We start from the raw sequence: 114,627 nt of genomic DNA, 5'->3' as shown, positions 1-114,627 counted from the left end.
CGCCAAGGCCTTCAACACCCAGTACCTGTCGAAGGAAGGCAAGCAGGAGCTCGTCTGGCAGACCTCGTGGGGCGTCTCGACCCGCATGGTCGGCGGCCTGATCATGTCGCACGGAGACGACAACGGCCTGCGGGTCCCGCCGCGCCTCGCGCACGTCCAGGTCGTCGTCATGGCGATCAAGGGCGACGAGGCCGTCACCAAGGTCCGCGAGCTCGGCGCCCAGCTGAAGGCCGCCGGTCTCCGCGTGCAGGTCGACGACCGCGTGGACACCCCCTTCGGCCGCCGCGCCGTGGACTGGGAGCTCAAGGGCGTACCGGTCCGCATCGAGATCGGCCCCCGCGACCTGGAGGCCGGCACCGCGATGCTGGCCCGCCGCATCCCGGGCGGCAAGACCCCGGTGCAGATCGACGCGCTCGCCGACCTGCTGCCCAAGGTGCTCGAGGAGGACCAGGCGCAGCTGCTGCGCGAGTCCCGCGAGCGCCGTGAGGCCCGTACCTCCGACGTCTCGACCATCGAGGAGGCCGCCGAGGCCGCCATCGCCGGCGGCTGGGCGCGGATCCCGTGGGCCGACCTCGGCCCCGAGGGCGAGGCCAAGCTGGCCGAGCAGGCCGTCTCCGTGCGCTGCCTGATCGCGGCCGACGGTTCGGTTCCGGAGACGGACGACGCCCCCGGTACCCTCGCGATCGTCGCGCGCTCGTACTGAGTGACTCCTGCACCCCGGCGTGCGGCCTCGTGCCGCGCGCCGGGGTGTAGTCGTCATTACGTACCGACTCCTCCTGAGATCGGCGCACCCGTCCTCCTCGGGACGCATGAGACTGAACTGACTGGTACGTGCAAAAAATTTGGAATGGCCCGGAATCGGAACACCGGGGCACCCCGGCTCGTTGTCACGACGTGAGCACGACACCACCTGTTCTCGCCGCAGAGCTGGCGCAGGCGTGGGCCGATATTCAGCGGTACCACCCCGAGCTGCCTGACCTTGCCGCGCCCGAGTCCCTGATCGGAGAGTCCTCGTCCGCCTGTGGCGCCGAGCTCTCCTTCGAGCGACTGCTGCACGAGGCAGTCCACGGCATCGCCGCAGCGCGCGGAGTGCGTGACACCTCGCGCGCAGGCCGCTACCACAACCGCAGATTCCTCGCGATCGCCGAGGAGATGGGGCTGGACCACTCCGACGAGCCACACGCGAGCAGCGGCTTCTCGCTGGTCTCGCTCAACCCCGAGGCGAAGCGGCGCTACCGCCCGACCATGGAGCGCCTCCAGCGGGCGCTCAAGGCGCACACCGTCGCCACGGCCGCCGACACCAAGCGCAGCTTCCGCGGGCCGGCCGCCCGCCACGGCTCCTCCGGCGGCGGGGTGCGCGTCAAGGCGGTGTGCGACTGCGGGCGCAATGTGCGGGTCGTCCCGTCCGTGCTGGCCCAGGCCCCGATCGTGTGCGGCGGCTGCATGAAGCCCTTCCGCATCCCCGAGGTCGCCATCGCGGCGGCCTCCTGAGCCGCCGGGCGCGGCCCGGGCCCCGCGCGTTCGTCGGCGGGCCGACCGGCCGTTCGGCCCGTGAGCGGGCGGCCGGCCCGGACCGACGGTCTCATCCCGGGTGCGGGATCTCCTCGCGGCTGAGCGCGCCGCAGGCGTATGGCACAATGGCTAGCTGTACTCGACAGTCGCATAGGACCCCTCTCTCCTCCGGCTGACGCGTCCATCGGGCATCCGAGTACCGCAACCCCACGTGGCATCTCATGTGCCCAACCACGTCAAGTTCAGGAGACACCACTCCAGTGGCAGTCAAGATCAAGCTCAAGCGCCTCGGCAAGATTCGCCAGCCGCACTACCGCATCGTCGTCGCCGACGCCCGCACCCGCCGTGACGGTCGCGCGATCGAAGAGATCGGTATCTACCACCCGACGTACAACCCGTCGCGCATCGAGGTCAACGCCGAGCGTGCGCAGTACTGGCTGTCCGTTGGTGCCCAGCCCACCGAGGCTGTGCTCGCCATCCTGAAGCTGACCGGTGACTGGCAGGCGCACAAGGGCCTCCCGGCCCCCGCGCCGCTGCTGCAGCCGGAGACGAAGGAGAGCAAGCGTCGCACCTTCGACGAGTTCGCCAAGGCCCTCGAGGGCATCGGCGAGGGCAAGGGCGAGGCCATCACGCAGAAGAAGAAGGCCGACAAGAAGGCGGACGAGGCTGAGGCCACCGCCGAGTCGACCGAGGCCTGATCATGCTCGAGGAGGCTCTTGAGCACCTCGTGAAGGGCATTGTGGACAACCCCGACGAAGTGCAGGTCGCCTCGCGCAACCTGCGCCGCGGGCAGGTGCTCGAGGTCCGGGTTCACCCCGACGACCTCGGCAAGGTGATCGGCCGCAACGGCCGCACCGCACGTGCTCTGCGTACCGTCGTGGGCGCCATCGGCGGCCGCGGGATCCGCGTCGACCTCGTCGACGTGGACCAGGTCCGCTGAGAAGTTGAATCACCGGCACGGGCCGGGGAGGGCACCAGTGCCCGCCCCGGCCCGTCGTCGTCTGAACAGGAGAGACAGAGAGTGCAGCTGGTAGTCGCGCGGATCGGCCGCGCCCACGGGATCAAGGGTGAGGTCACGGTCGAGGTACGGACCGATGAGCCGGAGCTGCGGCTCGGGCCCGGTGCCGTGCTCCAGACCGAACCGGCGTCGGCGGGACCGCTGACCATCGAGACGGGCCGGGTGCACAGCGGCAGGCTGCTGCTGCGCTTCGCGGGAGTCAAGGACCGCTCCGGCGCCGAGGCCCTGCGCAACATCCTGCTCATCGCCGAGGTGGACCCGGCGCAGATGCCGCAGGAGCCGGACGAGTACTACGACCACCAGCTGATGGACCTCGACGTCGTCCTGGAGGACGGCACCGAGATCGGCCGGATCACCGAGATCTCCCACCTGCCCTCGCAGGACCTCTTCATCGTGGAGCGGCCGGACGGCACCGAGGTGATGATCCCCTTCGTCGAGGAGATCGTCGCCGAGATCGACCTGGTCGAACAGCGCTGCGTCATCACCCCGCCCCCCGGCCTGATCGACGAGCGCGACGCGGTCATCGACTCGACCCGTGACGAGGCCCCCGGGGAAGACGCCGCAGCGGAAGACGCCGCAGGGGAAGACGCCTGATGCGTCTCGACGTCGTCACGATCTTTCCCGAGTACCTGGAGCCGCTCAACGTCTCCCTCGTCGGCAAGGCGCGGGCGCGCGGGCAGCTCGACGTACACATCCATGACCTGCGGGAATGGACGTACGACCGGCACAACACGGTGGACGACACCCCGTACGGCGGCGGTCCCGGCATGGTCATGAAGACCGAGCCGTGGGGCGAAGCCCTGGACGCGGCGCTCGCCGACGGCTACGAGGCCGGCGCGCACGGCCCCGTCATGGTCGTCCCCACCCCCAGCGGCCGGCCGTTCACCCAGGAACTCGCCGTCGAGCTCTCCGAGCGCCCCTGGCTGATCTTCACCCCGGCCCGGTACGAGGGCATCGACCGCCGGGTCATGGACGAGTACGCCACCCGCATCCCGGTCTACGAGGTCTCCATCGGCGACTACGTGCTGGCCGGCGGCGAGGCGGCCGTCCTGGTCGTCACCGAGGCCGTGGCGCGGCTGCTGCCCGGGGTGCTCGGCAACGCCGAATCGCACCGGGACGACTCCTTCGCGCCCGGCGAGATGGCCAACCTGCTGGAGGGGCCCGTCTACACCAAGCCCCCGCAGTGGCGCGGCCGCGGCATCCCGGAGGTGCTGCTCAGCGGTCACCACGGGAAGATCGCCCGCTGGCGCCGGGACGAGGCCTTCCGCCGCACCGCGCTGAACCGGCCCGACCTGATCGAGCGCTGCGAGGCCTCCGCCTTCGACAAGAAGGACCGGGAAGCGCTCAGCATCCTGGGCTGGAAGCCGACCCCCGACGGCCGATTTTGGCGTAGGCCCGAGGCCGTGGAAGAATAGGCGGCTGCTGTGTGCTCGCGTGCGCCCCTGCCACAGGGGGAACGTCGCCCGCCGAGTGACACGGCTTCCGAACTCTCTACGGAAACCCGCACCGGCGACCTGTGGCGTCGTGCGAAGAAAGCAGACGAAGAACATGTCTCACCTGCTCGATGGCGTCAACGCCGCCGCGCTCCGCTCGGACGTCCCGGCCTTCCGCCCGGGTGACACGATCAACGTGCACGTCCGCGTGATCGAGGGCAACCGCTCCCGTATCCAGCAGTTCAAGGGTGTTGTCATCCGTCGCCAGGGCTCTGGCGTCTCCGAGACCTTCACCGTTCGCAAGGTCTCCTTCAGCGTCGGCGTGGAGCGTACCTTCCCGGTCCACTCCCCGATCTTCGAGAAGATCGAGCTCGTCACCCGCGGTGACGTGCGCCGTGCGAAGCTGTACTACCTCCGTGAGCTCCGCGGCAAGGCCGCGAAGATCAAGGAGAAGCGCGACAACTGAGGTCCCCTCCGGGGTCCGGGGTCGGCCGGATAGGCTCGCCCCCGATGGACACCGAAGCACCTCACACGCAGCGCGGCCACTCTTCCCCCGGCGAGGGGGAGGAGCGGCCGCGTTTTGCGTTTCCCGGGGCCCGCTCCTTGCTGACCTGGCGGCGCGCGGGGCTGCTCGGCGCGGCCTGCACCGTCTTCCTGCTGCTGCTCAGCAATTTCGTGGTCCAGCCGTTCCTGATCCCGAGCCGGTCGATGGAGCCGACGCTGGAGGTCGGGGACCGGGTGCTGGTCAACAAGCTGGCGTACCGTTTCGGCGACGAGCCGCGACGGGGTGACCTGGTGGTGTTCGACGGCACGGGCTCCTTCGTACGGGAACGCCCGGCGGACAATCCGATCGGTACGGCCCTGCACGGCGCGGGCTCGGCGCTCGGCCTCGCGGAGCCTTCCGACACCGATTTCGTCAAGCGGGTCGTGGGTGTCGGGGGCGACGACGTGGTGTGCTGCGACGCCGGCGGCCGGATCAAGGTCAACGGGGTCGCGCTGGAGGAGCCGTACCTGTTCCCCGGCGACGAACCCTCGAAGGTGCCCTTCCGCATCGTCGTACCCCTTGGGACCCTGTGGGTCATGGGTGATCATCGTTCCCAGTCCCGGGACTCCCGGGACCACCTGGGGGAACCGGGCGGGGGGATGGTGCCGGTGGAGAAGGTGATCGGGCGGGCCGACTGGATCGGCTGGCCCGTCTCGCGCTGGGGTTACGCGGGCGGCGGACATGGGTAGCCGGGGCCGGCCCCGGGCCGAACGGGAGCCCGAACCGGAACCGGAGCTGGAACCGGAGCCGGAGCCGGAGCCGGTCGCCGTGCCGGAAGGCGGCGGCCGGGCCGAACGGCGCCGGCTGGCGCGCCGCGTCCGGCGGCGCCGACGCACCCGCCGGGCGGGGGAGCTGCCCCTGCTGGTGGTGGTCGCGCTGTGCATCGCCCTGCTGCTCAAGACCTTCCTGGTGCAGGCCTTCTTCATCCCGTCGGGCTCCATGGAGCAGACGATCCGGATCGGCGACCGCGTGCTCGTGGACAAGCTGACGCCGTGGTTCGGCTCCAAGGTCGAGCGCGGCGACATCGTCGTGTTCAAGGACCCCGGGGGCTGGCTCAGCGGAGAGGCGGCCCGGCCCGCGCCGGACCCGGTCGTGGTCAAGCAGATCAAGCAGACCCTGACCTTCATCGGTCTGCTGCCCTCGGCCGACGAGCAGGACCTGATCAAGCGCGTCATCGGGGTCGGCGGGGACACCGTCAAGTGCTGCGACGCCCGGGGCCGGGTCACGGTCAACGGCTCGCCGCTCGACGAGCCGTACGTGAACCCGGGCAACTCCCCCTCGGAGATCCGTTTCGAGGTGCAGGTGCCGCAGGGGCGGCTGTTCGTCATGGGTGACCACCGGGCGAACTCCGCCGACTCCCGCTACCACCTTGACGAGGGCTTCCAGGGCACCGTCGACGAGGACGGGGTCGTGGGCGAGGCCGTCGTCATCGCCTGGCCCTTCGGCCACTGGCAACGGCTGGAACAGCCCGCCACCTTCCGCATGGTGCCCGATCGGGCGCGTCGCGGGCGGCGCGCGCCCCGTCGGCGCCGCGGGGGCGCGTCGTTCGCATAGTGTGTCCTCGGTCTCCCGCGCCTTCGGGAACTCCCGCTCGTTAAGGGAGGGGAGGGCCCGTGTCTGATCCGGTACGGGCGGCGAATCCGAGTGAGGGAGTGGATGTGGGGGATGTGGCGGTAGGCGCACGATCCGGACGCGATGAAGGCGATGAGCGGCCGGACGATGCCGTCGAGCACAAGGCCGCCGAGGGTGAGGACGCTGACGCTGGCAAGGCCGCGCGCCCGCACCGCTCGTTCTGGAAGGAGCTGCCGCTCCTGGTCGGCATCGCCCTCCTCCTCGCTCTGCTGATCAAGACCTTCCTGGTGCAGGCGTTCTCGATCCCGTCCGACTCGATGCAGAACACCCTGCAGCGCGGCGACCGGGTGCTCGTGGACAAACTGACCCCGTGGTTCGGCTCGGAGCCCGAGCGCGGCGAGGTCGTGGTCTTCCACGACCCGGCGAACTGGCTGTCCGGGGAGCCCACCCCGGAGCCGAACTTCGCGCAGAAGGCCCTCAGCTGGATCGGCCTGATGCCGTCGGCTGAGGAGAAGGACCTGATCAAGCGGACCATCGCCATCGGCGGTGACACGGTCGAGTGCAAGAAGGGGGGACCGGTCGTCGTCAATGGCAAGGAGCTCGACGAGCCGTACATCTACCCCGGCAACACCCCGTGCGACGACGCCCCGTTCGGCCCGATCACCGTGCCCAAGGGCAAGATCTGGGTCATGGGCGACCACCGCCAGAACTCCCAGGACTCCCGCTACCACATGCAGGACTCCACCCAGGGCTTCGTGCCGGTCGACAAGGTCGTCGGGCGCGCCGTGGTCGTCGCCTGGCCGGTCACCCGCTGGGCCACGCTCCCGGTCCCGGACACCTTCGACCAGCCGGGCATCGGCAACCAGGCCAAGGCCACCGCGCTCGGCCTCGGGGCCTCCGGGCTGGGGCCGGTCGGGCTCGCTCCGGCCGCGCTGGGACTCACCGGCGCGGTACCGGTCGTACTGTGGCGCCGCCGGAGGCTGACCAGCGGGCGTACCGCCGGGTAGGGTGCCGCCCAGGTCGACGATCTCCGGGTTGGGGTTGCTGCAATGGGCGGAACACAGGCAGGACGAGCGATACGTGGCGACGGTGGCCGCGGCGGTCTCGGCAACGTGTTGTCGGGTCTCGCCGTGGCCATCGGCTTTGTGCTCTTCCTCGGTGGTTTCGTGTGGGGAGCGCTCGTGTACCAGCCGTACACGGTGCCGACCGATTCGATGATGCCGACGGTCAGGCCCGGGGACCGGGTGCTGGCGCAGCGGATCGGCGGCGGCGAGGTGCGCCGCGGCGACGTGGTGATCTTCACCGACACCGCGTGGAGCGATTCGCCCATGGTCAAGCGGGTCGTCGGTGTCGGCGGGGACACGGTCAAGTGCTGTGGCGCCGGTGGGCGGCTGACCGTGAACGGCAAGGAGCTGGACGAGCCGTACATCGAGGAGGAGAAGCTCGATGTGGTCGGCGCGCCGGACGCGGGCGCCTCGCGGACGGCGTTCGAGGTGACCGTGCCCGAGGGCAACCTCTTCTTGCTGGGCGACCGGCGAGGTGCCTCGCTGGACTCCCGGGCGCACCTGCAGGAGGCCGGACAGGGGACGGTGGCCCGGTCGGCGGTCAGTGCCCGGGTCGACGCCGTGGCCTGGCCCTCGGTGTCGATGCTGGAGCGGCCGCAGACGTACGCCGGCCTGCCCGGCGGGATCTCCCGGTCCGGACCGCTGCGGCTGCAGCTGACCGCGGTCCTGGCCGGAGCCGCCCTGGTGGTGCTGGGGGCCGCCTACGGGCCGGTCGTACGGGTCCTCGGGCGCGGGCGGCGGCAGGAGCGGGCCGGTGCCCGCTGACGCTGGGCAGGGCGCGGACGCGTCGGCCTCCGCTTCGGCGGCGGGGCCTGGCGAGGGCCCGCGGAAGGTGTCACGGGTGATCCTGCTGGACCCGGACGACCGGATCCTGCTGCTGCACGGCTTCGAACCGGCGGACCCGGCGGACAGTTGGTGGTTCACCCCGGGCGGCGGCCTGGAGGGCGAGGAGAGCCGGGAGCAGGCCGCGCTGCGGGAGCTGGCCGAGGAGACCGGCATCACCGAGGTGGAGCTGGGGCCCGTGCTGTGGCAGCGGTACTGCTCCTTCCCCTTCGACGGGCGGCGCTGGGAGCAGGACGAGTGGTACTTCCTGGCCCGTACGGCGCAGACGGTGACCGAGATGGGCGGGCTCACCGAGCTGGAGCGGCGCAGCGTCACCGGAGCCAGGTGGTGGACCTCCGAGGAACTTCTCACGGCACATGAGACGGTGTACCCGACCAGACTCGCCGAGCTGCTCCGTACGCTGCTCGTCGACGGGCCTCCGGGTGCGCCGGTGATCCTGGCCCCGGAAATCGTTTAGGGGCGCGAGGGCCTGGCGCACAATAGGGGGACGCACGGCTGAAGGGGAACATGCCATGAGTGCCGAGGACCTCGAGAAGTACGAGACCGAGATGGAGCTGAAGCTCTATCGCGAGTACCGCGACGTCGTCGGGCTGTTCAAGTATGTGATCGAGACCGAACGCCGTTTCTACCTCACCAACGACTACGAGATGCAGGTGCACTCGGTCCAGGGCGAGGTGTTCTTCGAGGTCTCGATGGCCGATGCCTGGGTCTGGGACATGTACCGGCCGGCCCGCTTCGTGAAGCAGGTGCGGGTGCTGACCTTCAAGGACGTGAACATCGAGGAGCTCAACAAGAGCGACCTCGAACTTCCGGGCAGTTGAGAGGCCGGCTCCTCGCAGGTTCTCCCGCAGATTCCCTCGCAGGGGTGAGGGCGTTGTCCACAACGCCCCGGTTGTCCACCAAGATCCACAAGGTGGGCGGGGACACGGGATCTTCGGTGCCGGAGGTGGTGCCGGATGAACGCGAAGGGCGTGGCACAGCAAGCATTGGGGCGGTACGGCGAGGAGCTCGCGGTCAGGCGGCTGACCGAGGCCGGGATGACCGTCATCGCACGGAACTGGCGGTGCCGTAGCGGGGAGATCGACATCGTCGCGCGGGACGGGGACGCCCTCGTCCTGTGCGAGGTCAAGACCCGGCGGGCGGGGGAGTTCGAGCACCCCATGGCCGCCCTGCGGCCGGGCAAGGCCGAGCGACTGCGCCGGCTCGCCGGGCGCTGGCTCGCCGACCACGGCGGACCACCCCCGGGCGGGGTGCGCATCGACCTCGTGGGTGTCCTGCTGCCGCGGCGCGGTGCGCCCGTGGTGGAGCACGTCAGGGGGGCGGCCTGATGGGGTTCGCGCGGGCCTGCTCGGTCGCCCTGGCGGGCGTCGACGGCGTGGTGGTGGAGGTGCAGGCCGATCTGGAACCGGGGGTCGCCGCCTTCACCCTGGTGGGGCTGCCCGACAAGACCCTGGTCGAGAGCCGCGACCGGGTGCGGGCCGCCGTGGTGAACTCGGGCGCCGCCTGGCCGCAGAAGAAGCTCACTGTCGGGCTCAGCCCGGCCTCGGTGCCGAAATCCGGCGCCGGCTTCGACCTGGCCGTGGCCGTGGCGGTCCTGGGCGCCGCCGAGGTGGTCGACCCCCGGGCCATCGCCGATCTCGTACTCATCGGGGAGCTGGGCCTGGACGGCCGGGTGCGACCGGTCCGGGGGATCCTCCCGGCGGTCCTCGCCGCCGCCGAGGCGGGCTACCGGCAGGTGGTGGTGCCCCAGCAGTGCGCCGCCGAGGCCGCCCTCGTCCCGGACGTCTCGGTGCTGGGCGTGCGCAGCCTGCGCCAGCTCATCGCGGTCCTGACCGACGGCGTGGTCCCGGACGAAGAGCCCCCGGACCACCCGGGGCGCCCCGACCCGATACTGGCGGGCCTGACCCTCCCGGGTGCGGGCCTGGGCATCGTGAGTTCCGCCGGGGGCGCGGAGGGGCTGGACCTCGCGGACGTGGCGGGGCAGCGCTCCGCCCGGCGGGCCCTGGAAGTGGCCGCGGCCGGGGGACACCACCTCTTCCTGAGCGGTCCTCCCGGAGCGGGAAAGACACTCCTGGCCGAGCGGTTGCCGGGAATCATGCCCCCGCTCACCCGGCAGGAGTCGCTGGAGGTCACCGCCGTCCACTCGGTCGCCGGGATCCTGCCGCCGGGCGAGCCCCTCGTGACCGCCGCGCCGTACTGCGCGCCCCACCATTCCGCGACGATGCAGGCCCTGGTCGGCGGCGGCAGCGGATTGCCGAGACCCGGCGCGGTCTCGCTGGCACACAAAGGAGTGCTGTTCCTCGACGAAGCACCGGAGTTCCGTCCCCAGGTGCTGGACGCGCTGCGCCAACCCCTCGAGTCGGGGCGGATCGTGGTGGCCCGCGCGGCCGGGGTGGTGCGTCTGCCCGCCCGCTTCCTGATGGTGCTGGCGGCCAATCCGTGCCCCTGCGGGCGGCACACCCTGCACGGTGCGGGCTGCGACTGCGCACCCTCCTCCATCAGGCGCTACCAGGCCCGGCTGTCCGGTCCGCTGCTGGACCGGGTGGATCTGCGCATCGGGGTGGAGCCGGTCAGCCGGTCCGACCTGCTGACCGAACAGGGGCGGGGCGAGGACAGCGCCACCGTCGCCGAACGGGTCAGGGAGGCGCGCTCGCGAGCGGCGCACCGCCTGGCCGACACCCCCTGGAGGATCAACAGCGAGGTCCCCGGGCGCGAGCTGCGCACGCGCTGGCAGCCCGCCCCCGGAGCGCTCGCCCAGGCCGAGCGGGACCTGGAGCGAGGGCTGCTCACCGCCCGCGGCCTCGACCGGGTGCTGCGGGTCGCCTGGACCGTGGCGGACCTCGCGGGACGGGACCGCCCCGACTCGCTCGACGTGGCCGTGGCGCTCGAACTGCGTACGGGGATCGCACGGGGGGTCCCGCTCCTGACCGGGGAGCGGTCATGACGCCGGAGGTGCTCGCGCGGGTGGCGTTGACGCGGGTGCTGGAGCCCGGCGAGGAGATCGGGGGGCGGTGGCTGCGGGAGCACGGGGCCGTCGGGCTGGTACGGCTGCTGGGCGGGAGCGAGGAGGAGGCGGGGGTGTTGGGCGGGGTGGGGGCGGACCGGCTCGCCGGGTACCGCAGGCGGGCCGCCCTGGCCGATCCTTGGCGCGACCTCGAGACCGCCGCCGAGGCGGGCTGCCGGTTCGTCTGCCCGGGGTCGGCGCAGTGGCCGACCCAGTTGGACGACCTCGGCGACGCCCGGCCCGTCGGGCTGTGGCTGCGGGGCCGGCCGGACCTGCGGACCTGGGCGCTGCGCTCCGTCGCCCTGGTCGGGGCCCGCGCCTGCACCCCGTACGGGGCGCACATGGCCCAGACCCTGGCCGCCGGGCTCACCGAGCGGGGCTGGGTGGTCGTCTCCGGCGCGGCGTACGGGATCGACGCCGCCGCCCACCGCGGAGCCATCTCCTCGGGCGGAGCCACGGCCGCGGTGCTGGCCTGTGGGGTGGACGTGGCGTACCCCCGAGGGCACTCCGGGCTGCTCGGCCGGATCGCCGCCCAGGGGCTGGTCATCGGGGAGCTGCCGCCCGGCAGCCACCCCACGCCCAGCCGGTTCGTCCTGCGCAACCGCGTCATCGCCGCCCTCACCCGGGGCACGGTCGTGGTCGAGGCGGCCCTCCGCAGCGGATCCCTGGTCACCGCCCGCCGGGCCCGTGAGCTCGGGCGGCTGACCATGGGCGTCCCGGGGCCCGCCACCAGCGGGCTCTCCGCAGGGGTGCACGAGCTGCTGCGCGGCGAGGCGACGCTCGTCACCGACGCCGCCGAGGTCATCGAACTGGTCGGCGCCATCGGCGAACTGGCACCGGCGCGCCGCGGCCCGGTCCTCGCCCGCGACCTCCTGGACCGGGACACCGCCCGGGTGCTCGAAGCGCTCCCGGCCGGCCGCCTCGCGAACCTGGAGGAGGTGGCCCTCGCCGCGGGCACCGGCACCGATGAAGTCATCGGCAGACTGTACGAACTTCACTCTCTGGGGTTCGTCGAACGGCTGGGCGACGGCTGGCAGTTGACCCGACAATCACCTGGAGGAGGCACATAAACCGGTGGCGTGCGGCGAGGCGGTCATTGACCTGGGGCGTTCCGGTGAAAGAGTGAAGCCGATGAGAGACGCGGCCTTCCCGGTGGCACCCGCCGGGACCGTGCGCCAGGCGCCGGTCCCGGGCCGCCCGCGCGAGTCGGGACGCCCGTGCGGCCCTGCGGGATCCCGTACTCTTCGCGCACCGCGACACCACCGTCACGCTACGCTCCCAACGAATCCGGCTCCGGCAAAGGCGAAGCATGCCCCAGCACACCTCAGGGTCTGACCGCGCTGCGGTGCCCCCCGCTGCCCGCGGCGGCGTGCGGTCCACCGCGCCCTCGTCCCTGGAGGTGCTGTGGCGCTCGTACAAGGACTCGGGTGACGAGCGGCTGCGGGAGCAGCTGATCCTGCACTACTCGCCGCTGGTGAAGTACGTGGCGGGCCGGGTCAGCGTCGGCCTGCCGCCCAATGTCGAGCAGGCCGACTTCGTCTCCTCCGGGGTCTTCGGGCTGATCGACGCGATCGAGAAGTTCGACATCGAGCGGTCCATCAAGTTCGAGACGTACGCGATCACCCGCATCCGGGGCGCGATGATCGACGAGCTGCGGGCGCTGGACTGGATCCCGCGCTCGGTCCGGCAGAAGGCGCGGGCCGTGGAGCGGGCCTACGCCACGCTGGAGGCCCAGCTGCGCCGCACCCCGACAGAGAGCGAGGTCGCCGGCGAGATGGGGATCGGCGTGGAGGAACTCCACACGGTCTTCAGTCAGTTGTCGCTGGCCAACGTCGTCGCCCTGGAGGAGCTGCTGCACGCCGGCGGGGAGGGCGGCGACCGCCTCTCGCTGATGGACACCCTGGAGGACACCGCCGCGGACAACCCGGTGGCGGTGGCCGAGGACCGCGAGCTGCGCCGGCTGCTGGCCCGGGCGATCAACACCCTGCCCGAGCGGGAGAAGACGGTGGTGACCCTCTACTACTACGAGGGCCTCACCCTGGCCGAGATCGGCAACGTGCTGGGCGTCACCGAGAGCCGCGTCAGCCAGATCCACACCAAGTCCGTGCTGCAGCTGCGGGCGAAGCTGGCGGATGTCGGGCGCTGACGCCCCTTGACCTTGCGGCAGCTCCGTAGAGTGGACGCGTGCCCAGGATTCGAGCGGCCTCCGTGGCCGAGCACCGGTCGATGCAGCGCGGCGCCCTGTTGGACGCCGCGCGTTCCCTGCTGTCCGAAGGCGGGACGGAAGCGCTGACCTTCCCCGCCCTCGCGGAGCGGACCGGGCTCGCCCGGTCCTCCGTGTACGAGTACTTCCGGTCCCGCGCCGCCGTCGTCGAAGAGCTGTGTGCGGTCGACTTCCCCGTGTGGGCGGCCGAGATCGAGGCGGCGATGTCCGAGGCGGGGTCGCCGGAGGCGAAGATCGAGGCGTACGTGCGCAGTCAGCTGGGGCTGGTGGGCGACCGGCGGCACCGGGCGGTGGTGACGATCTCCGCCGGCGAGCTGGACGCCGGGGCGCGGGAGAAGATCCGTGCGGCGCACGGTGGGCTCGTCGCGATGATCGTCGAGGCCCTGAGCTCCCTGGGGCAGGCGGAGCCGAAGCTGGCCGCGATGCTGCTCCAGGGCGTGGTCGACGCCGCCGTTCGGCGGATCGAGCTCGGGGCGGCCGAGGATCCTGCCGTTGTCACCGAGGCCGCCGTCGCCATGGCGCTGCGGGGCGTCCGGGGCTGAGGTCCCCGGGGCTCCGCCCCCGGACCCCGCGCCTCAAACGCCGGCGGGCTGAAGGTCGCCTCAAACGCCGGTGGGGCTGAAAGGTCGCCTCAAACGCCGGCGGGGCTGGGCGGGGGGTCTCATAGGGGGCCGGGGACCGGTAGCAGGCGTGGGGTCGGGCGGGGGGCGAGGGTCAGCGGGTTGAGGTAGGTCTCGCCCGCCAGGAGGCCCCAGTGGAGGCACGGGGCCGGGCAGTGGGAGCCCGCCGTCAGGACCGCCACCACCTGGCCCGCCGCGACCTGCTCGCCCTCCGCGACCAACGGGCGGACCGGCTCGTACGTCGTGCGCAGGCCGTTCGGGAGCGTGAGCGAGAGCACCCCGCGGCCCGCGACCTGGCCCGCGTAGTGGACCCGGCCGGCGGCGACGGCGCGCAGCTCCGCGCCCACCGGCGCGGACAGGTCCACCCCGCGGTGCCCGGCCGCGTACGGACCCGGCGGCGGATCCCACCAGCGGGCCACCGACAAGGGCGCGGGCAGCGGGCGGATCCCGGGCGCGGCGGCCTGGAGCAGGGTCAGGAAAAGGCTGAGCAGCAGTGTCGTCATGCCGCTCAGGGTCCCGCCCGCGGCCGGCCGGCGCCGGGGCCTGTGGGCGGTCCGGCGGGTGTGGACAACGGCGTCACCCGGCATGGCGCCGGGTCCCGTACACTTCTTGTGGCGATCCGGGTCACCGGGTCGACTTCGCACGCCCCAGCACCAGCCCGAAAAGGCCTGGTGACAGCGTCTCTCGGTCCCTCAGCGGGGCAGGGCGCGTCGGGGCGTCAGGAACCAAACCGAGAAACCAAGGAGATGGCCATGGCCGTCGTAACGATGCGGGAGCTGCTGGAAAGCGGCGTCCACTTCGGTCACCAGACCCGCCGCTGGAACCCGAAGATGAAGCGCTTCATCTTCACGGAGCGCAACGGCATCTACATCATCGACCTGCTCCAGTCGCTGTCGTACATCGACCGCGCCTACGAGTTCGTGAAGGAGACCGTCGCCCACGGCGGTTCCATCATGTTCGTCGGTACCAAGAAGCAGGCCCAGGAGGCCATCGCCGAGCAGGCGACGCGCGTTGGCATGCCGTACGTCAACCAGCGCTGGCTCGGTGGCATGCTCACCAACTTCTCCACCGTCTACAAGCGCCTTCAGCGTCTGAAGGAGCTTGAGGCGATCGACTTCGAGGACGTCGCCGCCTCGGGTCTCACCAAGAAGGAGCTCCTGGTCCTCTCCCGCGAGAAGATCAAGCTGGAGAAGACCCTCGGTGGTATCCGCGAGATGTCGAAGGTCCCCAGCGCGGTCTGGATCGTCGACACCAAGAAGGAGCACATCGCCGTCGGTGAGGCGCGCAAGCTCCACATCCCGGTCGTCGCGATCCTCGACACCAACTGCGACCCCGACGAGGTCGACTACAAGATCCCGGGCAACGACGACGCGATCCGCTCCGTCACCCTGCTCACCCGCGTGATCGCCGACGCCGTCGCCGAGGGCCTCATCGCCCGCTCCGGCGCTGCGACCAGCGACTCGAAGCCGGGCGAGAAGGCCGCCGCCGAGCCGCTCGCCGAGTGGGAGCGCGACCTGCTCGAGGGCGACAAGAAGGCTGACGACGCCGAGGCCGCTCCGGCCGAGGCCGCCGCCGAGGTCGAGGCTGAGGTCGAGGCTGAGGCTCCGGCCGCCGCCGAGGCCGAGGTCGAGGCCGCTCCGGCCGCCGCCGAGGTTGTCGAGGCCCCGGCCGCCGACGCCGAGCAGGCCTGACCCACTGAGAGCGCCCGGCGTTCACGCGCCGGGCACTCGCAGCACGGACGATGACGGCGGGGGAGCCGCGCCACATGCGCGGCGCCTCCGCCGTTCACCCGTAGATCTACGACTTCGAGAGAGAATCCCAGACTCATGGCGAACTACACCGCCGCTGACGTCAAGAAGCTCCGCGAGCTCACCGGCGCCGGCATGATGGACTGCAAGAACGCGCTCGTGGACTCCGACGGTGACGTCGACAAGGCCATGGAAGCGCTCCGTATCAAGGGTCAGAAGGGCGTCGCCAAGCGCGAGGGCCGTTCTGCCGAGAACGGTGCCGTCGTCTCCCTCATCTCCGACGACAACACCTCCGGTGTCCTCGTCGAGCTGAAGTGCGAGACGGACTTCGTCGCCAAGGGCGAGAAGTTCGTGGCCGTCGCCAACCAGCTCGCCGCCCACGTCGCCGCGACCTCCCCCGCCGACATCGAGGCGCTCCTCGCGTCCGAGATCGAGGCCGGCAAGACCGTCCAGGCGTTCGTGGACGAGGCCAACGCCAACCTCGGCGAGAAGATCGTCCTGGACCGCTTCACGCAGTTCACCGGCGGTTACGTCTCGTCGTACATGCACCGCACGATGCCCGACCTGCCGTTCCAGATCGGCGTCCTGGTCGAGCTCGACAAGGAGAACGCCGAGGTCGCCCGCGGCGTCGCGCAGCACATCGCCGCGTTCGCCCCGCAGTGGCTCTCCAAGGAAGACGTTCCGGCCGAGAAGGTCGAGTCCGAGCGTCGCATCGCCGAAGAGGTCACCCGCGCGGAGGGCAAGCCCGAGGCTGCCCTGCCGAAGATCGTCGAGGGTCGCATCAACGGCTTCTTCAAGGACGCCACCCTGCTCGGCCAGCCGTACGCGCTGGACAACAAGAAGTCCGTCCAGAAGGTTCTGGACGAGGCCGGTGTCACCCTGAAGCGCTTCAGCCGCATCAAGGTCGGCATCTGAGTCTGTCCGTACGCGACGGACACCGGGCCCCGGTAGGGTCTGAGGCAGTCGTCCGCGCTCGCGCAGGGCGACCGCAGATCTGACGAGGAGGCCATTGCCGTAGAGGGAACCGCAAGGACCCACCGGCAATGGCCTTCTTCGTATGTGCACGAGGAGATCTCCATGAATCAGGGCGTGGACCCCCACACCGCATCCGACGACAAGAGCGACCAGGACAAGAAGGGCCGCCGCTTCATGCTGAAGCTGTCGGGCGAGGCCTTCTCCGGTGGCGGAGGACTCGGCGTCGATCCCGACGTCGTCCACGCCATCGCGCGTGAGATCGCCGCGGTGGTCCGCGACGGCGCGGAGATCGCCATCGTGATCGGCGGCGGCAACTTCTTCCGCGGTGCCGAACTCCAGCAGCGCGGCATGGACCGGGCCCGGTCCGACTACATGGGCATGCTCGGCACCGTCATGAACTGCCTCGCTCTCCAGGACTTCCTGGAGAAGGAGGGCATCGACTCGCGCGTCCAGACGGCCATCACCATGGGCCAGGTCGCGGAGCCGTACATCCCGCTGCGTGCCGTGCGCCACCTGGAGAAGGGCCGCGTCGTGATCTTCGGCGCGGGCATGGGCATGCCCTACTTCTCCACCGACACCACGGCCGCCCAGCGCGCCCTGGAGATCGACGCCGAGGCCCTGCTCATGGGCAAGAACGGCGTCGACGGGGTCTACGACTCCGACCCGAAGAAGAACCCGGAAGCGGTGAAGTTCGACGCGCTGGAGTACGGCGAGGTGCTCTCCCGTGACCTCAAGGTCGCCGACGCCACCGCCATCACCCTGTGCCGCGACAACAAGCTGCCGATCCTGGTCTTCGAACTGCTCGCCGAGGGCAACATCGCCCGCGCCGTCAAGGGTGAGAAGATCGGCACGCTCGTGAGCGACCAGGGCACCCGGGCCTGAGCCCACCGCTGCCGGGCCGCGCCCTGCCGGGCCGAGCCCGCCCCGCCCGCCTGAACCATCCGTATCTGACATGCAGGAGCACGTGGTGACCGAAGAGATCCTCCTCGAGGCCGAGGAGAAGATGGAAAAGGCCGTCGTCGTCGCCAAGGAAGACTTCGCCGCGATTCGCACCGGCCGTGCGCACCCGGCGATGTTCAACAAGATCGTGGCGGAGTACTACGGCGCCATCACGCCCATCAACCAGCTCGCCTCGTTCTCGGTGCCCGAGCCGCGCATGGCCATCGTGACCCCGTTCGACAAGAGCGCGCTGCGCAACATCGAGCAGGCCATCCGCGACTCCGACCTGGGCGTCAACCCCAGCAACGACGGCAGCATCATCCGGGTGACCTTCCCCGAGCTGACGCAGGAGCGCCGCAAGGAGTACGTCAAGGTCGCGCGCACCAAGGCCGAGGACTCCAAGGTCTCGATCCGCGCCGTCCGCCGCAAGGCCAAGGACGCCCTCGACAAGCTCGTCAAGGACAAGGAGGCCGGCGAGGACGAGGTGCGCCGCGCCGAGAAGGAGCTCGACGACACCACCGCGAAGTACGTCGCCCAGGTGGACGAGCTGCTCAAGCACAAGGAAGCCGAGCTCCTCGAAGTCTGATGAACGACTCTCCCTGGGCCGCGGAGCCGGTCGCGGCGGGTCCCGCATACGATGCGCTGGTGGGCCCGCAGACTCGGCCCATGCCCATCGTGCCCGATGCCGCCGGCCGTGACTTCGACGACCGGGAAGCACGCGATCGGGGGGCCGCCGCTGACGGCGGCCCCCCGTTCCGCGCCGAGATGCCGCCGCAGGAGCCCATGCCCAGCCCCCCGCCTTCGCAGGCACCGCAGGACGCCTCGCCCCCGCCGCCGAAGAAGCGTGCCGGGCGGGATCTGCGTGCCGCCATAGGGGTCGGCATCGGCCTCGGCGCGGTGATCTTCGCCTCGCTGTTCATCGTCAAGGCGGTCTTCGTCGGCGTCATCGTCGTCGCGGTCGTCGTGGGCCTCTGGGAGCTGACCTCACGGCTCCAGGAGAAGAAGGGCATCAAGGCGCCGCTGGTCCCGCTTGCGGTCGGCGGCGCGGCGATGGTCATCGCCGGGTACGTCCGGGGGCCCGAGGGCGCCTGGGTGGCCATGGCCCTGACCGCGCTGGCGGTGCTGGTCTGGCGGATGACCGAGCCGCCCGAGGACTACCTCAAGGACGTCACGGCGGGCGTCTTCGCGGCGTTCTACGTGCCCTTCCTGGCCACGTTCGTCGCGATGCTGCTCACCGCCGACGACGGTCCGCAGCGGGTGGTCACCTTCCTGGTCCTGACCGTGGTCAGCGACACCGGGGCGTACGCGGTCGGCTGGCGCTTCGGCAAGACCAAGCTCGCCCCGCGCATCAGCCCCGGCAAGACCCGCGAGGGCCTGCTCGGAGCGGTGGCCTTCGCGATGGTCGCGGGCGCGCTGTGCATGGAGTTCATGATCGACGGCGGTTCCTGGTGGCAGGGCCTGCTGCTGGGCCTCGCCGTCGCGGTCAGCGCCACGCTGGGTGACCTCGGCGAGTCGATGATCAAGCGGGACCTGGGCATCAAGGACATGGGCACGCTGCTGCCGGGCCACGGCGGCATCATGGACCGCCTCGACTCGCTCCTGCCGACCGCGCCCGTGGTGTGGCTGCTGCTGGCGGCGTTCGTCGGCACCGGCTGACCTGCGGGAAGGCGCCCGTACAGGCCGGGCGGTTACTCTTGGAAGGCGCGCTGCTTCTGCGGCGCGCCTTTCGTCTTACAAGGAGTACCTGCCATGGCCCGCCCCGTTCCGGGAGAGCTCACCTTCGTCGCACCGCGCGGAGTCAAGAAGCCGCCCCGGCACCTCGCCGACCTCACTCCCGAGGAGCGCCGCGAGGCGGTTGCCGCGATCGGTGAGAAGCCGTTCCGGGCCAAGCAGCTCTCGCAGCACTATTTCTCGCGGTACGCGCACGACCCGGCGCAGTGGACCGACATCCCGGCGGGCTCCCGCGAGAAGCTCCAGCAGGAGCTGCTGCCGGACCTGATGTCCGTCCTGCGGCACATCTCGTGCGACGACGACACCACCCGCAAGACCCTGTGGAAGCTGCACGACGGCACGCTCGTCGAGTCCGTGCTGATGCGCTACCCCGACCGGGTCACCATGTGCATCTCCTCGCAGGCCGGCTGCGGCATGAACTGCCCGTTCTGCGCCACCGGCCAGGCCGGCCTCGACCGCAACCTCTCCACGGCCGAGATCGTGCACCAGATCGTCGACGGCATGCGCGCCCTGCGCGACGGCGAGGTCCCCGGCGGACCGGCCCGGCTGTCGAACATCGTCTTCATGGGCATGGGCGAGCCGCTCGCCAACTACAACCGCGTCGTCGGCGCCATCCGCCGCCTGACCGACCCCGAGCCCGACGGCCTGGGCCTGTCCCAGCGCGGGATCACCGTCTCCACCGTCGGTCTGGTCCCGGCCATGCTGCGGTTCGCCGACGAGGGCTTCAAGTGCCGCCTCGCCGTCTCGCTGCACGCGCCGGACGACGAGCTGCGCGACACGCTGGTCCCCGTGAACACCCGCTGGAACGTCCGCGAGGTGCTCGGCGCGGCCTGGGAGTACGCGGAGAAGTCCGGCCGCCGCATCTCCATCGAGTACGCCCTGATCCGCGACATCAACGACCAGGCCTGGCGGGGCGACCTGCTCGGCAAGCTCCTCAAGGGCAAGCGCGTACACGTCAACCTGATCCCGCTGAACCCGACCCCGGGCTCGAAGTGGACCGCCTCGCGCCCGGAGGACGAGAAGGCCTTCGTGGAGGCCATCGCCCGCCACGGCGTGCCGGTGACCGTACGGGACACCCGTGGCCAGGAGATCGACGGCGCGTGTGGACAGCTCGCCGCCTCCGAGCGATAAATTCCGGTCAAGAATGCTCGCATTCGGCCACGAGGTACCCTGTGGCCGAACCAATTTCATATTCCGACAGGGGAGCGCCACAGCGCTGAGAGTGCGGTAACCGTCATCCGCAGACCCTCTGAACCTCGCCCCGGTCATTCGGGGTAGGAAGTTCGGTCATCACTCAAGCTGTTGCGCCCTGCCCGGCGGCCGCTCCCGGAGCGCCGGGCAGGGCCGCGTCTTCTCCTGGTCATCCAGGAGGAATCACCAGTGAGCACCACCAAGAAGATCGCGGGCGCCCTGCTCGCGACCGCGCTGGGCGTCACCACGCTCAGCGCCTGCGGCGATGCCGAGGACAAGTCCGCGGGCGGCGCCGGCGAGGCCCCGAAGTCCAAGACGGTCACCCTCGTCTCCCACGACTCCTTCAACGTGACCGAGTCGCTCCTCAAGGAGTTCGAGCAGCAGAGCGGCTACACCGTCAAGGTGCTGAAGTCCGGGGACGCGGGCGCCGCGCTGAACCAGGAGATCCTCACCAAGGGCTCCCCGCGCGGTGACGTCTTCTTCGGGGTCGACAACACCCTCCTCTCGCGCGCCCTCGACAACGGCATCTTCACGCCGTACGAGGCCAAGGGCCTGGGCGAGGTCAAGCCGGAGTACGTGCTCGACAAGGAGCACCGGGTCACCCCGGTCGACTCCGGCGACATCTGCGTCAACTACGACAAGGCGTACTTCGCCGACAAGAAGATCGCCCCGCCGCAGACGCTGGACGACCTGATCAAGCCGGAGTACAAGAACCTGCTGGTCACCGAGAACGCCGCGACCTCCTCGCCCGGCCTCGGCTTCCTCCTCGCCTCCGTCGGCAAGTACGGTGACGACGGCTGGAAGGACTACTGGAGCAAGCTCAAGGCCAATGGCGTCGAGGTCGTCGACGGCTGGGAGCAGGCCTACAACGAGCGCTTCTCCGGTTCCGCGGGCGGCAAGAAGGCCAAGGGCGACCGCCCGCTGGTCGTCTCGTACGCCTCCAGCCCGCCGGTCGAGGTGCTCTACGGCGAGCCCCAGCCGGCCGAGGCCCCCACGGGCGTGGCCACCGGCACCTGCTTCCGCCAGGTCGAGTTCGCCGGCCTGCTCAAGGGCGCGAAGAACGAGGAGGGCGGCAAGGCCCTGCTGGACTTCCTGATCGGCAAGAAGTTCCAGGAGGACATGCCCCTCAAGATGTTCGTGAACCCGGTCGTCAAGGACGCCGGGCTGCCCGAGCTGTTCACCAAGCACGGTGTCGTGATCGAGAAGCCGCAGACGGTCGCCCCGGACACCATCGCGAAGAACCGTGAGCAGTGGGTCAAGACATGGTCCGCGCTCGTCGTGAAGTAGTACCGGTGAGCAGTGCTCCGAAGGAGAGCGCGCGGTCCACGGTCGTCAGGCTGAGCCTGATGGCCGGGCCGCTCGTCTTCTTCGGACTGTTCTTCGCCTACCCCGTGGCCGCGATCGTCGGCCGCGGGCTGAAGACGGACACGGGCTGGCAGTTCGGCCGGGTCGGCGAGGTGCTGGCCCGGCCGGACATCGCCGACGTGCTCTGGTTCACCACCTGGCAGGCGCTCGCGTCGACCGCGCTCACGCTCCTGATCGCACTCCCCGCCGCGTACGTCTTCGCGCGCTTCGAGTTCCCCGGCAAGCAGTTGCTGCGAGCCCTGGTGACCGTGCCGTTCGTGCTGCCGACCGTGGTGGTCGGCACCGCCTTCCTGGCGCTGGTGGGGCGGGGCGGACTGCTGGACGAGCTGTGGGGGATCCGGCTCGACACCACCGTCTGGGCGATCCTGCTCGCGCACGTCTTCTTCAACTACGCCGTGGTCGTACGGACGGTCGGCGGCCTCTGGGCGCAGCTCGACCCGCGCCAGGAGGAGGCCGCCCGGGTCCTGGGCGCCGGCCGGTTCGCGGCCTGGCGGCGGGTGACGCTGCCCGCGCTGGCCCCGGCGGTGGCGGCCGCCTCGCTGATGGTCTTCCTGTTCACCTTCACCTCCTTCGGCGTCGTGCAGATCCTGGGCGGGCCCTCGTACTCCACCCTGGAGGTCGAGGTCTACCGGCAGACCGCGCAGCTCCTGGACCTGTCGACGGCCGCGGTCCTGACGATGGTGCAGTTCGCGGCGGTCGGGGCCGTACTCGCCGTGCACGCCCGGACCGTGCGCAAGCGGGAGACCGCCCTGCGGCTCGTGGATCCGGGGCGCACCGCGCACCGGCCGCGCGGGCTCGCGCAGCGCGGCCTGCTCGGCGCGGTGCTGCTGACGGTGGCGCTGCTGATCGTGCTGCCGCTGGGCGTACTGGTGGAACGGTCCTTCGACGCGCCCGGCGGATACGGGTTCGGCTTCTACCGGGCGCTCCAGGAGGTGGGCGCGGGCGGCGGAACCTTCCTGGTGCCGCCGCTGGAGGCGATCTGGAACTCCCTGCAATACGCGCTGGCCGCCACCGCCATCGCCCTGACGATCGGCGGGCTCGCGGCCGCGGCGCTGACCCGGCGGGGCGGCCGGTTCGTTCGCGGCTTCGACGCGCTGCTGATGCTCCCGCTCGGGGTGTCGGCGGTGACCGTGGGCTTCGGGTTCCTGATCACCCTGGACGAGCCGCCGCTGGATCTGCGGACCTCGTGGATCCTGGTGCCGCTGGCGCAGGCCCTGGTGGGCGTCCCGTTCGTCGTACGGACCATGCTGCCGGTGCTGCGCGCGGTGGACGGGAGGCTGCGGGAGGCGGCTGCCGTGCTCGGCGCGTCGCCGCTGCGGGCGTGGCGGGAGGTGGACCTGCCGCTGGTGCGGCGGGCGCTGCTGATCGCCGCCGGGTTCGCCTTCGCGGTGTCGCTGGGCGAGTTCGGGGCGACCGTCTTCATCGCCCGGCCGGACCACCCGACGCTGCCGGTGGCCGTGGCGCGGCTGCTGGGGCGGGCGGGGGAGATGAACTACGGGCAGGCGATGGCCCTGAGCACGATTCTGATGCTGGTGTGCGCGGTGTCCCTGCTGGTGCTGGAGCGACTGCGACCCGACAAGACCTCGGGAGAGTTCTGATGACGCTGCTTCGGCTGGAAGGGGTGTCGGTCCGCTTCGGTGAGCGCGCGGTGGTCGACTCCGTGGACCTGGAGGTCGCCGAGCACGAGACGGTCTGCGTGCTGGGGCCGAGCGGCAGCGGAAAGTCGACGCTGCTGCGGGTCGTCGCCGGGCTCCAGCCGGTCGCCGAAGGCCGGGTCCTGCTGGGCGGGGCGGACCAGGCGGGCGTGCCCGTGCACCGGCGCGGGGTCGGCATGATGTTCCAGGACCACCAGCTCTTCCCGCACCGGGACGTCGCCGGGAACGTCGCGTTCGGCCTGCGGATGCGCGGTTCCTCGAAGGGCGCGTACGCGTCCCAGGTCGCGGAGCTGCTGGAGCTGGTCGGGCTCCCCGGAGCCCAGGGCCGGGCGGTGGCCTCGCTGTCCGGTGGCGAGCAGCAGCGGGTGGCACTGGCGCGGGCGCTGGCCCCGTCACCGCGGCTGCTGATGCTCGACGAGCCGCTGGGACAGCTGGACCGGGGGCTGCGCGAGCGGCTGGTCGTGGAGCTCCAAGGGCTGTTCTCGCGGCTGGGGACCACCGTGCTGGCCGTCACGCACGACCAGGGCGAGGCGTTCGCGCTGGCCGACCGGGTGGTGGTGATGCGGGACGGGCGGATCGCACAGGCGGGGACCCCGCTGGAGGTGTGGCAGCGGCCGGCGTCCGAGTTCGTGGCGCGGTTCCTGGGCTTCGAGAACGTGGTCCCGGCGACGGTGTCGGGCGGGGCCGCCGCGACGGCCTGGGGCAAGGTCCCGGTGCCGGCCGGGTCGCCGCAGGGGGAGCGGCTGGTCCTGATCCGGCCGGCGGGCGTGGTGCTCGCCGCGGCCGGCCTGGGCTGCGAGGTGGTCTCGCGCACCTTCCGCGGCACGCACGTCGCACTGCTGCTGCGCCCGGAGGCGGGACCGGTGCTGGAGGCCGAGTGCGAGCTGGCCGGTGCGCCGGCCGTGGGGGAGCGGGTCGCGGTCGCGTTCGCCCCGTCCGAGGTGGTCGTGCTCCCCGGAACCCCTTAGTCGCGGATGCCGTCGCAGGCGATCGGCAGGTGGCGGGGGCCGCGCAGGACCGCGTTCTGGCGGTACGGCGGCGGGTCCTCCAGGAGCCGGGGGTTCTCCAGCCGGCGGGCCAGTTCGCTCAGCGCCAGCTGGGCCTCCAGCCGGGCCAGCGGCGCCCCGAAGCAGCTGTGGATGCCGCTGCCGAGGCCGAGGTGCTGGATGTCCGTACGGTCCGGGTCGAAGCGGTCCGGGTCCTCGTACCGCTGCGGGTCGCGGTTGCCGGAGGCCAGGATCAGCCAGAGGGACGCACCCTTGGGGATGGAGACCCCGGCGACCTCGATGTCGGCGAGGGTGCTGCGCTGGGGCAGCAGTTGGACGGGCGGCTCGTAGCGGAGCAACTCCTCGACGAGGGGGACGGCCAGGGCGGGGTCCTCGCGCAGCCGCCGGAGCACGTCCGGGTGGCGCAGCAGGGTCAGCATCCCGTTGGTGATGAGGTTGACCGTGGTCTCGTGGCCGGCGACCAGCAGCAGCGCCGAGGTGCTGAGCACCTCCATCGTCGTCATCGAGCCGTCCGGCCCCTCCGCGGTCGCCAGGTGGGACAGCATGTCGTCGCCGGGGCTCTTGCGGCGCTCCTCGATCAGCCCGGCCAGGTACATGCCGAGCTCCATCCGCACATCGGTCGAGCCCTTGTGCCGCTGCGAGGGATCGGCGTCCGGGTCGGGGTCCAGGCTCGCGGCGAGGGCGTCCGCCCACACGTGGAAACGCGGCTCGTCCTCGGGCGGCACGCCCAGCAGCCGGCAGATGACCGAGACCGGGAAGGGGTAGGAGAACTGGTCGACCAGGTCGATCCGGTCGAACCCGTCACCGTTTCCCGCGGCGACGATGCCGTCCACCAGCCCGGAGACGATGCCCCCGAGCTCACCGCGCATGTCGTGGACCCGGTGCGGGGAGTGCGGCGGCCCGAACGGGCGGTTCGTCATCCGGCGCAGCCGGTCGTGCTCCGGGGGGTCGAGGTTGAGGAAGGCGGGCGGCAGCGTCGTCTCCTCCTCCTCGGCCTGGGCCAGCGGGTCACCCTCCTTCGAGGTCAGATTGCGGCGGTCGGAGCTGATCCGGGGGTCGTGGAGGAGGCTCTGGATCTCGTAGTAGGTGCTGACGACGTACGGCCCGTCGCCCTCGTGGGACACCGGCGTCTTGCGGAGCTCCTCGTACAACGGATACGGATCGGCACGGTTCGCGTAGTCGATGATCTCCCGCAGGATGGCTTGTGTCATGGCAGGTCCTCGCTCAGTGGTGCGCGGGGGTGAAGGTCATCCGCCGGTCGGCCGGCGAGTAACCGCTCAGGGTGATCGTCGGGCCGTGCGTGGGCACTGACGGGTCCGGGAAGTCCGCGGACATCGGCTTGTGTCCCTCCGGTCTGCGGTCCACGGTGGCGAAGTCCAGCGGGAACGGCGCGGTCGTCTCGATGAGCCGCTGGTAGAAGGGCAGCCACCGGGACTGGTCGAAGGTGACGGCGCCGATGACGCGCCCCTGGTAGCCGTACACGCCGGTGAACCTGCGCTCGTCGCGCGAGCCCTGCGAGATGAGGATCTCGGTCCCCATCGACGGCACGCCGACCGACTTGATGTTCACGCCGAACTGGGACGACCAGAAGGCCGGCACCCACATGTGGGGGCGGCGGTCCGCGCTCTCGCTGAGCATGTTGTGCGCCGCCGTCTCGGCTTGGGCGACGGCGTTGCCCCAGTGCTCCAGTGACAGGAACTGGTAGCCGAAGAGCGCGTGCGGGGAGCGTGCCACGTCACCCGCCACATAGATGTCGTCGGTGACGATGCCCCGGATGTCGAAGGCCCGGCAGCCCGCGTCACAGGCGATGCCGCGGGGTCCCGCGCCCAGCCCGGACCCGGCGAGCCACTCGGTGTTGCGCTGCGCGCCGAGCGAGACGACCACCACGTCCGCCTCGACGGTGGCGCCGTCGGACAGGTGGGCGGCGCGGACCCGTCCGGCCGGGTCGCCCTCCAGCCCGGTCACCATCACCCCGGTACGCAGGTCCACGCCGGCCTCGCGGTGCATGTCGGCCGCGACCTCCCCGATGACCCCGCCGAGCGCGCCGACCAGGGGCGCGGCGCCCCGCTCGGCGACGGTGACGGGCAGGCCGCGCTCCCGGCAGGCGGACGCGATCTCGGACCCGGTGAAGCCGGCCCCGATGACGAGCACCCGGCGGGGGCCGGCGGCGAGACTGCGTTCCAGGGCGGCGCCGTCGTCGCGGGTGCGCAGGACGAAGACGCCCTCCAGCGCGCCTTCCTCCTCGTTCGGCCACGGCCGGGCCCGTACGCCGGTGGCGATGAGCAGCCGGTCGTACTCCACCTCGTCGCCGTCGGCGAGCCGGACCCGCCGGGCCGCCATGTCCAGGCCGGTGGCGGGGACCCCGAGCCGCCACGTCGCGTCCAGGTCCCGGCGGCGGGGGAGGGCGGTACGGTCCGCGGTGGCCTTGCCCAGCAGCACCTGCTTGGACAGCGGGGGCCGGTCGTACGGCTCGTACGGTTCGTCCCCGATCAGCGTGAGCGAGCCCGCGAAGCCCTTCTCGCGCATGGTCTCGGCGGCCCGCAGGCCCGCCAGGGAGGCGCCCACGACAACGATGCGGCCGTCGCGCTTGAGGCGCTCGAGGGTTCCGTCGCCGCTCACGGCGCACCTCCGGGGATCGCCGCCGCCGCGAGTTCGCCCGCGGCCCCGGCGGCCCCGGCGGCCCCGGCGGCCCCGGCGTCATCGGCATCCTCGGCGCCCTCGGCTTCGAGCAGGATGGCCCCGACCGGGCACGCGGCGACGGCCCGCGCGACGTTCTCGCGCTGCTCCGCGGCCGCCTCCGGGTCGTACAGCAGCGACTCGTCGCCGTGCATGGCGAAGACGTCGGGAGCGAGGAACGCGCACTGCGCGTATCCCTGGCAGCGGTTCAGGTCGACGACAAGCCTCATGAGGGATCAGCCTTTCCGTGGCCCGATCATCCCCGTTCCCCCGTCCCGTCCCCTCGCGTCCAGCATGCGCTACCTCATGCCGACCCGCAGGACATGCAGGCCGACGACCAGCGCCCAGGCCGGCAGGATCAGCTCGGACCAGGGGATCCCGGAGCCCACGAGGATCAGGACCAGTCCCGTGACATAGCCCAGCAGGGCGAGCGGGCGAGGGAAGATCCCGAGTCGGCGCCCGATGGTCGAGGTCGCGAAGACGAACACGGCTGCCATCCGCATCGCGTAGGTCGTGAGCACCGTGTACGCGTACTGGCGGCCGAAACCGGCGTCCGCGCTCTCCTGGAGGACGGTGCCCGCAGCGGCGGCGGCGACGAACAGGGTCGCGACGAAGACGAAGCCGCTGCCCAGGAAGACGGTGGCCACGAACCGGTCCTCGGCCTCCCCGGCGTGCGCGCGCACGGCACCCATGAACCAGAGGAAGCAGATGCCGGCGAAGGGCACGATCTCCAGGGCCACCCGCACCGCCCAGCGCTTGTCGGGATCGACGGCCGCATCGGCGCCGTCGCCCGAGGGGATGGCGAGCCGCATCAGTACGATCGCCGCCGCCAGCAGTACCGCGAAGGCGATCCCGGCCGTTCCGGCGGCCCGGGGTGTGCGCAGCCGTGCGCTCGTCGGCTCCATGGCCCCTCGCTCTCTCCCCCGTCCAGCAAGCGACAGCTGCCGCGCGCCCGCCATCGGGAACGGCCAAGGGGGTGAGGGAGCCTTCCCCCGGACCCTTCGGCTACGGGACCGGGACGGGGGCCGGCTCGGGGGCTCCGGTCTGCGCCTCGGCGCCGTCGTGGTTGCCGTACCAGGCCACCGCCACCGCGCCGGCGACGGCCAGGACGAAGCCGAGGACCGCGAGCCAGGCGAGGCCGGGGCGGGCGGCGTCGCCCAGCCAGAGCACGCCGATCGCGCCGGGCAGTACCGTCTCGCCCACCACCAGCGCCGCCGTCGCGCCGTTCACCGAACCGATCTGCAGCGCCACGGTGTGCAGGTACATGCCGCCGATGCCCGCGATCAGGATGGCGTAGAGCGCCGGGTCGGACAGCAGCGCGGCCGGGTCGAAGGGGTCGATGCCGTTCAGGATGCGGACGCCGACGCCGAGCGCGCCGAAGGCCAGCCCCGACAGCAGACCCGCGAGGATCGCCGCCCGGGCGCCGAGGAACCGCACGGCCACCGTGCCGCCGACGATGATCAGTACGGTCACCGCGAGCAGCCACCAGTGGGTGGACATCGGGGCGTGGTGGCCGCCCTCGTGGCCGGCCGCCGTCGCCAGCAGCACCAGGGCCGTGCAGACGACCCCGATCGACGTCCATTCCTTGCGGGTCAGCCGGATCCCCAACAGCTTCACGCTCAGCACCGCGGTGATCACCAGGTTGGCGCTGATCACCGTCTGGGAGAGGAACAGCGGCAGCAGCCGGGCCGCGAGGGCGCCCAGGGCGAAGCCCACGAAGTCCAGGATCGTTCCGACGATGAACTCCCAGGTCATCGCCGCCTTCGCGGTCGACGACAGGTTCGGCCCGCCGTGCGCCGTCACCCCGGCGGAGGCCGGCGACATCCGGGCCGCCCGCCGCGAGCCGACGGCTTGCAGGACGGACCCCGTGCCGTAGCAGATGGACGCCGCGATTGCGGTCAGCAGGCCTATGAGCACCGAGGGCTCCGTTCACGTCTGGCAGGTTTTACGTGCGGGTTTACGTGCGGGTTTTGCGTACCTATGCCAGACGTGCGAACGGGCCGGGAAGTTGCCTGTGGACCTCAGGTCATCGAGGCGAGTACCGCCGGCACCTCGTCCACCGAGTCCACCAGCGCGATCCGGGACTCCAGCGGACGCCCCGCCGCCAGCGCCCGCAGCAGCGGCCAGGCCGGCAGGTGCTCCGTCCAGTGCGCGCGGTCCACCAGGATCATCGGCGTCGGCTCGCCCCGGGACCCGTAGTAGTTCGGGGTCGCGTTGTCGAAGATCTCCTGCACCGTGCCCGCCGCGCCCGGCAGGAAGACCACGCCCGCGTTGGACCGGGCCAGCAGCCCGTCCTCGCGGGTGGCGTTCGCGAAGTACTTGGCGATGTGGCCCGCGAAGGCGTTCGGCGGCTCGTGCCCGTAGAACCAGGTCGGGATGCCCACCGAGTCGCCGCCGCCGGGCCAGCGGCTGCGTACGGCGAAGGCGGCCTGCGCCCAGTCGGAGACCGACGGTGCGAAGGACGGGGCCTTGGCCAGCATGTCCAGCGCCTCCGGGAGGGCCTCGTCCGGCGCCGGGGCCAGATAGGCGCCCAGGTTGGCCGCCTCCATCGCGCCCGGTCCGCCGCCGGTGGCGACGGTGAGCCCGGAGCGGCTCAGCGCCCGGCCCAGTTCCGCCGCGCCCCGGTACTCCGCTCCGCCGCGGGCCATCGCGTGGCCGCCCATCACGCCGACGACGCGGGCGCCCGCGAGGTGCTCGTCGAGGGCGTCGCAGATGGCGTTGTCGTGGATGGAGCGGAGCATCGAGGAGAAGACGTCACCGTCGGCCTTGGTCTCCTGGAACCAGCCGTACGCCTGGGCGTCCGGGGTGGACTCGTAGCCGTCCGGCAGTCCGGCGAACAGCTCGTCCGCCGTGTACAGCAGTCCTCGGTACGGGTCGAACGGCAGGTCGGGGACGGGCGGGAAGACCAGCGCGCCGTCCGCGCGCACCTTCACGGCGGCGTCGGGCTCCATGGGGCAGCCGAGGAACACGGCCGAGGAGGTGTCGGCCGACAGCAGCGCGAAGGTGCGCTGGAGCAGGTTGACCGACTGGATCCGGTATCCGCTGAGCGAACCGCGGGCCGCGACCTGGTCGAATTCGGCGAGCGTCTCGATCTCGGTGTCGATGTATCCGTTGACCATTCGGCCCACCCTAAGGGCTGCCCGCCTCAGCGAGTCAATGCCAGCGACGTCAGCTGCGCCACACCCCAGCTGAGCGGTACGCACACGGCCACCAGCGCGGTCGCCCGCAAGGTGGCGGCCGTACGGAGGACCGCGCCCGGGGCGCCGAGGCCGGCCAGGGTCTCGCGGGCGGCGGCCCGGGCCTGGTGGACCTCCACCGCCGAGGTGAGCAGCGTCGCGGCCACGCACAGGGCCACCAGCGCGGCCGCCGGCCCGGTCAGCGGGCCGAGCGGGACGTCCAGCCCGCCCCGCTCGCGCAGGGCCACAGCGGTCAGGGCGCCCGCGCCGACGGCGCACAGCACCCCCAGGGGCGGCCCGAGCCGGGGCGCCTCCTCCTGGAGGGTCCGCCCGGCGAGCAGCCGGAGCGCGCCCGGGCGCACGGCCTGCACGAGGGACCCGCAGGCGTAGGCCACGCCCGGTCCGGCCAGGGCGAGCCCGACGGCGGTCAGCGCCCAGCCGGCGAGCATTCCGGCGCCGCCGCGGCCGGCATACGCCTCCACCGCCAGCCCGCAGGCGGCCAGGGCGATGCCCCAGGGCAGCCGGGTCTGCGGGGCCGTCGGCGTGTGCGGCCGCAGCGCGAGGGCGGTGGCGGCCGAAGCGGCCAGCGGGAGCAGGGTCAGCAGGGTCAGGGCGGCCGCCACGGGCAGCGGCCGGTCGGCGTGCAGCAGCGCGGCCCCGGCGCCGTCGAAGGGCAGCCCGGCGACGTCCCCGCGCAGGTGGAGGAAGGCGGCCAGGGCGAGGGCGCTGCCCAGGGTGCAGGCGACGGCCGTGGAGATCGTCGCGACGAGCGTGAGCCGGACGGGCCCCAGCCCGGCCGCGTCCAGCCCTTCCCGGGGCCGGGTGGCCGGGTCGGTACGGGCCACGGCGACGGCGAACTGCACGGTGACCGCGAGCGGGACCAGCGCCCACATCAGCCGAGGGAACGATCCGGCGGGCCGGGCGGCGGCCTCGGCGAGTACGTACAGCAGCAGGAAGCCGCTGCCGGCAGAGGCGGCGGCCACCAGCAGCCGGCGCAGCTGGACGAGCGGCCGGGAGCCGCGGGCTAGGCGGAGAGCGAGCACGCGGCCTGGTCCTCCGGGGTCTGCGGGGCGGCAGCCGCCGCTCCGGCCGGCCGGCCGTCGAGCAGGGCCACCCGCCGGTCGGCGACGGCCGCGGTCTCCTCGTCGTGCGTGGCCAGCAGCACCGTGATGTCGTGCGAGCGGGCCGCGGTGGTCAGCGTACGGAGCAGCAGGGCACGCTCGGTGCGGTGCAGCGGGGCCGTCGGCTCGTCGGCGAAGATCACGGAGGGCTGGTTGACCAGGGCCCGGGCCAGGGCGACGCGCTGGGACTCGGCCTGGTTGAGGGCGCCGGGGCGCTTGCGGGCGAAGCCGCCGATGTCGAGGCGGTCCAGCCATTCGCAGGCGGCGTGCTTGGCGGCGCGGTGCGGGGTGCCGGCGATCAGGAGCGGCAGGGCCGCGTTCTCCCAGACCCGCAGCTCGGGCAGGAGCTGGGGCGCGGGGCCGATCCAGCCGAAGCGGTCGCGGCGCAGCCGCTCGCGGGTCAGCGCTCCCATGGTGTGCACGGGCACGCTGTTGAACCAGACCTCGCCCTGCTCGGGCACCAGCTGCCCGGACAGGCAGCGCAGCAGCGTGGTCTTGCCGCTGCCGCGCGGGCCGGTGACGGCGAGGATCTCGCCCGCGCGCACGCCGAGCGAGACGCCGATGAGGCCGGGCGAACCGCTGTGGGAGTAGTGAAGGGACCGTGCCCAGAGGACGTCATTATCCGGTGGGGCGTTGTCCGGTGGAGCCACCATGGCGTACACCTCCGTCCGGGGGGAACGAAGCGGAGCCGGCTTAAGTCACTGGCGCCACAAGGAGATGTAAAGAGATGAACGTCTTGGATGGTGACAGCACACGGCCCGGACCCCCTCGTTCTCACTCGAACGGGGGATCCGGGCCGTGTGGTCGGACTACTTACGGCTCGGCTGCGCCTCGGGCTACAGCTTGGTCCAGGCCTCGGTGAGCACCGAGCGCAGGATGCCTTCGATCTCGTCGAAGGTGCCCTGGTCGGCTGTCAGCGGCGGAGCCAGCTGGATGACCGGGTCGCCTCGGTCGTCGGCCCGGCAGTACAGGCCGTTCTCGAAGAGCGCCTTGGAGAGGAAGCCGTAGAGCACGCGCTCCGTCTCCTCGTCCGAGAAGGACTCCTTGGTGGCCTTGTCCTTGACGAGCTCGATGCCGTAGAAGAAGCCGTTGCCGCGGACGTCGCCGACGATCGGCAGGTCGTGCAGCTTCTTCAGCGTCGAGAAGAAGGCGTCCTCGTTGTCCAGCACGTGCTGGTTGAGGCCTTCCTTGTCGAAGATGTCGAGGTTGGCGAGCGCCACCGCGGAGGACACCGGGTGTCCGCCGAAGGTGTAGCCGTGCAGGAAGGTGTTGTCGCCCTTGTAGAACGGCTCGGCGAGCTTGTCCGAGATGATGCAGGCACCGATCGGGGAGTAGCCCGAGGTCATGCCCTTGGCGCAGGTGATCATGTCCGGGATGTAGTCGAACTTGTCACAGGCGAACATCGTGCCCAGGCGGCCGAAGGCGCAGATCGTCTCGTCGGAGACGAGCAGGACGTCGTACTCGTCGCAGATCTCGCGGACCCGCTGGAAGTACCCGGGCGGCGGCGGGAAGCAGCCGCCGGCGTTCTGCACCGGCTCCAGGAAGACGGCGGCGACGGTGTCGGCGCCCTCGAACAGGATCTCCTGCTCGATCTGGTCGGCGCACCAGCGGCCGAAGGCCTCGGGGTCGTCGCCGTAGATCGGGGCGCGGTAGATGTTGGTGTTCGGCACCTTGTGCGCGCCGGGGACCAGCGGCTCGAAGGGGGCCTTGAGGGCCGGCAGGCCGGTGATGGACAGGGCGCCCTGCGGGGTGCCGTGGTAGGCCACCGCACGCGAGATGACCTTGTACTTGGTGTGCTTGCCCTGCAGCTTGAAGTACTGCTTGGCGAGCTTCCAGGCGGTCTCGACGGCCTCGCCGCCGCCGGTGGTGAAGAAGACCTTGTTCAGGTCGCCCGGGGCGTAGTGGGCAAGGCGCTCGGCGAGCTCGACGGCCTTGGGGTGCGCGTACGACCAGATGGGGAAGAACGCGAGTTCCTGGGCCTGCTTGTAGGCGACCTCGGCCAGTTCCTTGCGGCCGTGACCGGCGTTGACCACGAACAGTCCGGCGAGACCGTCCAGGTAGCGCTTGCCCTTGTCGTCGAAGATGTAGGTGCCTTCACCCCGCACGATGGTGGGGACGGGCGAGTTCTCGTACGACGACATGCGGGTGAAGTGCATCCACAGGTGGTCGTACGCGGTCTTGGAGAGGTCCTGGCTCACGGGCTATCGAGTTCCCCACATGTAGGTCTGCTTCTTCAGCTTCAGGTAAACGAAGCTTTCGGTTGATCGCACGCCGGGGAGCGCGCGGATCTTCTTGTTGATCGTGTCGAGCAGGTGGTCGTCGTCCTCGCAGACGATCTCCACCATCAGGTCGAACGAGCCCGCGGTCATCACCACGTACTCGCACTCGGCCATCGCGGTCAGAGCATCGGCCACGGGGTCGAGGTCACCCTCGACGTTGATGCCGACCATCGCCTGGCGCCGTAGCCCCACGGTGAGCGGGTCGGTGACGGCGACGATCTGCATGACGCCCTGGTCGAGCAGCTTCTGCACGCGTTGCCGCACAGCCGCTTCGGACAGGCCCACGGCCTTGCCGATGGCTGCGTAGGGACGGCGACCGTCCTCCTGCAGTTGCTCGATGATCGCCAGGGACACAGCATCGACCGAAGGGGACGGTTGTCTGTTCCTGGAATCTGCGCTTCGACTGACCACGAACTCACTGTGCACGAGGAGTCGACAGTTCCGCAAGGCGCAACCGATGAAATTCGTTGTTTGGCGTCTCAGATCTCACTGATTTCGTAGTTCATGGTGTGTGGGCCTGTCGAAACCGTCGCCCCAGGAGTTAGGCTGGGTACTTGTCTCAACCATTGGACATGTGATCAGGAGTGTGGCTGTAGTGACCACCGAACTGCGTCGTCTGCGCAACTACATCGGCGGGGAGTTCAAGGACGCCGCCGACGGGCGGACCACCGAGGTGGTCAACCCCGCTACGGGCGAGGCGTACGCCACCGCCCCGCTCTCCGGCCAGGCCGATGTGGACGCCGCCATGGCCGCCGCGGCCGCCGCCTTCCCGGGCTGGCGCGACACGACCCCCTCCGAGCGGCAGAAGGCCCTGCTCAAGATCGCGGACGCCTTCGAGGCGCGCGCGGACGAGCTCGTGGCCGCCGAATCGGAGAACACCGGCAAGCCGCTGGGCCTGACGGCCAGTGAGGAGCTGCCGCCGATGGTGGACCAGATCCGCTTCTTCGCGGGTGCGGCCCGTCTGCTGGAGGGCCGCTCGGCCGGCGAGTACATGGAGGGGATGACCTCGATCATCCGCCGTGAGCCGGTCGGCGTCTGCGCCCAGGTGGCGCCGTGGAACTACCCGATGATGATGGCCGTGTGGAAGTTCGCCCCGGCCATCGCCGCGGGCAACACCGTGGTGCTCAAGCCCTCGGACACCACCCCGGCCTCCACCGTCCTGATGGCCGAGATCATCGACTCGGTCCTGCCCAAGGGCGTCTTCAACGTCATCTGCGGCGACCGCGAGACCGGCAAGGCCATGGTCGAGCACTCCACCCCGGCGATGGCCTCCATCACCGGCTCGGTGCGCGCGGGCATGCAGGTCGCCGAGAGCGCCTCGAAGGACGTCAAGCGCGTCCACCTGGAGCTCGGCGGCAAGGCCCCGGTCGTGGTCTTCGAGGACGCCGACATCGCCAAGGCCGTCGAGGACATCGCGGTCGCCGGCTACTTCAACGCCGGCCAGGACTGCACCGCCGCGACCCGCGTGCTCGTGCACTCCTCCATCCACGACGAGTTCGTGAGCGCGCTCGCCAAGGCCGCCGCCGACACCAAGACCGGCCAGCCGGACGACGAGGACGTGCTGTACGGCCCGCTGAACAACCCGAACCAGCTGAAGCAGGTCGCGGGCTTCATCGAGCGCCTCCCCGCCCACGCCAAGGTCGAGGCGGGTGGCCACCAGGTCGGCGAGAAGGGCTACTTCTACGCCCCGACCGTGGTCTCCGGCCTCAAGCAGGACGACGAGATCATCCAGAACGAGGTCTTCGGCCCCGTCATCACCGTCCAGTCCTTCACGGACGAGGCCCAGGCCCTGGAGTACGCGAACGGCGTCGAGTTCGCCCTCGCCTCCTCGGTGTGGACCAAGGACCACGGCCGCGCGATGCGGATGTCCAAGAACCTCGACTTCGGCTGCGTGTGGATCAACACCCACATCCCGCTCGTCGCCGAGATGCCCCACGGCGGCTTCAAGAAGTCCGGCTACGGCAAGGACCTCTCCGCCTACGGCTTCGAGGACTACACCCGCATCAAGCACGTGATGACCTCGCTCGACGGCTGATCCGCCTGGCGCCTGGAAGGGGCGGGCAATAGACAACATGTCTATTGCCCGCCCCTCCGCGTTCCCAGAGGCTTTGGCCATGCCTCAACTCGCCTTTTCCCGCCGCTCGGCGATCCGTGGCCTCGGCGCCGCGGGCCTGCTGGCCGCCCTCACGGGCTGCGGAGTGCCCGCCGCCTACGTCCCCGAGGGCCGACGGGAGGGCCCGGACCGCTCCGAGCGGGACCAGAGCGTCGCCTTCTCCAACTGGCCGCTCTACATAGACACCGACGACGAGGACGAGAACCGGCGTCCGACGCTGGACGCCTTCACGGAGAAGACCGGCATCGAGATCCGGTACACCGAGGACATCAACGACAACGACGAGTTCTTCGGCAAGGTCAGCCCGGCCCTGATGAGCCACCAGGAGACCGGCCGCGACCTGGTCGTGGTCAGCGACTGGATGGCCGCCCGCTTCGTCCGTCTGGGCTGGGCCCAGAAGATGAACCGCTCGGCGCAGTCCAACGTGGCCAGATACCTCGACCCCCAGTTGCGGTCCCCCGCCTTCGACGAGGGCCGGCTGCACACCGTGCCCTGGCAGTCGGGGATCACCGGCATCGCCTACAACCGAAAGGCCCTCGGCCGGGAGATCAGGTCCGTACGCGACCTGTGGCACCCGGACCTGGCGGGCAAGGTCACCCTCCTCTCGGGCCTCGACGAGTCCTTCGCCCTCCTCATGCAGGGCAACGGCGTGGACGTCACCCGGTGGACCGAGTCCGAATTCCACCGGATGTGCGACCAGGTGGAGAGCATGGTGAAGAAGAAGCACATCCGACGCTTCACCGGCAACGACTACACCTCCGATCTCAGCAAGGGCGATGTCCTGGCCTGCCAGGCCTACTCCGGAGACGCGATCCAGCTCCAGGCCGACAATCCCGACATCGAGTTCGTCGTTCCCGACGAGGGGGCCGAGCTGTGGGCGGAGAGCCTGCTCGTGCCCAACCTCGCCCGGCACAAGGCCAACGCCGAGGCGCTGATCGACCACTACTACGCGCCGGAGGTGGCCGCCGAACTCGCCGCCTCCGTCAACTACGTCTGCCCCGTCCCGGCCGCCCGCGAGGTCCTGGCGGGATCCGGCGACAAGGAGACCGCCGCACTCGCCGAGAACCCGCTGATCTTCCCCGACGACGAGATGCGCAAGCGTCTCGTCGTGGCCCGGGACATCACCTCGGCCGAGCGCGCCTCCCTCGCCAAGCGCTGGAACTCCATCGTCGGGCTCTGACGGCGGGGCGCGCCCGTCATGATCACGGTCCGGCCGCAGAACTGAACATGTTCAGCAATTGCGCTGAACGTGTTCAGAAATCTGCGTACGCTTCCTTCCATGAGCGAGAGAAGCGCCCTTGAGCGGCGGATCCGTGCCTGGCTGACCCTGTTCCTCGTCTGTCTCATCCTCAGCGGGCTCACCGCCTTCCCCCTGGTCAGTGAGCTTCACTGGGCCAACTCCCTGGTGGACAACGAGTGGCTGCGGCGCGTGGGCGACGGACTGGACCAGGCTGACGCCGAGTACCCCTTCCTCCTGTACGGCACCGACTGGCTCGCCTTCGCCCACTTGGTGATCGCCGTCTTCTTCCACGGCGTCCGCCGCGACCCCGTCCGCAACATCTGGATCATCGAAGCGGGCATGATCGCCTGCGCCGGAGTGATCCCGCTGGCCCTCATATGCGGCCCCGTCCGGGGCATCCCCTTCTGGTGGAGCGTCATCGACATGTCCTTCGGCGTCTTCGGGGTGATCCCCCTCCTGCTCCTGCGCCGCATGATCAAGCGCTTGGAGGCGATGCCCGCCTGACGGCTACTTCGCGAAGGCCGCCATCACGATGCCCAAGGTCACCGGGTTCATGTCCTCGCCTTTGGCGTTCGTGGAGTTGACCGAGTAGGCCAGGGTGCGCGAGAGGTCGCGGGTCGCGCCCATCGCGGTGTTGTAGCCATACCGGCCACCTGTCTTCCCCCAGGCCACCGCGCCGTCCGGCAGGACGATCCGCGACAGCCCCGCAGTCAGGGTCGCGGGCTTCCCGCCGGCGAAGTTCTTCACATCGGGCACGGTGAACATCTCCTCCAGCTGGGGCTTCGGCACGATCCGCCCGCTGAACAGGGCCACGGTGAACCGCTCCAGATCGGCGGTCGTCGAGATGATGTCGCCGGCCGCCCACCGGTCCGAGGAGTTCCACTCGGTCACATCGCGCAGCCCGGTCGAGCCGTCGGCCCCCGCCACCGCCTGGTAGCCGAGGTTGTGCGGCCCGTGGATCTTCGTCTGGGTGCGGCCGGGGAACGAGGTGTGGCGCAGCCCCAGCGGTATCAGGAGCCTGTGGCCCACCACCTCCTCGTACGCCGTGCCCGTCACCTTCTCGATCAGCACGCCCAGCAGCGTGTAGTTGATGTTCAGGTAGTGCTGCGCCGCACCCGGTACGAACTCCGGCTCCTTCGCCAGGGCGTTGGCGAGCTGGTCGTGCGGATCGGTCACATCGAAGCGGTGCTCCCACTGCGCCTCGAAGGAGTCGCCCGAGCCGTCGGCAGCCGGTATGCCGCTGGTGTGGTTGAGCAGCTGCCGCACCGTCACGGTCCCGTAGGAGTCGGGGACGCTCGCCGGCAGGTACTGCCGGACCGGCTTGTCCAGGTCCACCCGGCCCTCGGCCGCGAGCTGGAGCACCACCGCCGCGGTGAAGGTCTTGGTCACCGACCCGGCCCGGAACCGGCCCTGCTCGACGGCCTCCCGCCCGGTGCGGATGTCCGCGACGCCCGAACTGCCCTGCCAGGAGCCGCTCGTACCCCCCACCCGGACCAGCGCGGCCGTCGCGTCCTTGTTCTGCGCGCCGACACCCGCGATGGCCCCCTCCAGCGCCGTCGCGTTCGGCGGCGTGGAGACGGCCGGCGCCGTGGGCGCCTGGAGGGCCCGGCGGCCCGGAGCGGCCTGGGCGGCTTGGGCGGCCTGGGCGGCTTGGGACGCGGCCTGGGCAGCCTGGGCGGTGACCACCGGTCCCGACGCGATGCCCAGGACCAGAGCGGCGGCGATCAGCGTGCGCGTACGTGCATTCATGACGGTGTTCCCCCTGCGAGACCGTGGGACCGTGCTGCCCCGACGGCCTCAATGTTGCTGCTCACAGGGGTCATCGCGGATCACCAACAAGAGGGGTCTTCACCGGTACGACAACTCACCACCCAGAGGGAGCCGACACGCCGACACTCACTCCCCAGAGGGAGTACCCGCCGCGATCAGACCCGTCTCGTACGCGCAGATCACCGCCTGGATCCGGTCCCGCAGCCCCAGCTTCGCCAACAGGTTCCCCACGTGCGACTTCACGGTGTGCTCGCTCACCACCAGCGCGGCCGCGATCTCCGCGTTCGACAGCCCCCGCCCCAGGTGCAGCAGCGTCTCCCGCTCCCGCGCCGTCAGGACCTCGAGCCGCTCGGCCGACAGCTCCCGCCCGGCCGCCGGCCGCGCCGTCGCCGCCGTGTACTCCTCGATCAGCCGACGTGCCACCGAAGGCGCCAGCAGGGACTCGCCCGCCGCCACCACCCGTACGGCATGCACCAGATCGTCCCGCCGTACGTCCTTGAGCAGGAACCCGCTCGCCCCGGCGTGCAGCGCCTCGTACACGTACTCGTCCGAGTCGAAGGTCGTCAGCATCACCGTCCGGCAGGAACTCGTCCCCGAGATCGTCCGACAGGCCTCGATGCCGTCCAGCACCGGCATCCGGATGTCCAGCAGCGCCACATCGGGCCGCAGCGAGCGGACCGCCTCGACGGCCGCCGCCCCGTCCCCGGCCTCGGCCACGACCTCGATGTCGTCCTGGCTGTCCAGGATCATCGCGAACCCGCTGCGCACCAGCTCCTGGTCGTCGGCCACCACCACACGGATCGTCAATTCCCCACCTCCAGCGGCGAGGTTACAAGCAGTGCGCGCAGCGAGAAGCCCCGCCCGTCGGGCCCCGGACCGGACTCCGCCGTGCCGCCGTGCGCCGCCGCCCGCTCCCGGATCCCGATCAGCCCGTGCCCGCCCTGCCCGCCGGATCCGGCCCGCGCCGCGGGCCCCCGCCCGTCGTCGGCCACCGTGATCGTCAGGTCCCGCGCCGTGTGGTGGAGCCGTACCGCCACCCGCCCGGCCCCCGCGTGCTTCACCACGTTCGTCAGCGCCTCCTGCACGATCCGGTACGCCGTCGTGTCCACCGCCGGCGACAGCGCCCGTACCTCGCCCGTCTCCTCGTAGGAGATCTCCGGCCCGCCCATCCGCACCCGGTCCAGCAGCGCCGGCAGCCCCCCGACCCCCGGCTGGGGCTCGCGCGGGGCGGGGCCGTCCTCCCGCAGCACGCCCAGCATGCTCCGCAGTTGCGCCATCGCCTCCCGGCCCGTGTCCGCGATCGCGTCGAAGGCGGCCTCGGCCCGCTCCGGGGCCCGCCGTACCGCCACCGGACCGGCCTCCGCCTGCACGATCATGATGCTGACCGCGTGCGAGAGGATGTCGTGCATCTCCCGCGCGATCCGCGCCCGTTCCCGCGCGGCCGCCTGCTCCGCCTCGATCCGGGTGGCCCGTTCCAGCTGCGCCGCCCGGTCCTCCACGGCCGAGGTGTACGCCTGCCGCGTGTACTGCAGCCGGCCCAGCGCGTACGCCGCCGCAGTGACGAAGAGGGTGAAGAGCAGCTCGCGCGCCGTCCCCGTGTTCCAGCCCACCGACAGGGCGACCGCCGCGGCCGAGAGCAGCCCCACGGCCGTCCGGACCCGCGCCGTGCACAGCAGCGCCACCGTGTAGAAGGCGATGAGACCCGCGTACGGAAGCGGCTGTCCCGGCCCGTCCAGTGTCATCTTGTACACGCCGCCGACGGCCAGGACGGCGACGAGCACCGCCACCGGAGCCCGGCGCCGCCAGATCAGCGGGAGCACGGCGAGCGCGGTCATCCCGTACGAGCCCCAGTCCGCGGGCGGCAGCTCGGCCGAGCGGGGCACCACGAAGGGCATGGTGACGGCCAGTTGCACCAGCAGCGTCAGCCCGAGGTCCTGCCACCGCGGATCGGCGCGGCGGACCCGCTCGCCGAGGGCGCGTATCACCGGCGGGACTCGGCCCGCACCGCGGCCAGCGCGTCCAGCCGGTTCGTGGTCACGGAGTCGACTCCGGCCGCGATGACCGCACGCATCGCACGCTTGGTGTCGGGGGTCCAGGCCGACACGAGCAGCCCGTCGCGGTGGACCGCGTCCGTCAGCTCCCGGCTGACCAGCCCGAAGCGGTAGTTGAGCCAGGCCGGCGTCACCGCGTCGATCAGCACCCGGCGCGGCGGTGACAGCGTCGTCCAGGTCAGGGCGATCTCCGCGCCCGGATCGGCCGCGCGCACCGACAGCATGGTCTTCGGCCCCGCGCAGTAGTACGCGCGCTCCCGCGCCCCGCACTCGCGGACCTGGCCGACGACGGTCCGTACGTCCTCGTAGGCCGCACCCGGCAGGTCGATCATCACCCGGCCCGCGCCGGCGGCCATCAGGGCTTCGCGCAGGGTCGGAACCCCGCCCTGCGTCAGCTCCTTGAGCTGCGGGGCCGTGACCGCGTCGATCCGCACGTCATGGCCCCACAGCCGTTGCAGCGTCTCGTCGTGGAGCAGGACGGGCGCCCCGTCGCGGGTCAGCCGCACGTCGATCTCGACGGCGTCCGCCCCGCGGGCGTAGGCGGAGCGGATCGAGGCCAGGGTGTTCTCACGGACTCGGTACGGATCGCCGCGGTGGCCGACGGCAGTCAGGGTGCGCATGGCCCCATTCTCAGGGGCCGGAGGGATCGGGGGGAGGTCAGCGCGCCAGCCATTCGGCGGTGTAGGCGTCGATCTCCTCGCTGAGCCGGGCCTTGCCGGCCGGGTCCAGGAAGGAGGCCTCGACGGCGTTCTTCGCGAGGGCGGCGAGACCGCGCTCGTCGAGGTCCAGCAGGCGGGCGGCCACCGCGTACTCGTTGTTCAGGTCGGAGCCGAACATCGGCGGGTCGTCGCTGTTGATGGTGACGAGCACGCCGGCCCGCACCATCTCCTTGACGGGGTGCAGGTCGAGCTCGCTCACCGCGCGCGTGGCGATGTTGGAGGTCGGGCAGACCTCCAGCGCGATGCGGTGCTCCGCGAGGTACGCGAGGAGCTCCGGGTCCTGGGTGGCGCTGGTGCCGTGGCCGATGCGCACGGCGCCCAGCTCGCGGATGGCGTCCCAGATGGTCTCCGGGCCCGTGGTCTCGCCGGCGTGCGGCACGCTGTGCAGGCCGGCGGCGCGGGCGGCGTCGAAGTACGGCTTGAACTGCGGGCGCGGCACGCCGATCTCGGGGCCGCCGAGGCCGAAGGAGACCAGGCCCTCGGGGCGCAGGTCCAGTGCGAGGCGGGTGGTCTCGGCGGCGGACTCCAGGCCGGCCTCGCCGGGGATGTCGAAGCACCAGCGCAGGACGACCCCGAGTTCGGACTCGGCCGCCTTGCGGGCGTCCTCGATGGCCTCCATGAAGGCGTGCTCGTCGATGCCGCGGCGGGTGGAGGAGTACGGGGTGATGGTCAGTTCGGCGTAGCGGATGTTCTGCCGGGCCATGTCACGGGCGACCTCGAAGGTCAGGGTGCGCACGTCGGCCGGGGTGCGGATCAGGTCCACGACGGAGAGGTAGACCTCGATGAAGTGCGCGAAGTCCGTGAAGGTGAAGAAGTCGGCGAGCGCCTCGGGGTCGGTGGGGACCTTCGAGTCGGGGTGGCGGGAGGCGAGTTCGGCCACGATCCGCGGGGAGGCGGATCCGACGTGGTGGACGTGCAGTTCGGCCTTGGGCAGCCCCGCGATGAAGGGGTGCAGATCGGTCATGGAAGTGCCTCCGGAGGGACGCTGGTGCGGGCAGGTCGGCCATCATCGTAGGCAGGCCGGTGACTGTCGGTGGCACCGCTTAGCATGGCTGTACGAGAGGGGGGCGCCGCATGACCGATCAGAGCCCTGAGCCGAGGGACCCGTGGGCGCCGCCGGAGCAGCCGGCCGTGGATCTGGGCAAGGCCCAGGCCGCGCCGGGCGTGTCGGGGGCACAGCCCGTGCACGACCAGCCGACGATCGCCGGTATGCCCGGCGCCGAACCGGCGGCGTCCGGGCCGGCGTCCGGCCCCGCGCCGATGTCCGGCCCCGCGCCGGTCACCCAGCCCATGACCCCGCCCGCGTACGGGTACCCGGCCCAGCCCGGCCCGGCCGGATACGCCTACCCCGGACCGCCTCCCGCCCCGCAGGGGTACGGGTACCAGGGCCACCCGGGGTATGCGGGATACCCGGGCCACGTCCCGTACCCGCCCTACGGGGCGCCGCAGCCGAGCAACGGCTTCGGCATCACCGCGCTCGTGCTCGGCATCCTCTCGGTGGTCGGGTGCGTCACCAGCTTCATCGCGGTCGCGCTCGGCATCGGGGCGGTCGTCTTCGGCGCGCTGGGCCGCGGCAAGGCCACCCGCGGGCAGGCCACCAACGGCGGGATGGCGCTGGCGGGCATCATCCTGGGCGCGATAGGCATCGTCCTGGGCGGCCTCATGCTGGCGATGGCGATAGCCGGCTTCATGGGCGCGGACTCGGACAGCGGCCCGGGGTACGACCCGTCCTCCAACTCGCGGTTCCAGGAGAGGGTCTGACCCCGGGCCCGCGCCGGCCTCACGCCGCCCAGGGCCAGTCGGCGTCCTGACCGTTCTCGATCAGGGTCACCATGCGGAAGGCGGCGTCCGTCAGCCCCCCGAAGGTGTGCCGCGCGCCGGAGCCGGAAGGCGCGTGGCCCACCCGGTACCCGGCCAGGTTCCAGGTGTAGACCGGAACCGTGGCCGGAACCAGATCCGTCGGGTCGCCGTCGGAGTGGTAGGTGGCCTGCTCGTCGGTGACGATCAGGACCCGCTCGTGCCCGTTGTAGTGCCGGCGCACGGCCTGCGCCGTGTAGGTGCCCCCGAGGTTCTCGAACCTCTCCAGCACCTTCAGTACGGACTCGCCGCGGCGGTACGGCACGTCCTTGCTGGTGGTACCGAACTGCACCAGGTCCGCGTCCTCGGCACGCAGCGCGAGCGCCGCGCCGAAGACCGCCGCCGCGTCCGCCCGGTTGAGCTCGGAGCGCTCCGACAGCGGGGACCACATCGAACCGGACCGGTCCACGAGGACCAGCGTCCGGCCGGGCAGCGCGGGCACGTTGGCCAGCGAGTGGCCGAGCGCCTGCTCGAGGGGGTACGCCCAGCGCAGCGAAGGCGCGTGCCGGTAGGCCGCCAGGTAGCGGAAGGGGAACTGCCGCGACCGCGCGACGACCTGCGGATCGCTGACCTTGGCGGCCACCTGCGCGGCCACCGCGTCCGAGACCCCGGCCTGGTCGAAGTTGCGCAGGTTCCGCAGCAGCGCCATCGCGCCCATGGACGGGATGACCGCCTCCCAGGCGGCCGCGTCCATCGGGCCCTGCAGCCAGCCGGCCAACGCCTCCCAGGTCATGCCCGCCTCGGCGAGCCGCTCCGCGCCGTCCGGGGCCGTGACCACGGCGCGGCGCTGCGCCACCGGCAGTTCCATGAGCGCGCGGTGGGCGACGAGGGTGCGGTTGCCGGCCGGCGCCGCGGCGGTTTCCGGGTGGTGCCGGCGGTCGAGGGCGTGGCGGAACAGCTCGCCCTGCCATGCCTTGGCCGGGTCGGGGGAGGCGTGCACGAGGTTGAGGACGTCGCCGAAGCGGTACCCCCGTCGGGCAGAGGAAGTGTCGTACTTCAACAGCGAGGTGCCGGTGTACAGGCGGCGCACGGCGTCGGCGATGCCGCGCTTGACGGGCTTGGGCACGTTGCGCCCGTAGGTGGCCGTCCAGTACGCGAGCAGCTCGCCGGGCTCGTCCGCGCGCCGCAGCACGCAGTCCACGACCTGCCGGTTCGAGGGCCCGTCGGTGGCGCCCGCGTCGAGGCGCGCCTTGACGTACTCGGCGGCGCCGACGAGCGAGGCGGTGCGCATGTTGCCGTCGCCCCGCAGCCAGCCCAGGAGCCCCGCGGTCCACTGCGGGTCCTCGACGGCGAGGGTGCGCACGAGCGCGGCGAACCGGTCGTCGCGGGCCTCGCCGCTCTCGTAAGCGGTCCGCTGCGACACGAAGTTGGCGACGGCGAGCAGGAAGAGCTCCGAGCGCGGGTCGCGCACGAAACCGCGGCTGCCGTGGTGGTTGGCGGCCCGGCGGCCGTCGGAGCGTACCGGCGAGGCGGGTGCGGTGGCCGAAGCCGTCGCGGGCGCCGCCTTGGACCGGCGCAGGTTGAAACGAGCCATGTGAATCCCCCCGAATTCAAAGGAAGCAGGGGGAGGCGGTGCGTGCGGGATGCCCGAGATCAAAGTCGGCGACGGACTGTGTCGACTGCTCTGCCAAGCTGAGCTACCGGCCTGAGCCGGGCGGGATTCGAACCCGCGACCCGTTGATCCGGAAGTAACCGTTGCCTGCGCACCGGGCATCCCGCACGCGGCCTCCCGAGATCAAGGTGGCGGCGGCCTGGTTTCGTGGAGGAAGGAGCCGCAGCCGGCGCACCGGGAGGTGCGTGATGTAGGTGTCCAGAGATCGAGGTCGGTGAAACCACAAGGTGCTCTACCAACTGAGCTACACCGACCCGAAGCCGATGACGGGACTCGAACCCGCGGCCGCCCCATGAGAAGTGGAAGTAGGTCTCGCCTTCGCACCTGGACGAGTCCCACATTAGGCGGCGGTTTTCGGGCGCCGCCACGCAATTAAACGGGGGCCGCCGACAGCAGCGTGGGCACCATCACCGACCCGCCGTCCGTGCCGCGCGACAGCGGGACCCATATCAGCCCCACCATGCGCGGACAGTCGCACTCCATGCCGGGATCGATTCCCAGCCGCGGCTCGCCCTCCGCCACGTCCACGCGGTAGCAGGACGTCCAGCCCGAGGGGTACGGCGCCTCGTACGCGTACCGCACCCCCAGGGCGTGCAGGCCGGTCTCCTCCGCCACCTCGCGCCGGACCCCGTCCTCGGGGAGCTCGCCCTCCTCCAGGCCGCCGCCGGGCAGGGTCCAGTACTCCGGCCCGTCGTGCCGCCCGGCGGGCCCCTTGCCGCGCTCCCGGACCATGAGCACGCAGCCGTCGCGGATGATCACGGCGGCCACCCGGCGCCGCTCCGTCACGCGGCGCTCTCCCGCAGCCGGTCGCGGGCCTCCATCAGCGCGAAGCCCAGCAGGTTCAGCCCGCGCCAGCGGGCCGGGTCCAGGGCGCGCTCGTCGTCGGGCGGCAGCCCGATGCCCCAGATCCGGTCGAGCGGGCTGGCCTCCACCAGCACCCGGTCCCCGGTGGTCAGCAGGTACGAGCGCAGCGCGGGCGTCGAGCCGAACTTGTGCACGCTGCCCTCCACCACCAGGGCGAACCGCTCCCGCTCCCATATCGCGTCGTCGAAGCCGCGCACGAGGCGCCCGGCCTTCTTCGCCTCGGCCGGAGTGCTCGCCTCCAGCACGGCCCGCTCCGCCTCCGCGTCACCGAACAGCCGTGCCTTCCCGGCCATCATCCAGTGCTCGGCCGTGGCATACCGGACATCACCCACAGTGAAAGCGGACGGCCACCACTGGCTGAGACAGCTCGGTCCGAGCTTCCCGTCGGGCCGCGGACGGTGTCCCCAGAACGGCAGGAACTTCACCCGCTCACCACGGCTGACCTGCTTGATCAGCTTGTCGATCATCTCCATGCACGCGAGTCTGGCACCCGCCACTGACACTTCGTACGGGATTTCCGGTGTGCCTCGACACATGGTCGACCGATTCCGTCGCGTAATCAAAAGGCAACAACGGAATCACTTGGCCGAGGGGGCCACCTCTGTCAGGATCGGCAGTCAATTCGAGCTGTAGCTCGAACTGTAGCTACGGAGAGCGTGAGAGCGTGATGGGCAACCGCTTCCAGGTCAAAGACCGCTTCGCGGACGGCGCGCAGTACATCGACGGGCAGCTCAGAGCCGGCACCTCGGGGCGGTCACACACCGTGATCGACCCCGCCACCGGTGACGAGGTGCTCACCTACGAGCTCGCGAGCACGGCGGACGTGGACGCGGCCGTCGCGGCCGCCAAGAGAGCCTTCCCGGCCTGGTCCGCGGCCACCCCCGGCGAGCGCTCCGACGCGCTGCACCGGCTGGCCGCCGTACTGGCCGCGCAGGCGGAGGACTTCGCGTACGCAGAGTCGCTCCAGTGCGGCAAGCCGATCAAGCTGTCGACGGAGTTCGACGTACCGGGCACCATCGACAACACCGCCTTCTTCGCGGGCGCCGCACGCCACCTCCAGGGGCAGGCGGCGGCCGAGTACTCCGGGGACCACACCTCGTACGTACGCCGCGAGGCCATCGGCGTCGTCGGTTCCATCGCGCCCTGGAACTATCCGCTCCAGATGGCCGCCTGGAAGATCCTTCCGGCCATCGCCGCGGGCAACACCATCGTGCTCAAGCCCGCCGAGCTCACCCCGCTGACCTCCCTGATGTTCGCCCAGGCGGCCAAGGAGGCGGGCCTGCCCGACGGCGTGGTCAACATCGTCACCGGCGCCGGCCGGGACGCCGGCGAGCACCTGGTCGGCCACCCCGACGTGGTCATGACCTCCTTCACCGGTTCCACGGCCGTCGGAAAGCGCGTCGCCGAGATCGCGACCGCCACCGTCAAGCGGCTGCACCTGGAGCTCGGCGGCAAGGCGCCCTTCCTGGTCTTCGACGACGCCGACCTGGAGGCCGCCGCGCACGGTGCCGTCGCCGCCTCGCTGATCAACACCGGCCAGGACTGCACCGCCGCCACCCGCGCCTACGTCCAGCGCCCCCTGCACGACGCTTTCGTGGCCCGCGTGGCGGAGCTGATGGAGAGCGTCCGGCTCGGCGACCCCTTCGCGGCGACCACCGACCTCGGCCCGCTGGTGTCGCACGCCCACCGTGACCGCGTCGCCGGTTTCGTCGAGCGCGCCCGCGCGTACGCCACCGTGGTCACCGGCGGTGAGATCCCCGGCGGGGACCTGGCCGAAGGCGCGTACTACCGGCCCACCCTGATCGCCGGCGCCGCCCAGGACAGCGAGGTGGTCCAGTCCGAGATCTTCGGCCCGGTCCTCGTCGCCCTGCCCTTCGACACCGACGACGAGGGCATCGAGCTGGCCAACGACACCCCGTACGGTCTCGCCGCCTCCGCCTGGACCCGCGACGTGTACCGGGCGAACCGCGCCACCCGCGAACTCAAGGCGGGCTGTGTCTGGGTGAACGACCACATTCCGATCATCAGCGAGATGCCGCACGGCGGCTACAAGGCGAGTGGCTTCGGAAAGGACATGAGCTCGTACTCCTTCGAGGAGTACACGCAGGTCAAGCACGTGATGTACGACAACACCGCGGTCGCCGCGAAGGACTGGCACCGCACGATCTTCGGGGACAGATAGCCGGCCACCGCCCGACCAGCGGTACACCTCCCGAAAGGGCACAGCGCATGGAGCAGTTCGAGCCCGACCGCCTCTCGGCGGCGCAGTACGCAGCGATGCGGCGCAGCCTCACCAGCGGGCGCGGCGCCCTCACCCGCCGCTCGCTGCTGCGCGCCTCCGGAGTCGGAGCGCTCACCCTCGGCGGCCTGTCCGCCCTGAGCGCCTGCGGCATTCCGCCCGCCAAGCGCTCGGGCGACACGGCGGTGGCCTCCGACGACCATTCGGCACAGGAGAAGGAAGTCAACTTCTCCAACTGGACCGAGTACATGGACACCAGCGACGACGAGAAGACCCGTCCCACGCTGGAGGAGTTCACCAAGCGGACCGGGATCAAGGTCAAGTACACCGAGGACATCAACGACAACGTCGAGTTCTTCGGCAAGATCCGCCCGCAGCTCGCGGCCGGCCAGGACACCGGGCGCGATCTGATCGTCGTCACCGACTGGCTCGCCGCCCGCATCATCCGCCTCGGCTGGGCGCAGAAGCTGGACCCGTCCAACCTCCCGCACGCCTACGCCAACCTGATCCCGCAGTTCCGCAACCCCGACTGGGACCCGGGCCGCGCCCACAGCTACCCGTGGACCGGCATCGACACCGTCATCGCCTACAACTCCAAGGCCACCGACGGCAAGAAGGTCGACTCCGTCACGCAGCTGCTGGACGACCCCTCGCTCAAGGGCCGGGTCGGCTTCCTCACCGAGATGCGCGACACCGTCGGCATGACCCTGCTCGACCAGGGCAAGGACCCGGCGACCTTCACCGACGCCGATTTCGACGAGGCCGTCGGCCGGCTCCAGAAGGGCGTGGACAAGAAGCAGATCCGCCGCTTCACGGGCAACGACTACACATCGGACCTCGACAAGGGCGACCTCGCCGCCTGTCTGGCCTGGGCGGGCGACGTCATCCAGCTGCAGGCGGGCAACCCGGACATCAAGTACGCGATCCCGGCGCCCGGTTACATCACCTCCAGCGACAACCTGCTGGTCCCGGCCCAGGCCCGGCACAAGGCCAACGCCGAGAAGCTCATCGACTACTACTACGAGCCGCCGGTCGCCGCCCAGCTCGCGGCCTTCATCAGCTACGTCTGCCCGGTCGAGGGCGTCAAGGACGACCTCGCGAAGATCGATCCCGCCCTCGCGGACAACCCGCTGATCGTCCCGGACAAGGCGATGGCCGCCAGGGCCCACGCCTTCCGCTCCCTCACCGGCGAGGAAGAGACGGCGTACGAGGAGAAGTTCGCCAAGCTCATCGGAGCCTGACGGGTCCCGCCGCCCCCACCGGCACCCGTACCCGCACCCCCGCGCTCCGCCCCCCTCCGACGACACACACCGAAGGCCCAGGCCCATGACTGACAAGACCGCGGGCGGCGACGTCCGCCTCGCCGGGATCAGCAAGCACTACGGCACCTTCACCGCCGTGCAGCCGCTGGATCTCACCATCCCCCAGGGCTCCTTCTTCGCCCTGCTCGGCGCCTCGGGCTGTGGGAAGACCACCACCCTGCGCATGATCGCCGGCCTGGAGGAGCCGTCCACCGGCACGGTCCACCTCGGCGACCGGGAGGTCACCGACCTGCCCCCGTACAAGCGCCCGGTCAACACCGTCTTTCAGAGCTACGCGCTGTTCCCGCACCTGAACATCTACGAGAACGTGGCCTTCGGACTGCGCCGCCGCGGAATCAAATCCGTCAAGAAGCAGGTCGACGACATGCTGGAGCTGGTCCAGCTCGGCCAGTTCGCCCAGCGCAAGCCGCACCAGCTCTCCGGCGGCCAGCAGCAGCGCGTGGCCGTGGCCCGCGCGCTCATCAACCACCCGCAGGTGCTGCTCCTCGACGAGCCGCTCGGCGCCCTCGACCTCAAGCTGCGCCGCCAGATGCAGCTGGAGCTCAAGCGGATCCAGACCGAGGTCGGCATCACCTTCGTGCACGTCACGCACGACCAGGAGGAGGCCATGACCATGGCCGACACGGTCGCCGTGATGAACGGCGGCCGCGTCGAGCAACTGGGCGCCCCCGCCGAGCTGTACGAGAACCCGGCCACCACCTTCGTCGCGAACTTCCTCGGCACCTCCAACCTCATCGAGGCGGAGGTCCTGGAGGCCGGCTCGGCGGACGTCACCGTCAGCTCGGCGGGCACCACGCTCCGGCTGCCCGCCGCGCGATGTTCGACCACACCCCGCGCCGGCGGAAAGCTGCTGGTCGGGGTGCGTCCCGAGAAGATCTCCCTGGTCCACGCGGACGAGGAGGACTCCATCGCGGCGGGCCGCAACAAGGTCGCCGGCAAGATCGCCGACTCCTCCTTCATCGGCGTCTCCACCCAGTACGTCATCGACAGCCGGGTCTGCCCCGAGCTGGAGGTGTACGCCCAGAACATCGAGCGGGACCCGCGCCTGGTCCCCGGCGCCGAGGTCATCCTGCACTGGAACCCGGAGCACAGCTTCGGCCTCGACGCGGCCCAGGACATCGACGCGGGCATCGAGACGGTGGAGGAGAGCGCGTGACCGCCACCGCGGCGCCCCCGCAGACCTCCGCCCCGGCGCATCCCCCGGTCCACCGGCCGTCCCTGCGCAAGCGCCTGATCCCGTACTGGCTGCTGCTCCCCGGCCTCCTGTGGCTGCTGGTCTTCTTCGTGCTGCCGATGGTCTACCAGGCCTCCACCTCGGTGCAGACAGGTTCCCTCGAAGAGGGCTTCAAGGTCACCTGGCACTTCCAGACCTACTGGGACGCCTTCACCGAGTACTACCCGCAGTTCCTGCGCTCCCTGCTGTACGCCGGCACGGCCACCGCGCTGTGCCTGCTGCTCGGTTATCCGCTGGCCTACCTGATCGCCTTCAAGGCGGGCCGGTGGCGCAATCTGCTGCTGGTGCTGGTCATCGCCCCGTTCTTCACCAGCTTCCTGATCCGCACCCTGGCCTGGAAGACGATCCTGGCGGACGGCGGCCCGGTGGTCGCCGCCCTCAACAAGGTCGGCTTCCTGGACGTCACCAGCTGGCTCGGCATGACCGAGGGCGACCGGGTGCTGGCCACGCCGCTCGCGGTCGTCTGCGGTCTCACGTACAACTTCCTCCCCTTCATGGTCCTTCCGCTCTACACCTCGCTGGAGCGCATCGACACCCGCCTCCACGAGGCGGCCGGGGACCTGTACGCCCGCCCCGCCACGGTCTTCCGCAAGGTGACCTTCCCGCTGTCGATGCCGGGCGTGGTCTCCGGGACCCTGCTCACCTTCATCCCGGCGAGCGGCGACTACGTCAACGCCGAGCTGCTCGGCTCCACGGACACCCGGATGATCGGCAACGTCATCCAGTCGCAGTACCTGCGGATCCTCGACTACCCGACGGCGGCCGCGCTGTCCTTCATCCTCATGGCCATCGTGCTGATCATGGTCACCATCTACATCCGCCGAGCGGGGACGGAGGACCTGGTCTGATGCGTTGGCTTCGCCGCAACCTCGTAGTGATCGCCGGTCTCGGCACGCTCGCCTACATGATCCTGCCGAACGTCGTCGTCACGGTCTTCTCCTTCAACAACCCCACCGGGCGGTTCAACTACGCCTGGCAGGAGTTCTCGCTCGACGCCTGGAAGGACCCGTGCGGGGTCGCCGACCTGTGCGGCTCCCTCTCGCTCTCCCTCCAGATAGCCCTGTGGGCCACCATCGGCGCCACCGTCCTCGGCACCGCCATCGCCTTCGCGATGGTGCGCTACCGGTTCCGGGCGCGCGGCGCGGTCAACTCGCTGATCTTCCTGCCGATGGCCATGCCCGAGATCGTGATGGCGGCCTCGCTGCTCGCGCTCTTCCTCAACATGGGCATCCAGCTGGGCTTCTGGACGATCCTGATCGCCCACGTCATGTTCTGCCTCAGCTTCGTCGTCGCCGCCGTCAAGGCGCGCGTCCTGTCGATGGACCCGCGGCTGGAGGAGGCCGCGCGCGACCTCTACGCCGGACCGGTGCAGACTTTCGTACGGGTCACCCTGCCGATCGCGGCGCCCGGCATCGCGGCGGGCGCGCTGCTCTCCTTCGCGCTCTCGTTCGACGACTTCATCATCACCAACTTCAACTCGGGCAACACCGTCACCTTCCCCATGTTCGTGTGGGGATCGGCCCAGCGCGGTACGCCTGTGCAGATCAACGTCATCGGCACGGCGATGTTCGTCATCGCGGTGCTGGTGGTCCTGGCCGGCCAGATGGTCGGCAACCGCCGCAAGAAGGCACAACCGAAGTAGACCCCTGTAGGGAGTTGGAAGCCATGGCCCCAGTCGCCATGCGTAGTGTTGCGAAATCCCTTTCCGAAGCGAAGCCGGTCTCGTACTGGCTGGACGACCCCGGCAAGCCCGCCCCCCGTCCGGCGCTCACCTCCGACGAGCGGTGCGACCTGCTGGTCGTCGGAGGCGGCTACAGCGGGCTGTGGACCGCGCTGCTCGCCAAGGAGCGTGACCCCGGCCGGGACGTCGTGCTGATCGAGAGCAAGGAGGCGGGCTGGGCCGCCTCCGGCCGCAACGGCGGCTTCTGCGCCGCCTCCCTCACCCACGGCCTGTCCAACGGGCTGGCCCGCTGGCCCGAGGAGCTCGCCAAGCTGGAGGAGATGGGCGCCCGCAACCTCGACGCCATCGAGGAGGCGGTCGCCCGCTACGGCATCGACTGCGACTTCGAGCGCACCGGCGAGATCGACGTGGCCACCGAACCGCACCAGGTGGAGGAGCTCCGCGAACTCCACGAGGAGGCAGTGCGCCTCGGCCTCGCCGACGGCTCCGAGTGGCTGGACGGCGACGCGCTGCGCGCCGAGGTCGACTCCCCGACCTTCCTGGCCGGCGTCTGGGACCGCGAAGGCGTCGCCATGCTCAACCCGGCGAAGCTGGCCTGGGGCCTCAAGCAGGCCTGCCTGGACCTGGGCGTACGGATCTACGAGAACACGCGCGGCCTGAAGATGTCCGCGGTCGGCGCCGGGATGGCCGTCGAGACCCCCTACGGCACGATCCTCGCGCGCCGGGTCGCCCTGGGAACCAACATCTTCCCCTCGCTGGTCAAGCGGATCCGTCCCTTCACGGTCCCGGTCTACGACTACGCCCTGATGAGCGAGCCGCTGGACGAGGCGCAGCTGGCCGCCGTCGGCTGGAAGAACCGGCAGGGGCTGGGCGACAGCGCCAACCAGTTCCACTACTTCCGGATCACCAAGGACCACCGGATCCTGTGGGGCGGCTACGACGCGATCTACCCGTACCGGGGGAAGCTCGACTCCGAGTACGACCACCGCCCCGAGACCTACCTCAAGCTCGCGGAGCACTTCTTCACCGCCTTCCCGCAGCTGGAGGGCCTCAAGTTCAGCCATGCCTGGGGCGGTGCGATCGACACCTGCTCGCGCTTCTCGGCCTTCTTCGGCACCGCGCACTCCGGGAAGGTCGCCTACGCGGCCGGCTACACCGGGCTCGGGGTCGGCGCCACCCGCTTCGGCGCGGACGTGATGCTGGACCTGCTGGACGGCGCCTCCACCGAGCGCACCCGGCTGGCGATGGTGAAGTCCAAGCCGATGCCGTTCCCGCCCGAGCCCTTCGCCTGGACCGGGATCACGCTGACGAAGTGGTCGCTGGCCCGCGCGGACGCCCGGGGCGGGCACCGCAACCTGTGGCTGCGGACGCTGGACCGCTTCGGCCTCGGTTTCGACAGCTGATCCGCACGCGCTCCCGGCGGACACATGTGATCACGGTGTGACCCGCTTCACCGCCATGGAGTAACGAAACCCGCGTCATAGCTGCGCCCGGCCCCGCTCTCTCCCGGTGAGAACCCCTCACCTACAGGGAACGGAGGCCGGGCGATGGCGATCCCGGGTGCCAAGACGGCGGTGGAGTGGCTGGTATCGGCGGCGCCGGACCCCGACGCCTGCCGCTGGGAGTGGGAGCGCAACCCCCTCGCGGTCGCCCTCCTGCCCGCCGGCCGGCAATGGGACGTGCTGATCCTGCCGGGGGAGCTGGGGCAGGCCACCCTCGACGTACTGAACCTGCTCCTCGACCGGCCCGGTCCGGTGCTCGCCGACTTCGGCGACGCCCGGCTGGGCTTTTTCGTGCCCCCCGGCACGGCGTCCCGCTGGCTCGGCACGGGTGTACGGGGAGCGGGGCGCGGGACCTGGATGGTGGTCCCGTACCCCGGCCGGGCGACCGGCGGGGTCCGCTGGCTGGTGCTCCCGGACGGCCGGGGCACGCTGACCGATCCGGTGGTGCTGGAGCTCGCGATGCACGAGGCGGCGGCGCACGTGGTGGCACGAGAGGGCCGGAAGCCTTGACAAGGGCATTGGTCTGGACCATCTTGGGCGCCGCTGCTGCTGCTGCTCAATCCCCAGCGGCCTGGCTCCATCCCCCCACGCACCGGAGGCAGTTGTGCGCAGAGCCACGTCCCTCCTTGCGGCCGCCGCACTCGCGGTGGCCGGCTTCCTCGCCGCGGGCCCGCCCGCCGCGGCGGCCGACGCCGGCCTGATCCGCAACGGCGGCTTCGAATCCGGCCTCGACGGCTGGAGCTGCTCGGCCGGCAGCGGAGCCCCCGTCACCACACCCGTCCACAGCGGGAGTTCCGCCCTCAAGGCCACCCCGGCGGGCCAGGACGACGCCCGCTGCTCCCAGACCGTCACCGTCAAGCCGGACTCCGCCTACACGCTCGCCGCCTGGGTGCAGGGCGCGTACGCCTACCTCGGCGCGGCCGGGACCGGGACCACCGACGTGTCGGTCTGGACCCAGGCCCCGGGAGCCTGGAAGCAGCTCACGACCAGCTTCCGCACCGGCCCGTCGACGACCTCCGTGACGGTCTACACGCACGGCTGGTACGGCCAGCCGGCCCACGTCACCGACGACCTCACCCTGGTCGGCCCCGACCCCGGCGGCCCAGGCCAGCCCCGGCCCCCGGCCGCCCCCACCGGCCTGACGGCATCCGCCACCTCGTCGAGCTCGGTGTCCCTGTCCTGGGCGGCGACCGCGGGGGCCACCTCGTACAAGGTCTACCGGGACGGCGCGACGCCCCTGACCGTCACGACGCCCTCCGCGGCGGTCACCGGCCTCGCCGCGTCCACGACGTACACCTTCCAGATCGGCGCGGTGAACGCGGCGGGCGAGTCCCCCAAGAGCGCGCCCGTCTCCGCGACCACCACCAGTGGTGGCGGTGGCGGCGGCGGCCTGCCCGCGCACGCGCTCGTCGGCTACCTCCACGCGAGCTTCGCCAACGGCTCCGGCTACGTCCGCATGGCCGACGTACCCGGCTCGTGGGACGTCATCAACCTCGCCTTCGGTGAACCGACCTCGGTGACCTCCGGGGACATCCGCTTCTCGCTCTGCCCGGTCGCCGAGTGCCCGAACGCGGAGTCCGCCGCCGAGTTCAAGGCGGCCGTCAAGGCCAAGCAGGCGGCCGGCAAGAAGGTCCTGATCTCCATCGGCGGCCAGAACGGCCAGGTGCAGCTCGCGACCACGGCCGCCCGGGACGCCTTCGTCTCCTCCGTCGGCAAGATCATCGACGAGTACGGGCTCAACGGCCTCGACATCGACTTCGAGGGCCACTCCCTCTCCCTGGCCACCGGCGACACCGACTTCCGGGCGCCCACCACGCCGGGCATCGTCAACCTGATCTCGGCCGTGAAGACCCTCAAGGCCAGGTACGGCCCGGACTTCGTCCTGACCATGGCCCCCGAGACCTTCTTCGTGCAACTGGGCTACCAGTACTACGGCTCAGGCCCCTGGGGCGGCCAGGACCCGCGCGCCGGCGCGTACCTCCCGGTCATCCACGCCCTGCGCGACGACCTCACCCTGCTGCACGTCCAGGACTACAACTCGGGCTCCGTCATGGCCCTCGACAACCAGTACCACTCCATGGGCGGCGCGGACTTCCACATCGCCATGACCGACATGCTGCTCACCGGCTTCCCGGTCGCGGGCAACTCCTCCCGCGTCTTCCCGGCGCTGCGCCCCGACCAGGTGGCCATCGGCCTGCCGGCCACCACCAACGCGGGCAACGGACACACCCCGCCCGCCGAGGTGAACAAGGCGCTGGACTGCCTGACCAAGAAGGCGGGCGCCAGCTGCGGCAGCTACCAGACCCACGGCACGTGGCCCGCGCTGCGCGGCCTGATGACCTGGTCGATCAACTGGGACCGGTTCGGCTCCTGGGAGTTCTCCAGGAACTTCGACGCCTACTTCGGCTGACCGCGAGCGCGACCGCGAGCAGCAAGGGCGTACACATCAGGAGGCTGGCCAGTACGTCCAGAGGCCAGTGGAAGCCCCGAAGGACGAGCCCGACGGCCGTGGCCCCCGTGAGGACGAGGGCGGCGGCCGTCGGCCACCTCCGGCGGACGTGCGGCTGCACGAGGAGGGCCGCCGCCCCGTACGCGACGCACGCGGTCGCGGTGTGGCCCGAGGGGAAGTAGCCGGCGGCCCAGGGCTCCAGGGGTCCCGGGCGGCCGGTCCACTCCTTGAACGGGATGATCAGCGCGGGGACCGCGGCCATGGCCAGACCCGCGGCCGAGGCCCCCCGGCGATCGCCGCGCCGGACGGCGTACGCGAGGGCGAGGAGCAGGACGGGCAGCGCGACCGGGATGTTGCCGAGGTCCGAGAGGCGTTCGGTGAGCGCGTCGGGGGCGCTCCGCACGACGGCGCGGCTCAGCGCGTGATCCGGCGTCAGCAGGGGCCCCGACACCAGGACCTGCCAGGTGATCAGGGCGAAGAGGGCCGCACACAGGGCCGCGAGCAGAGCGAGGGGGAGAGTGGCCGGCCGTCCCGGAACAGGGGGGATGGTTCCGGGACGGCCGCCCTGATCGGGTCGCCGTGCGCCCCGGGGGGTTTGGGGCGGACGGCTGTCCGATCGGTGAGGAGAGTGCGCGAACGCATGCCCAGTGCGGCGCTGGGGAAGCCCGGTACTGGTGTCGCCCCCGGTTTCCCGGGAGCGGGGTGTCTCACTCATCTGCAGAAACCGTACGGCAGCGGAAGGGGGACCGACAGCAGGAACGCGCTCCCGCCATCGGCCCCCCACACGTTCTTCACAGCGTCCGACCGTTACCGGTGGTAGTGATCGCGCGCTGCGCGCGCACGTTCTAGCCTTTCGATCAGACGGCCGCTCAGGTCTCCGCTCAGATGTCCGTGCCGATGGCCGCGAACGCGGCCTCGATGAGGTCCAGGCCCTCGTTCAGCAGGTCGTCGCCGATGACGATCGGCGGCAGGAAGCGGAGCACGTTGCCGTAGGTGCCGCAGGTGAGGACGAGCAGGCCCTCGGCGTGGCAGGCCTTGGCGAGCGCGCCGGCCGCCTCCGGGAACGGGGTCTTGGAGACCGGGTCCTTGACCAGCTCGATCGCAATCATGGCGCCGCGGCCGCGGATGTCGCCGATGATCTCGTACTTCTCCTGCATGGCCGTCAGGCGGGCCTTCATGACGGACTCGATCTTCTTCGCCGCGGCGTTGAGGTCGAGCTCCTTCATGGTCTCGATGGAGCCGAGCGCACCGGCGCACGCCACCGGGTTGCCGCCGTAGGTGCCGCCCAGGCCGCCCGCGTGGGCGGAGTCCATGATCTCGGCGCGGCCCGTCACGGCGGCGAGCGGCAGACCGCCCGCGATGCCCTTGGCGGTGGTGATCAGGTCCGGGACGATGCCCTCGTCCTCGCACGCGAACCACTGGCCGGTGCGGCAGAAGCCGGACTGGATCTCGTCGGCGACGAAGACGATGCCGTTCTCGTTGGCGAACTTCACGATCGCCGGGAGGAAGCCCTTGGCCGGCTCGATGAAGCCGCCCTCGCCGAGGACCGGCTCGATGATGATCGCGGCGACGTTCTCGGCGCCGATCTGCTTGGTGATCTGGTCGATCGCCTGGGCGGCGGCCTCGGGGCCGCAGTTCTCGGCGCCGGTGGGCCAGCGGTAGCCGTAGGCGACCGGCACGCGGTAGACCTCGGGGGCGAACGGACCGAAGCCCTGCTTGTACGGCATGTTCTTCGCGGTCAGCGCCATCGTCAGGTTCGTACGGCCGTGGTAGCCGTGGTCGAAGACGACGACGGCCTGGCGCTTGGTGTACGAACGGGCGATCTTGACGGCGTTCTCGACGGCCTCGGCGCCGGAGTTGAACAGCGCCGACTTCTTCGCGTGGTCACCCGGGGTCAGCTCGGCGAGGGCCTCGCAGACCTCCACGTAGCCCTCGTACGGGGTGACCATGAAACAGGTGTGGGTGAAGTCCGCGAGCTGTGCGGAGGCGCGGCGCACGACGGCCTCGGCGGAGGCGCCCACCGAGGTCACGGCGATGCCGGAGCCGAAGTCGATCAGGCGGTTGCCGTCGACGTCCTCGATGATGCCGCCGCCCGCGCGGGCCGTGAAGACGGGGAGCACGGAGCCCACGCCGCCGGCCACAGTCGAAAGGCGGCGGGCCTGCAGCTCCTGCGACTTGGGGCCGGGGATCGCGGTGACGATGCGACGCTCCTGCGGGACAGCGGTCATAGAGGGCTCCTGGGGGGTGTTTTCGGACGCACTTGTGTCTTTGTCCGCAGGCTAGGCCCGGGGGAGGGGCTAACGCATGCTCCGTTCGGGAGTGGTGCCCGCGTGTCCTTGTCCGCGACGGCCATAGGAAGCCCCGGGCGCATGTCTTCGTGGATCACGGCCGGGCACGGGCCCAAGGCCCTGCCCGGGTACTAGATTGAGCGCCGCAGAGGCATGGCACGGGCAGGGGGCAGGGGTTTCATGGACAGCGACGGCACGCACGGCACCGACGCGAGGCGGATGCCGCGCACCGGGCACGTCCCCCGGCCCGCCGGACCGGCCGGGCCGCCGCCCGGCCCACCGCCGAAACCCGCCCACGCGCCGAGCGCCGGCCCCGCCCTCGCCGACTGGCTGCGCACCCCGCGCACCTCGGACGGGCCGGGAGTCTGGTCGTACGGACACGTGCCGCGCGCCGCCGAGGAGCCGGAGGCCACCCCGACCCGCCAGCTGGTCAGCGGGGCCCTCATCGCGCTGCTGGCCGGGCTGCTGCTGTGGTCCCTGCTGTGGAACGGCTACCTCGGCGGCTTCTGGCTCTGGCCGCTGTACATGTTCACCCCCGACTCCTGGGCCGGGACGCTCCCGTCCGTCGTGGCCGCGTACATCTGGTACGCCATCGTCGCGATCACCCTGGTGATCGGCTTCGGGCGACTCGGCCGCTGGCCCGAGCTGGCCCGGCGGGTGCTCGGCAGCCGCGCCCTGCGCGCCGCGAAGGCGGCCGTCCCGGCCCCCCGGCCGCCCGAGGCGGGCGGCCCCGACGACCCGGCCGCCTGGCCCGGGGTGCGGGGTGCCGGGCTCGTGGAGGTGGCCGAGGCGCTTGCGGCCGAGGTGGGGTCCGGGCGGATGAACGACGTCGACTACGCCCGCATCCGCCGGGCGTGGGAGACCGTGCGCGTCGACCCCTCCCGGGCGCGGGCCTTCGCCGAGGCCGTGCGCGACAAGGGCGCCGGGGCGTGCGTGCACCCGTCCGGCGCCCGCGACCTGCCCGTGCGCGCCGCCCGGCACGACCTGCTCGCCCGCCAGGTGCTGCTCGGCACCGTCGACGACGCGGCGCGCAACCCCTACCCCCGCCGGGGCGTGGGCCTCGCGCTCGACCCCGGGGTGCTCGGGACCTCCCTGCTCGCGGTGGGCCCCTCCGGCGCCGGCAAGACCCGCCACCTCGTGCGGCCCGTCGTGGAGTCCCTCGCCCTGCAGGCCCTGGCCGGCCAGGCCGCCGTCGTCGCCGTCGCCTCGGCCGGAGCGCAGCTCGGACCGGACACCGCCTTCGACGTCGTGGTCCGCGTCGGCGACCCCGACTCCGTCTACGACCTCGACCTCTACGGCGGCGCCACCGACCCGGACGAGGCCGCCACCCTGCTCGCCGAAGCCTTCGTCGGCGACATCCAGGGCATCGACGTACGCCGGGCCGCGACGGCCCTCGCCCAGCTCCTCGGCCCGTACCGGACGGCCCACGGCCGCTTCCCCTCCGTGCCCGAGCTGCGCGAACTGCTCGACCAGCTGCCCGGGCCCCTCGCCGCCCTGCGCGGCGCCCTCGAAGCCGCCGGAGCGCACGCGATGCTCCGCGAACTCGACGCGCGCGAGCGCCAGCACGGCGCCCACGGCGACCCCGGACCGGCGCTCGCCGGGCGGGTGGCGCTGCTGGACCGGCCCGCCTTCGCGGGCTTCTTCGACACCACCGGGCAGGGCAGGCCGTTCTCGCTGCGGGCCCTCGAACACCCGCTGCGCGTACGCGTCGACCTGCCCGAGCGCGGGCACGCCGACGCCTCCCGGATGCTGGCGCGGCTGCTGCTCGCCCAGTTCAACGCCTCCGCCACCGCCCGCGCCGACCGCTCGCTCTTCGCCTTCCTCGCCTTCGACGACGCCTCGTACACCCTCACCCCCGAGACCGTCCGCGGCGTACAAAGGCTCCGCTCGGCGAACGCCGGGGTGCTGCTCACGCTGCGCACCCTGGACGACGTACCCGAGGCGCTGCGCACGCCGCTGCTCGGCGCGGTCGGCTGCCGGATGGCCTTCTCCGGGGTCACCACCTGGGACGGCAAGCGGTTCGCCGAGGCCTGGGGCACCGAGTGGGTGGAGACCCGTACCGTCACCCACCGGACCGTCTTCGCCGACCAGCCGCTGACCCGGGCCATCCACGCCTTCCGCAAGCTCGTCACCGGCAATGCCGTCACCACGGACGCGGTGACCGTGCGGCAGGAGGAGCGCGAACGCTGGTCCGCCTCCGAGCTGGCGCACGCCGTGCCGCCGGGGCACGCGGTGCTGTCGCTGACCACGGTGCGCGGGGAGCGCGCGGCTCCGCTGTTGGTCCGGCTCGCGGGAACCAGCTGAGCGGACCCGTACGAGGTGGCAGAATCGAAGGGAGCCGTTCGTACGACGCGGCGAAATTCCCCCTTCTGCTAAGGCGCCTGCACCCGATGCCGCTCACCCTCGCCTCGCTCGTCCAGCACTCGGCGCTCAAACTCAGCGTCCGGGCGGGAGAGAGCCGACTCGACACCCCGGTGCGCTGGGCCCACGTCAGCGAGCTCGCCGACCCCGTCCCCTACATGGAGGGCGGGGAACTGCTCCTGATCACCGCCATGAAGCTGGACGCGGAGGATCCGCAGGAGATGCGGCGCTACGTGCGCCGGCTCGCGGCGGCGGGGGTCGTCGGCATCGGCTTCGCCGTCGGCGTCAACTACGAGGCCGTGCCCGAAGCACTGGTGGAGGCCGCGCGGGACGAGGACTTGCCGCTGCTGGAGGTGCCCCGGCGGACCCCCTTCCTGGCGATCAGCAAGGCCGTCTCGGCGGCGCTCGCGGCCGACCAGTACCGGGCCGTGACCGCCGGCTTCGAGGCGCAGCGGGAACTGACCCGGGCCGCGCTGTCCGCCGACGGGCCCGCCGAACTGCTCGCGAAACTGGCCGCGCACGTGCACGGCTGGGCCGCCCTGTACGACACCTCGGGCGCCGTCGTCGCGGCCGCGCCCGGCTGGGCGGCCCGGCGGGCGGCCCGGCTCACGCCCGACGTGGAGCGGCTGCGGGAGCGGCCCGCGCCGGCCAGCGCGGTGGTCGGGGGCTCGGAAGACCGCGTCGAGCTCCAGTCGCTCGGCACCGGGCGGCGGGCGCGGGGCGCGCTCGCGGTGGGCACCGGGGCCCCGCTGGGCACGGCCGAGCGGTACGCCGTGCACTCCGCGGTGGCCCTGCTCACCCTGACGACGGAACGTTCCCGCTCGCTGCACGACGCGGAGTCGCGGCTGGGCGCGGCCGTGCTGCGGATCCTGCTGGCCGGGGACGCGGAGCAGGCCCGGGCCGTGGCCGGGGACCTGTACGGGGCCCTGCTGGAGGCGCCGTTCCGGCTGATCGTGGCGGAGCCGGCGCTGGCGGGGACCGCGCGGCCGGAGGGCCTGGCGCTGCTCGCCGACGCGGTGGAGTCGGCGGCGGCCCGTACCGGCGAGGCGCTGCTGGTCGTGCCCGAGCCGGGGCGGCTGGTGGTCCTGGCGGGCGACGGCAGCTCCGCGGTGCAGGCGTGCGTCGCCCACGCGGAGGCGTTGGAAGCGCGGCGCGGGCTGGACGCGAGCGGGCCGGAGCCGGACGAACTGGTGATCGGGCTTTCGGCGCCCGCGGGGCCGTCGGGCGTGGCGGCCGCCTCCAAGCAGGCCGACCAGGCGCTCGCCGTGGCCCGGCGGCGGGGGCGGCCGATGGTCGAGCACGAGGACCTGGCGGCGGGATCGGTGCTCCCGCTGCTGGCGGACGACGCGGTACGGGCCTTCGCGGACGGCACGCTGCGGGCCCTGCGGGAGCACGACGAGAAGGGCCGCGGCGACCTGGTGGCGTCGCTCCAGGCGTGGCTCTCCCGCCACGGCCAGTGGGACGCGGCGGCGGCCGACCTGGGTGTGCACCGGCACACGCTGCGGTACCGGATGCGGCGGGTGGAGGAGATCCTCGGCCGCTCCCTGGACGACCCGGACGTCCGCATGGAACTCTGGCTCGCCCTGAAGACCACCACCACGCCGTAGCCGCCGCCCCTCCGGGGTCGCGGGCGCCCCCGGAGGGGGAACGCACGCGGGTGCCGCCCGCGACAGTGACAAAGCGGCGAAGGAATCGCCACCGGCGCTCCATGCCGGACAAACGCCGAATCGCCGACGGAGTCCTACGGTGGAGGGGACAAGACCCCGCACACTCCGAAGGGCCGGGATTCGCATGACTTCCACCCACGCCTTCTGGCTCGCCGGCCGCCAGGCCACCGGCGAGGACAGCTTCGACGTCCACTCCCCGTGGGACGGCCGACTGGTCGCCGCCGTCAGCGTGCCCACCGACGCGCAGGTCGAAGAGGCCGTGGCCGCGGCGCACGCCGTGACGGCGGAGTTCTCCGCGACCCCGGCCCACGTACGTGCCGCCGCCCTGGACCACGTCTCCCGCCGCCTCGCGGAGCGCACCGAGGAGATCGCCCAGCTGATCTCCGCCGAGAACGGCAAGCCCGTCAAGTGGGCCCGCGGCGAGGTCGGCCGTGCGGTGTCCGTGTTCCGCTTCGCCGCCGAAGAGGCCCGCCGCTTCAACGGCGGAGAGGCCCAGCGCCTCGACACCGACGCCGGCGGCGTCGGCCGCCTCGCGCTGACCCGCCGCTTCGTCAAGGGCCCGGTCCTCGGCATCGCGCCGTTCAACTTCCCGCTGAACCTGTGCGCCCACAAGGTGGCCCCGGCCATCGCCGTCGGCGCGCCGATCATCCTGAAGCCGGCCCCGGCCACCCCGCTCTCCGGCCTGATCCTGGGTGAGCTGCTCGCCGAGACCGACCTGCCCGCGGGCTCCTGGTCGGTCCTGCCGGTCGCCAACGACAAGATGCCGGCCCTGGTGAAGGACGAGCGCCTGCCCGTCATCTCCTTCACCGGCTCCGACACCGTCGGCTACGCCATCCAGCAGTCCGTGCCCCACAAGCACTGCACCCTGGAGCTCGGCGGCAACGCCGCGGCCGTCGTCCTGGACGACTGGTCCTCCGAGGCCGACCTCGAGTGGGCCGCGACGCGTATCGCGACCTTCTCGAACTACCAGGCCGGCCAGTCCTGCATCTCCGTGCAGCGCGTCATCGCCGACGCCTCCGTCTACGACCGCCTCGTAGAGAAGGTCGTCGCGAAGGTCCAGGCCCAGGTCACGGGCGACCCGTCCGACTCCGCCACCGACGTCGGCCCCCTCGTCTCCGAGGACGCCGCCAAGCGTGTCGAGTCCTGGGTGGACGAGGCGGTCTCCGCCGGAGCCAAGCTGCTCAGCGGCGGCAAGCGCGAGGGTGCCTCGTACGAGCCCACCGTCCTCGCCGAGGTCCCGGACGGCGTCAAGCTCGCCACCGAAGAGGTCTTCGGCCCGGTCCTGACGCTGAAGCGGGTCGAGAACACCGACGAGGCCTTCGCGGCCGTCAACGACTCGAAGTTCGGTCTCCAGACCGGCGTCTTCACGCGGAACATCCAGACCGCGTTCCGCGCCCACCGCGAGCTCGAGGTCGGCGGTGTGATCGTCGGCGACGCGCCGTCCTACCGCGCCGACCAGATGCCGTACGGCGGCGTCAAGCAGTCCGGAGTGGGCCGCGAGGGCGTGCGCTACGCGATGGACGACTACACGTACGAGCGAGTCCTGGTCCTTACGGGCCTCGACATCTGACCGAACTCGTACGGCCAAAAAGCCGACGGCCGGAGCCTACTGTGCGGGGGCTCCGGCCGTCCCCCTTTTCCCGGCGCCCCGAAACGGGTACGACTCACAGGTAGCACCGACCAGTAGCCCGGTACGACCGACTCCGGCCGCGAGGTGAGTCCCCGCATGTCCGTAACACAACCCAAGGTGACCGAGCGCGAGGCACGTCAGGTCGCGGAAGCGGCCCGGGAGCAGGACTGGCGCAAGCCCAGCTTCGCCAAGGAACTGTTCCTCGGACGCTTCCGGCTCGACCTGATCCACCCCCACCCGCTGCCCGCCGACGAGGACGTCCGGCGCGGCGAGGCCTTCCTGGCCCGGCTGCGGGCCTTCTGCGAGACCGAGCTCGCAGAAGGGCTTCCGGCCCGCATCGAGCGCGAGGCCCGGATCCCCGACGAGACCGTGCGCGGCCTCAAGGAGCTCGGCGCGCTCGGCATGAAGATCGGCACCGAGTACGGGGGCCTCGGCCTCACCCAGGTGTACTACAACAAGGCGCTCGCCCTCGCCGGCTCGGTCAGCCCGGCCATCGGGGCCCTGCTCTCCGCCCACCAGTCGATCGGCCTGCCGCAGCCGCTGAAGATGTTCGGCACGCAGGAGCAGAAGGACGCGTACCTGCCGCGCTGCGCCACCACCGCCATCAGCGCCTTCCTCCTCACCGAGCCGGACGTGGGCTCCGACCCGGCCCGGCTGGCCACCACGGCGGTCCCGGACGGCGAGGACGCGTACGTCCTCGACGGGGTGAAGCTCTGGACCACCAACGGGGTCGTCGCCGACCTGCTCGTGGTGATGGCCCGCGTCCCCGAGAGCGAGAACCACCGGGGAGGCATCACCGCCTTCGTCGTCGAGGCCGACTCGCCCGGCATCACCGTCGAGCACCGCAACGCCTTCATGGGCCTGCGCGGCCTGGAGAACGGCGTCACCCGCTTCCACCAGGTACGGGTCCCCGCCGGCCAGCGCATCGGCGCCGAGGGCGCCGGACTCAAGATCGCGCTGACCACCCTCAACACCGGCCGGCTGTCGCTGCCCGCCATGTGCGTCGGCGCCGGGAAGTGGTGCCTGAAGATCGCCCGCGAGTGGTCCGGCGTACGGGAGCAGTGGGGCCGCCCGGTCGCCCGGCACGAGGCCGTCGGAGCGAAGATCTCCTTCATCGCGGCCACCACCTTCGCCCTCGAAGCCGTCGTGGACCTCGCCTCCCAGATGGCCGACGAGAACCGCAACGACATCCGCATCGAGGCGGCCCTCGCCAAGCTGTACGGCTCCGAGATGGCCTGCCTGATGGCCGACGAGCTGGTCCAGATCCGCGGCGGGCGCGGCTTCGAGACCGCCGAGTCGCTGGCCGCGCGCGGCGAGCGGGCCGTCCCGGCCGAGCAGATGCTGCGCGACCTGCGCATCAACCGGATCTTCGAGGGCTCCACCGAGATCATGCACCTGCTGATCGCCCGCGAGGCCGTGGACGCCCACCTGTCGGTCGCCGGCGACCTCATCGACCCCGAGAAGGACCTCGCAGACAAGGCCAAGGCGGGTGCCCGCGCCGCCGGGTTCTACGCCCGCTGGCTGCCCAAGCTCGCCACCGGAGCGGGCCAGGTCCCCGGCACCTACCGCGCCTTCCACCCCGCCGGCCACCCCGACCTCGCCGCCCACCTTCGCTACGTCGAGCGCGGCTCGCGCAAACTCGCCCGCTCGACCTTCTACGCCATGTCGCGCTGGCAGGGCCGGATGGAGACCAAACAGGGCTTCCTCGGCCGCATCGTCGACATCGGCGCCGAGCTCTTCGCGATGAGCGCGGCCTGCGTCCGCGCCGAGCACCTGCGGGCGACCAGCGACCACGGCCGCGAGGCCTACCAGCTCGCCGACGCCTTCTGCCGGCAGTCCCGGCTGCGCGTCGAAGAGCTCTTCGGCCGGCTCTGGGACAACACCGACGAGCTGGACCGCAAGGTCGTCGCCGGAGTCCTGTCCGGCACCTACACCTGGCTGGAGGAGGGCGTCCTCGACCCCTCGGGCGACGGCCCGTGGATCGCCGACGCGGCCCCCGGCCCCTCCACGCACAAAAACGTGCACCGTCCCATCCGCTGACCTGCGATCATCGCCAGTCATAGGACGGATGTACGAGTACGAGTACGGAAGCTGGGCGGACAGGGATGTCGACGGCCGTGGAAGACCGGAACAGCCGGCGGCTGGCCTGGTGCGTGGCGCACGTGCTGCGCCACGCACCGGACCACATCGCCGTCGCCCTGCTCGACCGGCTCGAGTGGCCGGCCCGCAAATACCTGTGCCGCGACGAATGGCTGCCGGCCTCGGCCGTCACCCTCCTGCTGCGCCACGGCGGCGAAGCCGAACGGCGCTACATCGCCCGCAACCCCCGCGTCGTCGGACGCCCGCTGCCCGGCCTGCCCGGACCCACCCGGTACTCCCGCCGCCGGACCCCGCCCGAGCTGCTGCCCCAGCTCCGCGCGGAGCTGGGCCGCGACCCCGCCGACGGGCCCCTCACCGGCGAGGAACTCGTCCGGCTGCTGCGCCGGCACGGCACGCACCGGCCGCGCGTCCCGCTCGACATCCTCGCCCTGCCGAACGAAGCCGAACCGGGCCTGCTGCGGTTCGAGCACGCCCTCGAGCCGCTGCCGCCCGGCTCGATCGAGGCCCTGCTGCTCCGCGGCGGCCTGCCGCTCGGCGTCTGCCGGGGACTGCTCGACCTGAGCACGGCCCGGTCGTACGGACCCTCCTGGTACCGGCCCGCCGTCCGCGCCGTCCGGATGGGCCTGCTCACCCAGGCCGAGCTCGTCGCCGACGTCCGCCCCGCCCACCTCGCGCTGCTGCTCGCCGACCTCCCCGCGGCCGACGGCCTGCGCTGGACCCTCCCCGAACTGGCCGGGATGCGCACGGCCCTGCGCCGCGCCCTGGCCCCGCTGGGGGACGACCCGCGGCTGTGGGCCGAGCTGCTCCGCCACGCCCACACCTTCCGCGGCCCACTCACCGAGCTCGTGGCCCGGGTGGGGTACGCCTCGCTGCCCGAGCCCCCGGACGGGCCGCCCGTGCCCGGGCTGGACCGGGCCGTCGGGCGCCTGGCCCCCACCGCCGAGGAGCCCTCCGGGGACGTGGAGCGCGAACTCGCCCTGGCCAGCCTCGCCGTACCCATGGAGACCGTCCAGGAGGACATCCGCTGGGTGCGGGACTGCCTGGACCGTGGCCTGCTGACCGGCGCCGACGTGGTCCGCCACAAGCTGCCCGCCTGCTGGGCCCTCGACGAGGACCACTGGCTCGGTGACATCGACCACCCCGACCGGCACGACCGGCCCGCGGCCGTGCTCGCGGCGCGCGCCGAGGCGGACCGGCTGTTCGCGGTGGCCCTCGGCGACGACCCGGACGCCTGGTGGCGGGTCGCCCGGACGCTCCCGGACTTCGCCGGAACGCTGCCGCACCTGCTGCTGCGCGTCACGGACGGGGGCTCCGTGTCCGAGCGCCCGTGACGTGAGGCAACAATGGGGGCATGAGCGACCGTCCAGCCCCCCTCGCCGACCCGCACCTCCTCTTCGACCCCGCGGCCGGCCGCCGGGACATCGTCATCCTGGGCTCCACCGGATCCATCGGCACCCAGGCCATCGACCTGGCCCTGCGCAACCCGGACCGGTTCCGGGTGACCGCGCTGTCCGCCGCCGGCGGGCGCGTCGGGCTGCTGGCCGAGCAGGCCCGGCAGCTGCGCGTGAACACCGTGGCCGTCGCCCGCGAAGACGTCGTACCGGCACTGAAAGAGGCGCTGAGCGCCCAGTACGCGGCGTCCGAGCCGCTGCCCGAGATCCTGGCCGGGCCCGACGCGGCCGCCGAAATCGCCGCCTCTCAGTGCCACACCGTCCTCAACGGCATCACTGGTTCCATCGGCCTCGCGCCCACGCTCGCCGCGCTGCGGGCCGGCCGGACCCTCGCCCTCGCCAACAAGGAGTCGCTGATCGTCGGCGGCCCGCTGGTGAAGGCCCTCGCGAAGCCCGGCCAGATCATCCCCGTGGACTCCGAGCACGCGGCGCTCTTCCAGTCGCTCGCGGCCGGCAAGCGCGCCGACGTGCGCAAGCTCGTGGTCACCGCCTCCGGAGGGCCCTTCCGCGGACGCACCCGCGCCGAGCTGGCACACGTCACCGTCAAGGACGCGCTGGCGCACCCCACCTGGGCGATGGGCCCGGTGATCACCATCAACTCGGCGACCCTGGTCAACAAGGGCCTCGAGGTCATCGAGGCGCACCTGCTCTACGACATCCCCTTCGACCGCATCGAGGTCGTGGTCCACCCGCAGTCCTACGTGCACTCGATGGTGGAGTTCACGGACGGCTCCACGCTGGCCCAGGCCACCCCGCCGGACATGCGCGGCCCGATCGCGATCGGCCTCGGCTGGCCCGAGCGGATCCCGGACGCGGCCCCGGCCTTCGACTGGACCAAGGCGTCCACTTGGGAGTTCTTCCCGCTCGACACCGAGGCCTTCCCCTCGGTGGGCCTGGCCCGGCACGTCGGTACCCTGGGCGGCACCGCGCCCGCCGTGTTCAATGCGGCGAACGAGGAGTGCGTGGAAGCTTTCCTGGCCGGTCGGCTGCCGTTCACAGCAATCATGGATACGGTCTCTGCCGTGGTCGATGAGCACGGGACACCGGACGCGGGAACTTCCCTCACCGTTCGGGACGTCCTTGAAGCGGAGACCTGGGCCAGGGCCCGGGCACGGGAAATGGCGGCGCGGGCCGCAGTGGAGGCGAGAGCATGACGGCACTCATGACGGTGATCGGGATACTGATCTTCGTCTTCGGCCTGCTCGTCTCGATCGCCTGGCACGAGCTCGGCCACCTCTCCACGGCCAAGCTCTTCGGCATCCGCGTGCCGCAGTACATGGTCGGCTTCGGCCCGACCATCTGGTCGCGGAACAAGGGCGAGACCGAGTACGGGATCAAGGCCATCCCCATGGGCGGCTACATCCGGATGATCGGCATGTTCCCGCCCGGTGAGGACGGCAAGGTCGCCGCCCGCTCGACCTCGCCCTTCCGCTCGATGATCGAGGACGCGCGCTCGGCGGCGTACGAGGAGCTGAAGCCGGGGGACGAGACGCGGCTCTTCTACACGCGCAGGCCGTGGAAGCGCGTCATCGTGATGTTCGCCGGGCCGTTCATGAACCTGGTGCTGGCACTGGCGATCTTCTTCGGGGTCTGGATGACCTTCGGGCTGAGCCAGACGACCACCCAGGTCGCCAGCGTCTCGCCGTGCGTCATCCAGCAGAGCGAGAAGCGCGAGATCTGCAAGGACGGCGACCCGGTGGCCCCGGCCAAGGCCGCCGGCCTGCGGCCGGACGACCGGATCGTGGCGTTCAACGGCCGCAAGGTGGCCGACTGGACCACCCTGCAGAAGCGCATCCGCGACACCGTCGGCCCCGCCACCGTCACCGTCGTGCGCGACGGGCAGCAGGTGACCCTCCCGGTGAACCTGATCGCGAACAAGGTCGGCAAGACCGACGGCCACGGCGGGTACGTCAAGGGCGAGTACGTGACGGCCGGCTGGCTCGGCTTCAGCCCGAAGAGCGAGATCGCCCCGCTCGGTTTCGGCCAGTCCGTGGAGCACATGGGCGAGGTCGTCGACAACAGCGTGCAGGGGCTGCTCAAGCTCCCGGCCAAGATCCCCGCCCTGTGGAACGCGGCCTTCAGCGGCGCCGAGCGCGAGCAGGACTCCCCGATGGGCATCGTCGGAGCGGCCCGCATCAGCGGTGAGATCGCGACCCTGGACATCCCGGCCGAGCAGCGGCTGGTGTTCTTCCTCCAGCTCGTCGGCTTCTTCAACCTCTCGCTGTTCCTCTTCAACATGCTCCCGCTGCTGCCGCTCGACGGCGGGCACATCGCGGGCGCCCTGTGGGAGTCGCTGCGGCGCGCCGTGGCGAAGGTCTTCCGGCGCCCCGACCCGGGCCCGTTCGACGTGGCGAAGCTGATGCCCGCCGCCTATGTGGTGGCCGGAGTCTTCGTCTGCTTCACGGTGCTCGTCCTCGTCGCCGACGTGGTGAACCCGATCAAGATCACCTAGTACGTCCCGTCGTACACCACGGGCACCGGAGCCGGGCACGCATCGTGCCCGGCTCCCTACGTTCGGGTGGCCGGGTCCCTCGGATGCGCGGGGCGCGCGGGGATTGGCGTAATCTCGAAGGCTGGAGCCCGCCGATCTCGGGACCTTGATCCACACCTTGGGGTTGCACAGCAGATGACTGCCATCTCTCTCGGAATGCCGTCCGTGCCGACGAAGCTTGCCGACCGCCGGGTCAGCCGCAAGATCCAGGTCGGCTCCGTGGCCGTCGGCGGTGACGCACCGATCTCGGTGCAGTCCATGACCACCACCCGGACCTCCGACATCGGAGCCACGCTCCAGCAGATCGCCGAGCTGACCGCCTCCGGCTGCAACATCGTCCGCGTGGCCTGCCCGACGCAGGACGACGCCGACGCGCTCGCGGTCATCGCGAAGAAGTCGCAGATCCCGGTCATCGCCGACATCCACTTCCAGCCGAAGTACGTCTTCGCCGCGATCGACGCGGGCTGCGCGGCCGTCCGGGTGAACCCGGGCAACATCAAGCAGTTCGACGACAAGGTCAAGGAGATCGCGCGGGCCGCCAAGGACGCGGGCACCCCGATCCGGATCGGTGTCAACGCCGGCTCGCTCGACGCGCGCCTGCTGAAGAAGTACGGCAAGGCCACCCCCGAGGCGCTGGTCGAGTCCGCGCTGTGGGAGGCCTCCCTCTTCGAGGAGCACGGCTTCAGCGACATCAAGATCTCGGTCAAGCACAACGACCCGGTCGTCATGGTCAACGCCTACCGCCAGCTGGCCGCCCAGTGCGAGTACCCGCTGCACCTCGGCGTCACCGAGGCGGGCCCGGCCTTCCAGGGCACCATCAAGTCCGCCGTCGCCTTCGGCGCGCTGCTCTCCGAGGGCATCGGCGACACCATCCGCGTCTCCCTCTCCGCCCCCCCGGTCGAGGAGATCAAGGTCGGCAACCAGATCCTGGAGTCGCTGAACCTCAAGCCGCGCCGCCTGGAGATCGTCTCCTGCCCGTCCTGCGGCCGCGCCCAGGTGGACGTCTACAAGCTGGCCGAGGAGGTCACGGCGGGCCTGGAGGGCATGGAGGTCCCGCTGCGCGTCGCGGTCATGGGCTGCGTCGTCAACGGCCCCGGCGAGGCCCGCGAGGCCGACCTCGGCGTCGCCTCCGGCAACGGCAAGGGCCAGATCTTCGTGAAGGGCGAGGTCATCAAGACCGTCCCGGAGTCGAAGATCGTCGAGACCCTCATCGAAGAGGCCATGAAGATCGCGGAGCAGATGGAGAAGGACGGCGTCATGTCCGGCGAGCCGACCGTGGCCATCGGCGTCTGATCCGGCGCATCGGCGTCCGATCCGGGGGAGCGGGTCCGCCCCCCCCAGCTTCCGGCCCTGGCCTCCGCACCCGGCCTCCGGCCCCGCTTCCGGCGCCCAGCCTTCGCCCCGGCCCCGTTCCCGCAGCTCGCGGGCGGGGCCGGGGTTTTGCCGTGCAGGGGCGCGCGGCATCCCCAGGCGGCGGCGGGTACAGTTCGGAGATCAGCAGACTTGCACGGTGAGGCCCCAGTGTTGACGCAGACCACCACCCGGGTCCTTGAGCCCAGTGATCTCGACGCCGCGCTCCGCATCCTCGGACGCGAGCCCGTCGCGAACACCTTCGTCACCTCCCGGGTCCAGATCGCCGGACTCGACCCGTGGCGCCTGGGCGGCGAGATGTGGGGCTGGTACGCCGACGGCGAGCTCCGCTCCCTCTGCTACGCCGGCGCCAACCTGGTGCCCGCCTGCGCCGGCCCCGACGCCGTCCGCGCCTTCGCCGACCGGGCCCGCCGCACCGGCCGCCGCTGCTCCTCCATCGTCGGCCCGGCCGAAGCCACCCGGCTGCTGTGGCAGCTCCTGGAGCCCAGCTGGGGACCGGCCCGCGACGTCCGCTCCCACCAGCCGCTCATGGTCACCGAGCAGCCGTCCGCCGAGGTCCGCTCCGACCCGCTGGTCCGCCGGATCCGCAAGGACGAGATGGAGCTGATCATGCCCGCCTGCGTGGCCATGTTCACCGAGGAGGTCGGCATCTCCCCGATGGCCGGCGACGGCGGACTGCTCTACCAGGCCCGCGTCGCCGAGCTCGTCTCCAGTGGCCGCTCCTTCGCCCGCGTCGAGGACGGCAAGGTCGTCTTCAAGGCCGAGATCGGCGCCGCGACCTCGCGCGCCTGCCAGATCCAGGGAGTCTGGGTGGCCCCCGAGTTCCGGGGCCGAGGACACTCCGAGACCGGGATGGCCGCCGTCGTGGAGTACGCGCTGAGGGACGTGGCGCCCGTCGTCAGCCTCTACGTCAACGACTTCAACACCGCCGCGCGGGCCTCCTACCGCCGCGTCGGCTTCCGCGAGGTCGGCGAGTTCATGAGCGTGCTGTTCTAGACACGCCCCGGCCCGGGTGCCCCGCCGCCAGGGCATATCGGGGGGCCGGGGCCGCCCAGTAAGGTCACCGCATGCTGCCTACCCCCGGGGGCGACGACCCCGACCGGCCCGCCGGACTCCGCATCGGTCCCCTCGACCTCGCGAACCGCGTGGACGAGGCCCTGCGCGTGCAGGCCGTGGCCTTCGGGCTCAGCGAGGATGAGATCGGCATCCGGCGCTACATCGTCCAGCGCCACATGACCTGCCGCGGCGCCCGCGCGCTCGGCGCCTTCACCGAGGACGGGGCACTGGCCGGATTCGTCTACGGCATGCCGAACGACCGCACCCACTGGTGGTCCACCGTCGTCGAGCCGTACCTGCGGTCCGGCGGCCACGACGGCTGGCTCGACGGCTCCTTCGTGATCACCGAACTGCACGTCCACCCCGGATTCCAGGGCCACGGCGTCGGCCGCGCGCTCATCACCCGGCTCACCGACAGCTCCGCCGAACCGCGCTCGATCCTCTCCGCCATCGACACCGACAGCCCCGCCCGAGGGCTCTACCGCGCCCTCGGCTACACGGACCTCGCCCGCCAGGTGCACTTCCCGAGCGCGAGCCTCCCGTACGCCGTCATGGGCGCACCGCTGCCGCTGATCAGGCGCTGAATCCGATTTCGGGGGACCGGCAGCCCCCGGTAGCCTCCCGTCATGTCGACGCAACGCGTACAGCGCATGTCCAGCCTCCTGGCCAAGACCCTCCGCGAGGACCCGGCCGACGCCGAGACCCTCAGCCACCGCCTCCTGGTCCGCGCCGGGTACGTCCGGCGCAGCTCGGCCGGGGTGTGGAGCTGGCTGCCGCTCGGCAAGCGGGTCCTGGACAACGTCTCGCGCATCGTCCGCGAGGAGATGGACGCGATCGGGGCCCAGGAGGTGCTGCTCCCCGCGCTGCTGGCGAAGGAGCCGTACGAGGTCAGCGGGCGCTGGTCGGAGTACGGCGACCTGCTGTTCCGGCTCAAGGACCGCAAGGGCGCGGACTATCTGCTCGGACCCACGCACGAGGAGATCTTCACCCTGCTGGTGAAGGACCAGTGCACGTCCTACAAGGACCTGCCGGTCATGCTCTACCAGATCCAGACCAAGTACCGGGACGAGGCGCGGCCGCGGTCGGGCGTGCTGCGCGGGCGCGAGTTCCAGATGAAGGACTCGTACTCCTTCGACGTGAGCGACGAGGGCCTGGCCGAGTCCTACCGGCTCCACCGCGAGGCCTACGTACGCATCTTCGAGCGGCTGGGCCTGGACCACCGGATCGTGTCGGCGGTGTCCGGCGCGATGGGCGGCTCCGCGTCGGAGGAGTTCCTGGCGCCGGCGCCGGCGGGCGAGGACACCTTCGCGGACTGCCCGTCCTGCGACTACGCGGCGAACACGGAGGCGGTGACCTTCGCGCTGACCCCGGTGGCCGGGGACCACGGACCGCTGGAGGAGATCCCCACCCCCGACACCCCGACCATCGAGACGCTGGCGGCGCACCTGGGCGTACCCGCGTCGGCCACGCTCAAGAACCTCCTGGTGAAGGTGGACGGCGAGATCGTCGCCGTCGGGGTGCCGGGGGACCGCGAGGTGGACCTCGGCAAGCTCGGCGAGCATCTCGCCCCGGCGGTGGTGGAGTTGGTGACGGCGGAGGACTTCGCCGACCGGCCGGATCTGGTACGGGGCTACGTGGGCCCGCAGGGCCTCGACAAGGTCCGCTACCTGGCCGACCCCCGTGTCGCGCCCGGCACTTCATGGGTGACGGGGGCCAACAAGGCCGACACGCACGCCCGGAACGTGGTCTGCGGGCGGGACTTCGAGGTGGACCGGTACCTGGACGTCGTGGTCGTGCAGGAGGGCGACCCGTGCCCCTCCTGCGGTACGGGCCTTCGCCTCGACCGGGCGATCGAGATCGGGCACATCTTCCAGCTGGGACGCAAGTACGCGGACGCGTTCGGGCTCGACGTGCTGGGGCGGGAGGGCAAGCCGGTCCGCGTCACGATGGGCTCGTACGGGATCGGGGTCTCCCGGGCGGTGGCGGCGCTGGCCGAGCAGACGGCCGACGAGCGGGGGCTGTGCTGGCCGGCCGCGGTGGCCCCGGCGGACGTGCACGTGGTGGCGGCGGGCAAGGCCGTGCCGCTCGCGCTGGCGGAGCAGGCGGCGGCCGCGCTGGCCGCGGCGGGCCGGCGGGTCCTGCTGGACGACCGGGCCGGGCTGTCGCCCGGCGTGAAGCTCACGGACGCGGAACTGATCGGCGTCCCGTGGATCCTGGTGGCCGGCCGCCGCTCCGCGGAATCGGTGGTCGAACTCCAGCACCGCGTCACGGGAACCCGCGAGGAACTCCCCCTGGAGGAAGCCCTCGCACGCCTGACCTGACGGGCACGCCGGCATCAGCCAAAATCCGGCACCGTCGGCGTTTGCGGAGCCCCAGGGACGCGGGGCCGCAGGTCAGGGGTCCGGTTCCTCCGGGTCCGGTTCCTCCGGGTCCGGTTCCTCCGGGTCCGGTTCCTCCGGGTCCGGGGCCGACAAAGAGGGGGCCTCGTCCGGGGCCGGGACGGCCAAGGGCGGGGTCTCCGCCGGGCCGGGGGTCGCGCGTTCCAGGAAGCGGAGGAGTTCCACCGGGAAGGGGAGGACCAGGGTGGAGTTCTTCTCCGCCGCCACCGCGACCACCGTCTGGAGCAGCCGCAGCTGCAACGCCGCCGGCTGGTCCGACATCACCGCGGCGGCCTCCGCCAGCTTGTGCGAGGCCTGGAGCTCGGCGTCCGCGTTGATCACCCGCGCCCGCCGCTCCCGGTCCGCCTCCGCCTGCCGGGCCATCGACCGCTTCATCGTCTCCGGGAGCGAGACGTCCTTGATCTCGACCCGGTCGATCTGCACGCCCCACCCCACCGCCGGACTGTCGATCATCAGCTCCAGGCCTTGGTTGAGCATCTCCCGGTTGGACAGCAGGTCGTCCAGGTCCGACTTTCCGATGATCGACCGCAGCGAGGTCTGCGCCATCTGCGACACGGCGAAGCGGTAGTCCTCCACCGCCACGATCGCGCTCGCCGGGTCGACGACCTTGAAGTACACGACCGCGTCCACCCGCACGGTCACGTTGTCCCGGGTGATGCCCTCCTGGGCCGGCACCGGCAGCGTCACGATCTGCATGTTCACTTTGCGCAGGCGGTCCACACCGGGGACGATCACGGTGAAACCAGGCGCCCGGATGCTCTCGCGCAGCCGACCGAAGCGGAAGACCAAGCCCCGCTCGTACTGCTTCACCACCCGGGCCGCGGCTCCCATGTACACCGCGATGCCCACACCGGCGGCGATTGCCGCTGTCAGCAGTTCCTCGACCATGGCGGCCCCCTGCCGGACATACCTTCTTACCTACGGTATGCCCTACAACCAGCCCGCGAACTCCAGCAGCAGCTCCGCCTCCCGCCGCCGCCCCGCCGCCAGCGCCCGGTTCCCCGACTCGACCGCCCGGAACAGCGTCCAGCCGCGCAGCCGGTCCCGGTCCACCTCCAGGGAGTCGGCCAGTTTGTTCACCCGGCGCCGGGCCCCCGCCGCCCCCGCCGAGGAGGCGACCTGGTCCTCCAGCCGGTCCCGTACCAGCCGCGCCAGGTCGTACGCCCGCTCACCGACCAGCGGGTCAGGACCCACCGCCAGCCACGGGGCCCGGTCGCCCGCGAGCACCTTGCCCTGCCGGAAGTTCCCGTGCAGCAGCAGTTCCTCGCCGGGTACCGCGGTCAGCTCCGCGTGCACGGCGAGGGCGACGGCCGCCAGTTCCCCGGTCTCCGGCTCGGCCTTGCGCAGGGCCTCCGTCTGCCGGGAGGTGCGCTCCTCCACCGTCTCCCAGACATGGCCCCCCGGCGCGGCCACCCACAGCCGGCGCAGGGTCCCGCTGGCCTCCAGCAGCGCCTTCGCCTCGGGCAGGGACCGCAGCGAGACCTCGGGGTGCAGCCGCTCCAGCAGCAGCCCCCCGTCCTCTTCGTGGTGCCGCGAGTCGAGGACCCGTACCGCTCCGAATCCGGCCCAGTGCGCCAGCGCGGCCAGCTCCCGGTCGGGACGGGCGGACGGCGGCGCCAGCTTCAGCGCGGCCGGGGTGCCGTCGGCGTAGCGGACGAGCAGGAGGAGGCTGCTGCGTCCGCCCGGGGCCTGCACCCGCTGGGCCTGGACCTCACGCCGGGCCAGCGCGGCCTCGGCCCGTTCGGGCAACTGCCCCAGCCAGTCGGTGTCCTGAGCCGATTCCGGCATCTCGCCGAGCGCCCGTACAAGCCGCTGCGGCGGTTCGAAAGCCATGCGTGCGTGGTCCCTTTCAGCTGTGCTGGGCTCGTTCAGCGCTTTTCCGTGAGCCCAGGGAAGGCTACGCCGACACCGCGCCAGCGTGCGGCCCGCACGGCCGCGGCGCTCAGCGCGTCGGCCGCCTCGCGGCGCAGCGGGCCCTCCGCGGCACGCACCAGATCGGAGTACGCGCCCGCCACCCGGTCCTCGATCTCGGCGGCCAGCCGCTCGGCGTCGCCGGGCGCGCGCAACGGGAACGGCAGGGTGTACGCGGCCTCCGCCGGGCGGGGCGAACCACCCATCTCGCGCACCGTGCGGGCCAGTGCGTCGCGGCGGGCGAGGTGCTCGCCGTACGCCTCCCGGGCCTCGCCCTGGCGGGCGGCGGTGGCCCGGGCGCCGATCACGCCGTAGCCGTACGCGGCCGCGTGCTCGGCGGCGAGCGCGGACTGCGCGGCCTCCAGGGAGCGGCTCGCGGGGGTGGGCTCGGGGCTCACGGGGTCCCTCCGGGGGCCGAGGTCAGCAGGTACGCGTGTACGTGGCCGCAGGCGGCCACCGAGGCCAGCATCCGGGCCAGCTCCCCGGGTGCGCCGGCCAGTGAGATCGTCCGCGCCTCGGCCAGGCTCCGCTCGGCGTCCGCGAGTTCGGTCAGGGCGTCGGCGGGCTTCGGCGGCACGGGCTCGCCGCTCGGCGCCGCGGCCGGGGCGGCGCTGCCGGCCGGCGCGGCGGAGGCCTTCCCGTTCGGACGGGCTCCGGACCCCGGCCCGGACCCGGCCCCGGAGCCCGGACGCGCTTCCGGGCCCTCCACGGCCAGGGCGGCGGCGTGTGCGGCGACGGCCGCGCGCAGCGGACCGAGGCGCTGCGCCAGGGCCGGATGCGCGGCGGTGGTGGCGTCGTAACGTTCCAGCAGCCGCTCACTGTCACGGACGGCCGTCTCGCGCATCCGCCGTTCGAGTGGAATCCCGAAGTCCTCCTCGGCCGGGCTCCCGTCGGAGCAGCCGGTGAGCAGCACGGCGCCGGCCACACCGGCGGCGCCGGCGAGCAGGCTCCTTCGCGAGGGCCGGGGCCGCACGGGCATGGTCCAGGGCACGGGGACGTCCTCGGGGTGGTGGCGGGGCAGGGTGTGATCACCGTACCCGGGGCCCCGTCCACAGGGCGGACGGCAACACCCTCCGCGACCGGATACCCTTTCACCTGACACACGACGGAAACCACAACAGCACACGCGGCCGAGGAGTCACCCGGATGAGCACCACCCAGAGCGACAGGCTGCGCGGACTGCTGGAGCCGCTCGTCGCCGCCAAGGGACTGGACCTCGAGGACATCGAGATGTCCAAGGCGGGCAAGCGCCGGATGCTGCGCATCATCGTGGACTCCGACGAGGGCGTGGAACTGGACGCGTGTGCGGAGCTGAGTCGCGAGGTCTCCGACCGGCTCGACGAAACCGACGTGATGGGTGAGGACGAGTACGTCCTCGAAGTGAGCTCGCCGGGCGCGGACCGCCCGCTGACCGAGCACCGTCACTACGTACGGGCGATCGGCCGTCTCGTGAAGTTCCAGCTGGAGCCGGGCGGGGAACTGATCGCCCGCATTCTGGAAGTCGACGACGAGGGCATGGACCTCGAAGTACCGGGCGTGAAGGGCCGCAAGGCGACCGCCCGCCGCATCGCATTCACCGACATCGCCAAGGCGCGTGTCGAGATCGAGTTCAACCGCAAGGACAAGAAGGAAGAGGAGGCGTAGCCGTGGACATCGACATGAGTGCCCTGCGGGGTCTGGTCCGGGAGAAGGAGATCTCCTTCGACCTGCTCGTCGAGGCGATCGAGTCGGCCCTCCTCATCGCGTACCACCGCACCGAGGGAAGCTTCCGGCGCGCACGCGTGGAGCTGGACCGCACCAATGGCCACGTCGTCGTTTGGGCGACGGAGGACCCGCGGGACCTGGAAGAGGGTCAGGAGGCCAAGGAGTTCGACGACACCCCGTCGGACTTCGGCCGGATCGCCGCGACGACCGCCAAGCAGGTGATCCTGCAGCGTCTGCGCGATGCCGAGGACGACCTGACCTTCGGCGAGTTCGCCGGCCGTGAGGGCGACGTCATCACCGGCGTCGTGCAGCAGGGCAAGGACCCCAAGAACGTCCTCGTCGACATCGGCAAGCTCGAGGCCATCCTGCCGGTGCAGGAGCAGGTCCCCGGCGAGGAGTACACGCACGGCATCCGCATCAAGGCGTACGTCGTGCGGGTGGCGAAGGGTGTCCGCGGTCCGTCCGTGACCCTCTCGCGCACCCACCCCAACCTGGTGAAGAAGCTGTTCGCGCTGGAGGTCCCGGAGATCGCCGACGGCAGCGTCGAGATCTGCGCGATCGCCCGTGAGGCCGGTCACCGCAGCAAGATCGCCGTACGGTCCACCCGCTCGGGCCTCAACCCGAAGGGCGCCTGCATCGGGCCGATGGGCAGCCGCGTGCGCAACGTGATGGCCGAGCTGCATGGTGAGAAGATCGACATCGTCGACTGGTCGGACGACCCGGCGGAGATGGTCGCGAACGCGCTGTCACCCGCCCGGGTGAGCAAGGTCGAGGTCGTCGACTGGGACACCCGCTCCGCCCGGGTGACCGTGCCGGACTACCAGCTGTCGCTGGCCATCGGCAAGGAGGGCCAGAACGCCCGCCTCGCCGCCCGCCTCACCGGCTGGCGCATCGACATCCGTCCCGACACCGAGACGGCGCCGGACGAGGACCGTGACCGGGACCGGGATCGCGACAGCGACCGGGACCGGGACCGCGACCGCGACCGCCGCGGGGAATAAAACCGGTACCGCCCGGGGCTGTCCGGGCGGTAGACAGGACCACAACCGGGTCCTGGCACGGGCGCGGCCGCCCGCCGCCGAGGTTTGGGCGGCAGGCCGCGACGTAAGGATCACGACAACATCCGTTCGATTTTTCACCTGAAGGGGTGAGGTCGCTACGGGGAGGTAGACTTAAGGCGTGTCTGGCCGGACGCAAGCCCGCGCATGCCCCGAACGCACCTGTGTGGGGTGTCGGGAGCGAGCGGCCAAGAACGATCTGCTGCGCATCGTGGCGATCAGTGACGAATGCGTCGCCGATCCTCGCGGTACGCTGCCCGGCCGGGGTGCCTACGTGCACCCTGCCGTGGTCTGCCTCGACCAGGCGGTCCGCCGCCGAGCATTTCCCCGGGCCCTACGGTCCACCGGAGCGCTCGACACGACGGAACTGCGCAAAGTCCTGGCCGTTCAGGCCGAGGCGACACCGTAAGACGTAGAACGGCACGGATACCCCGTGCGGTCAGGTACCTCGCGAGTTGGAAGTAGGTCGAGATTGCGATGAGCACTCGATGAGTACGCGATGAGTACGCCCATGAAGTAGCAACGGTCCGGCGTAACCCGGACCTAAAAGGAGCGAAGTGGCTAAGGTCCGGGTATATGAACTCGCCAAGGAGTTCGGAGTTGAGAGCAAGGTCGTCATGGCCAAGCTCCAAGAACTCGGTGAGTTCGTCCGTTCGGCGTCCTCGACGATCGAGGCGCCGGTTGTGCGCAAGTTGACCGACGCACTGCAGGGGCCCGGCGGCAACGCCGGCAAGTCCGCTGCGAAGCCGGGCGCGCCCCGCAAGGCAGCGCCCGCCAAGCCCGGGGCCCCGACCCCGGGTGCCGTTGCACGTCCCGCTGCGCCGAAGCCCGGCGCACCGGCCCCCAAGCCGGTCGTCGCAGAGGCTCCGGCCGCCGCGGCGCCCGCAGCCCCGGTGACCCCGGCCGCCTCCGGCCCGCGTCCCGGTCCGAAGGCCCCGGCCGCCCCGAAGCCCGCTCCGGCGGCTCCCGTGGCGACCGAGTTCTCCGCGCCTCCGGCGGCTCCGGCCGCCCCGGCGCGCACCGAGCGGCCCGCCGCCGCGGCTCCCGGCCCCCGTCCGGCGCAGCAGCGTCCGGCGCAGGGTCAGGGTGGCCAGGCCGGCGCCCGTCCCGGCGCCCCGCGCCCGGCCGGTACCGCTTCCGGTGCCCAGACGCAGCGGCCCGCCGGTGCACCCGGCTCCTCGGCCCCGCGTCCGCAGGGTGCCCGTCCGGCCGGTCCCCGTCCGGGCAACAACCCGTTCACCTCTGGTGGCTCCACCGGCATGGCGCGCCCCCAGGCGCCCCGTCCGGCCGGCGCTCCCCGTCCCGGTGCCCCCGGCGCCGGCGGCGGCCAGGGTGCTCCCCGTCCGCAGGGCGGTCCCGGCGGCGCTCCGCGCCCGCAGGGCCAGGGCGCTGGTCGTCCGACCCCGGGCGGCATGCCCCGTCCGCAGGGTGGTGCCCCGCGTCCCGGCGGCGCTCCCGGTGGTAACCGTCCCAACCCGGGCATGATGCCGCAGCGTCCCGCTGCCGGTGGTCCCGGTCCCCGTCCCGGTGGCGGCCCCGGTGGCCGTGGTCCCGGTGCGGGTGGCGCGCGTCCCGGTGGCGGCGCTGGCCGTCCCGCGGGCGGCGGCTTCGCCGGCCGTCCGGCCGGTCCGGGCTCGCGTCCCGGCGGCGGTGGCGGCTTCGGTGGCCCCCGTCCCGGTGGCGGTGGCTTCGGTGGCGGTCCGGCCGGTGCCGGTGGCGGCGGTCGTCCCGGCTTCGGCGGGCGTCCCGGTGGTCCCGGTGCCCGTGGTGGCACGCAGGGTGCCTTCGGCCGTCCCGGCGGTCCGGCCCGTCGTGGTCGCAAGTCGAAGCGTCAGAGGCGCCAGGAGTACGAGGCCATGCAGGCCCCGTCCGTCGGCGGCGTGATGCTGCCTCGCGGCCAGGGCGAGACCGTTCGCCTGTCGCGCGGTGCGTCCCTCACCGACTTCGCGGAGAAGATCAACGCCAACCCGGCGTCGCTCGTCGCCGTGATGATGAACCTCGGCGAGATGGTCACTGCCACGCAGTCCGTCTCCGACGAGACGCTCGAGATGCTGGCCGGCGAGATGAACTACGTCGTTCAGATCGTCAGCCCGGAGGAAGAGGACCGCGAGCTCCTCGAGGGCTTCGACATCGAGTTCGGCGAGGACGAGGGTGGCGAGGAGTTCCTCGTCGCGCGTCCGCCGGTCGTGACCGTCATGGGTCACGTCGACCACGGTAAGACCCGACTGCTCGACGCCATCCGCAAGACGAACGTCGTTGCGGGCGAGGCCGGCGGCATCACGCAGCACATCGGTGCCTACCAGGTCGGTACCGAGGTCAACGGTGAAGAGCGCAAGATCACCTTCATCGACACCCCGGGTCACGAGGCGTTCACCGCCATGCGTGCCCGTGGTGCGAAGTCGACCGACATCGCGATCCTCGTGGTCGCGGCCAACGACGGCGTCATGCCGCAGACGATCGAGGCGCTCAACCACGCCAAGGCCGCCGGCGTCCCGATCGTCGTCGCGGTCAACAAGATCGACGTCGAAGGTGCCGACCCGGTCAAGGTGCGCGGTCAGCTCACCGAGTTCGGTCTGGTCGCCGAGGAGTACGGCGGCGACACGATGTTCGTCGACATCTCCGCCAAGCAGGGTCTGCACATCGACTCCCTGCTCGAGGCCGTCGTCCTCACCGCCGACGCCTCGCTCGACCTGCGCGCCAACCCGGAGCAGGACGCTCAGGGTATTGCGATCGAGTCCCACCTCGACCGCGGCCGCGGTGCCGTTGCCACCGTCCTCGTCCAGCGCGGTACCCTCCGCGTCGGCGACACCATGGTCGTGGGCGACGCCTACGGCCGAGTGCGCGCCATGCTCGACGACAAGGGCAACAACGTCGAGGAAGCGGGTCCGTCGACCCCCGTCCTGGTCCTGGGTCTCACCAACGTCCCCGGCGCCGGCGACAACTTCCTCGTCGTCGACGAGGACCGTACGGCCCGTCAGATCGCCGAGAAGCGTGCTGCACGTGAGCGCAACGCCAACTTCGCCAAGCGCGTCCGTCGCGTGTCCCTCGAGGACCTCGACTCCGTGCTCAAGGCCGGTCTGGTCCAGGAACTCAACCTCATCATCAAGGGCGACGCGTCCGGTGCGGTCGAGGCTCTCGAGTCCTCGCTGCTCCAGCTCGACGTCGGTGAAGAGGTCGACATCCGGGTCCTGCACCGCGGTGTGGGTGCGGTCACCGAGTCCGACATCTCGCTGGCGATGGGCTCCGACGCCATCGTCATCGGTTACAACGTCCGTGCGGCCGGCCGTGCCGCGCAGATGGCGGACCGCGAGGGTGTCGACGTCCGCTACTACTCGGTGATCTACCAGGCCATCGAGGAGATCGAGGCGGCCCTGAAGGGTCTCCTCAAGCCGGAGTACGAAGAGGTCGAGCTCGGTACGGCGGAGGTCCGCGAGATCTTCCGCTCGTCCAAGCTGGGCAACATCGCGGGTGTTCTCATCCGCTCCGGCGAGGTCAAGCGCAACACCAAGGCGCGCCTGCTGCGCGATGGCAAGGTCATCGCGGAGAACCTCAACATCTCCGGTCTGCGCCGCTTCAAGGACGACGTCACCGAGATCCGCGAAGGCTTCGAGGGCGGTATCAACCTCGGCAGCTACAACGACATCAAGATCGACGACGTCATCGCGACGTACGAGATGCGCGAGAAGCCCCGCGCGTAAGCGCGAGGCGGTTCGCACCGTGTCGTAACTCGTAGTACCGGGGCCGGTCGGCGGAATATCCGTCGATCGGCCCCGGCCGTTGCGTGTACGGTTCTGGTGACCCTGCCAAGCGATGGCGTGGCAGGCCACCGAACCCGCACCGGCGGGATATCCGGAACTGCATGTACGTGGGGACTCTGTCCTTCGATCTGCTCCTCGGCGACGTTCACTCGCTGAAGGAGAAACGCTCCGTCGTCCGGCCCATCGTGGCCGAGCTCCAGCGCAAGTTCTCCGTGAGCGCGGCTGAAGTGGGCGACCAGGACCTGCACCGCAGGGCCCGTCTAGGGGTCGCTCTGGTGAGTGGGGACGCGGGGTTCCTCTCGGATGTACTGGACCGCTGCGAGCGGCTGGTCGCGGCACGTCCGGAAGTGGAGCTGCTGTCGGTACGACGGCGGATCCACGGTGATGAAGACTGACTGCAAGACAAAGAAGGAGACGGACCAGTGGCCGACAATGCGCGGGCGAAGAAGCTGGCGGACCTCATCCGGGAGGTGGTGGCCGAGAAGCTGCAGCGTGGTGTCAAGGACCCCCGCCTCGGTACGCACGTGACCATCACGGACACCCGGGTCACCGGCGACCTGCGGGAGGCCACGGTCTTCTACACGGTTTACGGTGACGACGAGGACCGGGCCAGCGCGGCAGCGGGCCTGGAGAGCGCCAAGGGCGTACTGCGTTCCGCGGTCGGCCGGGCGGCGGGAACCAAGTTCACGCCCACCCTGACCTTCGTGGCGGACGCCCTCCCGGAGAACGCGAAGACCATCGAGGACCTCCTCGACAAGGCGCGCGCCTCCGACGCCCAGGTGCGCGAGGTGTCCTCCGGCGCGAAGTACGCCGGCGAAGCCGACCCGTACAAGAAGCCGGGCGACGAGGACGACGACGAGGACGCAGCCGCGGAATGAGCGACAACGCAGGGAAGACTCCGGACGGACTTGTCATCGTCGACAAGCCGTCCGGTTTCACTTCGCACGACGTGGTCGCCAAGATGCGCGGGATCGCCAAGACCCGCCGCGTCGGCCACGCCGGCACGCTCGACCCGATGGCGACGGGTGTCCTGGTGCTGGGTGTCGAGAAGGCCACCAAGCTGCTCGGCCACCTCGCGCTCACGGAGAAGGAGTACCTCGGCACGATCCGGCTGGGCCAGGACACCCTGACGGACGACGCCGAGGGCGAGATCATCTCCTCCACGGACGCCTCCGGGGTCACCCGGGAGGCCGTGGACGAGGGCATCGCCAAGCTGTCCGGCGCGATCATGCAGGTCCCGTCCAAGGTCAGCGCCATCAAGATCAAGGGCGTGCGCTCGTACAAGCGCGCCCGCGACGGCGAGGAGTTCGAGATCCCGGCCCGGCCGGTGACCGTCTCCTCGTTCCAGGTGTACGACATGCGGGAGGCGGAGGCCGAGGACGGCACCAAGGTCGTCGACCTCATCGTCTCCGTCGTCTGCTCCAGCGGTACGTACATCCGCGCCCTCGCCCGTGACCTGGGCGCAGGCCTCGGCGTGGGCGGGCATCTGACGGCGCTGCGGCGCACGCGCGTGGGCCCGTACAAGATCGACCGGGCGCGGACGCTCGACCAGCTCCAGGAGGAGCTGACCGTCATGCCGATCGGCGAGGCGGCAGCGGCGGCCTTTCCGCGCTGGGACCTGGACGCCCGCCGGGCGTCGCTGCTGGGCAACGGCGTGCGGCTGGAGATGCCGGACGCCTACCCCGTCGGCCAGACCGTGGCGGTCTACGGGCCCCAGGGGGAACTGCTCGGCCTCGTGGAGAGCAAGGGCGGCAAGGCGAAGTCCCTCGCGGTCTTCGTCTGATCCAAGGTCTGTCGCCGGACGTCTGCTGCCCGGCATGTCCGCCTGACGTCTGATTGACGTGGAGCGGTGAGCGCACATCGACTGCTGCTCACCGCTCCACGACCCCCCTCGGGTAGGTCTCTATCCACCCGGACGCCCGTATTCACCCGTCAGAGCAGGCGCTCGGAGTGAATGGAGGGAGCGTAAGGGGGCGCTTTCACCTCGCGTGCTTTTCCCGCTGATCTTCACGTGCCTACCGTCGTGAGCACGGGCGGGGCGGGGGCGTGGCGAAAGTGGTGCGGGGATGGCGGACGCGGACGGGGCGACCCGGGTCGACGGGCTGGACGGGCTGGACGGGCTGGCCGGGCTGGCCGGGCTGGCCGGGGTCTCCGCGGAGCTGGTCAGGATCTGCGATCTCGCCGGTCGGCCGCGCGGCAGCGGCTTCGTCGCCGACGACTGCGGGACGGTGGTCACCAGCCACGAGACCGTGGACGGGCTGACCCGGGTGGTGCTGCACGGCCCGGGGGAGCGGACCTGGCTCGCGGAGGCCTCGGACGTGACGGCGCTGCCCGAGTACGGGCTGGCACTGGTACGGACCGACGGGCTCGGGGTCCGGCCGCTGCCGGTGGCGGTACGGGGGACCGTCGCGCCCGGGACGTACGTACGGCTGCCCGCGCGGGGATGGCGCCAGGCGCGGGTGCCCGGTCCCGCGGAGGTCACCTACACGGCGACGGACCGCTTCCACCTGCTGCCGGCGGCGCTGGAGCTGGCCATCGGGACCGACGGGCAGGACGCGCTCCGCCTCGGCGGGGAGGCCTGCGGGGGACCGGTGCTGGACGCCGGGACCGGAGCGGTGCTCGCGGTGCTGGGCACCGCTCTGCAGGCGGAGCACCGCTCCGGCGGCTTCGCCGTGCCGCTGGCGGCCGCCTCCGCCGCCGATCCGGACGGGCCCCTCTCCGCGCTGCTCGGGCGCAACGCCGCCACCGTGCCGGGCTACGGCCGGGACCTGAACCTCGCCGGCGCACTCGAACTCACCGGAACCACCCTCGGCGCCGCCTTCGCGTCCCGCCGCCCCGAGCCGGTGGACCGGCCGGCCGTCGCCGCCGAACTGGACGCCTTCGCGGCTGCTGCACGAGACCCTGCTGCGCGCCCCCACCGCCCGGCCGTTCCTGCCCGTCCTGCACGCCCTGGCCGAGCACATCGCCCACGCCCGCCGTCAGGAGGAGTTCGGCGGCTGGTTCTGGAACCGGCTGCGCCTGCCCGAGTCCGACCGCCTCGACCTGCTCCGCCGGATGCTCCCCAGCGACCACCGCTACCTCGCCGCCGCGGGTCGCCGCCTCGTCCGCGACCCCCGGCTCGTACAGCCCCTGCTCTGCGCCTGGTTCACCGACGAGCGGCGGCTGCTCGGCCGCCCCGGAGCCACCGTCGCCACCGCCGCCCAGGCGCTCCCGCACACCCACCGCCGCTTCGCCGTGGACGACCTCACCGAGGCCCTCGTCACCGCCGCGCACCCCCGCGCCGACGAGCTGCTCACGGTGCTCGCGCAGGACGAGCCCTCCGCGCTGTGCCGGGCCGCCGACCGCTGGGCCCACGACGAGCGCCCCGGGCGGCGCGTCGCTGCCGCCGCCTACGGGCTCGCCACCGCCCCGCACGCCCGCCGACCGCGAGCTGCTGCGCCACGCCGCCCGGACGCTGCTCTCCCGCCCCGGCGATGCCACCCTGCACGGCAGCGCCCTCGGGATGCTGCTGCGCGACGCGCAGGTGCGCGCCCGCTACCTGCCCGACGCCCTCGCCTGCTTCCGCGACCCCGACCGCGGATCGCGGCTGCCCGCCTCGGCGCTGGTCGCCGCGCTGCCCGTACTGCCCGACCCGGACGCGGTGTTCGCCGCCCTGCGGGCCCGGGCCGACGGGGAGGTGGTGCGTGCGCTGGCCGCGCTGACCACGCCGGGGCTGGCGCGCCGCGCGGGCGACCTCGTACGGGAGCACCTCGCGCGCAGCCCGCAGGACGCACCGCACGCCGCCGCGTTCGTGGACCGGAGGCTCGAACAGGGCCTGGCCGCCGCCCCCGTGCTCCGTCCGCTGGTGCTGGACCTGCTGCGCTGCGGCCCGGTGGCGGTCCGGGCGGAGCGGGCGGAGGTGCTGGCCGCGCCCGGCGGGGAGCCCTCGTGCACGCTGCGGGGCGAGCTGGCCGACGTACTGCTGCGCGAGGAGACCGACCCGGCGGTGCTCGACGCGTTCCTCGGCGGGGTCGCCGCGGGGGCCGCCGGGCGCGCCGAGGCCCGTACGCGGGAGCTGCTGCGGCGCACCGGGCGGCAGCTGCTGCGGGTGCCGGGCGGGCCCGCGGTGTTCGAGCGGCGGACCGTGGAGCTGGCCCGGGCGCGGCCGGCCTTCGGCGTGCTGGTCGCCCAGTGGCTGGCGGAGGCGGCCGCCGAGGCGGCGGCGCTGCCGGGGCCGGGCGCGCGCCGCACCGTGGAGACCCTCGGCCGCGGAGGCCCGGGCCGCGGTGCGGTGCGGACACGGGACAAGTCCCGGCCAGACGCCGATGATGGGCACCGGCCACCGGCATGGCAGTCTTAGACCTGCAATCGGCAATCAGTACAGGGACTACACGGTTCGGGCGAGGAGCGGTCACAGTGCAGCGCTGGCGTGGCTTGGAGGACATCCCCCAGGACTGGGGACGCAGCGTCGTCACCATCGGCTCCTACGACGGTGTGCACCGGGGCCACCAGCTGATCATCGGGCGGGCCGTGGCCAAGGCCCGCGAGCTCGGCGTACCGTCGGTCGTCGTCACCTTCAGCCCGCACCCCAGCGAGGTCGTCCGCCCCGGCAGCCACCCGCCGATCCTCGCCCCGTACGACCGGCGCGCCGAACTGATGGCCGGACTCGGTGTGGACGCGCTGCTGGTCCTGCCGTTCACGGCGGAGTTCTCGCAGCTGTCCCCGGCCGACTTCATCGTGAAGGTGCTCGTCGACAAGCTGCACGCGCGCGCCGTCATCGAGGGCCCCAACTTCCGCTTCGGCCACCGGGCCGCCGGAAACGTCGACTTCCTGCGCGAGCTCGGCACCACCTACGACTACGAGGTCGACGTCGTGGACCTGGTGGAGCGCGGCGAGGCGGGCGGCGGAGTGCCGTTCTCCTCGACGCTGGCGCGCCGGCTCGTCGCCGAGGGCGACATGGAGGGCGCGGCCGAGATCCTGGGGCGGCCGCACCGGGTCGAGGGCGTCGTGGTGCGCGGTGCGCAGCGCGGGCGCGAGCTCGGCTACCCGACGGCGAACGTCGAGACGCAGCCGCACACCGCGATCCCGGCGGACGGGGTGTACGCGGGGTGGCTCACGGCGGACGGCGAGCGGATGCCCGCGGCGATCTCGGTGGGTACGAACGTGCAGTTCGACGCCACCGAGCGGACCGTGGAGGCGTACGCGATCGACCGGGTCGGGCTGGACCTGTACGGGATGCACGTGGCCGTCGACTTCCTCGCGTACGTGCGGGGGATGGCGAAGTTCGAGTCCCTGGACGGGCTGCTGGAGGCCATCGCGGACGACGTGAAGCGGGCGCGGGTGCTGACGGAGGCGTACGACGGCCTGCGCTGACGCGCCGCGCTACGCCATGCTGTGTCGCGCTGTGCGCGGAGAACGACGAAGGGCCCGTACCGATCACGCGATCACGGTACGGGCCCTTCGCGTTGCCGTCAGCCGAGGCGCGGGTCGCGCGGGGGCTGGCCGGGCTGCTGCGGGGGCTGCTGCTGCGGCCAGGGGGCGCCGGGCTGGGGGTAGGGCTGGCCGTACGGCTGCGGGGGCTGCTGGTACGGGGGCTGGCCGCCCTGCGGTTGCTGCGGCGGCTGCGGGTGCGGCTGCGGGTGCCCGTGCTGTGGCTGCTGCTGCTGCTGCGGCTGGCCGGGCTGCGGGTGCTGGGGCTGCTGCGGCTGGCCCCAGTGGCCCTGGGGGGCCTGCTGCGCGCGGATGAAGTCCTCGGCGACCATCGCGGAGAGGTTGAAGTACGCCTCGCGCGTCTTGGGGCGCATCATGTCGAGGTCGACCTCGGCGCCGGCCGCGAGGTGCTCGTCGAAGGGCACCACGACGACGCCGCGGCAGCGGGTCTCGAAGTGCTGCACGATGTCCTCGACCTTGATCATCTTGGCGGTCTCGCGGACCCCGGAGATGACGGTGAGGGAGCGCGAGACGAGGTCGGCGTACCCGTGTGCGGAGAGCCAGTCGAGCGTGGTGCTGGCGCTGCTCGCGCCGTCCACGGACGGGGTCGAGATGATGATCAGCTGATCGGCCAGGTCCAGGACCCCGCGCATGGCGGAGTAGAGCAGGCCGGTGCCCGAGTCGGTGAGGATGATCGGGTACTGGCGGCCGAGCGTCTCTATGACGCGGCGGTAGTCCTCGTCGTTGAAGGTCGTCGAGACGGCCGGGTCCACGTCGTTGGCGATGATCTCCAGGCCCGACGGGGCCTGGGAGGTGAACCGCCGGATGTCCATGTACGAGTTGAGGTACGGGATCGCCTGGACCAGGTCGCGGATCGTCGCCCCGGTCTCGCGGCGCACGCGGCGGCCGAGGGTGCCGGCGTCGGGGTTCGCGTCGATGGCCAGGATCTTGTCCTGGCGCTCGGTGGCGAGGGTGGCGCCGAGGGCGGTGGTGGTCGTGGTCTTGCCGACGCCGCCCTTGAGGCTGATCACGGCGATGCGGTAGCAGGACATCACCGGGGTGCGGATCAGCTCCAGCTTGCGCTGGCGCTCCGCTTCGGCCGCCTTGCCGCCGAAGCGGAAGATGCCGCCGGCGGCCGGGTTGCCGCCGCTCTTGGCCTTCTGCTTGCCGCGGATCAGGCGGTCCGAGGACAGCTCGACGGCGGCGGTGTACCCGAGCGGCGCCCCGCCGGTGGGCTGGCCGGGCGCGTAGCGGGGGTCGGGGCCGGGGCCCTGCGGGTACGGGTGCTGGGGGTGGGCCTGCGGCTGCGGCTGCGGGTACGGCGGCTGCGGTTGTGCCCCGGCGGGCCACTGGGCGCCGGTGCGGGGATCGACGTACGGGGCCTGCGGCTGGGGCTGCGGCGGGAACCCGTAGCCGTTGGGGGCGTCGGCGGGCTGGGGCTGGGGCTGGGGCTGGGGCTGGGGCGGCGGGAACCCGTACCCGTTCTGGGGATCGGCCGGCTGGGGTTGCGCGGGCGGGAACCCGTATCCGTCAGCGGGCTGCACGGGCTGCACGGGCTGCACGGGCTGCACCACGGGCTGTACGGGCGCCGGGGGTGCGGGCGGGAACCCGTACCCGTCCTGCGGTGCGCCCGAGGCCGGGAACGTGGGCGGCAGCGCGGGCAGTTCGGCGGGCCCGGCCGCCGGGGCGGATCCCTCGAACGGGGTCTGCGCCCGCTCCGCGGGAGGTACGGGGGTCCCCTCCGCGGGAGTGGGGGTACGCACGGGAGCGGCACCGGCGTCGCCCGAGGGCGCGCTCGCCTCGGGCGCGGCATGGACCGGCGCGGGCGCGGGAGCCGGCGGCACCGGGTTGACCGGGGCCGGGGCGATCGGCGCGGGCGCCGCTTCGGCCGGGGGCTGGCTCTGGTAGATCGGTGCCTGGAACGGCGCGGGTGTGGCCTCGGGCTCGGGTGTGCTCGGTGCCGGTGCCTGGAACGGCGCGGGTACGGGAGCGGCGTCGGCCGGGGCTTCGCTCCGGTAGATCGGAGCCTGGAACGGCGCGGGCGCGGGCGCGGGCATGGCCTCCGGTTCCGGTGTGCTCGGTGCCGGTGCCGGTGCCTGGAAGGGGAAGGGTACGGGCGCGGCGTCGGCCGGGGCCTCGTTCCGGTAGATCGGAGCCTGGAAGGGAGCCGGACCGGCGGCGGGCGCGTCCTCGGGCTCGGCCGGGCGGCGCGGTGCCGGCGGTGCCGGCCGCGTCGTCGAGGGCGAGTCCGGTTCGGTCGGCCGGTGGGGCTCGAAACCGCTGCCCTCGGGCAGGCCGGGAACCGGCGCGGTCGGCGCCGCCGGGGCGGAGCCCTGCGTGTACCAGGCCGGTGGGGTGTAGTCGATGGTGAACTCGCCCGTCAGTTCGGGCTCCGCGTCGGACTGATCGTCCGTCGGGACGTCCCACGTCCCGCCGCGCCTCTCGTTCCGATCGCCGCTCACTGGTCCTCCTGGTCTGTCGAACACTGGTCCGGCGCCCACCACGACGCCGCGCCGACGCTCAGCCTAATCGCGCGCCGTCACCGGTGTCCGCCCCCATCGGCCCGCCCCCGTCGGTCGGACCGCCACGGCCCCGCCTCGCGAGGTGGGGGCCGGTTACATCCTGCCCACAACAAGACCCTCCGGGCCAACCGGCCCCCACCCCACCCGGGCCGCGTCCGGCGGCCGCAGGGGCGCCGGTCAAGGGGTGCCGGTCAGTCGATCCGTCTCGGCGGGCCCAGCAGGGCCGTCTCCGTGTCCGTCGGCTGCGTCAGCACGAACCGCCGGTCCCGCGTGGTGCACCACAGCGTCACCCCGTCGCCCAGCGTGGGCAGGGAGCCCACCGCCCCCTGCGGCAGCCGCATCAGGCGGCCGATCTGTTCCGCCTCGTCGGGGGAGACCCGCTGGACACCGGCCAGTGCCGCCCCGCGCAGCAGCCGCGGCGCCGTCGGGCTGAGGTACGGCAGCAGGGTCAGCACCGACTGCCAGGGTCCCGCCACCACGCGCCCGCGCGGCGGTCGCATCCCACAGTCGCGGACCACCAGTACCGGACTGCCCGCCGACGCGCCCTGCGGCGGCACCCGGCCCACGTCGTGCAGGGTCACGCACGGCTGCCCGCCGCCCGCCGCCTGGGCCAGCGCGGACCACACCGGGCCGCGCCCGGTCTCCACCGCCACGCGCGCACCCGTGGCCGCCGCCCGCAGCGCCAGTACCTGAGCCGTCCACAGACCACCGATCAGCGTGATCTCGTACGGCGTGGGCCGGTTGACGCCGAGCACCGACGGCCGCCCCTCGGCGTCCACGCCGATGACGACGCCGTCGTCCCCGACGGGCAGGGCCAGCGCCTCCAGATCGGACGCCGACAGCACGTGCCGCTCGCGCCGCGGGCCGACCAGCCCGAAGCCGCCCCGCGCACGGCCCCGCGCACCGCCCCTCATCGCGCGCCTCCCAGCGGCAGCGAGGCCAGCAGCCCCGGCACCTGTTCGCGGTCGAGCCGGACCAGCCCGCTCCGCACGCCACGCGCCGCCCGCTCCAGCGCGCGCCGCGCCGCGAGCAGTTCCTCGTCGCTGCGCCCGGTGATCCGGACGTACCCGGTCAGCGTCACCCCCTGCCGCTCGGCCGGGGACATCGTCAGGCTGAAGTTCGTCGCCAGCGCCGGCAGCGAGGTCAGCAGCGCCACGAACTGCGGCAGGACCGCCCCGGCCCCGCCCAGCTGCGGCCAGCGGCCCATCCAGTACGTCGTGTGCCGCCGGTCGTCGCAGCGCCAGACCCGCGCGGTCTCCTCCGTGCGCCGCCCCGGACCGCGCGTGCCCGCCGGCCGTCCGGCCTGGGTGATCGCCATCGGGTTCGCGCACGAGGACGTGGCCAGCGCGCCCGTCAGCTCCTGCTCGGTCAGCACGGCCGCCCGGAACCCGGCCCCCGTCAGCCGGCTCGCCAGCTGGTCGGCCGCCCGTACCAGGCACCGCTGCGCCCCCGCCAGGCCGCCACCGCGCGCGATGACCGCCTCGGGGCACAGCTCGGGGTCCAGCTTGAGCGCGATCCACGTCAGCCGCACCGCCGGCGAGCCCGTCAGGGCCTGCAGCGGGGCGTAGTTGCGCGTCGCCGTCGACCGGGCGGGCAGGTGCGGGGCCGGCGCCGGCTGGGTGTGCTGCACCAGCTGCGCGGACTCCAGCCGGATGCCGTCCACCTCCAGGACGTCCCGTACGACGGCCAGCGGCAGCGGCCGCTCCGTCCGCTCGGGCCGCAGTGCGGTGGCGTCCGTGTCCACCTGCACGACCGCGGTCAGGAAGGTCCCGTCGCCGACCATCCCGACGGGCCGCCGGTCGCGCCCGCCGAAGGTGAGGGTCCGCAGCGCCGGATCGGCTTCGACCAGCGGGGCCAGCCCCGGCTCGGTACCCGCGGGCAGGGTGAAGGCGGCGGCCCGCCGACGGCGCGCGCGCAGCGCCAGCGCGCTGCCGATCCACTCGGGCAGGGAGCGCTGGTGGCGGCGTACGACCGCGAGCACCACCAGCAGGAGGGCGAGCCCGCCCGTGGGCACCAGCAGCAGCGGTTCGACCGCCCAGGACACCAGCAGCGCGGCAGCGGCGAGCTGGAGCAGTACGAACTGTTGCAATCGGAACGGCCCGAACCGCCCCGGACTCGACTCCGGCCGCGGCGTCACCCCGGCGCGCGGGGGCGACGCCGTGCCGGTCTGCTGCTGCGCCATGCTCACGCCCACTCGCGCACCTCCCCTTCGAGGGCCGGAACCCGTGGACACCGGTCCCGCGCGACGGTCGGCCGCACGGCTCCGGAACCTCCCCGATCCGCTCCAACACCCTTGCATTCACCGGCCGATACGATCCGCGGCGGCAACCGCAGGTTACGCGCCGCCACCAGACGGACCGTCAGAAGGCATAGTAGGTCCCCGGTCCGACAATCGAGGCCCGGGAACCGTGGTCACCGACCGGGCCGTGAGGGGAGAAGCAGGCGGTCATGGCGTCACGACGTGATGAGCTCAACGCGTACACCTTTGCGAAGCGGCGCACGGTGGCCGCGTTCCTCCAGCCCTCCGCGTCGGGGACCGAGGAGGGTGCCCCGCGTCCGCTGCGCGCGGTCGTCCCCGGCCTGGTGAGCGCCGCTCTGGTGCTCGGCGCCTTCGGAGCCTGGGGCATGTTCAGGCCCGTGGCGCCCAAGAACTGGGACGCCCCCGGTGCCCAGGTGATCGTCGGCAAGCAGTCGACGAGCCGGTACGTCGTCCTGACGACCACCGTCGACGGCAAGGAACAGGACCGCCTGCACCCGGTGATGAACCTCGCCTCGGCCCGACTCCTGCTGGATCCGGCCAAGAACGGCGTGATCCAGGTCGACGACGAGCTGCTCGACGAGGGGAGGCTGCCACGCGGCCCCATCATCGGCATCCCCTACGCCCCCGACCGCCTCCCGGCCCCCGAGGACGCCGGCAAGGCCAAGCGCTGGGCGGTCTGCCAGCGGCCCGGGGGCAACGGCCGGGGCGTACAGACCGCCGCCTTCGTCCTCGCCGGCCGGCAGGAGAAGGTGCTGGACGACCCGCGCAGGCTCGGCGACACCGAGGCGCTGTACGTACAGAACTCCGACGGGGCCAAGGAGCGGTACCTCGTCGACTCGACGGGTACGAAGTACCGGTTCCCCGAGGGCGCCCCGGACGCGGGCACCATGACCAACGCCATGGTCGGCACCGGCGCGACCCCGCAGCAGGTCACCGAGGCCTGGCTGGCCACCCTCGACCCCGGCGACGACCTCGCCTTCCCGCAGCTGCCCGCCGGCACGGCCGGGACCGGCGCGGGCGTCCAGGGCCTGGCAGGCGACGACGGCCGGGTGGGCATGGTGCTCAAGGCGATGACCGGCTCCGGCGCGCAGCACTACGTCGTACTGCCCGGGAAGGTGGTCCCGGTCTCCGACTTCGTGGCCTGGCTGCTGATCTCCTCGCCCGCGACCGACGGCCTCGACATGCACGGCAAGCCCCGCGAGGTGGACCTCCAGTCCCTGAGCCCGGACCCCGTCCCCTTCAAGAGCGACGCCAAGTGGCCGCAGAAGAAGGTCGGACGGGTCAACCAGACCGCCTCGGCGCCCGCCGCGGGCGCCGCCGGTACCACCGCGGGCGACCGCGACACCGTCTGCAACGTCCTGCGTTCGGTGGACGGCCGGGGCAAGCCGACGCTGAGCACCTGGGCCGGCGCCGCGTTCCCCGTCGACATCACCGCCAGCGGCGCGAGCGCGTACGTCACACCGGGCTCGGGACTGCTGTACACCCAGGTCCAGGGCCGCCAGGCCACAGCAGGCGGCTCCCTCTTCCTGGTCACCGACACCGGACTGCGGTACGCCCTGCAGGCCAACGGCGACAGCGACGCCCCGAAGGCGCAGCCGCAGCCGACGGGGGACGGCCGCCCCCGGCCCAGCCAGGCGCAGACCCGGCTCGGCTACGGAGGCGTCGTACCGGCCCTGGTGCCCATCGCCTGGTCGCAGTTGCTCTCCAAGGGGCCCCGGCTGGACACCAACTCCGCGCGCCAGCCGCAGGGTTCGTGAGGAGGCCGCCCGTGCCGAAGCCCGCCCGCGCGGCCGCGCGGCCCGTCGGTGCCGCTGCCGTCGCTGCCGTCGTCCTCGTGCTGAGCGCCTTCTGTGGCGCGGCGGCCGCCGCGCCACAGGTCCCGTACGGCGCCGGGGAGTGCACCTTCCCGATGAAGAAGCAGATCGCGGACCGCCCCTGGGCCCTGCAGCGGCTCCTGCTGGACGAGCTCTGGGCGAAGACCAAGGGCGCGGACGCCCAGGGCAACGCCATCCGCGTCGCGGTCATCGACACCGGCGTCGACCGGGCGAACCCGCAGCTCGCGGGCGCCGTCGACGCGGGCGCCGGCCGGGACTTCCTCGACCCGCGGGGCGACGGTACGCACGACACGGTCGGGCACGGCACCCGGGTCGCCGGACTGATCGCGGCGCGACCGCAGCCGGGCACCGGCTTCGTGGGCCTGGCCCCGGAGGCGACGGTCATCCCCATCCGGCAGAACGACGGGCAGGGCAACGGCGACACCGGGACCCTGAGCCGGGCCATCGACCACGCGCTGGCCAAGGGCGCCCAGGTCATCAACATCTCCCAGGACACCGACGCGCCGCTGACCCCGGACTCCGCCCTCGGCAAGGCGGTCGAGCGGGCCATCGCGGCGAACGCGGTGGTGATCGCCTCGGCGGGCAACGACGGCCTCGGCGGCGAGAAGCGCGACACCTATCCGGCGGCCTTCCCCGGCGTCCTCGCCGTGGCCGCCTCGGACCGCGACAACGAACGGGCGGCCTTCTCCCAGCCCGGCGGGTTCATCGGGGTCGCGGCGCCCGGCGTCGACATCGTCTCCACCGTCCCCGGCTACGGCCAGTGCGTCGACAACGGCACCAGCTTCTCCGCGCCCTACGTCGCCGCGGTCGCCGCCCTGGTGCGCGCCGAGCATCCGGACTGGACCCCGCAGCAGGTGGTCTGGCAGATCGAGAACACCGCGGAGCGGGCCGTCAACGGCCGTGACGATTACGTCGGATGGGGTGTCGTCGACCCGGTGCGCGCCGTCACCCAGGACCGTGAGCCCCCCAAGTCACCCGTTCGGGACCCGGGCCCGCCCCCGGCGGCCGCCCCGCACGTGGCCGCGCTGAACACGGCCGAGACGGCGCAGGAGCGGGAGGTGCGGCTGGGAGCGTACGCCCTGGGGATCGGAGCCCTGCTCATCGCGGTCGTCGTCGGCACGGCGACCGTGATCAGGGACGCCCGGGCCCGTGGTCGCCGTTTGCAGTGAACGGTCGTGGCCGTCAACGCGGGCCACCCGGCGGTATCGGGCGCGGACCTCCAACTGGCTACAGTGTCAACCGACTTCACGACTGTGACCGGCCCGGTGTAGTGAGAGGTGAGGGGCTTTCGATGAGCAATGATTTCGGACTCGCGGACGATCCGGTCGTCAAGGCGACCAACAGGATCGCCGATACGGCCAACGGCGTCACCAAGCAGGCCCGCGAGCTGGCGGACATCCTCGCCACCGTGAGCGCCGGCTGGACGGGCGTCGGCGCCTCGGGTTTCGTCTCGGCCCAGGCCCTCGTCAACGAGGACCACGACCAGATCCGCAGGCTGCTCGGGGTCCTGCACCACGCGGTCTCCGAGACCAAGAACCTGAGCAACGCCCAGGACGACGACGTGCGCGCGGCGTTCAACTCCGTCAAGAACGCCGCCGGCGGCAACGGCTCCGCGCTCAACGGCATCTGACCTCCCCGTCGATCCAGCGTCCCGAAGGAGAAGATCATGTCCGGTGCTGACGGCCACACCAAGGTCCAGTACGAGAGCGTCCAGGTCATGGCCGACCGGATCCGGGCGATCTCGCAGAAGATCGTCCAGGACCTGCTCGACATGGACCGCGCCCTGAAGGTCGTCACCGACACCTGGGACGGCGAGGCGCACGCCCAGTACGTGCAGCTCCAGGCCAAGTACAAAGGCAAGGCCGAGCACATGCGCGACCAGTTAGCACGCGTCGCGGACCTCGTCGAGCGCGGCAAGGCCGACTACAGGGCCACCGACGTGAAGGCCTCGCGCCTGTTCACCGAGGCCTACTGAGCCGAAACCCGTCTCCGGCCCCGCGCACGCGACAGCGAAGGGGCGCACCCGATACGGGCGCGCCCCCTCACCGTGCACTGCTGCCGACGGGGCTCAGCGCGGGCCCCGGTCGAGGTCGAACTCGCCGTCCCTGGCCCCGAGTACGAACGCCTCCCACTCGGCCGCGGTGTAACGCAGCACGGTGTCCCGGTCCAGCGAGGACCGCATCGCCACCGCGCCCTCGGGCAGCCGGGCGATCTCGACCCGCTCCTCCTGCGGGCTGGTCCCGGGCGGGCCCTCCCACTCGACGCCGCTGATGTCGAGCGCGTACAGCTCGTCCTTCTCCTGCTGGGTGCCCATGTGCGGCCTCTCCCTCGGTGCGTGGTGCCACTGCTGCGTTCGCTGCCGATTATCGGTGCAGACCAGGGGGCCGGGGGAGGCTTTCCCCCGGATCGGGGTGGTCTCCGCCCTCCCCTCATCGCCTCACGCCTCCGGCAGCCGGCCGAGCTGGACCAGCGACGTGCCCCGCCTGCGCGTGGTGAAGTACGCCCGGCCCGGGGGCATCGGCCGGGGGCGGACACGGCCGACCAGGTCCCCCTCGGACGGGTCGCCGGACAGCACCACTCCCTGAGCGCCGAGCTCCTTGACCCGTTGCATGAACGGCTCGTACAGCGAACGCGAGGCCCCCGCCGAGTTGCGCGCGATGACGAAACGCACCCCCGTGTCCCGGGCGAACGGCAGGAACTCCACCAGCCGGGCCAGCGGATTGCCCTGGCTCGTGGCCACCAGGTCGTAGTCGTCGATGACGATGAAGACGTCCGGCCCCGTCCACCAGCTGCGGTCGCGCAACTGCCGCGGGGTGACGTCCGTGGGGGGCTGGCGCCGCGAGAACACCCCGACCAGGGCCTCCATGTGCGTCTGCAGGGAGCTCACCGTGGGCGCGTACTCCAGCAGGTGCTCCTCCGGCAGCGCCCCCAGGAGGCTCCGCCGGTAGTCGCCGACCACCAGCCGGGCCCGGTCGGGCGGGTAGCGCTCGGCGATCTGCCGGGCGATGAGCCTCAGCAGGTTCGTCTTGCCGGACTCGCTCTCGCCGAAGACGAGGAGGAAGGGGTCGGTCTCGAAGTCGACGAACACCGGCTCCAGGTCCGTCTCGCCGATGCCGATCGCCACCCCGCGGCCGGGCTGCTCCCCGCCCTTGGGCAGCTGGTCGGCGGTGAGCAGCCGCGGCAACAGCCGTACCCCGGGAGCCGCCAAGCCCGCCCAGTTCTCCCTGACCGCCGCCACGAAGGCCGCCGTGGCCCGCGACAGGTCGTCCGCGTCGTGCGAGCCGTCGATGCGCGGCAGCGCGCCCAGGAAGTGCAGCTTCTCCGGCACCTGGCCGCGGCCCGGCATCCCCGGGGGCACGTTCGCCGCGACCCTCCGGTCGAACTCGGAGTCCATGACGTCGCCGAGCCGCAGCTCCAGCCGGCCGAGCATCTGGTCCTTCAGCGCGGCCCGGACCTCCATGTAGCGGGCGGCGGTGACCACCACGTGGATGCCGTATCCCAGACCCCGGGACGCGATGTCCGTGACCACCGGCTCCAGGCCCTCGTACTCGCCCCGGAAACCGCCCCACCCGTCGATGAGCAGGAAGACGTCCCCCCATGCCTCACCCGGCAGCTCGCCCGCCGCGCGCCGCCGCCGGTAGGCGCCGATGGAGTCGATGTCCTCGGAGCGGAAGAACTCCTCGCGGCGGTTCAGGATCCCGCCGACCTCCGCGACGGTGCGCCGCACCCGCTCCGGGTCCAGCCGCGAGGCGATCCCGCCCACGTGCGGCAGCCCGGCGAGCGAGGACAGGCTGCCGCCGCCGAAGTCCAGTGCGTAGAACTGCACCTCGCGCGGGGTGTGGGTGAGCGCGAAGGAGGAGATCAGCGTCCGCATCAGCGTCGACTTGCCCGACTGCGGACCGCCGACCACCAGCATGTGGCCCGCCGCCCCCGAGAAGTCCCGGTACAGCACCTCGCGCCGCTGCTCGAACGGCTTGTCGATCAGGCCGAGCGGTACGACGAGCCCCCCGGGCCGCGTGTACCCCTGCGCGTGCAGCCCCCGCTCGGGGCTCGGCGCCGACGCCGGCAGCAGCTGGTCCAGCGGCGGCGCCTGGTCCAGCGGCGGCAGCCACACCTGGTGCGCCGGCACCCCCTGCCCCTCCAGCCGGCCCACGATCACGTCCAGCACCGTGTCCGCCAACGCGTCGCCCTGCGCGGCCCGCGCCGCCAGGTACGCCGGATCCGGGGCCGCGTACACCACCGGCACCGGCACCGGCGCCGCCGTGAACAGCGCGGGCCGCCGCTCCACCGGGAACAGCCCGACCGACAGGTCCGGGCCGCCCGAGCGGTAGGCGCCCGAGACGTACGCCGCCTTGAAGCGGGTCATCTCGTCCGTACCGAACTTCAGATAGCCCGAACCGGGCACCGAGGGCAGGTGGTAGGCGTCCGGCACTCCGATCGCGGCCCGCGACTCCGCCGCCGAGAAGGTCCGCAGGCCGATCCGGTACGAGAGGTACGTGTCCAGCCCGCGCAGTTTGCCCTCCTCCAGCCGCTGCGAGGCCAGCAGCAGGTGCACGCCCAGCGACCGGCCGATGCGGCCGATCTGGATGAACATGTCGATGAAGTCAGGCTTCGCGGCGAGCAGTTCGGAGAACTCGTCGATGACCAGCACCAGCGAGGCCAGCGGCTCCAGCGGCGCGCCGGCCCCGCGGGCCTTCTCGTAGTCGTGGATGTTCGCGTAGCTGCCCGCCGAGCGCAGCAGCTCCTGCCGGCGCTGCAGCTCGCCGCGGATGGAGTCGCCCATGCGGTCCACCAGCGTCAGATCGTCCGCCAGATTGGTGATGACCGCCGCGACGTGCGGCATCTGCCCCATCCCGGTGAAGGTGGCACCGCCCTTGAAGTCCGCCAGGACGAAGTTCAGCGTCTCCGAGGTGTGCGTCACCGCCAGCCCCAGCACCAGCGTGCGCAGCAGCTCCGACTTGCCCGAACCGGTCGCGCCCACGCACAGGCCGTGCGGCCCCATGCCCTCCTGCGCCGCCTCCTTCAGGTCCAGCATGACCGGGGAGCCGTCCTCGCCCACCCCGATCGGCACCCGCAGCCGCTCGCCGGCCGACCGCGGCCGCCAGGTCCGGGCCACGTCGACCTGGGCCGCGTCGCCCAGGTTCAGCAGGTCCGTGAAGTCCAGATCGGCCAGCAGCGGCTCGTCATCGTCCCCGCCACCCGTGCGCAGCGGCGCCAACTGCCGCGCCAGGGCCTCCGCCGCGGGCAGCGACAGCGTGTCCGGGACACCCTCGTACGCGACGCCCCCGCCCGACTCCAGCCGCAGCCGGCCCGGCCGCACCACGACCGACAGCCCGCCCCGCGGTTCGTCCAGCGCGCCCGCCACCACCTCGACGACGGTCACGCCCTGCAATCCCTCGGCCGCCGCGAAAACCGAGTCCGGCGGCACCGTCCCGCCATCGAGCACGACCACCAGGTGCGGCTGGTCCAGTACCGGGGACACCTCCCGGCTGAACCGCGGCCGCCCCTCCAGACGGGGCGCCAGCAGCGCCTCCAGCCCGGTCAGGTCGTCGCCGAACAGCCGCTTGGTGCCCGCCCCGTCGACCTGCCCCGGCACCTGCGTGTGCGGCAGCCACTTCGTCCAGTCCCACGAGGGCACCGCACCCGGCGCCGCCACCACCGCGACCACCAGGTCCTCGGGGGAGTGCAGCGCCGCCAGCTGCGCCACCAGCGCCCGCGCCGCCCCGCGCACCGACTCCGGCTCCCCGGACACCGTCACGTGGTAGAACGCCCGGATCGACACCGCCACCGGCAGCCCGTCCAGCGAGGAGTGCACCCGCAGGAACCGCTGCATCGCGCCCGCCGCCAGCGGCTCCAGCTCGTCCACCGGCGCCGTCTGCGGAGCCACCAGCGGGGTCGCCAGACGCTGTGCGCCCAGCCCCAGCCGGGCCTGCCCGAAGTCCGCGTCCCCGACCCGCCGCTCCCACAACCGCGACCCCTCCGCCACCACCGACCACAACTGGTCAGGAGCCGGGTGCAGGTACAGCTGGGCGTCGCGCTGCGCCCGCGCGGTGCGGCGTACCTGACGGCGCGTCTGCGCGAGGTACTTCAGATAGTCCCGGCGCGCATCGGTCATTTGCCCCTGCGTACCGCGCCGGTGGCGGACGAGCTGCGCGGCGGCCATGGCCGCCGTCGACACGAGCATCAGCACACCCATGACGCGCATGAACGGATGATTGCCCGGCAAGAAGAAGAAGACGACCGAGGAGCCCATGCCCAGCATCGGCAGGAGCTGCATCAACATGCCCTCCTGCTGCCCCCGCGGAAGCTCCGGCGGAGCCTGAAGCCTCAGCTCGTCCGAAGGGACTTCCGGCGGCAGCGACCGGGGCGGGCGTTTGACGACGATCTGGCTCACCGAAGCAGCAACCCCTCGACAGCGGACGGGACTTCGCAGCGGGCGGCCCCAAGTCGCGGGCGCCCAGGGGGTCTCCATCGCACGTCGGCGATCCTACTTGCCGACAGTCATGGATACTCCCGGTAGTCTGGCGCGCACGCCATGCGCATCCGCGAATCCACCGCGGACGGACGACCACGCACACCGTTTCGCCAACCCCGGGGGTCCCAAGGTGAGTACGGCCGGAGCGACGGGCTTCTGCAGGGTCACCGTCGTGGCCCCCGACAGCCGCATCGACGTGGCCCTCCCCGAGGACATCGCCGTCGCCGACGTCTACCCCGAGCTGCTGCGCCTCACCGGCCAGACCCAGCCCGTCGGCGCACCCACCGGCTTCCACCTGGTACTCCGCTCCGGCACCGTCCTCGACGGCGCCCGCACCCTCGCCGCCCAGCAGGTCCTCGACGGCGAGGTGCTGAGCCTGCGCCCCTTCGCCGAGTCCCTGCCGCCCGCCGTCTTCGACGACGTCTCCGACGCCGTCGCCTCCGCCGTCGTCCGCGACCGCCGCCGCTGGAGCGAGGACATGCTGCGCGGCGCGGGCCTCGCAGGCGCCGCGCTCCTCTTCGTCCTGCTCGGCTTCGTCCTCTGGTACGCCGACCCCGGCCTGCACGACGTCAATGGCCTGCCCGGCGTCACCGCCGGCGCCGTCGGCCTCCTGCTCACCGCCGCCGCCGGGGTCCGCGCCCGCGTCTACCGCGACCGCGGCTCCGCCGTCGCCCTGGGGCTGGCGGCCGTCCCGCACCTGCTGATCGCCGGCGCCGGCATCATCGCCCCCGCCGCGGGCGAGGGCCCCGGCCGCCTCCAGTTCCTGCTCGGCTGCGTGTGCGTCCTCGTCGTCGCCGTCGCCCTCGTCGCGCTCAGCCCGCACGGCGACGCCCCCTTCGTCGCCGTCACCTTCCTCGGCGCCACCGGGACCTTCGCCGCCTTCCTCGCCATCGTCACCGAGGCCTCCGCGACCGCCACCGCCGCCGTCTGCGCACCCGTCGCCATCGGACTCGTCGCCTTCCTCCCCGGCCTCTCCGCCCGCTTCGCCCGGCTCCCGATCGGGTACGCCGCCCCGCGGAGCGCCGTGGAGGACCACGAGACCCCGGAGCGCCACGACACCGGCCCGTACGGTGAGCACGGCGGCGCCGACCAGCACCACCCGGCGGCCCCGCTCGACGCCGAGGCCATCGCCGCCCGGGCCCGCCGCGGCCACGAGATGCTGCTCGGCCTGGTCGGCGGCTGCGCCGCGGTCGCCATCGGCTCCGCCGCCGTCCTCGGCTTCTGCGACAACACCTGGAGCCGCCTGCTGGCCCTCGCCACCGGCCTCGCGATGCTGCTGCGCGCCCGTCTCTTCCGCTACACCTCGCAGGTCGCCGTCGCCCTCGCCGCCGGGATCACCGCCGTCGGCCTGCTCATCCTGGGCCTGGCCGTGCACCCCCCGGCCGACCTCCTCGCCGCGTACGTCCGCCACCACGACCGCAGCGGCCTGGACCTCCGTACGATCGGGCTCTCGGCCGCCGTGGCCGCCGGAGGGGCCCTCCTCGTCGGAATTGCGCTGGTCATTCCCCGCCGCGGTCTGTCACCCTTCTGGGGGCGCCTGCTCGACCTCACCGAGGCGGCAGTGCTGCTCAGCCTGGTCCCGCTTGCCCTGGCCGTGCTCGACGTCTACGCCCGGGCCCGCGCGCTCACCAGCTGAGACGGAGCCGAGCGGCAGCCTGGTACGCTGTGTGACGGACGTTTGTGTACGCGCCCCCGGATTCTTCTGGAGGCTGCGCTCAGCGGACCCCGCCTCCCGAGTTACGGAAGATCCCCAGAGAATTCGACCTGGGGCACTCGGTGGCAACGAAGACCTAAACGAGGAGTACGCGTGCCGCTCGACGCCGCTACGAAGAAGCAGATCATCAGCGAGTTCGGTGCCAAGGAGGGCGACACCGGCTCTCCCGAGGTCCAGGTCGCGATGCTCTCCCGCCGCATCTCGGACCTGACCGAGCACCTGAAGGCCCACAAGCACGACCACCACTCCCGTCGTGGTCTGCTGATCCTGGTCGGCCAGCGTCGCCGCCTGCTGCAGTACCTGGCCAAGAAGGACATCCAGCGCTTCCGTACGCTGGTCGAGCGCCTCGGCATCCGCCGCGGTGCGGCCGGCGCCAAGTAAAGACGCTGTGAAGGGAGCGGTTCCCACACTCAGGGGGCCGCTCCCTTTGCTGTACGTGCGGGACGTACCGGACGCTTTGTAGTCTGGACGCACGTGCACCGTGCATGACGCAGTACGTGCACAACTGAAGAGGAGGAGCGCCCTCCCTACGCCGCCGGTCCTCGGTAGTGGCACCCGGAAAGCCCCCACGGGCCCAGAATCCGGATGCTTCGATCGAAGACCGGCCCGCACGCAAGGAGCGCTTCTCCGCAACCGTCCACCACCACACGGGTGGCGGACGGAGACGACGAAAATGGAGAAAACGCTAGTGGAGAACGAGACCCACTACGCCGAGGCCGTCATTGACAACGGTTCCTTCGGCACCCGCACCATCCGCTTCGAGACGGGCCGTCTGGCCCGCCAGGCCGCCGGCTCCGCCGTTGCCTACCTGGACGACGACACGATGGTGCTTTCCGCCACCACCGCGTCGAAGAAGCCCAAGGACCAGCTCGACTTCTTCCCCCTGACGGTCGACGTCGAGGAGCGGATGTACGCGGCCGGCAAGATCCCCGGCTCCTTCTTCCGCCGCGAGGGCCGGCCCTCCGAGGACGCGATCCTCACCTGCCGCCTGATCGACCGCCCGCTGCGCCCGTCCTTCAAGAAGGGCCTGCGCAACGAGATCCAGGTCGTCGCCACGATCATGGCGCTCAACCCGGACCACCTGTACGACGTCGTCGCGATCAACGCCGCGTCCGCGTCCACCCAGCTGGCCGGCCTGCCCTTCTCCGGCCCGATCGGCGGCGTCCGCGTCGCGCTGATCCGCGGCCAGTGGGTGGCCTTCCCGACGCACACCGAGCTCGAGGACGCCGTCTTCGACATGGTCGTCGCGGGCCGCGCCCTGGAGGACGGCGACGTCGCGATCATGATGGTCGAGGCCGAGGCCACCGAGAAGACCATCGCCCTCGTCAAGGGCGGCGCCGAGGCGCCGACCGAGGAGATCGTCGCCGCGGGCCTCGAGGCCGCGAAGCCGTTCATCAAGGCGCTCTGCAAGGCCCAGGCCGACCTGGCCGCCAAGGCCGCCAAGCCCGAGGGCGAGTTCCCGGTCTTCCTGGACTACCAGGACGACGTGTACGAGGCCCTCGCGGCCGCCGTCAAGGGTGACCTCTCCCAGGCGCTCACCATCGCGGGCAAGCAGGACCGCGAGGCCGAGCTGGACCGCGTCAAGGAGATCGCCGCCGAGAAGCTCCTCCCGGCCTTCGAGGGCCGCGAGAAGGAGATCTCCGCCGCCTACCGCAGCCTGACCAAGGCCCTGGTGCGCGAGCGCGTCATCAAGGACAAGGTCCGCATCGACGGCCGCGGCGTCACGGACATCCGTACGCTGGCCGCCGAGGTCGAGGCCATCCCGCGCGTGCACGGCTCGGCGCTGTTCGAGCGTGGCGAGACCCAGATCCTGGGCGTCACCACCCTGAACATGCTCCGCATGGAGCAGCAGCTGGACACCCTCTCCCCGGTGACCCGCAAGCGCTACATGCACAACTACAACTTCCCGCCGTACTCCGTCGGTGAGACCGGCCGCGTGGGCTCGCCCAAGCGCCGCGAGATCGGCCACGGTGCGCTCGCCGAGCGCGCCATCGTGCCGGTCCTCCCGACCCGCGAGGAGTTCCCGTACGCGATCCGTCAGGTGTCCGAGGCCCTCGGCTCCAACGGCTCGACGTCCATGGGCTCGGTCTGCGCCTCCACCATGTCGCTGCTGAACGCCGGTGTGCCCCTCAAGGCCCCCGTCGCCGGCATCGCCATGGGTCTGATCTCGCAGGAGATCGACGGCAAGACCCACTACGTCGCCCTCACCGACATCCTCGGTGCGGAGGACGCCTTCGGCGACATGGACTTCAAGGTCGCCGGCACCAAGGAGTTCGTCACCGCGCTCCAGCTGGACACCAAGCTCGACGGCATCCCGGCCTCGGTTCTGGCCGCCGCCCTCAAGCAGGCCCGCGACGCCCGCCTCCACATCCTCGACGTGATGATGGAAGCGATCGACACGCCGGACGCCATGTCCCAGTACGCCCCGCGGATCATCACCGTCAAGATCCCGGTGGACAAGATCGGTGAGGTCATCGGCCCCAAGGGCAAGATGATCAACCAGATCCAGGAGGACACCGGCGCCGAGATCACGATCGAGGACGACGGCACCATCTACATCGGTGCCGCCGACGGCCCGGCCGCCGAGGCCGCCCGCGCCACGATCAACGCGATCGCCAACCCGACCATGCCGGAGGTCGGCGAGCGCTACCTGGGTACGGTCGTCAAGACCACCACCTTCGGTGCCTTCGTTTCCCTCATGCCCGGCAAGGACGGCCTGCTGCACATCTCGCAGATCCGCAAGCTCGCCGGTGGCAAGCGCGTGGAGAACGTCGAGGACGTGCTCGCGGTCGGCACCAAGGTCCAGGTGGAGATCGCCGAGATCGACTCGCGCGGCAAGCTCTCCCTGGTCCCCGTGATCGACGGCGAGGCCGCCGGCGACGACGCTGACAAGGACGACTCCGACAAGTGACGTCGCGTAGTTCCCGTGTGACGGCCCGCCCCTCTTCGGAGGGGCGGGCCGTCGCCCGTACCCAAACACTCCTCAAGGGCCAGAGCGGCATCGGCACCGTCCGGCGCACGGTCCTCCCCGGCGGACTGCGCATCGTCACCGAGACGCTGCCCTCCGTCCGGTCCGCCACCTTCGGCATCTGGGCCCACGTCGGCTCGCGCGACGAGACCCCGACGCTCAACGGCGCCACGCACTACCTCGAGCACCTCCTCTTCAAGGGCACCGGCAAGCGCAGCGCCCTCGACATCTCCTCCGCGATCGACGCGGTCGGCGGCGAGATGAACGCCTTCACGGCGAAGGAGTACACCTGCTACTACGCACGGGTGCTCGACACCGACCTGCCGTTGGCCATCGACGTCGTCTGCGACATGCTCACCGGCTCGCTGATCCGTGAGGAGGACGTCGACGCCGAGCGCGGCGTCATCCTCGAAGAGATCGCGATGACCGAGGACGACCCGGGCGACATGGTCCACGACCTGTTCGCGCAGACCATGTACGGCGACACCCCGCTGGGCCGACCCGTCCTGGGCACCGTCGACACGATCAACGCGCTCGGCGCCGACCGGATCCGCCGCTTCTACAAGAAGCACTACGACCCCACCCACCTGGTCGTGGCCGCCGCGGGCAACGTCGACCACAACAAGGTCGTACGCCAGGTCCGCGCGGCCTTCGAGAAGGCCGGCTCGCTGACCCGGACCGACGCCGAGCCGATCGGCCCGCGCAGCGGCACCAAGCGCATCCGCACCTCCGGCCGCGTCGAGCTGGTGAACCGCAAGACCGAGCAGGCCCACGTGGTCCTCGGCATGCCGGGCCTCGCCCGCACCGACGAGCGCCGCTGGGCCCTGGGCGTCCTGAACACCGCCCTCGGCGGAGGCATGTCCTCCCGCCTCTTCCAGGAGGTCCGGGAGAAGCGCGGCCTGGCCTACAGCGTGTACTCGTACACCTCGGGCTTCGCCGACACCGGCCTCTTCGGCGTCTACGCCGGCTGCCGCCCGAGCCAGGTCCACGACGTCCTGCGGATCTGCCGCGCCGAGCTCGACAAGGTCGCCTCCGACGGACTGACCGACGACGAGATCAAGCGGGCCATCGGCCAGCTCTCCGGCTCCACCGTCCTCGGCCTCGAGGACACCGGCGCGATCATGAACCGCATCGGCAAGAGCGAGCTGTGCTGGGGCGACCAGATGTCGGTCGACGACATGCTGGCCCGGATCGCCGCCGTGACCCCGGACGACGTCCGCTCGGTCGCACAGGATGTACTGGCCCAGCGCCCCTCGCTCGCGGTGATCGGCCCGCTGAAGGAGAAGCAGGCCGCCCGCCTCGACGAGGCCGTCGCCTAGTTCCGTACGTAGGTAAGGAAGCAACTATGAGCAAGCTGCGCGTGGCAGTCCTCGGAGCGCAGGGCCGCATCGGCTCCGAGGCCGTCAAGGCGGTCGAGGCCGCCGCCGACATGGAGCTGGTGGCGGCCCTCGGCCGCGGCGACGACCTGCAGACGCTGGCCGACGCCGGCGCCCAGGTCGCGGTCGAGCTGACCACCCCGGCCTCGGTGATGGAGAACCTGGACTTCCTCATCGGCCACGGCATCCACGGCGTGGTCGGCACCACCGGCTGGACCGAGGACCGCCTCGCCCAGCTGAACACCTGGCTCGCCGGCTCGCCGGAGACGGGCGTGCTCATCGCCCCGAACTTCTCCATCGGCGCCGTCCTCACCATGAAGTTCGCCGCCCAGGCCGCGCGCTACTTCGAGTCCGTCGAGGTCGTCGAGCTGCACCACCCCAACAAGGTCGACGCCCCCTCCGGCACGGCGACCCGTACGGCCCAGCTCATCGCCGCCGCACGCGCCGAAGCGGGCTGCGCCCCGCAGCCCGACGCCACCGCCACCGCGCTCGACGGCGCGCGCGGCGTGAACGTCGAGGGTGTCCCGGTGCACGCGATCCGGCTGCGCGGCCTGCTGGCCCACCAGGAGGTCCTGCTCGGCGGCGAGGGCGAGACCTTGACGATCCGCCACGACTCCCTGCACCACAGCAGCTTCATGCCGGGCATCCTGCTCGGCGTGCGGCGCGTGACGCAGACCCCGGGCCTCACCTTCGGCCTGGAAAACTTCCTCGACCTCGGCTGATGAGCAGGCAGTAGTCCCCATGCGCGCGAAGATCACCTATTTCCTCACGGCCGCCGTCCTGGCCGTGTACTTCGTCCTGGTCGGCAGCCGGGGCCTGATGCTGATTCAGCACGGCACCTGGATCACCGTCACCTTCGGGGTGGCGGTGCTGATCCTGCCGGTCATCGGCATCTGGTTCCTGTGGAAGAACACGCAGTTCGTCACCAAGGCCAACCGGCTCGCCACCGAGCTCGAAGCCGAGGGCGGACTGCCCGTGGACGAGCTGGAGCGGGACAAGTACGGCCGGATCCTGCGGGACTCCGCCGACGAGGTCTTCGCGCGCCGCAAGGCCGAGACGCAGGACGCCCCGGGGGACTGGCGCAGCTGGTTCCGCCTCGCCGTCGCCTACCGCGACGCCCGCGACACCCCGCGGGCGCGCAAGGCCATGCAGCGGGCGATCTCGCTGCACGAGGGAAAGCCCGTACAGGTCTGATCCCTGTACGGGCTGTCGGCGCGCCCCGCGTGACGTCAGGCGGGCACGGCCCGGTACTCGTGCGCCCAGGCCTCCACCATGTCGGCGGCCCGGTCGAAGGCCTCGCGCCGCGCCAGGAAGTCGGCGTTGTGGTCGGTCAGCAGCACCGGCAGCTCGCCGCCGCCGCGCCCGGCGACCGTCAGGGCCTGCCCCTGCACGGTCCTCGGCAGCCCGAGCCAGCGCACGGGCTGCTGGACCGTACGGACCTCGGCGACCTGGCTCCACGGGATCGAGCGGGTCGTGAAGAAGGACACCCGGCGCAGCCCCCGGGGGCTCACCCAGACGCCCGCGCGCAGCAGCCGCAGCGCCGAGCCGACGACGGCGAGCGAGGCGGCCAGGCTGGCCGCGGCCCCGCCCCACGTGCCCGCGGCGGCGATGATCATCGTGGCGAGCAGCATGAACGCCGCCAGCAGGAGCAGCACGGCGGCGATGGCGACCCGCCAGGGGCCGGGCCGGTAGGGCCGGCGCCAGCGGTCGGGGTCTTCGTGGGGGAGGGTCTCCTCCCCGTCGTGCGCGTCGAATGCGCCATCGGCCGTCAAGAAGGGCAGGGGCACGGCTGGACCTCACTCACATGCACGTTCGGTTGGACTGTGCCCGTGAGGCTACCGCCCCTGGGACGCCTCCGACTGCTCCGACTTCTCGGGCGCCTTGCTGGGCTGCAGTGCGGGCATTCCGAAGAGCAGCGAGCCGACGAGCCCCGCCACCACGGTCATCCCGACCAGACTACGGGCGGCGATCTGGGTCTTGCTCAGACTCTCGCGCGGCGGTGGAGTGACGTTACTGCGGAAGCGGTCGGCCTCGGCGACGAAGGCAAACGGGACGGGTTCGCGGCGCCGGCGGAACATGGGGGCGACTCTCCTCACGATCGAAAATGGACGGCTTTCTCCTATGTAGGACGTACAAGCGGCCCGATCGGTGCCGGATTTCGTGACATCAACCAAATTTCATGGCGGTGCGTCAGCTGACCGGGTGACCCGATCCACCCCCCTCGCCTGCACCGGGAGGCGCGGCGGGCGCCGTAGAGTGGGCGCGCCCCAGGTAAGACCGTTCGGAAGGACCCCCGGTGAGCGAGACCGCCGCTTCAGATCTGAAACCCAGCTACCGCAGTGATGTGACGGTGGAGCTGGTGAAGCACTCCGCCGCCGATTCCGACGTGCTGTGGGCCGCCCGTGTCTCCACGGCCGGCGAGCAGTCCCTGGAGGAGCTGCAGAAGGACCCGGAGCGCTCCAAGGGCCTCATCAACTACCTGATGCGCGACCGTCACGGCAGCCCCTTCGAGCACAACTCGATGACCTTCTTCATCAGCGCGCCGATCTTCGTGTTCCGCGAGTTCATGCGCCACCGCGTCGGCTGGTCCTACAACGAGGAATCCGGTCGCTACAGGGAGCTGGAGCCGGTCTTCTACGTCCCGGACGCCGAGCGCAAGCTCGTCCAGCAGGGCCGCCCCGGCAAGTACGTCTTCGTCGAGGGCACCGCGGCCCAGCAGGAACTGACGGCCCGGGTCATGGAGGACTCGTACCTTCAGGCGTACGAGGCCTACCAGGAGATGCTCGCGGCGGGCGTGGCCCGCGAGGTTGCCCGTTCGGTCCTGCCGGTCGGTCTTTTCTCCTCGATGTACGCCACCTGCAACGCGCGCTCGCTGATGCACTTCCTCGGACTGCGCACGCAGCACGAGCTCGCGGCCACCCCGTCCTTCCCCCAGCGGGAGATCGAGATGGTCGGCGAGAAGATGGAACAGCACTGGGCGCGGCTGATGCCGCTGACGTACGCCGCCTTCAACGGCAACGGCCGCGTTGCCCCGTAAGGCCCGGTGGCTCCGGTCTGGTGTACGACGTACAGATGTGCGGAGTGAAGTCCGAAGTGTCCGTATTGCGGCGTTTCGGAAAGTTCATCTAGGCTGATCAAACGGACCCGGCACTGCTTGAACCCCCGAGCAGGCAGTGCCGGGCTCCAACACCCCCCAGCCGCCGCCGGGGGCGACACCACACACCCCCGGTTGACGTCCCCCGAGGGGACACTGCGAGCGTGGCAGCGAGTAGCGTGTTACCCATGGCTCCGATCTCGACTCCGCAGACCCCCTTCGGGCGGGTCCTCACCGCCATGATCACGCCGTTTACGGCGGATGGCGCACTCGACCTCGACGGCGCGCAGCGGCTCGCCGTCCACCTGGTGGACGCAGGCAACGACGGCCTGATCATCAACGGCACCACCGGTGAGTCGCCGACCACCACCGACGCGGAGAAAAACGACCTCGTACGAGCCGTACTCGAAGCGGTCGGAGACCGCGCCCACGTCGTCGCCGGCATCGGCACCAACGACACCCGCCACACCCTGGAGCTCGCCCGCCAGGCCGAGCGCACCGGCGCCCACGGCCTGCTCGCGGTCACCCCGTACTACAGCAAGCCGCCGCAGGAGGGCCTCTACCGGCACTTCACGGCCATCGCGGACGCCACCGAGCTGCCGGTCATGCTCTACGACATCCCCGGCCGCAGTGGTGTCCCGATCAACACCGAAACCCTGGTCCGGCTGGCCGAGCACCCCCGTATCGTGGCCAACAAGGACGCCAAGGGCGACCTCGGCCGCGCCAGCTGGGCCATCGCGCAGAGCGGCCTGGCCTGGTACTCGGGCGACGACATGCTGAACCTGCCGCTCCTGTCCGTCGGCGCGGTCGGCTTCGTCTCCGTCGTCGGCCACGTGGTCAGCCCCGAGCTGCGCACCATGCTCGAGGCCCACCTGGGCGGAGACGTCCAGAAGGCCACCGAGATCCACCAGAAGCTGCTCCCCGTCTTCACCGGCATGTTCCGCACCCAGGGCGTCATCACGACCAAGGGCGCGCTGAACCTGCAGGGCCTGCCCGCGGGCCCGCTGCGGCTCCCGCTGATCGAGCTGACCGCCGAAGAGACGGCCCAGCTCAAGATCGATCTTGCCGCCGGCGGGGTACAGCTCTGACAACAGACTTCACAACTGAATAAGCAAGACCAAAACCGACAAAAGCAAGTGCACGAATGACATCCGCGCCACGTGCCTTCCGAGGTACGTGGCGTGTGTGGTGAGGAGATACTTTTGAGCCATCCGCATCCTGAACTCGGCGCGCCGCCGAAGCTCCCCAAGGGCGGCCTCCGGGTCACCCCCCTGGGCGGCCTCGGTGAGATCGGCCGCAACATGACCGTCTTCGAGTTCGACGGCCGCCTGCTGATCGTCGACTGCGGCGTTCTCTTCCCCGAAGAGGAGCAGCCGGGCATCGACCTGATCCTCCCGGACTTCACGTCCATCCGGGACCGCCTCGACGACATCGACGGCATCGTCCTCACGCACGGCCACGAGGACCACATCGGCGCCGTCCCCTACCTCCTCCGGGAGAAGCCGGACATCCCGCTGATCGGCTCCAAGCTGACGCTGGCCCTCATCGAGGCGAAGCTCCAGGAGCACCGCATCCGCCCCTACACCCTTGAGGTGAAGGAAGGCGAGCGCGAGAACCTCGGCCCCTTCGACTGCGAGTTCATCGCGGTCAACCACTCCATCCCGGACGCCCTGGCCGTGGCCATCCGCACCGGCGCCGGCATGGTCGTGTGCACCGGTGACTTCAAGATGGACCAGCTGCCGCTGGACAAGCGCCTCACCGACCTGCACGCCTTCGCGCGTCTGAGCGAAGAGGGCATCGACCTCCTCCTCTCGGACTCGACGAACGCCGAGGTCCCGGGCTTCGTCCCGCCCGAGCGCGAGATCTCCAACGTGTTGCGCACGGTCTTCGCGAACGCCCACAACCGGATCATCGTGGCCAGCTTCGCCAGCCACGTGCACCGCATCCAGCAGATCCTCGACGCCGCCCACGAGTACGGCCGCAGGGTCGCCTTCGTCGGCCGCTCGATGGTCCGCAACATGGGCATCGCGCGGGACCTGGGCTACCTGAAGGTCCCGGCCGGCCTCGTCGTGGACGTCAAGACCCTCGACGACCTGCCGGCCCACGAGGTCGTCCTGGTCTGCACGGGTTCCCAGGGCGAGCCGATGGCGGCCCTGTCCCGCATGGCCAACCGCGACCACCAGATCCGGATCGTCCCCGGCGACACCGTGATCCTGGCGTCGTCCCTGATCCCGGGCAACGAGAACGCGGTCTACCGCGTGATCAACGGCCTGACGCGCTGGGGCGCCAACGTCGTGCACAAGGGCAACGCCAAGGTGCACGTTTCCGGCCACGCCTCCGCGGGCGAGCTGCTGTACTTCTACAACATCTGCAAGCCGCGGAACCTGATGCCGGTCCACGGCGAGTGGCGCCACCTGCGCGCCAACGCCGAGCTCGGTGCCATGACGGGTGTCCCGAAGGACCGCATCGTCATCGCCGAGGACGGCGTGGTCGTCGACCTGATCGACGGCAAGGCCCGCATCTCCGGCAAGGTCCAGGCCGGCTACGTGTACGTGGACGGCCTCTCGGTCGGCGACGTCACGGAGGTCCACCTCAAGGACCGCCGGATCCTCGGAGACGAGGGCATCATCTCGGTCTACGTCGTGGTGGACAGCACCACGGGCAAGGTCGTCAGCGGCCCGAACATCCAGGCCCGCGGCTCCGGCATCGAGGACTCGTCCTTCGGTCCGGTCATCGCGAAGATCGAGGAAGCCATCGGCCGTGCCGCCGCCGACGGCGTCGCGGAGCCGCACCAGATCCAGCAGCTCATCCGCCGGACCATGGGCAAGTGGGTGTCGGACAGCTACCGCCGCCGCCCGATGATCCTCCCCGTCGTCGTCGAGGTCTGAGCCTCCCCGTAACGACGTCACTGGAGCGGGGCAACCGGATTTGCATCCGGGGGCCCCGCTCCAGTACGTTTACGTCTCCACCTCGCACGGCACCCCGGCACACACGTGTGCCCGGACGGGTCGATGCGGGCGGGTGGGAATCCAGGCCGGGGAAACCTGATAAAGTCTGGCTCGCCCGAAAGGGAAAGGCCTTCCAATGGCCATCCAATTCAAATCCAATCCGGAAACGGCGCGGAAATGATCTGGTAGAGTTGGAATCGCAGGAAAGGGAAAGCGCGAAAGTGCAGAACCTGGAAGGCGAAAAACCGCGGGACCGAGTCTGATAGAGTCGGAAACGCAAGAACGAAGAAAAGAACGAAGGAAGCGCCCGGAGGAAAGCCCGAGAGGGTGAGTACAAAGGAAGCGTCCGTTCCTTGAGAACTCAACAGCGTGCCAAAAATCAACGCCAAAAGTTGATACCCCGTCCATTTCGGTGGATGAGGTTCCTTTGA

106 protein-coding genes and 1 riboswitch (1 of these 107 only partly in view) are annotated in these 114,627 nt (G+C 71.8%); of the genes, 72 read left to right on the top strand and 34 right to left on the bottom strand.

The genetic code is table 11. The features are described from left to right. The 18 genes from proS to ACFWB8_RS06695 all read left to right on the top strand — a co-directional run. A protein-coding gene (gene proS, locus ACFWB8_RS06780; RefSeq protein WP_385223404.1) for a proline--tRNA ligase crosses the window boundary here: on the top strand, positions 1-703 show its end. Its footprint begins 710 nt before the window's first position; only the last 703 of its 1,413 coding nucleotides appear in the window; its start codon lies off the left edge, out of view; the stop codon is at positions 701-703. Positions 704-894: 191 nt separating this feature from the next. Further along, complete coding sequence (locus ACFWB8_RS06775) at positions 895-1,491, top strand: hypothetical protein (RefSeq protein ID WP_385223402.1); 597 nt, start codon at positions 895-897, stop codon at positions 1,489-1,491. Between the two features lie 281 nt (positions 1,492-1,772). Then, positions 1,773-2,210, top strand: coding sequence for a 30S ribosomal protein S16 (gene rpsP, locus ACFWB8_RS06770; protein ID WP_385223400.1), 438 nt, complete (start codon positions 1,773-1,775; stop codon positions 2,208-2,210). Positions 2,211-2,212: 2 nt separating this feature from the next. Then, positions 2,213-2,452, top strand: coding sequence for an RNA-binding protein (locus tag ACFWB8_RS06765; protein WP_030011889.1), 240 nt, complete (start codon positions 2,213-2,215; stop codon positions 2,450-2,452). Between the two features lie 81 nt (positions 2,453-2,533). Then, the gene (gene rimM, locus ACFWB8_RS06760) at positions 2,534-3,124 is read left to right on the top strand and encodes a ribosome maturation factor RimM (protein WP_385223398.1); all 591 of its coding nucleotides are present in this window, start codon (positions 2,534-2,536) and stop codon (positions 3,122-3,124) included. Further along, a complete protein-coding gene (gene trmD, locus ACFWB8_RS06755) occupies positions 3,124-3,945 on the top strand; it encodes a tRNA (guanosine(37)-N1)-methyltransferase TrmD (RefSeq protein ID WP_385223396.1) in 822 nt (273 codons plus the stop codon). The genes rimM and trmD overlap by 1 nt, the downstream gene beginning before the upstream one ends. Before the next feature lie 133 nt (positions 3,946-4,078). Beyond that, the gene (gene rplS, locus ACFWB8_RS06750) at positions 4,079-4,429 is read left to right on the top strand and encodes a 50S ribosomal protein L19 (protein ID WP_365917480.1); all 351 of its coding nucleotides are present in this window, start codon (positions 4,079-4,081) and stop codon (positions 4,427-4,429) included. Positions 4,430-4,473: 44 nt separating this feature from the next. Further along, positions 4,474-5,196 (top strand): signal peptidase I, encoded by a 723-nt coding sequence (gene lepB / locus ACFWB8_RS06745; protein WP_385223394.1) that lies wholly within the window; start codon positions 4,474-4,476, stop codon positions 5,194-5,196. After that, complete coding sequence (gene lepB, locus ACFWB8_RS06740) at positions 5,189-6,061, top strand: signal peptidase I (protein ID WP_385223392.1); 873 nt, start codon at positions 5,189-5,191, stop codon at positions 6,059-6,061. The genes lepB (ACFWB8_RS06745) and lepB (ACFWB8_RS06740) overlap by 8 nt, the downstream gene beginning before the upstream one ends. A 113-nt stretch (positions 6,062-6,174) precedes the next feature. Then, entirely contained in the window at positions 6,175-7,086 is a 912-nt protein-coding gene (gene lepB, locus ACFWB8_RS06735; RefSeq protein ID WP_385223390.1) for a signal peptidase I, read from the top strand. 42 nt (positions 7,087-7,128) lie between these two features. Then, positions 7,129-7,908 (top strand): signal peptidase I, encoded by a 780-nt coding sequence (lepB, locus tag ACFWB8_RS06730; RefSeq protein ID WP_385223388.1) that lies wholly within the window; start codon positions 7,129-7,131, stop codon positions 7,906-7,908. Further along, entirely contained in the window at positions 7,898-8,443 is a 546-nt protein-coding gene (locus ACFWB8_RS06725) for an NUDIX hydrolase (RefSeq protein ID WP_385223386.1), read from the top strand. Before lepB (ACFWB8_RS06730) ends, ACFWB8_RS06725 begins: the two co-directional genes overlap by 11 nt. 55 nt (positions 8,444-8,498) lie before the next feature. Beyond that, positions 8,499-8,807, top strand: coding sequence for a DUF2469 domain-containing protein (locus ACFWB8_RS06720; RefSeq protein ID WP_005311352.1), 309 nt, complete (start codon positions 8,499-8,501; stop codon positions 8,805-8,807). Between the two features lie 135 nt (positions 8,808-8,942). Continuing rightward, complete coding sequence (locus ACFWB8_RS06715) at positions 8,943-9,314, top strand: YraN family protein (RefSeq protein WP_385223384.1); 372 nt, start codon at positions 8,943-8,945, stop codon at positions 9,312-9,314. Beyond that, positions 9,314-10,930, top strand: coding sequence for a YifB family Mg chelatase-like AAA ATPase (locus ACFWB8_RS06710; RefSeq protein WP_385223382.1), 1,617 nt, complete (start codon positions 9,314-9,316; stop codon positions 10,928-10,930). Before ACFWB8_RS06715 ends, ACFWB8_RS06710 begins: the two co-directional genes overlap by 1 nt. Continuing rightward, the gene (gene dprA / locus ACFWB8_RS06705; RefSeq protein WP_385223380.1) at positions 10,927-12,060 is read left to right on the top strand and encodes a DNA-processing protein DprA; all 1,134 of its coding nucleotides are present in this window, start codon (positions 10,927-10,929) and stop codon (positions 12,058-12,060) included. Before ACFWB8_RS06710 ends, dprA begins: the two co-directional genes overlap by 4 nt. A 239-nt stretch (positions 12,061-12,299) precedes the next feature. Continuing rightward, positions 12,300-13,136 carry an RNA polymerase sigma factor WhiG gene (whiG, locus tag ACFWB8_RS06700; protein WP_385223378.1) on the top strand — a complete coding sequence of 279 codons (837 nt, stop codon included), beginning with the start codon at positions 12,300-12,302 and terminating at the stop codon, positions 13,134-13,136. 62 nt (positions 13,137-13,198) lie between these two features. Next, entirely contained in the window at positions 13,199-13,756 is a 558-nt protein-coding gene (locus ACFWB8_RS06695) for a TetR/AcrR family transcriptional regulator (protein WP_385223424.1), read from the top strand. A 119-nt stretch (positions 13,757-13,875) separates the two neighbouring features. Here ACFWB8_RS06695 and ACFWB8_RS06690 read toward each other — a convergent pair whose 3' ends face one another. After that, a complete protein-coding gene (locus ACFWB8_RS06690) occupies positions 13,876-14,337 on the bottom strand; it encodes a M23 family metallopeptidase (protein WP_385223377.1) in 462 nt (153 codons plus the stop codon). A 249-nt stretch (positions 14,338-14,586) separates the two neighbouring features. Between ACFWB8_RS06690 and rpsB the strand changes: the two genes are divergently transcribed. The 9 genes from rpsB (at position 14,587) to ACFWB8_RS06645 (ending at position 24,406) form a co-directional block, all read left to right on the top strand. Further along, a complete protein-coding gene (gene rpsB, locus ACFWB8_RS06685; protein WP_385223375.1) occupies positions 14,587-15,525 on the top strand; it encodes a 30S ribosomal protein S2 in 939 nt (312 codons plus the stop codon). Between the two features lie 135 nt (positions 15,526-15,660). Beyond that, positions 15,661-16,497 carry a translation elongation factor Ts gene (gene tsf / locus ACFWB8_RS06680; RefSeq protein ID WP_385223373.1) on the top strand — a complete coding sequence of 279 codons (837 nt, stop codon included), beginning with the start codon at positions 15,661-15,663 and terminating at the stop codon, positions 16,495-16,497. A gap of 162 nt (positions 16,498-16,659) precedes the next feature. Beyond that, positions 16,660-17,439, top strand: coding sequence for a UMP kinase (gene pyrH, locus ACFWB8_RS06675; RefSeq protein ID WP_385223371.1), 780 nt, complete (start codon positions 16,660-16,662; stop codon positions 17,437-17,439). 85 nt (positions 17,440-17,524) lie between these two features. Then, entirely contained in the window at positions 17,525-18,082 is a 558-nt protein-coding gene (gene frr / locus ACFWB8_RS06670) for a ribosome recycling factor (protein WP_385223369.1), read from the top strand. Then, complete coding sequence (locus tag ACFWB8_RS06665) at positions 18,082-19,152, top strand: phosphatidate cytidylyltransferase (protein WP_385223367.1); 1,071 nt, start codon at positions 18,082-18,084, stop codon at positions 19,150-19,152. The genes frr and ACFWB8_RS06665 overlap by 1 nt, the downstream gene beginning before the upstream one ends. 93 nt (positions 19,153-19,245) lie before the next feature. Next, positions 19,246-20,358 carry a 23S rRNA (adenine(2503)-C(2))-methyltransferase RlmN gene (rlmN, locus tag ACFWB8_RS06660; protein ID WP_385223365.1) on the top strand — a complete coding sequence of 371 codons (1,113 nt, stop codon included), beginning with the start codon at positions 19,246-19,248 and terminating at the stop codon, positions 20,356-20,358. 58 nt (positions 20,359-20,416) lie between these two features. Continuing rightward, positions 20,417-20,526: riboswitch (TPP riboswitch) on the top strand. 81 nt (positions 20,527-20,607) lie between these two features. Then, positions 20,608-21,705, top strand: a complete 1,098-nt coding sequence (locus ACFWB8_RS06655; protein ID WP_385223363.1) for a thiamine ABC transporter substrate binding subunit — start codon at positions 20,608-20,610, stop codon at positions 21,703-21,705. A 59-nt stretch (positions 21,706-21,764) separates the two neighbouring features. Further along, the gene (locus ACFWB8_RS06650) at positions 21,765-23,381 is read left to right on the top strand and encodes an ABC transporter permease (protein ID WP_385223423.1); all 1,617 of its coding nucleotides are present in this window, start codon (positions 21,765-21,767) and stop codon (positions 23,379-23,381) included. Beyond that, positions 23,381-24,406 carry an ABC transporter ATP-binding protein gene (locus tag ACFWB8_RS06645; RefSeq protein ID WP_385223361.1) on the top strand — a complete coding sequence of 342 codons (1,026 nt, stop codon included), beginning with the start codon at positions 23,381-23,383 and terminating at the stop codon, positions 24,404-24,406. The genes ACFWB8_RS06650 and ACFWB8_RS06645 overlap by 1 nt, the downstream gene beginning before the upstream one ends. Here ACFWB8_RS06645 and ACFWB8_RS06640 read toward each other — a convergent pair. From ACFWB8_RS06640 to ACFWB8_RS06595, 10 genes are all read right to left on the bottom strand, one after another. After that, entirely contained in the window at positions 24,403-25,656 is a 1,254-nt protein-coding gene (locus ACFWB8_RS06640) for a cytochrome P450 (protein ID WP_385223359.1), read from the bottom strand. The two genes, ACFWB8_RS06645 and ACFWB8_RS06640, sit on opposite strands and share 4 nt — an antisense overlap. A gap of 13 nt (positions 25,657-25,669) precedes the next feature. Further along, positions 25,670-27,064: an NAD(P)/FAD-dependent oxidoreductase gene (locus ACFWB8_RS06635; protein WP_385223357.1), complete on the bottom strand. Its 1,395-nt coding sequence runs from the start codon at positions 27,062-27,064 to the stop codon at positions 25,670-25,672. Next, positions 27,061-27,351: a ferredoxin gene (locus tag ACFWB8_RS06630; protein ID WP_385223355.1), complete on the bottom strand. Its 291-nt coding sequence runs from the start codon at positions 27,349-27,351 to the stop codon at positions 27,061-27,063. The genes ACFWB8_RS06635 and ACFWB8_RS06630 overlap by 4 nt, the downstream gene beginning before the upstream one ends. 69 nt (positions 27,352-27,420) lie before the next feature. Further along, a complete protein-coding gene (locus ACFWB8_RS06625; RefSeq protein WP_385223353.1) occupies positions 27,421-28,026 on the bottom strand; it encodes a hypothetical protein in 606 nt (201 codons plus the stop codon). Between the two features lie 100 nt (positions 28,027-28,126). Beyond that, on the bottom strand, positions 28,127-29,038 hold the full coding sequence (locus ACFWB8_RS06620; RefSeq protein ID WP_385223351.1) for a hypothetical protein: 912 nt from the start codon (positions 29,036-29,038) through the stop codon (positions 28,127-28,129). 104 nt (positions 29,039-29,142) lie between these two features. Beyond that, the gene (locus ACFWB8_RS06615; RefSeq protein ID WP_385223349.1) at positions 29,143-30,240 is read right to left on the bottom strand and encodes an LOG family protein; all 1,098 of its coding nucleotides are present in this window, start codon (positions 30,238-30,240) and stop codon (positions 29,143-29,145) included. Between the two features lie 26 nt (positions 30,241-30,266). Continuing rightward, a complete protein-coding gene (locus tag ACFWB8_RS06610; protein ID WP_385223347.1) occupies positions 30,267-31,340 on the bottom strand; it encodes a hypothetical protein in 1,074 nt (357 codons plus the stop codon). Further along, a complete protein-coding gene (locus ACFWB8_RS06605; protein WP_385223345.1) occupies positions 31,322-32,071 on the bottom strand; it encodes an ABC transporter ATP-binding protein in 750 nt (249 codons plus the stop codon). The genes ACFWB8_RS06610 and ACFWB8_RS06605 overlap by 19 nt, the downstream gene beginning before the upstream one ends. 183 nt (positions 32,072-32,254) lie before the next feature. Next, positions 32,255-33,616, bottom strand: a complete 1,362-nt coding sequence (locus ACFWB8_RS06600) for an aspartate aminotransferase family protein (RefSeq protein WP_385223343.1) — start codon at positions 33,614-33,616, stop codon at positions 32,255-32,257. Between the two features lie 3 nt (positions 33,617-33,619). Next, positions 33,620-34,123, bottom strand: coding sequence for an Lrp/AsnC family transcriptional regulator (locus ACFWB8_RS06595; RefSeq protein ID WP_385223341.1), 504 nt, complete (start codon positions 34,121-34,123; stop codon positions 33,620-33,622). Between the two features lie 169 nt (positions 34,124-34,292). On the opposite strand from ACFWB8_RS06595, the gene ACFWB8_RS06590 reads away from it, so the two are divergent. From ACFWB8_RS06590 to ACFWB8_RS06580, 3 genes are all read left to right on the top strand, one after another. Next, entirely contained in the window at positions 34,293-35,732 is a 1,440-nt protein-coding gene (locus ACFWB8_RS06590; protein WP_385223339.1) for a gamma-aminobutyraldehyde dehydrogenase, read from the top strand. Between the two features lie 79 nt (positions 35,733-35,811). After that, positions 35,812-36,990: a spermidine/putrescine ABC transporter substrate-binding protein gene (locus ACFWB8_RS06585; RefSeq protein ID WP_385223337.1), complete on the top strand. Its 1,179-nt coding sequence runs from the start codon at positions 35,812-35,814 to the stop codon at positions 36,988-36,990. A gap of 99 nt (positions 36,991-37,089) precedes the next feature. Next, entirely contained in the window at positions 37,090-37,554 is a 465-nt protein-coding gene (locus ACFWB8_RS06580) for a hypothetical protein (RefSeq protein WP_385223335.1), read from the top strand. A gap of 3 nt (positions 37,555-37,557) precedes the next feature. On the opposite strand, the gene ACFWB8_RS06575 is transcribed toward ACFWB8_RS06580, so the two are convergent. The 5 genes from ACFWB8_RS06575 to ACFWB8_RS06555 all read right to left on the bottom strand — a co-directional run bounded on the left by ACFWB8_RS06575 (position 37,558) and on the right by ACFWB8_RS06555 (position 42,554). Continuing rightward, positions 37,558-38,799, bottom strand: a complete 1,242-nt coding sequence (locus ACFWB8_RS06575) for a serine hydrolase domain-containing protein (protein WP_385223333.1) — start codon at positions 38,797-38,799, stop codon at positions 37,558-37,560. 147 nt (positions 38,800-38,946) lie between these two features. Then, positions 38,947-39,627: a response regulator gene (locus tag ACFWB8_RS06570; RefSeq protein WP_385223331.1), complete on the bottom strand. Its 681-nt coding sequence runs from the start codon at positions 39,625-39,627 to the stop codon at positions 38,947-38,949. After that, a complete protein-coding gene (locus tag ACFWB8_RS06565; RefSeq protein WP_385223329.1) occupies positions 39,624-40,805 on the bottom strand; it encodes a sensor histidine kinase in 1,182 nt (393 codons plus the stop codon). The genes ACFWB8_RS06570 and ACFWB8_RS06565 overlap by 4 nt, the downstream gene beginning before the upstream one ends. Further along, positions 40,802-41,491 carry a glycerophosphodiester phosphodiesterase gene (locus ACFWB8_RS06560; protein ID WP_385223328.1) on the bottom strand — a complete coding sequence of 230 codons (690 nt, stop codon included), beginning with the start codon at positions 41,489-41,491 and terminating at the stop codon, positions 40,802-40,804. The genes ACFWB8_RS06565 and ACFWB8_RS06560 overlap by 4 nt, the downstream gene beginning before the upstream one ends. A 37-nt stretch (positions 41,492-41,528) precedes the next feature. Beyond that, positions 41,529-42,554: an adenosine deaminase gene (locus tag ACFWB8_RS06555; RefSeq protein ID WP_385223326.1), complete on the bottom strand. Its 1,026-nt coding sequence runs from the start codon at positions 42,552-42,554 to the stop codon at positions 41,529-41,531. A 110-nt stretch (positions 42,555-42,664) separates the two neighbouring features. On the opposite strand from ACFWB8_RS06555, the gene ACFWB8_RS06550 reads away from it, so the two are divergent. Beyond that, entirely contained in the window at positions 42,665-43,351 is a 687-nt protein-coding gene (locus tag ACFWB8_RS06550; RefSeq protein WP_385223324.1) for a hypothetical protein, read from the top strand. A 19-nt stretch (positions 43,352-43,370) separates the two neighbouring features. Here the strand turns inward: ACFWB8_RS06550 and ACFWB8_RS06545 are convergent, their stop codons facing one another. The 3 genes from ACFWB8_RS06545 to ACFWB8_RS06535 form a co-directional block, all read right to left on the bottom strand. Then, a complete protein-coding gene (locus ACFWB8_RS06545) occupies positions 43,371-44,981 on the bottom strand; it encodes a TROVE domain-containing protein (protein WP_385223322.1) in 1,611 nt (536 codons plus the stop codon). A 450-nt stretch (positions 44,982-45,431) separates the two neighbouring features. After that, complete coding sequence (locus ACFWB8_RS06540) at positions 45,432-45,845, bottom strand: NUDIX hydrolase (RefSeq protein WP_385223320.1); 414 nt, start codon at positions 45,843-45,845, stop codon at positions 45,432-45,434. Further along, a complete protein-coding gene (locus tag ACFWB8_RS06535; RefSeq protein WP_385223318.1) occupies positions 45,842-46,396 on the bottom strand; it encodes an NADAR family protein in 555 nt (184 codons plus the stop codon). Before ACFWB8_RS06535 ends, ACFWB8_RS06540 begins: the two co-directional genes overlap by 4 nt. Positions 46,397-46,590: 194 nt before the next feature. Here ACFWB8_RS06535 and ACFWB8_RS06530 point away from each other — a divergent pair, with 194 nt between their 5' ends. The 8 genes from ACFWB8_RS06530 (at position 46,591) to ACFWB8_RS06495 (ending at position 56,311) form a co-directional block, all read left to right on the top strand. After that, positions 46,591-48,105: a gamma-aminobutyraldehyde dehydrogenase gene (locus ACFWB8_RS06530; protein WP_385223422.1), complete on the top strand. Its 1,515-nt coding sequence runs from the start codon at positions 46,591-46,593 to the stop codon at positions 48,103-48,105. Positions 48,106-48,152: 47 nt separating this feature from the next. Further along, on the top strand, positions 48,153-49,403 hold the full coding sequence (locus ACFWB8_RS06525; protein ID WP_385223316.1) for a spermidine/putrescine ABC transporter substrate-binding protein: 1,251 nt from the start codon (positions 48,153-48,155) through the stop codon (positions 49,401-49,403). 85 nt (positions 49,404-49,488) lie between these two features. Continuing rightward, on the top strand, positions 49,489-50,640 hold the full coding sequence (locus tag ACFWB8_RS06520; RefSeq protein ID WP_385223314.1) for an ABC transporter ATP-binding protein: 1,152 nt from the start codon (positions 49,489-49,491) through the stop codon (positions 50,638-50,640). Further along, the gene (locus ACFWB8_RS06515; RefSeq protein WP_385223312.1) at positions 50,637-51,566 is read left to right on the top strand and encodes an ABC transporter permease; all 930 of its coding nucleotides are present in this window, start codon (positions 50,637-50,639) and stop codon (positions 51,564-51,566) included. Before ACFWB8_RS06520 ends, ACFWB8_RS06515 begins: the two co-directional genes overlap by 4 nt. Beyond that, positions 51,566-52,360 carry an ABC transporter permease gene (locus ACFWB8_RS06510; protein WP_385223310.1) on the top strand — a complete coding sequence of 265 codons (795 nt, stop codon included), beginning with the start codon at positions 51,566-51,568 and terminating at the stop codon, positions 52,358-52,360. The genes ACFWB8_RS06515 and ACFWB8_RS06510 overlap by 1 nt, the downstream gene beginning before the upstream one ends. Before the next feature lie 23 nt (positions 52,361-52,383). Next, complete coding sequence (locus ACFWB8_RS06505; protein ID WP_385223308.1) at positions 52,384-53,802, top strand: NAD(P)/FAD-dependent oxidoreductase; 1,419 nt, start codon at positions 52,384-52,386, stop codon at positions 53,800-53,802. Between the two features lie 150 nt (positions 53,803-53,952). After that, on the top strand, positions 53,953-54,411 hold the full coding sequence (locus ACFWB8_RS06500) for a hypothetical protein (protein WP_385223421.1): 459 nt from the start codon (positions 53,953-53,955) through the stop codon (positions 54,409-54,411). A 94-nt stretch (positions 54,412-54,505) separates the two neighbouring features. Further along, positions 54,506-56,311: a chitinase gene (locus ACFWB8_RS06495; protein WP_385223306.1), complete on the top strand. Its 1,806-nt coding sequence runs from the start codon at positions 54,506-54,508 to the stop codon at positions 56,309-56,311. Here ACFWB8_RS06495 and ACFWB8_RS06490 read toward each other — a convergent pair. Beyond that, positions 56,250-57,065: a phosphatase PAP2 family protein gene (locus ACFWB8_RS06490; protein ID WP_385223304.1), complete on the bottom strand. Its 816-nt coding sequence runs from the start codon at positions 57,063-57,065 to the stop codon at positions 56,250-56,252. The two genes, ACFWB8_RS06495 and ACFWB8_RS06490, sit on opposite strands and share 62 nt — an antisense overlap. A gap of 166 nt (positions 57,066-57,231) precedes the next feature. Continuing rightward, on the bottom strand, positions 57,232-58,578 hold the full coding sequence (gene gabT / locus ACFWB8_RS06485; protein ID WP_385223302.1) for a 4-aminobutyrate--2-oxoglutarate transaminase: 1,347 nt from the start codon (positions 58,576-58,578) through the stop codon (positions 57,232-57,234). Between the two features lie 240 nt (positions 58,579-58,818). On the opposite strand from gabT, the gene ACFWB8_RS06480 reads away from it, so the two are divergent. The 11 genes from ACFWB8_RS06480 to ACFWB8_RS06430 all read left to right on the top strand — a co-directional run bounded on the left by ACFWB8_RS06480 (position 58,819) and on the right by ACFWB8_RS06430 (position 75,086). Beyond that, complete coding sequence (locus tag ACFWB8_RS06480) at positions 58,819-60,942, top strand: ATP-binding protein (RefSeq protein WP_385223300.1); 2,124 nt, start codon at positions 58,819-58,821, stop codon at positions 60,940-60,942. A gap of 86 nt (positions 60,943-61,028) precedes the next feature. Further along, positions 61,029-62,606 (top strand): PucR family transcriptional regulator, encoded by a 1,578-nt coding sequence (locus ACFWB8_RS06475; RefSeq protein WP_385223298.1) that lies wholly within the window; start codon positions 61,029-61,031, stop codon positions 62,604-62,606. 184 nt (positions 62,607-62,790) lie between these two features. Beyond that, positions 62,791-64,236: an aldehyde dehydrogenase family protein gene (locus ACFWB8_RS06470; RefSeq protein ID WP_385223296.1), complete on the top strand. Its 1,446-nt coding sequence runs from the start codon at positions 62,791-62,793 to the stop codon at positions 64,234-64,236. A 156-nt stretch (positions 64,237-64,392) separates the two neighbouring features. Further along, entirely contained in the window at positions 64,393-66,336 is a 1,944-nt protein-coding gene (locus ACFWB8_RS06465; protein ID WP_385223294.1) for an acyl-CoA dehydrogenase family protein, read from the top strand. Between the two features lie 77 nt (positions 66,337-66,413). Further along, positions 66,414-67,727 carry a hypothetical protein gene (locus ACFWB8_RS06460; protein WP_385223292.1) on the top strand — a complete coding sequence of 438 codons (1,314 nt, stop codon included), beginning with the start codon at positions 66,414-66,416 and terminating at the stop codon, positions 67,725-67,727. Positions 67,728-67,747: 20 nt separating this feature from the next. After that, complete coding sequence (dxr, locus tag ACFWB8_RS06455; protein WP_385223290.1) at positions 67,748-69,001, top strand: 1-deoxy-D-xylulose-5-phosphate reductoisomerase; 1,254 nt, start codon at positions 67,748-67,750, stop codon at positions 68,999-69,001. Continuing rightward, positions 68,998-70,299, top strand: coding sequence for a M50 family metallopeptidase (locus tag ACFWB8_RS06450; RefSeq protein WP_385223288.1), 1,302 nt, complete (start codon positions 68,998-69,000; stop codon positions 70,297-70,299). The genes dxr and ACFWB8_RS06450 overlap by 4 nt, the downstream gene beginning before the upstream one ends. A gap of 174 nt (positions 70,300-70,473) precedes the next feature. Next, a complete protein-coding gene (ispG, locus tag ACFWB8_RS06445) occupies positions 70,474-71,631 on the top strand; it encodes a flavodoxin-dependent (E)-4-hydroxy-3-methylbut-2-enyl-diphosphate synthase (protein WP_385223286.1) in 1,158 nt (385 codons plus the stop codon). Positions 71,632-71,859: 228 nt separating this feature from the next. Further along, a complete protein-coding gene (locus ACFWB8_RS06440; protein WP_385223284.1) occupies positions 71,860-72,705 on the top strand; it encodes a GNAT family N-acetyltransferase in 846 nt (281 codons plus the stop codon). A 71-nt stretch (positions 72,706-72,776) separates the two neighbouring features. Next, the gene (locus tag ACFWB8_RS06435; RefSeq protein ID WP_385223282.1) at positions 72,777-73,349 is read left to right on the top strand and encodes a GNAT family N-acetyltransferase; all 573 of its coding nucleotides are present in this window, start codon (positions 72,777-72,779) and stop codon (positions 73,347-73,349) included. 42 nt (positions 73,350-73,391) lie between these two features. Beyond that, a complete protein-coding gene (locus ACFWB8_RS06430; RefSeq protein WP_385223280.1) occupies positions 73,392-75,086 on the top strand; it encodes a proline--tRNA ligase in 1,695 nt (564 codons plus the stop codon). Positions 75,087-75,158: 72 nt separating this feature from the next. Here the strand turns inward: ACFWB8_RS06430 and ACFWB8_RS06425 are convergent, their stop codons facing one another. From ACFWB8_RS06425 to ACFWB8_RS06410, 4 genes are read right to left on the bottom strand one after another with little or no spacing between them, the layout of a single operon-like run. After that, the gene (locus ACFWB8_RS06425; RefSeq protein WP_385223278.1) at positions 75,159-76,052 is read right to left on the bottom strand and encodes a slipin family protein; all 894 of its coding nucleotides are present in this window, start codon (positions 76,050-76,052) and stop codon (positions 75,159-75,161) included. Positions 76,053-76,094: 42 nt separating this feature from the next. Beyond that, positions 76,095-76,997: an aminoglycoside phosphotransferase family protein gene (locus ACFWB8_RS06420; RefSeq protein ID WP_385223276.1), complete on the bottom strand. Its 903-nt coding sequence runs from the start codon at positions 76,995-76,997 to the stop codon at positions 76,095-76,097. A 35-nt stretch (positions 76,998-77,032) separates the two neighbouring features. Continuing rightward, positions 77,033-77,473 (bottom strand): ferritin-like domain-containing protein, encoded by a 441-nt coding sequence (locus ACFWB8_RS06415; RefSeq protein ID WP_385223274.1) that lies wholly within the window; start codon positions 77,471-77,473, stop codon positions 77,033-77,035. Further along, complete coding sequence (locus ACFWB8_RS06410) at positions 77,470-78,066, bottom strand: hypothetical protein (protein WP_385223272.1); 597 nt, start codon at positions 78,064-78,066, stop codon at positions 77,470-77,472. The genes ACFWB8_RS06415 and ACFWB8_RS06410 overlap by 4 nt, the downstream gene beginning before the upstream one ends. Positions 78,067-78,221: 155 nt before the next feature. On the opposite strand from ACFWB8_RS06410, the gene rimP reads away from it, so the two are divergent. From rimP to truB, 7 genes are all read left to right on the top strand, one after another. Beyond that, positions 78,222-78,719 (top strand): ribosome maturation factor RimP, encoded by a 498-nt coding sequence (gene rimP, locus ACFWB8_RS06405; protein ID WP_385223270.1) that lies wholly within the window; start codon positions 78,222-78,224, stop codon positions 78,717-78,719. A gap of 2 nt (positions 78,720-78,721) precedes the next feature. Further along, positions 78,722-79,780 carry a transcription termination factor NusA gene (nusA, locus tag ACFWB8_RS06400; RefSeq protein ID WP_385223268.1) on the top strand — a complete coding sequence of 353 codons (1,059 nt, stop codon included), beginning with the start codon at positions 78,722-78,724 and terminating at the stop codon, positions 79,778-79,780. Between the two features lie 178 nt (positions 79,781-79,958). Further along, positions 79,959-80,246: a YlxR family protein gene (locus tag ACFWB8_RS06395; protein WP_385223266.1), complete on the top strand. Its 288-nt coding sequence runs from the start codon at positions 79,959-79,961 to the stop codon at positions 80,244-80,246. A gap of 148 nt (positions 80,247-80,394) precedes the next feature. Continuing rightward, positions 80,395-83,535, top strand: a complete 3,141-nt coding sequence (infB, locus tag ACFWB8_RS06390) for a translation initiation factor IF-2 (protein ID WP_385223264.1) — start codon at positions 80,395-80,397, stop codon at positions 83,533-83,535. A gap of 161 nt (positions 83,536-83,696) precedes the next feature. Further along, positions 83,697-83,990 carry a DUF503 domain-containing protein gene (locus ACFWB8_RS06385; protein ID WP_385223262.1) on the top strand — a complete coding sequence of 98 codons (294 nt, stop codon included), beginning with the start codon at positions 83,697-83,699 and terminating at the stop codon, positions 83,988-83,990. Positions 83,991-84,017: 27 nt separating this feature from the next. Further along, entirely contained in the window at positions 84,018-84,473 is a 456-nt protein-coding gene (gene rbfA / locus ACFWB8_RS06380) for a 30S ribosome-binding factor RbfA (RefSeq protein ID WP_356879343.1), read from the top strand. Further along, a complete protein-coding gene (truB, locus tag ACFWB8_RS06375; RefSeq protein ID WP_385223260.1) occupies positions 84,470-85,378 on the top strand; it encodes a tRNA pseudouridine(55) synthase TruB in 909 nt (302 codons plus the stop codon). Before rbfA ends, truB begins: the two co-directional genes overlap by 4 nt. A 1,010-nt stretch (positions 85,379-86,388) precedes the next feature. Here the strand turns inward: truB and ACFWB8_RS06370 are convergent. Beyond that, a complete protein-coding gene (locus tag ACFWB8_RS06370) occupies positions 86,389-87,075 on the bottom strand; it encodes a hypothetical protein (protein ID WP_385223258.1) in 687 nt (228 codons plus the stop codon). A gap of 22 nt (positions 87,076-87,097) precedes the next feature. Here ACFWB8_RS06370 and ACFWB8_RS06365 point away from each other — a divergent pair, with 22 nt between their 5' ends. Together ACFWB8_RS06365 and ACFWB8_RS06360 are read left to right on the top strand one after the other, a co-directional pair. Beyond that, entirely contained in the window at positions 87,098-87,934 is an 837-nt protein-coding gene (locus ACFWB8_RS06365; protein WP_385223256.1) for a hypothetical protein, read from the top strand. A gap of 56 nt (positions 87,935-87,990) precedes the next feature. Further along, positions 87,991-88,947, top strand: a complete 957-nt coding sequence (locus ACFWB8_RS06360) for a bifunctional riboflavin kinase/FAD synthetase (RefSeq protein ID WP_385223254.1) — start codon at positions 87,991-87,993, stop codon at positions 88,945-88,947. Positions 88,948-89,045: 98 nt separating this feature from the next. Here ACFWB8_RS06360 and ACFWB8_RS06355 read toward each other — a convergent pair whose 3' ends face one another. The 3 genes from ACFWB8_RS06355 to eccE form a co-directional block, all read right to left on the bottom strand. Further along, positions 89,046-91,466, bottom strand: coding sequence for an SCO5717 family growth-regulating ATPase (locus tag ACFWB8_RS06355; RefSeq protein WP_385223252.1), 2,421 nt, complete (start codon positions 91,464-91,466; stop codon positions 89,046-89,048). 251 nt (positions 91,467-91,717) lie between these two features. Further along, entirely contained in the window at positions 91,718-92,440 is a 723-nt protein-coding gene (locus ACFWB8_RS06350) for a hypothetical protein (protein WP_385223250.1), read from the bottom strand. Next, the gene (gene eccE, locus ACFWB8_RS06345; protein ID WP_385223420.1) at positions 92,437-93,708 is read right to left on the bottom strand and encodes a type VII secretion protein EccE; all 1,272 of its coding nucleotides are present in this window, start codon (positions 93,706-93,708) and stop codon (positions 92,437-92,439) included. The genes ACFWB8_RS06350 and eccE overlap by 4 nt, the downstream gene beginning before the upstream one ends. Positions 93,709-93,974: 266 nt before the next feature. Here eccE and eccB point away from each other — a divergent pair, with 266 nt between their 5' ends. The 4 genes from eccB (at position 93,975) to ACFWB8_RS06325 (ending at position 97,596) form a co-directional block, all read left to right on the top strand. After that, complete coding sequence (eccB, locus tag ACFWB8_RS06340) at positions 93,975-95,543, top strand: type VII secretion protein EccB (protein ID WP_385223248.1); 1,569 nt, start codon at positions 93,975-93,977, stop codon at positions 95,541-95,543. An 11-nt stretch (positions 95,544-95,554) separates the two neighbouring features. Continuing rightward, positions 95,555-96,790: a type VII secretion-associated serine protease mycosin gene (gene mycP / locus ACFWB8_RS06335; protein WP_385223246.1), complete on the top strand. Its 1,236-nt coding sequence runs from the start codon at positions 95,555-95,557 to the stop codon at positions 96,788-96,790. A 122-nt stretch (positions 96,791-96,912) separates the two neighbouring features. Next, complete coding sequence (locus tag ACFWB8_RS06330) at positions 96,913-97,251, top strand: hypothetical protein (RefSeq protein ID WP_385223244.1); 339 nt, start codon at positions 96,913-96,915, stop codon at positions 97,249-97,251. A gap of 36 nt (positions 97,252-97,287) precedes the next feature. Beyond that, the gene (locus tag ACFWB8_RS06325) at positions 97,288-97,596 is read left to right on the top strand and encodes a WXG100 family type VII secretion target (RefSeq protein ID WP_385223242.1); all 309 of its coding nucleotides are present in this window, start codon (positions 97,288-97,290) and stop codon (positions 97,594-97,596) included. A gap of 93 nt (positions 97,597-97,689) precedes the next feature. On the opposite strand, the gene ACFWB8_RS06320 is transcribed toward ACFWB8_RS06325, so the two are convergent. Next, positions 97,690-97,935 carry a DUF397 domain-containing protein gene (locus tag ACFWB8_RS06320; RefSeq protein WP_385223240.1) on the bottom strand — a complete coding sequence of 82 codons (246 nt, stop codon included), beginning with the start codon at positions 97,933-97,935 and terminating at the stop codon, positions 97,690-97,692. Positions 97,936-98,058: 123 nt separating this feature from the next. Beyond that, positions 98,059-102,015, bottom strand: coding sequence for a type VII secretion protein EccCa (eccCa, locus tag ACFWB8_RS06315; protein ID WP_385223238.1), 3,957 nt, complete (start codon positions 102,013-102,015; stop codon positions 98,059-98,061). A 211-nt stretch (positions 102,016-102,226) separates the two neighbouring features. Here eccCa and eccD point away from each other — a divergent pair, with 211 nt between their 5' ends. From eccD to ACFWB8_RS06285, 6 genes are all read left to right on the top strand, one after another. Then, on the top strand, positions 102,227-103,732 hold the full coding sequence (gene eccD / locus ACFWB8_RS06310) for a type VII secretion integral membrane protein EccD (RefSeq protein WP_385223236.1): 1,506 nt from the start codon (positions 102,227-102,229) through the stop codon (positions 103,730-103,732). 171 nt (positions 103,733-103,903) lie between these two features. Next, on the top strand, positions 103,904-104,191 hold the full coding sequence (rpsO, locus tag ACFWB8_RS06305; protein ID WP_365917403.1) for a 30S ribosomal protein S15: 288 nt from the start codon (positions 103,904-103,906) through the stop codon (positions 104,189-104,191). Positions 104,192-104,498: 307 nt separating this feature from the next. After that, the gene (locus ACFWB8_RS06300; RefSeq protein WP_385223419.1) at positions 104,499-106,721 is read left to right on the top strand and encodes a polyribonucleotide nucleotidyltransferase; all 2,223 of its coding nucleotides are present in this window, start codon (positions 104,499-104,501) and stop codon (positions 106,719-106,721) included. After that, positions 106,718-108,097, top strand: a complete 1,380-nt coding sequence (locus tag ACFWB8_RS06295) for a M16 family metallopeptidase (protein ID WP_385223233.1) — start codon at positions 106,718-106,720, stop codon at positions 108,095-108,097. Before ACFWB8_RS06300 ends, ACFWB8_RS06295 begins: the two co-directional genes overlap by 4 nt. A gap of 26 nt (positions 108,098-108,123) precedes the next feature. Continuing rightward, positions 108,124-108,876, top strand: a complete 753-nt coding sequence (dapB, locus tag ACFWB8_RS06290; RefSeq protein WP_385223231.1) for a 4-hydroxy-tetrahydrodipicolinate reductase — start codon at positions 108,124-108,126, stop codon at positions 108,874-108,876. 19 nt (positions 108,877-108,895) lie between these two features. Further along, a complete protein-coding gene (locus ACFWB8_RS06285) occupies positions 108,896-109,348 on the top strand; it encodes a hypothetical protein (protein WP_385223229.1) in 453 nt (150 codons plus the stop codon). 35 nt (positions 109,349-109,383) lie between these two features. Here the strand turns inward: ACFWB8_RS06285 and ACFWB8_RS06280 are convergent, their stop codons facing one another. Beyond that, entirely contained in the window at positions 109,384-109,941 is a 558-nt protein-coding gene (locus ACFWB8_RS06280; RefSeq protein WP_385223227.1) for a PH domain-containing protein, read from the bottom strand. A gap of 48 nt (positions 109,942-109,989) precedes the next feature. Beyond that, positions 109,990-110,232 carry a hypothetical protein gene (locus ACFWB8_RS06275; RefSeq protein WP_385223225.1) on the bottom strand — a complete coding sequence of 81 codons (243 nt, stop codon included), beginning with the start codon at positions 110,230-110,232 and terminating at the stop codon, positions 109,990-109,992. A gap of 218 nt (positions 110,233-110,450) precedes the next feature. Here ACFWB8_RS06275 and thyX point away from each other — a divergent pair, with 218 nt between their 5' ends. The 3 genes from thyX to ACFWB8_RS06260 all read left to right on the top strand — a co-directional run bounded on the left by thyX (position 110,451) and on the right by ACFWB8_RS06260 (position 114,136). Next, positions 110,451-111,191: an FAD-dependent thymidylate synthase gene (gene thyX / locus ACFWB8_RS06270; protein WP_385223223.1), complete on the top strand. Its 741-nt coding sequence runs from the start codon at positions 110,451-110,453 to the stop codon at positions 111,189-111,191. A gap of 245 nt (positions 111,192-111,436) precedes the next feature. After that, complete coding sequence (dapA, locus tag ACFWB8_RS06265) at positions 111,437-112,336, top strand: 4-hydroxy-tetrahydrodipicolinate synthase (RefSeq protein WP_385223221.1); 900 nt, start codon at positions 111,437-111,439, stop codon at positions 112,334-112,336. A gap of 114 nt (positions 112,337-112,450) precedes the next feature. Beyond that, entirely contained in the window at positions 112,451-114,136 is a 1,686-nt protein-coding gene (locus ACFWB8_RS06260; RefSeq protein ID WP_385223219.1) for a ribonuclease J, read from the top strand. 209 nt (positions 114,137-114,345) lie between these two features. On the opposite strand, the gene ACFWB8_RS06255 is transcribed toward ACFWB8_RS06260, so the two are convergent. Continuing rightward, positions 114,346-114,627, bottom strand: a 282-nt coding sequence (locus ACFWB8_RS06255; RefSeq protein WP_385223217.1) for a hypothetical protein, incomplete at its 5' end; no start/stop codon positions are given.

The sequence above is a fragment of the Streptomyces sp. NPDC060031 genome (assembly GCF_042736805.1).
Taxonomy (GTDB): Bacteria; Actinomycetota; Actinomycetes; order Streptomycetales; family Streptomycetaceae; genus Streptomyces.
Note: the sequence above shows the minus strand (reverse complement) of the source record. Positions and strands in the feature narration are given on the sequence as shown.

Excerpts from the sequence above, each read along its gene's own strand:
- ACFWB8_RS06710 (WP_385223382.1), top strand. The coding sequence starts at position 9,314 with ATGGGGTTCGCGCGGGCCTGCTCGGTCGCCCTGGCGGGCGTCGACGGC.
- dxr (WP_385223290.1), top strand. The coding sequence starts at position 67,748 with ATGAGCGACCGTCCAGCCCCCCTCGCCGACCCGCACCTCCTCTTCGAC.
- ACFWB8_RS06465 (WP_385223294.1), top strand. The coding sequence starts at position 64,393 with ATGTCCGTAACACAACCCAAGGTGACCGAGCGCGAGGCACGTCAGGTC.
- dapA (WP_385223221.1), top strand. The coding sequence starts at position 111,437 with ATGGCTCCGATCTCGACTCCGCAGACCCCCTTCGGGCGGGTCCTCACC.
- whiG (WP_385223378.1), top strand. The coding sequence starts at position 12,300 with ATGCCCCAGCACACCTCAGGGTCTGACCGCGCTGCGGTGCCCCCCGCT.
- rimP (WP_385223270.1), top strand. The coding sequence starts at position 78,222 with ATGAGCACCACCCAGAGCGACAGGCTGCGCGGACTGCTGGAGCCGCTC.
- ACFWB8_RS06555 (WP_385223326.1), bottom strand. The coding sequence starts at position 42,554 with ATGACCGATCTGCACCCCTTCATCGCGGGGCTGCCCAAGGCCGAACTG.
- ACFWB8_RS06645 (WP_385223361.1), top strand. The coding sequence starts at position 23,381 with ATGACGCTGCTTCGGCTGGAAGGGGTGTCGGTCCGCTTCGGTGAGCGC.
- ACFWB8_RS06425 (WP_385223278.1), bottom strand. The coding sequence starts at position 76,052 with ATGGTCGAGGAACTGCTGACAGCGGCAATCGCCGCCGGTGTGGGCATC.
- gabT (WP_385223302.1), bottom strand. The coding sequence starts at position 58,578 with ATGACCGCTGTCCCGCAGGAGCGTCGCATCGTCACCGCGATCCCCGGC.
- ACFWB8_RS06625 (WP_385223353.1), bottom strand. The coding sequence starts at position 28,026 with ATGGAGCCGACGAGCGCACGGCTGCGCACACCCCGGGCCGCCGGAACG.
- lepB (WP_385223388.1), top strand. The coding sequence starts at position 7,129 with ATGGGCGGAACACAGGCAGGACGAGCGATACGTGGCGACGGTGGCCGC.
- ACFWB8_RS06330 (WP_385223244.1), top strand. The coding sequence starts at position 96,913 with ATGAGCAATGATTTCGGACTCGCGGACGATCCGGTCGTCAAGGCGACC.
- ACFWB8_RS06550 (WP_385223324.1), top strand. The coding sequence starts at position 42,665 with ATGACCGATCAGAGCCCTGAGCCGAGGGACCCGTGGGCGCCGCCGGAG.
- ACFWB8_RS06325 (WP_385223242.1), top strand. The coding sequence starts at position 97,288 with ATGTCCGGTGCTGACGGCCACACCAAGGTCCAGTACGAGAGCGTCCAG.
- ACFWB8_RS06385 (WP_385223262.1), top strand. The coding sequence starts at position 83,697 with ATGTACGTGGGGACTCTGTCCTTCGATCTGCTCCTCGGCGACGTTCAC.
- ACFWB8_RS06605 (WP_385223345.1), bottom strand. The coding sequence starts at position 32,071 with ATGGTGGCTCCACCGGACAACGCCCCACCGGATAATGACGTCCTCTGG.
- ACFWB8_RS06505 (WP_385223308.1), top strand. The coding sequence starts at position 52,384 with ATGGCCCCAGTCGCCATGCGTAGTGTTGCGAAATCCCTTTCCGAAGCG.
- ACFWB8_RS06525 (WP_385223316.1), top strand. The coding sequence starts at position 48,153 with ATGGAGCAGTTCGAGCCCGACCGCCTCTCGGCGGCGCAGTACGCAGCG.
- ACFWB8_RS06520 (WP_385223314.1), top strand. The coding sequence starts at position 49,489 with ATGACTGACAAGACCGCGGGCGGCGACGTCCGCCTCGCCGGGATCAGC.
- ACFWB8_RS06545 (WP_385223322.1), bottom strand. The coding sequence starts at position 44,981 with ATGGCTCGTTTCAACCTGCGCCGGTCCAAGGCGGCGCCCGCGACGGCT.
- ACFWB8_RS06650 (WP_385223423.1), top strand. The coding sequence starts at position 21,765 with ATGGCCGGGCCGCTCGTCTTCTTCGGACTGTTCTTCGCCTACCCCGTG.
- ACFWB8_RS06615 (WP_385223349.1), bottom strand. The coding sequence starts at position 30,240 with ATGGTCAACGGATACATCGACACCGAGATCGAGACGCTCGCCGAATTC.
- ACFWB8_RS06450 (WP_385223288.1), top strand. The coding sequence starts at position 68,998 with ATGACGGCACTCATGACGGTGATCGGGATACTGATCTTCGTCTTCGGC.
- ACFWB8_RS06575 (WP_385223333.1), bottom strand. The coding sequence starts at position 38,799 with ATGAATGCACGTACGCGCACGCTGATCGCCGCCGCTCTGGTCCTGGGC.
- rpsB (WP_385223375.1), top strand. The coding sequence starts at position 14,587 with ATGGCCGTCGTAACGATGCGGGAGCTGCTGGAAAGCGGCGTCCACTTC.
- ACFWB8_RS06275 (WP_385223225.1), bottom strand. The coding sequence starts at position 110,232 with ATGTTCCGCCGGCGCCGCGAACCCGTCCCGTTTGCCTTCGTCGCCGAG.
- lepB (WP_385223394.1), top strand. The coding sequence starts at position 4,474 with ATGGACACCGAAGCACCTCACACGCAGCGCGGCCACTCTTCCCCCGGC.
- ACFWB8_RS06480 (WP_385223300.1), top strand. The coding sequence starts at position 58,819 with ATGGACAGCGACGGCACGCACGGCACCGACGCGAGGCGGATGCCGCGC.
- ACFWB8_RS06490 (WP_385223304.1), bottom strand. The coding sequence starts at position 57,065 with ATGAGTGAGACACCCCGCTCCCGGGAAACCGGGGGCGACACCAGTACC.
- ACFWB8_RS06665 (WP_385223367.1), top strand. The coding sequence starts at position 18,082 with ATGAACGACTCTCCCTGGGCCGCGGAGCCGGTCGCGGCGGGTCCCGCA.
- ACFWB8_RS06320 (WP_385223240.1), bottom strand. The coding sequence starts at position 97,935 with ATGGGCACCCAGCAGGAGAAGGACGAGCTGTACGCGCTCGACATCAGC.
- ACFWB8_RS06430 (WP_385223280.1), top strand. The coding sequence starts at position 73,392 with ATGTCGACGCAACGCGTACAGCGCATGTCCAGCCTCCTGGCCAAGACC.
- ACFWB8_RS06580 (WP_385223335.1), top strand. The coding sequence starts at position 37,090 with ATGAGCGAGAGAAGCGCCCTTGAGCGGCGGATCCGTGCCTGGCTGACC.
- dapB (WP_385223231.1), top strand. The coding sequence starts at position 108,124 with ATGAGCAAGCTGCGCGTGGCAGTCCTCGGAGCGCAGGGCCGCATCGGC.
- ACFWB8_RS06585 (WP_385223337.1), top strand. The coding sequence starts at position 35,812 with ATGCCTCAACTCGCCTTTTCCCGCCGCTCGGCGATCCGTGGCCTCGGC.
- ACFWB8_RS06510 (WP_385223310.1), top strand. The coding sequence starts at position 51,566 with ATGCGTTGGCTTCGCCGCAACCTCGTAGTGATCGCCGGTCTCGGCACG.
- ACFWB8_RS06530 (WP_385223422.1), top strand. The coding sequence starts at position 46,591 with ATGGGCAACCGCTTCCAGGTCAAAGACCGCTTCGCGGACGGCGCGCAG.
- eccB (WP_385223248.1), top strand. The coding sequence starts at position 93,975 with ATGGCGTCACGACGTGATGAGCTCAACGCGTACACCTTTGCGAAGCGG.
- ACFWB8_RS06435 (WP_385223282.1), top strand. The coding sequence starts at position 72,777 with ATGCTGCCTACCCCCGGGGGCGACGACCCCGACCGGCCCGCCGGACTC.
- tsf (WP_385223373.1), top strand. The coding sequence starts at position 15,661 with ATGGCGAACTACACCGCCGCTGACGTCAAGAAGCTCCGCGAGCTCACC.
- ACFWB8_RS06690 (WP_385223377.1), bottom strand. The coding sequence starts at position 14,337 with ATGACGACACTGCTGCTCAGCCTTTTCCTGACCCTGCTCCAGGCCGCC.
- ACFWB8_RS06350 (WP_385223250.1), bottom strand. The coding sequence starts at position 92,440 with ATGAGGGGCGGTGCGCGGGGCCGTGCGCGGGGCGGCTTCGGGCTGGTC.
- dprA (WP_385223380.1), top strand. The coding sequence starts at position 10,927 with ATGACGCCGGAGGTGCTCGCGCGGGTGGCGTTGACGCGGGTGCTGGAG.
- truB (WP_385223260.1), top strand. The coding sequence starts at position 84,470 with ATGAGCGACAACGCAGGGAAGACTCCGGACGGACTTGTCATCGTCGAC.
- ACFWB8_RS06420 (WP_385223276.1), bottom strand. The coding sequence starts at position 76,997 with ATGGCTTTCGAACCGCCGCAGCGGCTTGTACGGGCGCTCGGCGAGATG.
- lepB (WP_385223392.1), top strand. The coding sequence starts at position 5,189 with ATGGGTAGCCGGGGCCGGCCCCGGGCCGAACGGGAGCCCGAACCGGAA.
- ACFWB8_RS06475 (WP_385223298.1), top strand. The coding sequence starts at position 61,029 with ATGCCGCTCACCCTCGCCTCGCTCGTCCAGCACTCGGCGCTCAAACTC.
- rlmN (WP_385223365.1), top strand. The coding sequence starts at position 19,246 with ATGGCCCGCCCCGTTCCGGGAGAGCTCACCTTCGTCGCACCGCGCGGA.
- trmD (WP_385223396.1), top strand. The coding sequence starts at position 3,124 with ATGCGTCTCGACGTCGTCACGATCTTTCCCGAGTACCTGGAGCCGCTC.
- rplS (WP_365917480.1), top strand. The coding sequence starts at position 4,079 with ATGTCTCACCTGCTCGATGGCGTCAACGCCGCCGCGCTCCGCTCGGAC.
- eccE (WP_385223420.1), bottom strand. The coding sequence starts at position 93,708 with ATGGCGCAGCAGCAGACCGGCACGGCGTCGCCCCCGCGCGCCGGGGTG.
- ispG (WP_385223286.1), top strand. The coding sequence starts at position 70,474 with ATGACTGCCATCTCTCTCGGAATGCCGTCCGTGCCGACGAAGCTTGCC.
- ACFWB8_RS06365 (WP_385223256.1), top strand. The coding sequence starts at position 87,098 with ATGCTGCTGCGCGACGCGCAGGTGCGCGCCCGCTACCTGCCCGACGCC.
- ACFWB8_RS06630 (WP_385223355.1), bottom strand. The coding sequence starts at position 27,351 with ATGAGGCTTGTCGTCGACCTGAACCGCTGCCAGGGATACGCGCAGTGC.
- ACFWB8_RS06560 (WP_385223328.1), bottom strand. The coding sequence starts at position 41,491 with ATGCGCACCCTGACTGCCGTCGGCCACCGCGGCGATCCGTACCGAGTC.
- ACFWB8_RS06535 (WP_385223318.1), bottom strand. The coding sequence starts at position 46,396 with ATGGAGATGATCGACAAGCTGATCAAGCAGGTCAGCCGTGGTGAGCGG.
- ACFWB8_RS06640 (WP_385223359.1), bottom strand. The coding sequence starts at position 25,656 with ATGACACAAGCCATCCTGCGGGAGATCATCGACTACGCGAACCGTGCC.
- ACFWB8_RS06715 (WP_385223384.1), top strand. The coding sequence starts at position 8,943 with ATGAACGCGAAGGGCGTGGCACAGCAAGCATTGGGGCGGTACGGCGAG.
- ACFWB8_RS06720 (WP_005311352.1), top strand. The coding sequence starts at position 8,499 with ATGAGTGCCGAGGACCTCGAGAAGTACGAGACCGAGATGGAGCTGAAG.
- ACFWB8_RS06470 (WP_385223296.1), top strand. The coding sequence starts at position 62,791 with ATGACTTCCACCCACGCCTTCTGGCTCGCCGGCCGCCAGGCCACCGGC.
- pyrH (WP_385223371.1), top strand. The coding sequence starts at position 16,660 with ATGAATCAGGGCGTGGACCCCCACACCGCATCCGACGACAAGAGCGAC.
- ACFWB8_RS06285 (WP_385223229.1), top strand. The coding sequence starts at position 108,896 with ATGCGCGCGAAGATCACCTATTTCCTCACGGCCGCCGTCCTGGCCGTG.
- ACFWB8_RS06765 (WP_030011889.1), top strand. The coding sequence starts at position 2,213 with ATGCTCGAGGAGGCTCTTGAGCACCTCGTGAAGGGCATTGTGGACAAC.